The organism is Dysgonomonas sp. Shenzhen-Wh21, from assembly GCF_043392705.1.
Lineage (GTDB): Bacteria > Bacteroidota > Bacteroidia > Bacteroidales > Dysgonomonadaceae > Dysgonomonas.
This window is the reverse complement of record NZ_JAIXHZ010000160.1, coordinates 1-89,754: the sequence shown is the minus strand read 5'-3', so window position 1 is coordinate 89,754 and position 89,754 is coordinate 1. Positions and strand designations below refer to the sequence as shown.

At 37.9% G+C, this 89,754-nt stretch carries 67 protein-coding genes and 1 pseudogene; 30 read left to right on the top strand and 38 right to left on the bottom strand.

What is annotated here, in order from left to right; genetic code table 11:
• Positions 1 to 137: 137 nt before the first annotated feature.
• The 3 genes from LDB17_RS11575 to LDB17_RS11565 all read right to left on the bottom strand — a co-directional run bounded on the left by LDB17_RS11575 (position 138) and on the right by LDB17_RS11565 (position 3,847).
• Positions 138 to 632: a DNA-deoxyinosine glycosylase gene (locus LDB17_RS11575; RefSeq protein WP_252637825.1), complete on the bottom strand. Its 495-nt coding sequence runs from the start codon at positions 630 to 632 to the stop codon at positions 138 to 140.
• Between the two features lie 6 nt (positions 633 to 638).
• Positions 639 to 2,411 carry a peptide MFS transporter gene (locus tag LDB17_RS11570; protein ID WP_252637824.1) on the bottom strand — a complete coding sequence of 591 codons (1,773 nt, stop codon included), beginning with the start codon at positions 2,409 to 2,411 and terminating at the stop codon, positions 639 to 641.
• Positions 2,412 to 2,485: 74 nt separating this feature from the next.
• Positions 2,486 to 3,847, bottom strand: a complete 1,362-nt coding sequence (locus LDB17_RS11565) for an MFS transporter (protein ID WP_252637823.1) — start codon at positions 3,845 to 3,847, stop codon at positions 2,486 to 2,488.
• A gap of 252 nt (positions 3,848 to 4,099) precedes the next feature.
• On the opposite strand from LDB17_RS11565, the gene coaBC reads away from it, so the two are divergent.
• Positions 4,100 to 5,293, top strand: coding sequence for a bifunctional phosphopantothenoylcysteine decarboxylase/phosphopantothenate--cysteine ligase CoaBC (gene coaBC, locus LDB17_RS11560; protein WP_252637822.1), 1,194 nt, complete (start codon positions 4,100 to 4,102; stop codon positions 5,291 to 5,293).
• Positions 5,294 to 5,559: 266 nt separating this feature from the next.
• The gene (locus LDB17_RS11555) at positions 5,560 to 9,402 is read left to right on the top strand and encodes a DUF748 domain-containing protein (protein ID WP_252637821.1); all 3,843 of its coding nucleotides are present in this window, start codon (positions 5,560 to 5,562) and stop codon (positions 9,400 to 9,402) included.
• Here LDB17_RS11555 and LDB17_RS11550 read toward each other — a convergent pair whose 3' ends face one another.
• Together LDB17_RS11550 and LDB17_RS11545 are read right to left on the bottom strand one after the other, a co-directional pair.
• Positions 9,403 to 10,326, bottom strand: coding sequence for a TIGR01212 family radical SAM protein (locus LDB17_RS11550; RefSeq protein WP_252637820.1), 924 nt, complete (start codon positions 10,324 to 10,326; stop codon positions 9,403 to 9,405).
• A gap of 135 nt (positions 10,327 to 10,461) precedes the next feature.
• Positions 10,462 to 11,283, bottom strand: coding sequence for an aldo/keto reductase (locus LDB17_RS11545; protein ID WP_252637819.1), 822 nt, complete (start codon positions 11,281 to 11,283; stop codon positions 10,462 to 10,464).
• Positions 11,284 to 11,515: 232 nt separating this feature from the next.
• Between LDB17_RS11545 and LDB17_RS11540 the strand changes: the two genes are divergently transcribed.
• From LDB17_RS11540 to tsaE, 4 genes are all read left to right on the top strand, one after another.
• On the top strand, positions 11,516 to 12,976 hold the full coding sequence (locus LDB17_RS11540) for a tryptophanase (RefSeq protein WP_252637818.1): 1,461 nt from the start codon (positions 11,516 to 11,518) through the stop codon (positions 12,974 to 12,976).
• 393 nt (positions 12,977 to 13,369) lie between these two features.
• A complete protein-coding gene (locus tag LDB17_RS11535) occupies positions 13,370 to 14,506 on the top strand; it encodes a glycoside hydrolase family 18 protein (protein WP_252637817.1) in 1,137 nt (378 codons plus the stop codon).
• A 129-nt stretch (positions 14,507 to 14,635) separates the two neighbouring features.
• Positions 14,636 to 16,180 carry a PglZ domain-containing protein gene (locus tag LDB17_RS11530; protein WP_252637816.1) on the top strand — a complete coding sequence of 515 codons (1,545 nt, stop codon included), beginning with the start codon at positions 14,636 to 14,638 and terminating at the stop codon, positions 16,178 to 16,180.
• Positions 16,181 to 16,245: 65 nt separating this feature from the next.
• Positions 16,246 to 16,662 (top strand): tRNA (adenosine(37)-N6)-threonylcarbamoyltransferase complex ATPase subunit type 1 TsaE, encoded by a 417-nt coding sequence (gene tsaE / locus LDB17_RS11525; RefSeq protein ID WP_135105381.1) that lies wholly within the window; start codon positions 16,246 to 16,248, stop codon positions 16,660 to 16,662.
• On the opposite strand, the gene LDB17_RS11520 is transcribed toward tsaE, so the two are convergent.
• Positions 16,659 to 19,361, bottom strand: coding sequence for a TonB-dependent receptor domain-containing protein (locus tag LDB17_RS11520; protein ID WP_252637815.1), 2,703 nt, complete (start codon positions 19,359 to 19,361; stop codon positions 16,659 to 16,661). The genes tsaE and LDB17_RS11520 overlap by 4 nt on opposite strands.
• A gap of 254 nt (positions 19,362 to 19,615) precedes the next feature.
• Here LDB17_RS11520 and LDB17_RS11515 point away from each other — a divergent pair, with 254 nt between their 5' ends.
• A complete protein-coding gene (locus LDB17_RS11515; RefSeq protein ID WP_252637814.1) occupies positions 19,616 to 21,154 on the top strand; it encodes a glycine--tRNA ligase in 1,539 nt (512 codons plus the stop codon).
• 28 nt (positions 21,155 to 21,182) lie between these two features.
• A complete protein-coding gene (locus LDB17_RS11510; RefSeq protein WP_252637813.1) occupies positions 21,183 to 21,761 on the top strand; it encodes an FKBP-type peptidyl-prolyl cis-trans isomerase in 579 nt (192 codons plus the stop codon).
• 50 nt (positions 21,762 to 21,811) lie between these two features.
• Here the strand turns inward: LDB17_RS11510 and LDB17_RS11505 are convergent, their stop codons facing one another.
• From LDB17_RS11505 to LDB17_RS11470, 8 genes are all read right to left on the bottom strand, one after another.
• Positions 21,812 to 23,023: a cofactor-independent phosphoglycerate mutase gene (locus LDB17_RS11505; RefSeq protein WP_252637812.1), complete on the bottom strand. Its 1,212-nt coding sequence runs from the start codon at positions 23,021 to 23,023 to the stop codon at positions 21,812 to 21,814.
• Positions 23,024 to 23,106: 83 nt separating this feature from the next.
• Entirely contained in the window at positions 23,107 to 25,548 is a 2,442-nt protein-coding gene (thrA, locus tag LDB17_RS11500; RefSeq protein WP_252637811.1) for a bifunctional aspartate kinase/homoserine dehydrogenase I, read from the bottom strand.
• 14 nt (positions 25,549 to 25,562) lie between these two features.
• Positions 25,563 to 27,110 carry a S41 family peptidase gene (locus LDB17_RS11495; RefSeq protein ID WP_252637810.1) on the bottom strand — a complete coding sequence of 516 codons (1,548 nt, stop codon included), beginning with the start codon at positions 27,108 to 27,110 and terminating at the stop codon, positions 25,563 to 25,565.
• A gap of 80 nt (positions 27,111 to 27,190) precedes the next feature.
• Positions 27,191 to 27,799, bottom strand: coding sequence for an L-threonylcarbamoyladenylate synthase (locus LDB17_RS11490; protein ID WP_252637809.1), 609 nt, complete (start codon positions 27,797 to 27,799; stop codon positions 27,191 to 27,193).
• Between the two features lie 108 nt (positions 27,800 to 27,907).
• A complete protein-coding gene (locus LDB17_RS11485; RefSeq protein ID WP_006841656.1) occupies positions 27,908 to 28,726 on the bottom strand; it encodes an enoyl-ACP reductase in 819 nt (272 codons plus the stop codon).
• 138 nt (positions 28,727 to 28,864) lie between these two features.
• A complete protein-coding gene (locus LDB17_RS11480) occupies positions 28,865 to 29,545 on the bottom strand; it encodes a porin family protein (RefSeq protein ID WP_252637808.1) in 681 nt (226 codons plus the stop codon).
• Between the two features lie 51 nt (positions 29,546 to 29,596).
• Positions 29,597 to 29,989, bottom strand: a complete 393-nt coding sequence (locus LDB17_RS11475; protein ID WP_252637807.1) for a Dabb family protein — start codon at positions 29,987 to 29,989, stop codon at positions 29,597 to 29,599.
• Positions 29,990 to 30,045: 56 nt separating this feature from the next.
• Positions 30,046 to 31,857, bottom strand: a complete 1,812-nt coding sequence (locus LDB17_RS11470; RefSeq protein WP_252637806.1) for a YgiQ family radical SAM protein — start codon at positions 31,855 to 31,857, stop codon at positions 30,046 to 30,048.
• A 251-nt stretch (positions 31,858 to 32,108) separates the two neighbouring features.
• On the opposite strand from LDB17_RS11470, the gene LDB17_RS11465 reads away from it, so the two are divergent.
• On the top strand, positions 32,109 to 34,421 hold the full coding sequence (locus LDB17_RS11465) for a BamA/TamA family outer membrane protein (protein ID WP_252637805.1): 2,313 nt from the start codon (positions 32,109 to 32,111) through the stop codon (positions 34,419 to 34,421).
• Positions 34,422 to 34,487: 66 nt separating this feature from the next.
• Here LDB17_RS11465 and LDB17_RS11460 read toward each other — a convergent pair whose 3' ends face one another.
• From LDB17_RS11460 to LDB17_RS11420, 9 genes and pseudogenes are all read right to left on the bottom strand, one after another.
• Positions 34,488 to 35,528, bottom strand: coding sequence for a linear amide C-N hydrolase (locus LDB17_RS11460; RefSeq protein WP_252637804.1), 1,041 nt, complete (start codon positions 35,526 to 35,528; stop codon positions 34,488 to 34,490).
• A 137-nt stretch (positions 35,529 to 35,665) separates the two neighbouring features.
• Positions 35,666 to 37,003 (bottom strand): annotated as a pseudogene (locus LDB17_RS11455) (dihydroorotase).
• A gap of 332 nt (positions 37,004 to 37,335) precedes the next feature.
• A complete protein-coding gene (locus LDB17_RS11450; RefSeq protein WP_252637802.1) occupies positions 37,336 to 39,345 on the bottom strand; it encodes a hypothetical protein in 2,010 nt (669 codons plus the stop codon).
• A 298-nt stretch (positions 39,346 to 39,643) separates the two neighbouring features.
• On the bottom strand, positions 39,644 to 39,865 hold the full coding sequence (locus tag LDB17_RS11445) for a DUF2795 domain-containing protein (protein ID WP_006800744.1): 222 nt from the start codon (positions 39,863 to 39,865) through the stop codon (positions 39,644 to 39,646).
• A gap of 68 nt (positions 39,866 to 39,933) precedes the next feature.
• Positions 39,934 to 40,494, bottom strand: coding sequence for a cob(I)yrinic acid a,c-diamide adenosyltransferase (locus LDB17_RS11440; protein WP_006841663.1), 561 nt, complete (start codon positions 40,492 to 40,494; stop codon positions 39,934 to 39,936).
• An 11-nt stretch (positions 40,495 to 40,505) separates the two neighbouring features.
• Entirely contained in the window at positions 40,506 to 41,186 is a 681-nt protein-coding gene (locus LDB17_RS11435; protein ID WP_252637801.1) for a class I SAM-dependent methyltransferase, read from the bottom strand.
• 1 nt (position 41,187) lies between these two features.
• Entirely contained in the window at positions 41,188 to 41,913 is a 726-nt protein-coding gene (locus LDB17_RS11430; RefSeq protein ID WP_252637800.1) for a porin family protein, read from the bottom strand.
• Entirely contained in the window at positions 41,914 to 43,665 is a 1,752-nt protein-coding gene (locus LDB17_RS11425; protein WP_252637799.1) for a LysM peptidoglycan-binding domain-containing protein, read from the bottom strand.
• Between the two features lie 176 nt (positions 43,666 to 43,841).
• Complete coding sequence (locus LDB17_RS11420) at positions 43,842 to 44,573, bottom strand: 1-acyl-sn-glycerol-3-phosphate acyltransferase (protein WP_252637798.1); 732 nt, start codon at positions 44,571 to 44,573, stop codon at positions 43,842 to 43,844.
• Between the two features lie 142 nt (positions 44,574 to 44,715).
• Here LDB17_RS11420 and uvrB point away from each other — a divergent pair, with 142 nt between their 5' ends.
• The 3 genes from uvrB to LDB17_RS11405 all read left to right on the top strand — a co-directional run bounded on the left by uvrB (position 44,716) and on the right by LDB17_RS11405 (position 48,051).
• On the top strand, positions 44,716 to 46,737 hold the full coding sequence (gene uvrB, locus LDB17_RS11415) for an excinuclease ABC subunit UvrB (RefSeq protein ID WP_252637797.1): 2,022 nt from the start codon (positions 44,716 to 44,718) through the stop codon (positions 46,735 to 46,737).
• A 363-nt stretch (positions 46,738 to 47,100) separates the two neighbouring features.
• The gene (locus tag LDB17_RS11410; RefSeq protein WP_252637796.1) at positions 47,101 to 47,337 is read left to right on the top strand and encodes a hypothetical protein; all 237 of its coding nucleotides are present in this window, start codon (positions 47,101 to 47,103) and stop codon (positions 47,335 to 47,337) included.
• A gap of 66 nt (positions 47,338 to 47,403) precedes the next feature.
• The gene (locus LDB17_RS11405; protein WP_252637795.1) at positions 47,404 to 48,051 is read left to right on the top strand and encodes an NAD(P)-dependent oxidoreductase; all 648 of its coding nucleotides are present in this window, start codon (positions 47,404 to 47,406) and stop codon (positions 48,049 to 48,051) included.
• A gap of 119 nt (positions 48,052 to 48,170) precedes the next feature.
• Here LDB17_RS11405 and LDB17_RS11400 read toward each other — a convergent pair whose 3' ends face one another.
• The 5 genes from LDB17_RS11400 to miaA form a co-directional block, all read right to left on the bottom strand.
• Positions 48,171 to 49,160: a PhoH family protein gene (locus LDB17_RS11400; protein WP_252637794.1), complete on the bottom strand. Its 990-nt coding sequence runs from the start codon at positions 49,158 to 49,160 to the stop codon at positions 48,171 to 48,173.
• Between the two features lie 254 nt (positions 49,161 to 49,414).
• On the bottom strand, positions 49,415 to 50,908 hold the full coding sequence (locus tag LDB17_RS11395) for a glycoside hydrolase family 125 protein (protein WP_252637793.1): 1,494 nt from the start codon (positions 50,906 to 50,908) through the stop codon (positions 49,415 to 49,417).
• Between the two features lie 38 nt (positions 50,909 to 50,946).
• Entirely contained in the window at positions 50,947 to 51,945 is a 999-nt protein-coding gene (locus LDB17_RS11390; protein ID WP_252637792.1) for a glycosyltransferase, read from the bottom strand.
• Positions 51,946 to 51,948: 3 nt separating this feature from the next.
• Positions 51,949 to 54,261 (bottom strand): GH92 family glycosyl hydrolase, encoded by a 2,313-nt coding sequence (locus LDB17_RS11385; RefSeq protein ID WP_252637791.1) that lies wholly within the window; start codon positions 54,259 to 54,261, stop codon positions 51,949 to 51,951.
• 268 nt (positions 54,262 to 54,529) lie between these two features.
• Positions 54,530 to 55,453, bottom strand: a complete 924-nt coding sequence (gene miaA / locus LDB17_RS11380) for a tRNA (adenosine(37)-N6)-dimethylallyltransferase MiaA (RefSeq protein WP_252637790.1) — start codon at positions 55,451 to 55,453, stop codon at positions 54,530 to 54,532.
• Between the two features lie 314 nt (positions 55,454 to 55,767).
• Between miaA and rsfS the strand changes: the two genes are divergently transcribed.
• The 4 genes from rsfS (at position 55,768) to LDB17_RS11360 (ending at position 60,076) form a co-directional block, all read left to right on the top strand.
• Complete coding sequence (gene rsfS, locus LDB17_RS11375) at positions 55,768 to 56,127, top strand: ribosome silencing factor (RefSeq protein ID WP_252637789.1); 360 nt, start codon at positions 55,768 to 55,770, stop codon at positions 56,125 to 56,127.
• An 82-nt stretch (positions 56,128 to 56,209) separates the two neighbouring features.
• On the top strand, positions 56,210 to 58,231 hold the full coding sequence (ftsH, locus tag LDB17_RS11370) for an ATP-dependent zinc metalloprotease FtsH (protein WP_252637788.1): 2,022 nt from the start codon (positions 56,210 to 56,212) through the stop codon (positions 58,229 to 58,231).
• A 318-nt stretch (positions 58,232 to 58,549) separates the two neighbouring features.
• Entirely contained in the window at positions 58,550 to 59,392 is an 843-nt protein-coding gene (locus tag LDB17_RS11365; RefSeq protein ID WP_252637787.1) for a phosphatidate cytidylyltransferase, read from the top strand.
• A 321-nt stretch (positions 59,393 to 59,713) separates the two neighbouring features.
• Positions 59,714 to 60,076 (top strand): DUF1801 domain-containing protein, encoded by a 363-nt coding sequence (locus LDB17_RS11360; protein ID WP_252637786.1) that lies wholly within the window; start codon positions 59,714 to 59,716, stop codon positions 60,074 to 60,076.
• A 4-nt stretch (positions 60,077 to 60,080) separates the two neighbouring features.
• Here LDB17_RS11360 and LDB17_RS11355 read toward each other — a convergent pair whose 3' ends face one another.
• The 3 genes from LDB17_RS11355 to LDB17_RS11345 are packed head-to-tail and all read right to left on the bottom strand — an operon-like array spanning position 60,081 to position 63,144.
• Entirely contained in the window at positions 60,081 to 61,544 is a 1,464-nt protein-coding gene (locus LDB17_RS11355) for a hypothetical protein (RefSeq protein WP_252637785.1), read from the bottom strand.
• A 54-nt stretch (positions 61,545 to 61,598) separates the two neighbouring features.
• Entirely contained in the window at positions 61,599 to 62,066 is a 468-nt protein-coding gene (locus tag LDB17_RS11350; RefSeq protein ID WP_252637784.1) for a CYTH domain-containing protein, read from the bottom strand.
• 1 nt (position 62,067) lies between these two features.
• The gene (locus LDB17_RS11345; protein WP_252637783.1) at positions 62,068 to 63,144 is read right to left on the bottom strand and encodes a DUF4831 family protein; all 1,077 of its coding nucleotides are present in this window, start codon (positions 63,142 to 63,144) and stop codon (positions 62,068 to 62,070) included.
• A 445-nt stretch (positions 63,145 to 63,589) separates the two neighbouring features.
• On the opposite strand from LDB17_RS11345, the gene LDB17_RS11340 reads away from it, so the two are divergent.
• The 11 genes from LDB17_RS11340 (at position 63,590) to LDB17_RS11290 (ending at position 74,776) form a co-directional block, all read left to right on the top strand.
• Positions 63,590 to 64,120, top strand: a complete 531-nt coding sequence (locus LDB17_RS11340; protein ID WP_006841683.1) for an RNA polymerase sigma factor — start codon at positions 63,590 to 63,592, stop codon at positions 64,118 to 64,120.
• A 15-nt stretch (positions 64,121 to 64,135) separates the two neighbouring features.
• A complete protein-coding gene (locus tag LDB17_RS11335) occupies positions 64,136 to 64,681 on the top strand; it encodes a hypothetical protein (protein WP_252637782.1) in 546 nt (181 codons plus the stop codon).
• A gap of 12 nt (positions 64,682 to 64,693) precedes the next feature.
• Complete coding sequence (locus LDB17_RS11330) at positions 64,694 to 65,998, top strand: DUF4097 family beta strand repeat-containing protein (protein ID WP_252637781.1); 1,305 nt, start codon at positions 64,694 to 64,696, stop codon at positions 65,996 to 65,998.
• A gap of 13 nt (positions 65,999 to 66,011) precedes the next feature.
• A complete protein-coding gene (locus tag LDB17_RS11325) occupies positions 66,012 to 66,704 on the top strand; it encodes a GIN domain-containing protein (protein WP_252637780.1) in 693 nt (230 codons plus the stop codon).
• 148 nt (positions 66,705 to 66,852) lie between these two features.
• Positions 66,853 to 68,367 carry a glutamate--tRNA ligase gene (gene gltX, locus LDB17_RS11320; RefSeq protein ID WP_252637779.1) on the top strand — a complete coding sequence of 505 codons (1,515 nt, stop codon included), beginning with the start codon at positions 66,853 to 66,855 and terminating at the stop codon, positions 68,365 to 68,367.
• Between the two features lie 7 nt (positions 68,368 to 68,374).
• On the top strand, positions 68,375 to 69,616 hold the full coding sequence (locus tag LDB17_RS11315; protein WP_252637778.1) for a 3-deoxy-D-manno-octulosonic acid transferase: 1,242 nt from the start codon (positions 68,375 to 68,377) through the stop codon (positions 69,614 to 69,616).
• A 76-nt stretch (positions 69,617 to 69,692) separates the two neighbouring features.
• The gene (locus LDB17_RS11310; protein ID WP_252637777.1) at positions 69,693 to 71,759 is read left to right on the top strand and encodes an HD family phosphohydrolase; all 2,067 of its coding nucleotides are present in this window, start codon (positions 69,693 to 69,695) and stop codon (positions 71,757 to 71,759) included.
• Positions 71,760 to 71,831: 72 nt separating this feature from the next.
• The gene (locus tag LDB17_RS11305; RefSeq protein ID WP_252637776.1) at positions 71,832 to 73,019 is read left to right on the top strand and encodes an aminopeptidase C; all 1,188 of its coding nucleotides are present in this window, start codon (positions 71,832 to 71,834) and stop codon (positions 73,017 to 73,019) included.
• A gap of 420 nt (positions 73,020 to 73,439) precedes the next feature.
• Entirely contained in the window at positions 73,440 to 73,811 is a 372-nt protein-coding gene (locus tag LDB17_RS11300) for a DUF6249 domain-containing protein (protein ID WP_245530974.1), read from the top strand.
• A 2-nt stretch (positions 73,812 to 73,813) separates the two neighbouring features.
• The gene (locus LDB17_RS11295; protein WP_135105427.1) at positions 73,814 to 74,371 is read left to right on the top strand and encodes an RNA polymerase sigma factor; all 558 of its coding nucleotides are present in this window, start codon (positions 73,814 to 73,816) and stop codon (positions 74,369 to 74,371) included.
• Positions 74,372 to 74,419: 48 nt separating this feature from the next.
• The gene (locus LDB17_RS11290) at positions 74,420 to 74,776 is read left to right on the top strand and encodes a hypothetical protein (RefSeq protein WP_252637775.1); all 357 of its coding nucleotides are present in this window, start codon (positions 74,420 to 74,422) and stop codon (positions 74,774 to 74,776) included.
• An 88-nt stretch (positions 74,777 to 74,864) separates the two neighbouring features.
• Here LDB17_RS11290 and LDB17_RS11285 read toward each other — a convergent pair whose 3' ends face one another.
• From LDB17_RS11285 to LDB17_RS11270, 4 genes are read right to left on the bottom strand one after another with little or no spacing between them, the layout of a single operon-like run.
• Positions 74,865 to 76,040 (bottom strand): Xaa-Pro peptidase family protein, encoded by a 1,176-nt coding sequence (locus LDB17_RS11285; protein WP_252637774.1) that lies wholly within the window; start codon positions 76,038 to 76,040, stop codon positions 74,865 to 74,867.
• A complete protein-coding gene (nadD, locus tag LDB17_RS11280) occupies positions 76,030 to 76,623 on the bottom strand; it encodes a nicotinate (nicotinamide) nucleotide adenylyltransferase (RefSeq protein WP_252637773.1) in 594 nt (197 codons plus the stop codon). The genes LDB17_RS11285 and nadD overlap by 11 nt, the downstream gene beginning before the upstream one ends.
• Entirely contained in the window at positions 76,620 to 77,183 is a 564-nt protein-coding gene (gene gmk, locus LDB17_RS11275) for a guanylate kinase (RefSeq protein WP_252637772.1), read from the bottom strand. The genes nadD and gmk overlap by 4 nt, the downstream gene beginning before the upstream one ends.
• 15 nt (positions 77,184 to 77,198) lie before the next feature.
• Entirely contained in the window at positions 77,199 to 78,071 is an 873-nt protein-coding gene (locus LDB17_RS11270) for a YicC/YloC family endoribonuclease (protein ID WP_135105432.1), read from the bottom strand.
• Between the two features lie 134 nt (positions 78,072 to 78,205).
• Here LDB17_RS11270 and LDB17_RS11265 point away from each other — a divergent pair, with 134 nt between their 5' ends.
• Together LDB17_RS11265 and LDB17_RS11260 are read left to right on the top strand one after the other, a co-directional pair.
• The gene (locus LDB17_RS11265; RefSeq protein ID WP_252637771.1) at positions 78,206 to 78,565 is read left to right on the top strand and encodes an arsenate reductase family protein; all 360 of its coding nucleotides are present in this window, start codon (positions 78,206 to 78,208) and stop codon (positions 78,563 to 78,565) included.
• 7 nt (positions 78,566 to 78,572) lie between these two features.
• Positions 78,573 to 83,114, top strand: a complete 4,542-nt coding sequence (locus LDB17_RS11260; RefSeq protein ID WP_252637770.1) for a translocation/assembly module TamB domain-containing protein — start codon at positions 78,573 to 78,575, stop codon at positions 83,112 to 83,114.
• A 45-nt stretch (positions 83,115 to 83,159) separates the two neighbouring features.
• Here the strand turns inward: LDB17_RS11260 and uvrA are convergent, their stop codons facing one another.
• The 3 genes from uvrA to LDB17_RS11245 form a co-directional block, all read right to left on the bottom strand.
• Entirely contained in the window at positions 83,160 to 85,952 is a 2,793-nt protein-coding gene (gene uvrA / locus LDB17_RS11255; RefSeq protein ID WP_252637769.1) for an excinuclease ABC subunit UvrA, read from the bottom strand.
• A gap of 130 nt (positions 85,953 to 86,082) precedes the next feature.
• Entirely contained in the window at positions 86,083 to 86,568 is a 486-nt protein-coding gene (locus tag LDB17_RS11250) for a DUF5004 domain-containing protein (RefSeq protein WP_252637768.1), read from the bottom strand.
• 203 nt (positions 86,569 to 86,771) lie between these two features.
• Positions 86,772 to 87,362, bottom strand: coding sequence for a bifunctional nuclease family protein (locus LDB17_RS11245; protein ID WP_252637767.1), 591 nt, complete (start codon positions 87,360 to 87,362; stop codon positions 86,772 to 86,774).
• 220 nt (positions 87,363 to 87,582) lie between these two features.
• Here LDB17_RS11245 and LDB17_RS11240 point away from each other — a divergent pair, with 220 nt between their 5' ends.
• Positions 87,583 to 89,376 carry a helix-turn-helix domain-containing protein gene (locus tag LDB17_RS11240; protein ID WP_252637766.1) on the top strand — a complete coding sequence of 598 codons (1,794 nt, stop codon included), beginning with the start codon at positions 87,583 to 87,585 and terminating at the stop codon, positions 89,374 to 89,376.
• The last annotated feature ends 378 nt before the right edge of the window (positions 89,377 to 89,754 follow it).

Sequence of the window (89,754 nt, the reverse complement as noted above, 5' to 3'; positions counted from 1 at the left end):
CTTTCGCCTATGCAGATGCAGGTTATAAAACTAACCGAATTGCCTGTACTTGTTGTTTTAGAGCCATAAATACTACTGAATTCTATTAAAACAAAGATAATAATAAAAACAATATTACATTATCGATAGTTTTCTAACTAATAAGAATTCACAATCTCTCCTAATATTTTCCATTCTTCTATTTTTTGATCCAAAGTCATTCTTGCATTCGCCGAACTGGGAGAGGGCAGGGTGGTAAACTTCTTTTTTGCATCGAAACCTACATATTTTTTATAAAATTCTTCCGCTTTTTTACTGGTGAAAAATATGTGTTCGATCTGAGGATATTCTTTAAAAAACTTCTTGAAATTGTTAGGCTTTTCATTTTTGATGCTGCTGTCTAAGCTTCCCTTTCCTTCACACGATTCGAGTACATCCCATATTGCTATATTTTTCTTTATCAGGAAATCGCTTTTTTCTTTGTAGCTATCCGGTAATTCTTCCCCAAAGAGGGTGAAAATTATTCTCCAAAACTGATTGCTTTTGTGCCCGTATCTTTCTTGTTTGCGTAAAGATTCCTCGCTCGGCATTGTTCCAAGAATCAATACCTTACAATCTTTATTTACGATAGGGTCAAATGCAATTTTTCTCATATCTCACTATTTTATGCCATGCATCATTTTTAGCAATCTTCTGGAGAGGAAGAAAAGAATGACTGAAGCTGCTCCTGCCATGAATACGAATAACATGAAGAAGTCGTAAAGATTTGATATCTGATAGCCTATGAATGTTTTTGGATTTTCCAGTTGTTGCTTTTCCAAATTTCGTTGTACTTCAGTCTTCAAATTCTGATTTTCTATTTTAGAAAATGTTATTCGATCGAATGGAATAACCGCTGTCCCGTCTTTTTGAGTTACCAACTCCTTAAAATCTTCAGGTAATAAAGTTAATGAATTTTCTTTTTCTACCGATTGTACCAACGAAAGCTCGATAATTGGCTCAGGATAATAACTGCTTAATGTACCTGCAAACTTATTTGCCGCAGCCGTACTCAAATACCAAACAGCCATAAGCAGCGAAGCAAATCGGAGTGGAGCGAGCTTGTTAACCATGGATAATCCTATTGGCGATAAACACAATTCGCCGAAGGTGTGAATAACATAGAGGCTGATAAGCCACAGCATACTTACTTTTACTCCCGGAGCGAGACCTTTTACTCCAAAAGCGATAATCAAATATCCTAATGCTAATAGAAATAAGCCGATAGCCTGCTTAATAGGCGATGCCGGTTCTTTTCCTCGTTTGCCCAGCTTTGTCCATAAAAACACAAACACAGGGGCAAAAACAATGATGGAAAGAGCATTTATTGCCTGAAAGTAGGATGTAGGAACAGTCCAGTTGAATAGTTGAATATGTCTTTCGGTCTGTTCTTCGGCAAAATAGGTAAGAGATGCTCCGGCCTGCTCGAAGGCAGCCCAAAAGAAAATAACGAAAAATGCGATGATATATATTACCCAGATACGTGACTGTTCTATTTTTGTAAGTGAAGAGTCTGAAATAATATATCCGGGTGCGGCTACAGCTATAGAGAAAATGATAGCTCCGATAATATCTGTTTCGAGAACAGAATAAAGCAGGAAGAATAATAAAATCCACACCATCCCCCAGATTATTATCTGTCTCGCATTTCCTTTTTTGTTCTTTGTTTCAGAGATGATATTATCTGTGGATTCTTTTACTTTTGTCTTCAGTAGGTCTTTGTTGTTCGGGATCACCCCGATGGCCTCTCCTGATGGAGTCACCAGATATTTATTTTTGAAAAAGATGAAAACTACGATACCTAAAAGCATGCCTATACATCCTGCAAGAAAACCCCATTTGAAGTCGGACGGATGTCCCGTATCACCGAAGAAACCACAAATTAATGGTGCAAAGAACGATCCTACATTTACTCCCATATAGAATATCGTATATGCAGAATCTTTGCGACTATCTCCCGGTTCGTATAGCTGCCCAACCATTGAAGACATATTTGGTTTAAAAAAGCCGTTGCCTAAGATGAGGAATCCCAATCCCGAGAACATTAACATGGTGGCTACGTCTATACTTTCGAGGAAGCTGCCCGATAGAAACAATAGAAATTGTCCGATAGCCATAAGCGAAGCCCCTACGATTATAGAGCGTCTGTTGCCCCAATAACGGTCGGCGATATAGCCTCCGATGAGGGGTGTTAGATAAACAAGCCCTGTATAACTTCCGTATATCTGCCCGCTATATGCTTTGTCAAACAATAACGCTTTGAGCATATATAGAGAAAACAAAGCTCGCATGCCATAATAGCTGAAGCGTTCCCACATTTCGGTCGCAAATATGAGATAGATACCTTTAGGATGCCCTTTGGGTGAAGCTTTTAATTCTGTCTCAGAATTCATGGATAGTCTAAAATTATAAATGATTATTATTAAAATGAATAGACCCGGATTTTTGTTTATCCGGGTCTAATTCTTTATTTCTTTATGTTTGGTAATTCAAGCCCGTAGCCCTTTGCCTTATCCTCTCGTTTGAGTAATATGGCGACTATAAGTGCCAATACCCCAAAGGAGGTGAATATTATCATGGGTAGGGTATAGTCGTATGTGAAACTTCCATCAGGTCGCTGTCCTGTAACACAATACTTTTCTAATACTTTTCCGATCAGGTAAGGAACGCCCATTAATCCCCAATTTTGTACCCAGAAAATCAAGGCATAAGCTGTACCCAATTTATTTTCAGGAATGATTTTAGGGACAGAAGGCCACATAGCTGAAGGCACAAGTGAAAATGCAATACCCAACAATACCATCAAGGCTGTTGCAAACCACCATACATTAAGGAATGGAATAGCAAATAAGAAATGGACAACGATAAGCAAAATAGCACCTATCATCATTATAGATGCGCCTTTTCCTTTTTTGTCATATACACCTCCAAAGAACGGAGTTAAGAATATTGCTCCAAGTGGAAGTATTGCCGGAATGTTTCCTGCAAATTCAGGCTCCACATTGTATTTGTTTATCATGAGGTCAACAGCATATTTCAGAAATGGAAATACTGCCGAGTAGAAGAGTACACATAACAATGCGATTAACCAGAAGCCTCTGTTTTTTACGATATACAGAATATCTGATGCTTTGAAAGGATCTTCCTGACTTTCGCTTGTCTGAGCAATTGAAGCATCCAGCTTTCTGTCCATTACGCTGAATACGAGAAATGCGATTAATCCGATACAAAGTAAAACAAGTCCGAATAAGATAGGTGCAGAAATACTATTGAAATATTTAGCGATAGGTATAGCGCCTGATAGAGCCAACGTTGTTCCTATACGTGCAACTGATACTTGGAGACCCATTGCCAGAGCCATCTCATAGCCTTTAAACCATCTTACAATTATTTTAGTGACAGTAATACCGGCGATTTCGACTCCCATGCCAAATATTGCAAAACCAATACTTGCTACCATAACCTGAGTACTGACTCCGAAGATAGAACCCTCGAAAACTTGTCCATAAGCTACTGCGTAGTATTTCAGAGCACAGCCTACAACCATTAGGATACATGCTCCCAGCCCTGTAAAACGCACACCCATTTTATCGAGAATAATACCTCCGAAAATGAGCATAAGCAAAAATACATTGAACCATCCGTATGCACTGGTGAAAAATCCGTAGTCAGAACTATCCCATCCCAGCTGACTTTCAAGCATTGGTTTCAATGGAGCCATAACGTCAGTAATGAAATAGCCACAAAACATAGTGAGTGCAACAACTCCCAATACGGTCCATCGGGCTGCTTTGGAGTCACTCAATTTTTGCCTTAGTATTTCGGTCATAATTAATTGATTTTTGAGTAATAAATATTCGGTTTTTGATTTTTTTTGTGCAAAAGTATCGAAAAGAATTATAATAAAGTGGCAATCTGCTAAAAAACATAGGTTAAAACTAGTTAGCAGGGCAGTCTTTTAGTACTTACACAAGGTGCGATATCTATGTTTATAAAGGAAGGAGGGTGCAACTTATCTTTCGTAATGGGCTACTTATTATTCAAAAAATGTATCTTTGTTTCTAAAAATAAAACGAAGGGTATGACCTTAAAGGATAAACATATTGTATTGGGTATAACCGGTAGCATTGCAGCATATAAGGCTGCTTCGCTTGCTCGTTTGCTTATAAAAGCAGGAGCCGAAGTGCAAATAGTTATAACACCTGCAGGAAAAGAATTTATCACGCCTGTTACATTATCAGCACTGACAGGTAAACCTGTTGTTAGCGAGTTTTTCACGGCAAATGACGGTACATGGCATAGTCATGTCGACTTGGGACAATGGGCCGATTTGATGCTTATCGCACCCGCTACTGCTTCCACACTTGGCAAGATGGCAAATGGCGTTGCCGATAATATGCTTATCACTACCTATATGTCGATGAAAGCACCCGTAATGGTAGCCCCAGCTATGGACTTGGATATGTTTGCTCATCCTGCTACTACTCGCAATTTGGAGATTCTTCGCTCTTATGGCAATATTATTATTGAGCCTGCTGCCGGAGAACTAGCAAGCCATTTGATAGGCAAGGGACGGATGGAAGAACCTGAGAAAATATTATCTGCTGTTGAGGATTTTTTCAATCAGCAAGAAACTCTTTCAAAAAAAAAAATACTGATAACGGCCGGACCGACTTATGAAAAAATAGACCCTGTACGTTTTATCGGGAACTATTCATCGGGTAAAATGGGTTTTGCCTTGGCTGAAGAATGTGCACGTCGTGGTGCAGAAGTCGTTTTGGTTGCAGGCCCTGTTTCACTGAAGGTAAATCACCCCAATATAAAAAGAATTGACGTGGAGTCGGCAGAGGAAATGTATAATGCCTCGGTAAAAGAATTTCCGGGAATGGACGCCGCTATTCTTTGTGCTGCCGTTGCCGATTTTCGTCCATCGGAACAGTATTCTCAAAAAGTAAAGAGAGGAGAAGATTTATTGACGATCTCTCTTGTTCCTAACAAAGATATTGCCGCATCGCTTGGCAAGATGAAGAAGGCAAACCAATTGTTGATAGGCTTTGCCTTAGAGACAAACGACGAAGAGACAAATGCTCTGAAAAAAATGGCAAAGAAAAATCTCGATTATATTGTCCTTAATTCGCTTAATGACGCAGGAGCCGGATTTAAGTATGATACGAATAAAGTTGCTATTTTGAAGAAAAATGGAGAGCGAAAAGATTTCGGGCTAAAATCTAAATACGAGGTTGCTTCTGATATTATTGATCATACTATGCAATAAACTATAGTTCTTTACTTCTATTTTTTTGATATATAATTATCTAATATAATAAGGCTTTGCAGAGTATGTAAAGCCTTTGTTTTTAATTTTTTAAGTAGAAAGTGACAATGTAAAAACGTATTTAAAAGTGTCACTTTTGTCACTTTTTAGGAACAATCTATATTTATATGTGTTTCATAATTAATATCTTGCAGACAAGAAATGTTGATATAAAATGAATACATTTATCCGTATATTGTCACCTTCTTATTTGCAACTTGTGTGAGATGGCTAAAAGTAGAACCAAAATATTAAAAATTTCACTCTTTGCACTTGCTTTGCTTGCTGTGATTGGCCTTTCTGTGAACTGGTATATGACTTATCGCCTTAAAGACAAGTTGAATAAAACATTGGCGGAAGCAGTATCGAATGCAACGAATGGTTTTTATCGATTTTCTTTCGAGAAGCTCTCTGTAGGGTTTCTTTCGGGAGAGCTTTCTATATACGGTCTACAACTTGTTCCCGACTCTCTTGTATTTGATCAATGGCAACAGGGAGATAGCCTTCCCAAAGTATATTATAAAATTAATATTGAAGAAATTCACTTCAAAGGCGTTAACCTGACTTGGCGCCGAGATTATAAAAAGTTGAAGTTTAATCTCTTTGAGGTTAATTCGCCGGATATAAAAGTTTTTGAACCTACATATTCAACAGATACTCTCGATGAGCAGCATAAAAAAAGAAAGTCGCAAACACTATATCAAATTGTATCTCCTTATATAAACCGGCTTGCAGTAAGTAGGATCAACCTCACAAATATGAATGTTTCTTATACTGTGGTCGATTCTGTATCACCTGTCGTGTACGGATTGAAGGAAGCTAACTTTTTTGCGTTTAATTTCTTGTTGGATGAAAATTCTTCAGAATCGGGAAAGCTTCTGTTGTGTGATAATTTTGAGTTCTCGGCAAGTACTCCGCAATCTCTTTTGTATAGCGACGAAATTATTCTGAATACGAAGAATATTCAACTGAGTACGATTGATTCCATTATTCAAATTGACGGCGTGGATATTCACCCTAAAGATGAATTTTGGGGACGTCGTCTTGAGAAAACGGGAGATTATCTAAAAGCTACAGTGGATGAGGTGAAGGTGAAGGGGGTTGGATTCGAAAGGAGAAAAGGATTAAATCACCTTCATGCTCGTACCTTCGATATCAGGTCTACAGATATACAGTATCATAGCGTACAGAGAGCATCGGACGACTCTATCCCTGTGGAAAATAAGAGTCTGCAAGACGAGCCTTGGTCTTTATATACAATACTGTCTCCTATTCTTTATCGTACATCTATAGACAAGATAAGTGTAGAAGAAACCAAATTTAATTATGTACATACTCAAAATAACATTACCGATGTTTATACTTTGGGTAATTTTGATTTTCATGCCAATGATTTTCTTGTAGATTCTCTTCCCGAAAAGTTGAGGAAATTCTGGTATGTGGATAATTTCACAATGATAGCGGATAATATTAAAGGAACACAAAGAAGCAATAATTCTGAGTTAAATGTAAAACGCTTGTATTTAGATACAAATACTGAAAAATTTGAAATATCAGATATAAAAATCAAACCTTTATCTACCAATACGAAGAAGGATTATTTGTTTGGAGAGGTGAAGTCTATAAGTGTTGATGGACTCGAATATACCGCAGGTGTTTCTGCTGAGCTTCTTAATATTGAATCGCCTAATATTGAATATTTTAAATTAACGGAAAAAAATAACGTAAAATCGAAAGACAAAAAGAAGGTTTCACCCGAGAATGTCCTTGATTTTTTTACTCCGTATTCCGATTTCTTATCTGTAAAAAGAATAAATCTGAACAATGCAAATCTGATATATCATAATAAGGAAGATGATGAAACCTTTCGTCTGAAAGATTTGAATTTCCATGCATCCAAATTTCTGATCAGTAAAGAGACTCGGGTGACTTCACCCTATTTATTTACAAGTGATGATATAAGTCTTTCCTTTAGGGATTTTGATAATCTCCTATTCGGGAAAAAATATCAATTGCAGATAGCTGCTGCTGATGTATCTACCAGCACGGGGGAAATGGTGTTGAAGGATATAAAGCTAATTCCGCAAGCCAAATCTTGGAAAGAGGCTTCCGTAGTTTATGATATTGCCTTGCCTCTGATACGGATTACAGGATTTGATAATATTGACTACTTCAAAGATAAAACAATCGCGGTTAAAGACTTCTTTATACAAGCTCCTCAGATAAAAGTCATGAAAACAAAAATAGATGGAGGTGATAATAAGAAGAAAGCCCTGTCTCCGGAAAAGTCTTCTTTTTTAACGAAGCTTTCTGTCGATAATTTGTCTATAACTGACCCCAATTTTATTTATATCGGTAAAGATGAAGATAGTTTGAGAGCTGAATTGACTGCGTTTAGATTGGATTCTTTGAAATGGAATATTCATCACAATTTGAATATCGCAGAGTTAATGTTGCAGTCTCCACAGGTATATTATGCGAATAATAGCAAAGAAGAAAAATTAGACAAAGGGGCAAGTCGTAAACTAAATCCTGAATTCCTCGGGAGAAACGTAAATATAGGCAAACTTGTAGTTTCCAATGCAGGGGTTAATCTGAATCATCCTTCCGATACGCTTGATTTCAAGATTGCACAGTTTGATTTTTCAGGTCTTAGCTGGATCAAGAAGGAAGCTGGATCTTCGTTAGGTTTGGCTGCTATCAATTTTTATAAACCGACCTTGGATATACGCAAGCACTCTATAGAAAAGCAAGATATAGATTCGCAAACTGTTTCTTCACGAAAGGATATTTATTCTTTTATTGCGCCCTATTTTCATAATCTGTCAGTGGGAGAGTTCAATCTTTCGGATGCAAATATCAGTTACTCTAATTCTAAAATAGACAACATAGAGGAAAGGCAAAAGCTAAACGAGACAAGCCTCTTTCTTCGTGATCTGACTTTAGATACACAAAAGAGGAAATTTGACCTCGCTGATATTCGTTTTAATACCAAAGACCTTTCTTTTCCAATCATGGATGGATTCTATACTCTTAGTTTTGGGAATATCAATATAGATAGGAGAGGGCAGATAGCAGAAGTGTCGGATGTGAAGATGAAATCTACTTATCCCAAATTTGAATTTGCATACAAACATCCGAAGCATAAAGACTGGTTCGATTTTACAATGGGTAAGTTTCAGCTTTCAGGACTCGATTATTCGGCACTGACTGCCGATAATAAGATAAAGGCTAAGCATCTAAAGATAGATGATGTTGTTTTGTTGAACCTTAAGAATCAGCAAATAAAGATAGGGCATAATATTATGCCGTTGATCTATGAAAAAATACAGAAACTTCCTGTTCTGCTAAATATCGATTCAGCGAATGTTAATAATTTCTCCGTGCTGTATGAAGAACTGCCCAAAAATGGAAATATATCTGGTAAGATTCACTTTGACAATATGAATGGTAAAATAAGCGGCTTGACAAATATAGCTTCTTACCCCCAGCAATTTATCCGTTTAGATGTAGATGGTAAATTTATGGGAGGTCCTTTTACTGCTCGCTGGGATATTCCCGTAAGTGCTGATTATGATTGTTTTGTATTAGAGGCAAATATGAAGCAGTTTGATATGACGAGATTGAATGGAGTATTTCTCCCTTTAGCAAAAGTTGAGTTGCAGAGTGGTATATTGCAGGATTTCTATTTTAGGACAGAAGCTTCCAGTATAGATGCCAGGGCCAATATGTTGTTTAGGTATAACGACCTTAAATTAACTATCTTCAAAGATATAGAAATTGAAGAACAAAATAAGTTTTTGTCACGGATTGCCAATATTCTTGTACGGTCTAATAATCCCAATAGCAAGCGGTCAAAACCTCGTGTGGCTGATGTAACGCTCGATCGTGACCCTTATCACTCCACATTCAATTACTTTTGGCAGATATTGCAGCCTGCTCTTGCCGAGTCGGTAGGTGTTTCGCAGCAAAAACAAAACATGGCGAAAAAAGTAACTCAGTTTTTCTCAAAGGTTAAGAACTTCTTTACCGGAAAAAAAGAGAGTAAAGAGAAAGAAGATAAAAAGTAATTATTTACTATACAACCGTCCCTGCCACGAGTTTCTTTCCTCAAACTTTTTCAATACTTTGGCGGTGAATTCGAAGTTTTTCAACCCCCAATCAGGTGCTATCAGTAGTTGTTTCGGCGATTGAGAAATAAAACGCTCTATGATAAAGTCGGGATTAAGTTTTTCGGCAAAGTCGATACATAGGTCGATGTAATCGTCTACCTCGAACAGATTGAACCATTCGGGATGTTCCCGATATTGCCTTGCCATTACTGTTCCTTTTATCAGTTGTAGCTGGTGAAGCTTTATAGTTGTCAGTGGAAGCTTGGCTACTACGTCGGCATGTGCCAGTACCTGCTCACGGCTTTCATGAGGCAGCCCGAGAATAAGATGTGCTCCTGTGTATATTCCTTTAGCTGCTGTTTTGAGTATGGCCTCTTCACTTTCCTGATGTGTATGGCCACGATTGATAAATTCGAGAGTGGAATCAAGCGTTGATTCCAAGCCGTATTCTATGATGAGGAAAGTTCTTTTATTTAGCTCAGCGAAATAATCGAGTAACTCGTCCGGCATGCAATCGGGGCGTGTGCCGATAATCAATCCCACAACATTGGGATATGATAATGCCTCTTCATACAGTTCAATCAGTTTCTCGATACTATCATAAGTATTCGTGTATGACTGAAAGTATGCGAGGTATTTCATTTCAGGATACTTGTAAGAGAAGAAAGCAATACCATCTCTGAGTTGGTCGCTAACACTGCGTTGCTTTCCTCCATACCCCGGGCTAAAGCTTTGGTTGTTGCAATATGTACATCCTCCTACGGCTTTAGACCCATCCCTGTTTGGACAAGTAAATCCCGCATTTATCGATATTTTTTGAACCTTATATGGGAAGTGTTTTGTAAGAAGCTCTCCAAATTCTTTATAGAATTTATTTTCCATTCGTCTTTTTTATTTTGGATGCAAAGGTAATGATATGCGAAATGAAATTATTATAAAGGTCATATTTTAACCACCTGGCGTATATCATTACCCTATTCCCTTAATCGCATTTAGTACATTGCGTGATAAGCTGTCTTAGAAATTTACATGATCCGGATCTGGTCCGATACGCAAATTTTTATTTAGCGAATTTATGCTTTTGATTTCATCATCGTTCAGACTAAAGTCAAATATATTCAGATTCTCGACCATGCGTTTCTCGTTTGCTGATTTAGGTATGGTTACTACTCCACGTTGGTAATCCCAACGAAGTATTATCTGAGCCGGAGATTTTGAGTATTTGTCTGCGAGATCAGTCAATATCTTTTCGTTGAACAATCCCGTCTGATTCGCTGCGAAAGGACTCCATGCTTCTACACAGATACCTGCTTTCTTGCAATAGCTCAAATCATTTTCTTGTACAAGATATGGGTGCAATTCTATCTGATTTACGGCAGGAGTTATGGTCGATTCTTTTGCCAATGCCTCCAAGTGGTATTGCTTGAAATTGCTGACGCCAATTGCTTTCACTTTACCAGTTTCATATATTTCCTCAAACTTTTTCCATGTTTCTATAAACTTCCCTTCTACAGGCCAGTGAACCAGATATAGATCGATGTAATCGAGATCAAGCTTTCTTAAGCTGGTCTCAAAGGCTTCTTTTACCTTGCCGCTTCGCTGGTCAGAGTTCCACATCTTTGTGGTTACGAATATTTCTTCCCGAGGAATCCCCGAGTTTTTAATTGCTTTACCTACAGCTTCTTCGTTGTGATAATACATGGCTGTGTCAATATGCCTGTATCCAACTGACAATGCGCTTCCGATCACCTTTTCAGCTTCCTTGTTGTCTTCCAAGCGGAATACGCCTAGTCCAACCCATGGTATATCTATACCATTATTCAATTTTACTTTTTCCATTTTCTGTGTAATTTATATTTGATGTTTATACATTATTCGGAGAGTAACTAATTTAACAAATAAAGCAAGGGAATTGTTCCTTTTTAAAATTATGACTATTTGTTTCAAAAAAGAAATTAAAGCGAATAAATTTTGCTTATTAGCCACTTCCTTGCATCTTTTTCATTTGTTTATCAGATATTTATTTATAAATTGCGAAATCTAATTTTTAGCATTACTATAAACTAATATCATGTCAGAAAACTCTTCTAAGATTAAATTCTACAGTGGAGAAAGTATTCCGCTGGAATTGCACAAGGTGCGTGTTGTACAAAAATTACATTTAGTCCCAATTGAACGTCGTTTGGAAGCCCTTTACGAAGCCGGATTCAATACATTCAGGCTCGACACAAAAGATGTTTTCCTGGATATGCTTACCGACAGCGGTACCAATGCATTGAGTGATCGCCAGATGGGTGCTATGATGATAGCCGATGATGCTTACGCCGGATCGCAAAGTTTTGTCCGCTATCAGAAAGCTGTGGAGGAAGTACTCGGTAAAAAACACCTTCTTCCCGTACATCAGGGACGTGCGGCGGAGAATATCATATCCAACGCCTATATTCGCAAGGGAAGCATTGTGCCGATGAACTATCACTTCACTACAGCAATGGCACATATTACCCAATATGGCGGTAAAATCGAAGAATTGCTCTATGATGAAGCCTATGTGATAAATAGCAAGCATCCCTTTAAGGGGAATATGAACCTTGAAAAGTTGGAGAAATGTATCAACAAACATGGTGCTGCCAATATTCCTTATATCCGCATGGAAGCATCTACCAATCTTATTGGCGGACAGCCTTTCTCGATGGAAAACTTTCGGGGGGTGCGTGCTATCGCCGATAAATACAAAATACGCCTTGTCCTCGATGCTAGTTTGCTAGGAGAAAATGCATGGCTCATCAAGCAACGTGAGGAGGAGTTTAAGAACAGCTCGATGGCTGAGATTATCCTTGCGATGACCGATCTTGCTGACTTGGTTTACTTCTCGGCACGAAAGCTGAGCTCGTCTCGTGGGGGTGGTATCTGTACGAATGATTACGCCATCATGAAGGAATTGGAACCGCTAGTTCCCCTGTTCGAAGGATTTCTTACCTATGGCGGTATGTCGGTTCGTGAAATAGAAGCTATTGCCATCGGACTGTATGAAACATTGGATGAAGGTATGATATGCCAAAGCCCGCAGTTTATTGAATATTTGGTTAATGCTTTCGAAAAGAAAGGCATTCCTGTAGTGACACCTCCCGGTGTATTAGGTGCACACGTCAATGCGATGGAAATTTGTTCTCATATCCCTCAGAAAGAATATCCGGCGGGTGCCTTAGCCGCTGCGTTTTTCCTTATCTCGGGTGTACGTGGTATGGAGAGAGGGTCGGTATCTAACCAGCGTGATGAATATGGCAACGAGACTTATGCAGATATGGAATTACTTCGCTTGGCTGTTCCTCGTCGTGTGTTTACTCTTTCACAAATCAAATATGTGGAAGATCGGATGACATGGCTATATGAAAATCGCAACCTGATAGGAGGGCTGAAATTCGTATACGAACCGCCTGTTCTTCGCTTTTTTATGGGAGGGCTCGAACCGATAAATGATTGGCCGCAGCGATTGATGGCGAAATTCAGAGAAGATTTTGGCGATAGCTTATAAAAAGCACAAAATAATATTATCACGGCATGGGCTTTATGGCTTATGCCGTTTTTGTTTTCTATCTCTTTTTCGAGAAGAGGAATTGTTAAAAAGTGACAACCACCGGTCACAGGAGCGAAGCGTATGTAAAGGTGACACTTTTTACCCTGTTTTTTTATTGTCACTTTTCTTTATTGTGTAACTACCTAAAATATCCGATTATATCAAAGAGCTCTTTATAATGAGATAATTTTAATAAAATGAAATACAGGCTTTCTATGAGAAAACTTTTTAGGAATATGCAGAGGCTATTAAGTCATATATTGAGAAATAAATCTCTTTTGCTAACTAATTAATTTACAATTATTTTTCTTAGTTTTGTATTCAAAGCAAACTATCAAAAAAAATAATAGCATGAAAAACATCTTTACGTATGGCATTCTATGTGCCCTTATTTTCTCTGGTTTCTGTTCGTGTGGTAATAAGTCAAAGACATCAGGCGAACCCTCACGCCCGGTTATCATCGCTTATGTAGGAGGATATAATGGTTTAGTGGATGTAGACAAAATCTCGCCTAACAAAATTACGCATATCAACTATGCCTTTGTCGATGTAAAGGATGGAAAAGCATTTCTTACCAATGAGGCGACCGATACAACCAATTTTAGGAAGCTAAACGAATTGAGGCAGCAAAACCCTGATCTCAAAATCCTGATATCTATCGGAGGCTGGTCTTGGAGCCGTAATTTTTCGGACGCCGTACTGACTACTGAAGGACAGAAAACATTTGCTAAATCTGCGGTGGAAATTATGAAAAACAATAATCTTGACGGGGTAGACATCGATTGGGAATATCCTGCTCTTCCGGGTGATGTGGGGAATGTATACCGTCCCGAAGACAAGCATAATTATACGTTGATGTTTGCTGCTATCAGAGATGAACTTGATGCGTTGGAAAAAGAGACTGATAAGCAATATCTATTAACAACGGCTGTTGGTGGTTTTCAGCAGTTTGTAGATAGCACCGAAATGAATAAAGCACAAGAATATCTCGATTATGTAAATATCATGACCTACGATTCGCAAAGTAATGAACAAGCAATACACCATACTAATCTCTATCCTTCCGACAAATATCCTCAAAAGCAAGGGGCTGATGTTGCCGTAAAGGCTTATTTAGCCGCCGGTGTTCCCGCCGAAAAGCTAGTGATGGGTATTGCTTTTTACGGACGAGCTTTTAATCTGAAGAAAGGAGCGTCTAAAGGTATTGGCGATCCTGTTGCAGAACAAATAAGGGGTAGGGGATATACTTACATCAAGGATAGCCTTGTAAATCAGAACGAATACTATCGATATTGGGATGAGAGTGCACGTGCGCCGTACTTGTTCAATTTCTACAAAGGAGTATTTGTTACTTACGACGATGAGGAGTCAGTAAAAGAAAAATGCAAGTATGTATTGGATAATAAAATGGGAGGAGTCATGTTTTGGGAATATAGCTCCGATCCTAAAGAATATTTGTTGAACGAAATAAACAAGGTACTTAAATAATAAAGTTTAACAGTATCAAATTTTCATATTGAACTTCTGTTTGTACTTTTGAGAATAAAGTGCAACGAATGATATAGCAAGCCACTTTATCTTCAAATAATGTGGTTTGCTATATTTAATAGATTATAAATGAGGAAAAGACGGATACTTTGGGCTGACGATGAGATTTATATGCTACGATCGCATATCCTTTTTTTAGAAGAGAAGGGATATGAAGTCACTCCAGTAAATAGTGGTCAGGATGCTATTGATAGTATAAAAAGCGAATCTTTCGATATTGTTTTTCTTGACGAGAATATGCCCGGTGTTTCGGGGCTCGATGCATTAAGCATCATCAAAGAGATCAACCCCAATATTCCCGTTATTATGATTACAAAAAGCGAAGATGAAGGGATTATGACTCATGCCATTGGGAAAAAGATAGCAGACTATCTTATCAAGCCCGTCAATCCCAATCAAATCCTCCTTTCCATCAAGAAAAACTTGCACAAGGACGATATTGTTTCAGAGGTTACAGTTGAAGGCTATCGCGAAGAATTTAATAAAATCAGTGCACAGATAAATGATTCGAATACGTACGAGCAATGGGTTGACATTTACAAAAAGCTTGTTTATTGGGAGATTGAACTGGCAGCATCAGACAGCCCTTTAATGGACTTGCTTCGGATACAAAAAAATGAAGCTAATAATAGTTACTGTAAGTTTGTAAAGAAGAATTATGAGTCGTGGGTACAAAATCCGGATAAGAGACCTTTGATAAGCCCTCAGCTTTTTTCGCAAAGAGTATTTCCACTTCTGGATAATGGCGAAAAATTATTCTTTATCCTTATTGATAATTTTAGGCTCGATCAGTGGTCTGATATAAAAGGCCTTTTGGCAAATGATTTTACAATTTCCGAAGACGAATACTTAAGCATCTTACCCACTGCGACTCAATATGCACGCAACGCTATTTTTTCGGGATTGATGCCTTCTCAAATGGCCAAATTGTATCCCGATCTTTGGGTGGATGAAGATGAGGAGGAAAGTAAAAACCTGAATGAGGAAGCCTTACTGCAAACCCAGATTGAGCGATACAGAAAAAATTATACTTTCTCATACAATAAGCTACTGTCCTCTTCATCGGGAGAAAAGCTGCTGCAAGGGATGGACCGGCTAAGCAATAAGCAACTGAACGTAGTTGTTATCAACTTTGTGGATATGCTTTCCCATGCCCGTACAGAATCAAGAATGATACGGGAACTTGCATCCGACGAAGCAGCTTATCGCTCTTTGACTCGGTCTTGGTTTAAACATTCGAGTACAATGGATATTCTGAAGAAGGCAAAAGCAATGGGATATAAAATTATTTTGACTACCGATCACGGAACGATACAGGTAAAAAATTCGCTCAAGGTCATTGGCGATAAGACAGTGAATACGAATATTCGTTATAAGGTAGGACGCAATTTGGATTATGACCGCAAAAAAGTATACGACATCCATTCTCCCGAAAAGATAGGTTTGCCCGCATTGCATATCAGCTCTAAGTATATCTTTGCTACAGGAGACGATTTTTTTGCTTATCCGAATAATTATAATTACTATGTGTCTTATTACACAGATACATTTCAGCACGGGGGTATTTCGCTCGAAGAAATGATTGTTCCTTTTATTACTTTGATCGGGAAATAACAGAAAATTTGTTTTCCAAAATATATCTTTGCAATCAGAAGTTACATTGTAGAATAATTTTGAATATGAATATAAAGATAGAATCACTAGATAAAATAGACGAGGCGGCTCTCGAGTTTATCCGTGCTATGGGCGATAATACTGTATTTGCTTTTCATGGAGATATGGGAGCAGGCAAAACGACATTTATAAAAGCTATTTGCGAGAATCTGGGAGTATCTGATACCATCAACAGCCCTACGTTTGCTATCGTAAACGAATACCGTTCCGACAGTGGAGAATTAATCTATCATTTCGACTTTTATCGTATCAATAAAATTGAGGAAGTTTTTGATTTTGGCTACGAAGATTACTTTTATAGCGGCAGCCTTTGCTTTATTGAATGGCCTGAGAAAGTTGACACTTTACTGCCAAAAGATACGGTAAATGTTTATGTCAAAGTACAAGAGGATGGAAGCCGGGAGGTAAGTCTGAGTATTTAATTGTATTCTAGTTCATCTATATCGCCATCATTACTTTTCCCCTTACTCTTGATAATATTAAACTTATAAGAGAAGCTAAACATGAAGTATCGGTTGATACTATTCGTGCGCGAGTCTGACATGTAGTTACTGCTTACATAGCGTGACAGATTATTTCTGTCGTTCAGTATATCATAGAATTCAACCTTCAGTGTACCTCTTTTCTTTTTCAGGAATAGTTTTGAGACAGAAGCATTCCAAAGTATTTCTTTCTTCTTAAAATCATCGCCATACCCTGCATAATATGTCATATTGAGGAAATTCTGTATCGAAAAATCGTAGGGTAGTTTCCATAACACAGAATGTTGGATATTGTAGTTGGATGTGTTTCTATCCTGCACATTCGACAAGTTATTCTTTGTTATGTTATATGTCATACCCAGTTCGAGGCGTGTTTCAAGTTTGTCAACCTTAAACTTTCCTGAAACTTTTTCGCTAAGTACTATATTATGCGTTTTCGCTTCTTCACCGTTCGTGTAGCCAATATTTTTGTAATAGTTGGCATAGGTGCTGTTGTCGATCGTGAATTTCTTGTTTCGTAATGGGGTATTGAATATAAAATTGATATTTGCGCCCATATTACCGCTTACATTTCTATATGTATTCGTACTGTTCCCCAAATCATCGATCAGAGTATAGTCCACAATGTTGTTGAATGTATAATTGAATCCTCCCGAAAGCATCATATAACGATTTGAGGCGTAGTCAGATTTCCGATAATATACATTGAAGTTGTTGCTATAGCTTGGTTTCAGATTTGGATTTCCATAATATTTAGATAATGCACTAACGATAACCGTATCGGCAGATAGCTGGGTGATCCCCGGTTGACTGGTCGATCCCGAATAGCTGATATCTAGGTTGGTGTGATCGTTTGGCTGGTACGAAAAGTTTAGAGTTGGCGAAAAGTTGATGACATTCTGCTTCAAATTTTCGATGATAGAATCGGCAACACTTACCTTGCTTCGCGAATATGACGGATCAATGCTCAACCCTATCGTATAATTATACTTTTCTTTAGTAGTCTGGAAGTTCAAACTTATATTTTGGTTCACATATCTATTCTCGGTATTTCGTGCATAAGCCGTATCCAGAATTGTGTAATTGCCTGCACCATCTTTTTTACGGACATCACGCATCCGTTCTGAATTATTTACCCCATACGAATATGCAAACTGTAGTCTATGGTCTTTCCCCAATGGTTCTACATACGATAGGGATAAGGTGTAGTTGCTGGTGTTATTATCAGTCTTGTTTTGTTGATCTATTATTTTATCATCCTTGCCTTCGCTATAGGTGGTGCGGGAATAACTGCTTCCTTTGCTGTTATCTTTTCTGATCGAATTGTTGAAAGTAAAGCTCACCGTCCTCCCTTTATCATTTAATTTTCGGCCGATAGTTACAAAATTATTTATGTTGTAACCATCACCTTTCGATTGGCTATTCGAATATCCCGACGTAGTATCCTTTTCGGCTACGTACGAAAGATTGGTCGAACTTTGAATATTCTTTGTGTTGTTAAGACTGATATATGACCGTGCAAAAATCGTAGTGAGCGAATCGGGTTTCCATTGCAGGTTCATTCCTAAGTTTGCATTTTCTCTTTTGCTGCGGTACGATGCATCCTGTTTGGAGAAACGATCGCCCGAAGATAAGAAAGTCTGAGTATTGGTTTTTGTTTCCATCAGGTTGTCGTTATTTGCATAGCGGATACTGCCGCCTACTCTGATTTTTTCTGAAGGCTGTAGAAAAATATTTGCACCCAGATTTTTATTCTTCTCAATCCCGTTGTCCACCCCCATCGGATACCCATTGTCATTGGTATTACTCATTTCTCCTACCAAAGACACCTGATTGTCGTTGCGCATGTAGTTTGTTATTGCTTTGTTGGCGTATCTGTCGTCACTGCCATATCCGGCTTTTACTTCTCCAAAGATGCTCTGTTTCAGTTCTTCTTTTACAACTAGATTGAGTACCTGATCGGGATCTTTATCTTTAAATCCGGTTACTTTTGCTGTTTCAGACTCCTCTTTATAGAGTTGGAGCTTTTTTATCATGTTTGCCGGGAGGTTTGCCAATGCCATCGGAATATCATTTCCGAAAAATTCTTTTCCGTCTACCAGTATTTTTTTTACAGGCTTTCCATTTGCCGATATATTACCCTGTGCGTCTATCTCTACTCCGGGCATATTTTTTATTATGTCTTGCAGCATATCACTCTCCTGCGAAGTATATGATGTTGCATTATATTCCATGGTGTCGCCTTTTACCAATATATCGGGAACCTTCGCTTCTACAATGGCATCTTTGAGTTGAATGGTATTTTCTACGAGATAGATATTCCCAAATGAATAGCCGGGATTTTGTGTAGAAATATTAAAGTTTTGTAAAAATCTTTTATATCCTAAAAAAGAAGCTTCCAAAATGTATTTTCCTGTCGTAACCGATAGCTTGAAATTACCCTTTTCGTTTGTTGCAACCCCTTTTATGTAGCTGCTATCTGCCTCATTGAGCAACCTGACGGTGACAAATGGGATGGGATCTTTTGTTATTGAATCATATACAGAGCCTTGCACATATCCTGATGAGTTGCCTTCAACTGTTTGAGCCACAGCTGAAAGGGTTGTAAAGATGAATAGTAAAAGATATAAATATCTCATCAGAATATATTTGTTTTAGTGACAACGAAGATAAGTTTTTTTATATAGAGTGTAAAATCAATGGAATTCGTTAAACACCCTTCTGTTTTATATCAAAAAAAAATGCTTACTTTGTGCAACTTATTCATTTTAGGTCAGATCTGTTTATTGCCTATTTAAGTATAATCTCTTTCAGAATGATTATAACTTACAATATAAGGCATTAGATATGTTCTGTTTGTTTATTAGATAACGTAAAAAAGAGTCATAGGAATATGTCAGAAGATGTTTTTAAGAAGATAGTTTCCCATTGCAAGGAGTATGGTTTTGTTTTTCAGTCTAGTGAAATATATGATGGGCTAAGTGCCGTATATGATTATGGGCAAATGGGTGTAGAATTAAAAAACAACATCAAAAAGTACTGGTGGGACAGTATGGTACTTTTGAATGAAAATGTTGTTGGTATTGATTCTGCTATCTTTATGCACCCTACTATCTGGAAAGCATCCGGACATGTTGATGCATTCAACGATCCTTTGATTGACAATAAAGACAGTAAAAAGCGTTATCGTGCCGATGTTCTGATCGAAGATTATTTGGCTAAGATAGACGACAAAGTAAATAAAGAAGTAGAGAAAGCAGCAAAACGATTTGGTGAGAGTTTCGATGAAGCCATGTTTCGTCAAACCAATCCTCGTGTATTAGAAAATCAGGCTAAGCGTGATGAAGTGCATGCTCGTTTTGCAAAAGCATTGAATGATAGCAACCTTGAAGAACTACGTCAGATCATTCTCGATTGCGAAATAGTTGACCCTATCAGCGGAACACGTAACTGGACTGAGGTTCGTCAGTTCAACCTTATGTTTTCTACAGAAATGGGATCTACTGCCGATGGTGCAATGAAAGTATATCTTCGTCCTGAGACTGCACAGGGTATTTTTGTAAACTTCCTGAATGTGCAAAAAACAGGGCGTATGAAGATTCCTTTCGGTATTGCCCAGATTGGTAAAGCATTCCGTAACGAGATTGTAGCTCGTCAGTTTATCTTCCGTATGCGTGAGTTCGAACAGATGGAGATGCAGTTCTTCGTTCGTCCGGGAGAAGAGCTCGATTGGTTTGCAAAATGGAAAGAGGTTCGCATGAAATGGCATAAGTCGCTTGGTTTCGGTGATAATAAATATCGTTTCCACGACCATGACAAGCTTGCCCATTATGCAAATGCCGCAACTGATATCGAATTTGAGATGCCATTCGGATTTAAAGAAGTGGAAGGCATACACTCTCGTACCGATTTTGACTTGGCAAGCCATGAGAAGTTTTCAGGTAAAAAATTACAATATTTCGATCCTGAACTCAATAAATCATACACTCCTTACGTTATTGAAACGTCTATCGGTGTAGACCGTATGTTCTTATCTACACTTTCGGCTGCGTATGCAGAGGAAGTACTAGAGGATGGAGAAACTCGTGTAGTATTAAGATTGCCGGCAGCACTGGCTCCTATCAAGCTTGCTGTATTACCTTTGGTAAAAAAAGACGGCCTTCCGGAGAAAGCACGTGAAATTATTGATGCTCTGAAATTTGACTTTAAATGTCAATACGATGAGAAGGACAGTATCGGTAAGCGTTACCGCCGTCAGGATGCGATAGGAACTCCTTACTGTGTTACTGTAGATCACCAGTCATTGCAGGATAATACTGTAACAATCCGCTATCGTGATACAATGCAGCAGGAACGTGTGGCTATAGACAAATTATCGGATATTATTGCTGATAAAGTAAGTATGAAGAATTTATTGAAAACAATTGGTTAAAGCCGATTGTAACCCATATAATGAATATATGAATAGAAGAATTTTAATATTAGCTGTTTTATTTGGTGTTCTCATCTCTTTCGGCTCATGCGTGAATGATGATGATGACAGCACTGTAAGTCAAGAATGGAAAACATATAATGAACAGCAGGTAAGAAATGCCTCTTCTTCAGGATATACAGCCCGACCTTCACAAAGTGGTAATGGAAGTGTATATTGGAAATCGATAACTGATTTCGTTCCCGGAGATGAGCCTTCAATAGATCGATTTCCGATCTTTACGGATAGTGTTTCTGTAAGATATGAAGGTTGGTTTTTCCGCTTGGACGATACTAAATATACATTTGATAGTACCGAAGGTGACAAAAATGGTATGGTGCTTAGAACTAGAGTGAATGGTGGATTAATTGATGGGTTTGCTACCATGCTTCAGAATATGAAAATAGATGAACAAGCTGAGGTTTGTATTCCTTACCTACTTGGTTATGGAACTTTAGGATCATATAGCAGTGGAGTCCAAATAATACCCGGATATACAACACTTTGGTTCAAGATTAAGCTTCTGAATATCTATGATGAAGTTAAAAAAGAATGGGTGAAGAAATAAGGCTATAGAGAAAATAATTGAAAAGGAGAAGGTTCAACCTTCTCCTTTTTTCATTTATCGCTAAATAATGTTTCCATAAATTCTTTCCCGCGTATCAATCCGTATGCTCCCTTCGGAGATTCGAACTCATCGTAAACTTGTACACTGTCAGCTTCTCCGTTCGAACGGTATATAACAAACGGTATAGGCTTGTTTGTATGAGTTTTTATAGCACATGGGGTAGGGTGGTCAGGTAGAATAGCAATTGTTACAGGTTCGTCCCAGTCTTTTGTTGCTTCATATATTGTTTTTACAACACGATTGTCAAGATATTCGATTGTTTTAGTTTTCAGTTCATAATCTCCTTCATGCCCTGCCTCGTCGCTAGCTTCTATGTGTAGATATACGAAATCGTCTTTTTTAAGGGCTTCTATCGCAGCTTGCGCCTTTCCTTCATAGTTGGTGTCGTACAACCCCGTTGCTCCTTCTACGTGGATTAATTTAAGCCCTGCGTATACACCAATGCCCATGATTAAGTCTACAGCAGAAATCACCGAGCCACTTTTGATTCCGAACAGTTCTTGTAATGTCTGCATCTGCGGGCGGTAACCCGGAGACCATGGCCAAATACTATTTGCAGGATCTTTACCCTCTGCAATGCGCTTCTTGTTTACCGGATGGTCTTTGAGCAGTTCCTGAGATTTTAGAATGAGCTGATTCAGATAATCGGCTGTTTCTTGTGCTTCCGCTGTTTCCGCTTTTATTAAAACCTCCTTGTATGGTGTTCCTGTAACATCGTGGGGAGCAGTACAATCGAGATTCTTATTTCCGCCTTTTAGTTTTAAAAGATGACGGTATGAAACTCCCGGATAGAAGCTTACTTTCCCATCGTTTAGTTCTTTATCTAAGAAAAGAATCAATTCTTTGGCTTCTTCACTTGAAATATGTCCCGCTGAATGATTCTTTATTTTACCATCTTCCACACAGATCAGATTGCATCGCATAGCCATCTCTCCCGGCAGTATATCTACCCCCATGCTTGCTGCTTCGAGTGAACCTCTTCCTTCAAATACTTTGGGAACATCGTATCCCAGTACCGATAGGTTGGCAATCTCACTTCCGGGTTTGAAGCCCGCAGGGATTGTATCTAGTTCTCCACTTTTCCCTTTAGCTGCCAACATATCTATATATGGTTTTTTTGCAGCTTGTAACGGAGTCTTACCTCCAAGTTGGGCAATAGGTTCATCAGCAGCACCGTCTGCTAAAATTATAATTGTTTTCATTTAGGGTCTCCTTTCCTTCCCCTATTGTCTTGACGGGGGAGTTCGTTATGTTATAAGTTTAAATAAAATCTTGCTATTTGAAGTTACCTCACATTTGCAATGCTGATAATATCAGAGAATACCCCTGCTGCCGTGACACTTGCTCCCGCACCATATCCTTTTATTATCATCGGATACTCGTTATATCTTTCGGTCGTTATTTGTATAATGTTGTTGCTCCCTTCCAAATCGTAGAATGGATGGTTTTGCCCAACTTCCTGAAGCCCGACTTCACAGTGTCCGTTCTCGTATTTGGCTACAAATCGCAAATGCTTGTGTTCGTTTTCCAACTTTTTGCGCCTTTCTTCAAACTCGGCATCCTGATCTCTGATCGTAGCCCAAAACTCTTCTATTGTACCGTCAAAATACTCTTGAGGTATGAATAGATTCTTCTTAACTTCTGTTTGTTCTACTCGGTAACCAGCCTCTCGGGTTAAGATAACGAGTTTTCTTATAACATCCATACCGCTGAGATCGATACGAGGGTCAGGTTCGGAAAAACCGCACTCCTTAGCCATATAGATCGCCTTGCTGAAAGGTATATCGGCGCTGATTGTATTGAATATATAATTGAGTGTTCCCGAAAGTACAGCTTCTATTTTTACTATTTTATCTCCTGAGTTTACAAGAGAGTTCATCGTATTGATTACAGGAAGCCCTGCACCTACATTTGTCTCGAAAAGGAATTTAATATTTCTCTCACGAGCTGTATTCTTTAGTTTTATGTAATTGTCATAAGCCGAAGATGCAGCTACCTTGTTGGCTGTAACCACAGAAATACTATGCGAAAGAAGATCTCCGTATATCTGGGCAACGGTTTCGCTGGCAGTACAGTCTACAAATACTGCGTTGAATATATTCATGTTGAGGATCTCGTCTCTCAGAATTTCTGGAGAGCTTGGTATTCCTTTTTCGTCCAGTTCTTCTTTGTACTTATTCAGGTTAATCCCTTCACGACAAAATAAAGCTTTCTTTCCCCGGGCAATACCCACCACATTCAGCTTGAGGCTGTATTGCTCTATCAGCTTCGGTTGTTGCTGCCTGATTTGTTCAATCAAATTTCCTCCAACTGTACCAATGCCGACAATAAAGAGATTGAGTACCTTATAGTCGGACAAGAAAAACGAGTCGTGAATAGAGTTTAAAGCCTTCCTCAGATATTTATTCTTAATAACAAAAGATATATTTACCTCCGATGCACCCTGGGCACAAGCGATGACGCTAATACCGCTCTTACCTAATGTTTCGAATAGTCGGCCGGCAATTCCCGGAGTATACTTCATATTTTCGCCAACAATAGCTACTGTAGCAAGGTCTGTCTCCAGTTGTACACGGTTGATACTTCCCAATGCTATTTCTTTTGCGAACTCTTCTTCGAGAACATGTACTGCCAGTTCGGAGTCGGCAGTGCGTACCCCAATAGACGTGCTATTCTCGGATGATGCCTGAGATACTAAGAAAACACTGATACCATTATTTGCCAGAGCCCTGAATATTCGGTAGTTTACGCCGATAATACCTACCATTCCGAGTCCAAGAACTGTTATCAGACATGTGTCGGATATGGATGATATACCTTTTATCATCGCCTTTCCTTTCTTTATATCCCCGTCGTGAGAGATATAAGTTCCGGGAGCTTCGGGCTTAAAAGTATTTTTTATGCGAATGGGTATATTCTTGTGATAGACAGGGAAAATCGTTGGCGGATAAATTATTTTTGCCCCGAAATTACAAAGTTCTGTTGCTTCGGTAAATGTTAGGTTCTCTATCACATGAGCGCCATTGATTACCTTCGGGTCGGCAGACATAAAGCCGTCAACATCAGACCATATCTCTAATATATTAGCATCGAGTGCTGAAGCAAATATGGCAGCAGTATAATCTGACCCGCCACGCCCCAGATTGGTGATCTCTCCTGTTGTTTTGCATGTAGAAATGTATCCTGCAACAAGAATCCTTTTGGATGAGTTGTCAAAAGCATCTCTTATCAATTTGCTTGACAGTTCGATATCGGGTATATGTTTTCCGAACGAAGAATCTGTTTTTATTAATTGTGTGGCATCCAGAAAATCGAGATCGGAGAATGCAACGCTTATTATCAGCGACGACAAGCGTTCGCCATAGCTCACGATCTTATCCGATGTTTTTGCCGAAAGGTCGTTGATAAGAAATACTCCTTTGAATATATTACTCAACTCTTCCAATAGTTTATTCACATCCGCCTCTAACGAGGGGCGAGCCTCTTCCGGAATATCCAGCTTGCTGACTACAGTAATATGCTGCTCGATAATTTCACGAAACTCCCGTTCGTAGGAATAATCACCGGCTGCAGCCAGATTGGATATGAGCAACAATTTATCTGTGATTCCTTTAAAAGCAGAGACAACCACAACTATAGGCTCTTCTATTGTCCCTATTATCTTTTTTACATTCGCTATATTCGTAGCGGAACCTACGGATGTTCCGCCAAACTTCATTACTTTCATTCGCTATTATGGTCTTATTTACTTTTGTTTAGAGTTGAGAACTTATCTTGGTCTATTATAATTCGTTGAAGATGTTCATTATGACTAAGTTTAGGAACTCTAATGGCTCCTTGACTAGATTTCACAGTTTTTGCTGCTTTCTTCACGCGAGAAGTTCCCGTTGTTATTTGTGCAATTGCCTCGGCAAGGAGTGGTTCTGAAGTATCACCTAATTCAGTAAGTCCACCTATCCAATCTGATAGAAGAGGGCACTGAGTTTCAACTCTATTTCCGTTGTTATCATCATAATAAGCAGACTGCATCGTATATCCTTCCTCCCATTCAGAAACCTCAGAATCAGGTGTTAAACCATTAATATATTCACCTTTCCCATTTGCATCCGTAAGTCTGGAGATAAGAGGCTGTAGCTGCCATTTAATTCTCGAATTATCAGACTTGACGGTCATGGATGCTTTATCTTTCCCTACGGTTGTTGTTCCAATTTGGAAAACTGTCATATAAGGTTTTAAGCCATGTATAATCAACTCGCTGGCTGAAGCCGTATATTCAGTAGCAATCACGTATAGACGACTAAGGCTCAGTTGCGGGATTGATGTACTCGTGCCATATACTTTATCCAGAAAATACTCATTAAGGACATCATTACCATATTTTTTTACTATAGAGTCTTGGAAATGAGTGTTGTATTTTTCTTTTGCAAATATATTACTGGTTTTTCTGTTTGGAACCAAAGCACTAGCTAAATCCATAGCAGAGGTAAGATATCCTCCGGGATTGTAGCGAAGATCAAGCACAAAGTCTGTTATTCCTTGACTGTTTAATGATCGAATGCTTTCAATTAGTTCGATGTCATATTCGTAGTTGTTTTCGTCACTTTCATCAGCACTTCTTTCAAACCCGTTATACATCAAATATCCTATTTTAGTTCCGGGTATAACTTTACTTATGAATATTGGTGATTTTTTAGACTCTGCAGCCTGAAATGTTTCCAGCTTCACTTTTTCACCTTTATTATTATATATCCACAGGGAAAGTGATGTATTTTCTTTCAGGATAGTTGAATAGTTATCGTAGTTTACATCTGTATCATTCACTTTGTATATTACCTGACCTCTTCTTAGCCCTTTTTTATATGCATCGGACTCTTCGTAAACGTACACTATAAAGAATCCTATTGAAGTATTAGTACCTCCTGTTTGGTTAAGATATGGAAAATAATTCATTGGTATATATTCAAATCCTAGGTTTGCATCAGCATATAATGCCTTTGTTTTTTTAGAAGTGTCTTCTTCTATCCAGGAGAAACGGTCACCGTCAACCTTTCCATAATTATAGAGTATACCATAAAAGAATTTTTCAGGATCTTGCGTGTAGTCGGGGGATGAAGGCAAATTTGTATTCCAGAGGTACAAACTTTTCATCTTGTTGTAAGCCCACTGGTTTGTGAGTTCGTTGTCGGTTAATTCTTTGGGAGGAGTAATCGGATCTTCCTCTTCCTTATCTCTACATGCATTGAAAGATAATAGAATTATTGCTAATAAAAATATGCTTTTTGCTTTCATAAATGACAAAATAGTTAGCCTTGGGTGGATTTTTGTCCTCGAAAGGCAGAATTTTACAAATGTATGTATTTAATGGTTTCTTACAAAATTAATTCACCTTTCCCCTGACGAATTATTTCCGGCTCATCGCTTGTGCAATCTACGACTGTAGAGCCTTCTATACCTCCAAATCCGCCATCGATAACGATATCTATCTTCTCTTGATATTTCTCGTAGATGAGTTCGGGGTCGGTCGTATATTCAACCACTTCATCTTCGTCTTTCACCGAAGTGGTAAGTATTGGGTTTCCTAGGTTACGGACAAGCTCTCTTATTATGTTGTTATCAGGAATACGTATCCCCACCGTTTTTTTGTTTTTATATATCTTCGGTAGAGATGATGTTGTATTAAGTATAAATGTAAAAGGACCCGGTAAATTCTTCTTCATCAGTTTAAAAATAGCATTATCTACTTTTGCATATTCACTGATATTGCTTAAATCATAGCAAATGATAGAAAGATTACTCTTTGCCGGATTTATATCCTTCATCTTGCATATCTCTTCCACCGCGCGTACATTGAGCGCGTCACAGCCGATAGCATAAACTGTGTCTGTTGGGTATATAATTAGTCCGCCATCTTGCAAAACAGATACAACCCTGTCAATTTCTTTCTGATTGGGGTTTTGTTCGTATAATTTTATAAGCATGTCATCCTTTATATTTTTTTATTAAAATCAAAAGTAATGATTAATATGAAAAAACGGCCCATAAATAATTATTTATGGGCCGCTCGTCTATTTTATTGTTTTATCTGCTTATTTCTTCTCGATATAATCTTCAACAATTGCCTGAGTTAGACCCATATTAGAAAACCCTCCGTCGTGGAACAAGTTTTGCATCGTTACCATACGCGTCAAATCAGAGAACATGACAATACAGTAGTCGGCACAAGATTCTGCACTTGCATTTCCTAGAGGAGACATTTTTTCTGCAAAGTCGAAAAATGCATCCATTCCGCCAATACCTTGTCCGGCAGTAGTTAAAGTAGGCGACTGTGAAATTGTATTCACACGTACCTTCTTATCACGACCGTATATATAACCAAAGCTGCGACCGAATGACTCAAGCAATGCTTTTGCATCTGCCATATCGTTGTATCCGGTAAATGTACGCTGCGCAGCAATGTGAGTAAGAGCTACAACGGAGCCACCTTCTGCAATTGCATCCAGTTTTTTTGCTACCTGCATCATTTTGTGGAAAGAGATAGCTGAAATATCCAATGTTTTATCTAAAAATCCATAATCAAGGTCATCGTACTGTCTTCCTTTACGGAGGTTGAGCGACATACCAATTGAGTGAAGTACAAAATCAATTTTTCCGCCAAGGGCTTCCATAGACTGAACAAAGACTTGCTCAAGATCTTCTACGCTAGTTGCGTCAGCAGCAATAACCTTAGCATTCAGCTTTTCGCTCAAAGCCTTGGTCTCACCCATTCTTACAGCTATAGGAGTGTTTGACAATGTTATGATTGCACCTTGTTCTACAGCTTTCTCAGCTACTTTCCAAGCAATAGACTTCTCGTTTAATGCGCCGAAGACAATTCCTCTTTTGCCTTTTAATAAATTGTTACTCATGTTTATATCTATTTATTGATTATTAGCTACTTACAAAAATACGATGATAGCTTATAATAGTTTATCGCACAAAAATAGTAAAAATGTGCAATAATGAGATGCTATTTCATTTATTTTGTTTGATTATTTATCGTATCATCAGAATTTATAGCCTAATGTAAGGGTTGCATTACGATTGCGATACTTCATTCCATCATAGGCTGCAACGTTAAGCAATCCATGCTCATACCCTAAACCTACGACGATTTTTCCAAATTCAGCACTTACATTCAACCCCAAGCCCAAATCAAACCTTTTCAGTTGCTCGATAGCGTCTTTGGCATTTCCAAAGGTATCAAATTCTCGTTCGGTACTACCATCACCAAATACAGCTTTGTGTAATTTCTTTTTCGTTTTTCCACCTATTCCATATGCCATATAAGGTCCTGCTCCTATAACAACACCAAAGTTTTCGGAAACATTTACTTTATATGCAGCATATAAAGGCATTTGTATATATAGCTCATTGAAAGTATGAGTTGTTCCTCTACCATCACCTCCAATTGTTCTTCCGGCATCGAAATCGTCTATTTTAGACCCTTTGGCTGTGAAAGATAATCCTGACTGGATCAACCACTCTTGGGTAAGAGCATAATCTACTGTTGCTCCCACTTGGTATCCTATCTTTAATTTGGGATCAGCGTCTTTATTATCAATAGTAGCGTTAGACATATTAACCCCGGCCTTTATTCCGAATGTAAAAGGAGTTGTTTGTGCCATGGCATTTAAACCTGATAATAGAACCAATGTAAAGAAAAATAGTCTGTAATGTACTTTCATAATCTGATGTTAGTTAAGTGAAATATTTAATTTAAATGTTTTGCATTCGATTCAATAATTCTCCAGATCGATTTCCATAAAGTCTGAAACCTCTGTTTCCCATCTCTCTTTTACAAATTTTACATGCTCAGGATTATCGTTATATGTTTTATACGCTGTAGAATCGGCAAATTCCATATAAAAACAGAAGTTGAAATTCGTTTTTTTACTCACTTGACGGAATACCTGGAAATTTTTTACTTCGGGTATAGCTGTTAATATCTCTTTGCCTTCTTCCAAAAATTTAGCTGTTTTAGGATCATCTAACTCGTGTTTAAGATTAAAAACAACTACGTGTCTGATATTCGTATTCGTGCTTTCAGCTTCTTTCTTTTCTTGTTTACTCTTATCGGAGCAAGCATACAGAGGAAGGAATAGTAAAATGAGCAGAATCAAGTTTTTCATAAGCGAAGTGTTTAATAATTTAAGATATTACTAAAGTAAATAATTCTATGTAGGTCTTAATACAACCTTTTTAAAAGATCTTCTCTTTTCAATCTCTTTAATTCTTTTATGATTTGCGGACGGTAGCCTTTATCATACCAAAAGAAGAATTGACGTTGTGCCAATTTTTGTTCTTTTGTCCGTGCTGTATATATTTTTTCCAGCGTATATGGATGATAGCCTGTATAGTATATCTCTGTAGCTACGGTCATAGGAGATGGGGTGAAATCCTGTATTTGTTCCAGTTTGAACCCCAAAGGCTTCGTCGCAACGGCCAGCTCTGCCATATCTATCTCTGTACACCCGGGGTGTGAAGATATAAAATAAGGAATGAGCTGTTGCTTGAGTCCCGACTCTTTATTTATTTTCTCAAATATTTTCTGAAAAGTGTAAAACTGCTCAAAGCTCGGCTTGCGCATATAGCTGAGCACTTTGTCGGATGTATGTTCCGGAGCAACTTTAAGACGTCCTGATACGTGATTTACAATCAGTTCTTTGGTGTACTCTTCAGATATCTTATTTAGCCTATCATCTTCATTCCGATGCAGTAACATATCGTAACGTACCCCGCTACCAATAAATGATTTCTTTATCTTAGGTATTTTATCTACAGCCTTGTATATTTCTAAAAGATGAGAATGATCTACATTCAAATTCTTACATATTTTGGGATGAATACATGACGGGCGTTTACATTTTGCACAGATGTTTTCATCTTTACCTTTCATCTTATACATGTTTGCAGAAGGGCCTCCAAGGTCACTTAGGTAGCCTTTGAAATCGGGCATGTCTGTTATTTCCTTTACCTCTTTGAGTATAGATTCCTTAGATCGTGAAGCGATAAATTTACCCTGATGGGCTGATATGGTGCAAAATGCACAGCCTCCAAAACATCCACGGTGCATATTGACCGAGAATTTTATCATCTCGAAAGCCGGAATTGTCTTTCCCTTATATTTGGGATGGGGTAGGCGTGTATATGGAAGATCAAACGAAGCGTCCACCTCTTTTTCCGACATCGGAGGGTAGGGTGGGTTAATAATGACAGACTGCTCACCACATTTTTGAATGATGCGGGAAGCATTTATCATATTTGATTGTTCTTCTACAATCTTGAAGTTTTTTGCTTGGTTCAGTTTTTCTGACAAGCATTCTTCGTGTGAAAAAAGATAGATATCCTTTTCCTTTCCATCCGGCGTTTTGTCCAACAAATAAGCAGTCTGTGGAATATCTTTCAGGTCTTTTATCGATTTGCCGCTCTTTAGTTCCCCGATTATAGCTCTCAGAGGTAGCTCTCCCATTCCATATACCAACAGGTCGGCTTTGGAATCTACTAATATTGACTTATGAAGTTTATCGTCCCAATAATCATAATGTGTTACCCGGCGCAGTGATGCTTCTATCCCTCCTAGAAGGACAGGGATATCGGGGAAAATTTCTTTTAGAATATTGGTGTATACAATCGAAGGTCTATCTGGTCGCATGTCAGCTCTGCCATCGGGTGTATAAGCATCATCAGACCGTAGTCGTTTGTTTGCCGTATAATGATTGATCATCGAGTCCATTGCTCCGGCTGTTACTCCGAAGAAAAGGCGAGGCTTACCTAATTTTTTAAAATCACGCAAATCGTCCCGCCAGTTAGGTTGGGGTACGATTGCCACTTTTAGCCCCTCGGCTTCTAGAATGCGGCCGATCACAGCAGCTCCAAAAGAGGGGTGATCTATATATGCATCTCCCGAGAAAAGGATAACGTCGAGTTCATCCCATCCTCTGAGGTCAATCTCTTTTTTTGTTGTAGGTAACCAGTCAGTAAGACGATATTCTTTCATAATCAGATGCAAAGGTATTGTTTTTTTATAGTTGAGGTATTTTTAAGAATGATTCTTAACATTTTATTTATTCATCTTTATATCCCAGATAGCTTTATTTTCATTTTCTTGAAGAAAGGGAAATTGTCATCAAAAGAACACGATTCTTTCAGCTTTTATTATAGATAACATGGTCACAATAAATGAAATTTAGTATTTTAATGTTATCTATTTATTAAACATTATATCTTTGTTGTATGTTAATATTTGTAATGAAAAAAGTTTTATCCATATCATTTATCCTTGTTTTAATTCTTACGGCATGTTCTACTACCAAAAACATTCCGGACGGAAGCTATTTGTTGGATGATTTTACCATAAAGCATGATACAAAGAATGCAACTTCAGACTTGGAAGATTTTGTTCGGCAACAACCAAACACAACGCTCCCCCTTTTGGGAAAGGTAACCCTAAAAATCTACAATATAGCTGGGAGCGATTCTTCATGGATAAATAGGAATATCCGTAAACTAGGAGCACCTCCTGTAATATATAGCTCGGGGCAAACCTGGCAATCAAGGAACCAACTTCTTAAACAGTTGAATAACCAAGGATATTTGAATGCCGAGGCAGATACTATATTGAAGATAAAAGGGAAGAAAATATCTGTAACGTACGACCTTAAAGGAGGTAAACCCTATACTGTGCGTGACTATAAATATACACTTAGCGATACCACTATGACTCGCATTTTGACACGTATCCCAATGAAACCTTACATAACCTCTGGGGATATGTTTGATATGGAGCTCCTTGAGGAAGAAAGGCAAAGAGTGAATAGCATAATGCGAAATGTGGGTTATTATAACTTTTCGAAAGAATATCTCTATTTCAAAGTGGATTCTACACTCAACTCACATCAGGTAGATTTATTTCTGGATGTGTACCCTGCAAAAGATAGTTTACCTTACCCCCGTTATAAAATAAACAATGTAACGATAATATCCGGCTTAAATTCAACTGCTGATGCAAGAGGGCAAAATGATGGGTTGGTGAGTGCAAACAGGTGGTTTTTCAGGAATGCAGATACTGTGGACTATAAAGGAATAAAAATTATCAGGGGACGAAATAATTTTTTACGAAGTTCTACCATTGTTCGAAATAATTATCTGCGTAAAGGAAGCTACTTTTCAGACATGGCTCTGAATGGCACATACGAGGCATATACCAAAATGGGAGCAATAAAGCAGGCGAATATATCTGTATCTCCATCTCCGCAAGATAGCACCCATTTGCTGGATGCAACGATAGTCCTACTACCGGCTAATGCCCATTGGTTTAAGGCTGGACTTGACGGTACTAATTCGGCTGGAGATATTGGTATTGCGCCAAGTATAACATATCAACACCAGAATCTTTTTAATGGAGGAGAGCAGTTTAATATAAAACTGAAAGGAGCCTATGAATTTATTGCCGGCAAGGAGAAGAATGACTTGTTGAATCAAAACTTTTACGAGTATGGGATAGAGACCGGACTTACTTTTCCGATGTTCTTATTCCCTTGGTTGAAAAAGAGTTGGAGAGAACAGCCCTCCGCTTCTACCAGAGTTTCCGTTGGTCTTACCAATCAGCATCGTAAGGAATATACACGTCAGTTTTTCAATACCTCATTGAACTATGGTTGGTCTACATACAAAAATAGATTGCGGCACACTCTTGATCTGTTTGATATTAACTTCATGCGGATGCCTAGTATGTCTGACGATTTTAAAAAGTATCTTGACGATGACAAGAATGCCTTGCTACGAGAGAGTTATCGAGATCAGCTCGTTTCACGCATGGCATATAGCATTACGCTGGTGAATGCACGGCGATTGAATGCACTTTATCCGACATATGCTATTCGCAGTTCTATTGAATTTGCGGGAGGGTTGCCTCGATTTGTTACCACTCTGAATGGAGCAAAAGTTGATCAGGAAACAGGGCAGAAAAAGATATTGGGTGTTGCATACGCCGAATATATAAAAGGTAGTGTAGAATATTCCCGAACTTTTTATTTCTCAAAAATACATTCATTGGCTTATCGTGTCGGGCTCGGTTTAGCTCACCCTTACGGTAATTCGGATGTTTTGCCTTTCGAAAGGAGATTTTTTGCCGGTGGAGCAAATAGTATCAGAGGGTGGAGTACCCGATCTCTTGGCCCGGGATCTTATAGACGTGCTGAAAAAACAGAGAGTGATTTTGTAAATCAGACAGGAGATATGAAACTGGAGTTTAGTATAGAGAATAGATATAAGCTGACTCCTCTTTTCGAATTTGCTCAGTTTATTGATGCCGGTAATGTTTGGACTTTAAAGAATTATGAAACTCAACCCGGAGGGCAATTCCAGTTCAAGAACTTTTATAAAGAGATTGCGGTTTCGTACGGATTGGGTATTCGCTTAGATTTGAGTTTTCTGTTATTGCGTTTCGATACAGGGATGAAAGCTTATGATCCGGGGCTTTTACAGTCTGAACGATTTGTGTTGTTCAAGCCACGATTGAATCGCATGGCATGGCATTTTGGTATAGGATATCCATTCTAAATAATATATAAACAACAAAGCCAATCGTAACGGATTGGCTTTGTTGTTTATGTTCAGTCTTACGTATTAGTTATCTATTCCTTGAAATTTGAAAGGCTTGGCATCTACAAAATCTTTGATTGTATTTCCTGAATAGGAATTTCCGTTTACCAAATCCAGCATCTTTACCGGAGCTTTTTCCGAAAAATTTATGTCTTTGAAATCAACCCAAACAACATTGGGGTATAAAGTCGATTCGAAATAATACACTTTGTTCTTCTGATCCGAAACTGTTCTCCATCTTGTAGAAGAAATATTCGGCTCATTCGGTGTAGTTATGCCATAAGGAACAGAAGCGTTGCGAATAACACTAAATACACTGGCCACAGCGATACGTGTATCGTCTGTTTGAGGGATAGTGTTGATATAATAAGATGCTCTTACAAAACGGTCTGCTGCACGGTTTGTGCCGGGAAGGAATGTTAGTCCTCCAATATTTTTCCAGTAATCGTTTAATGCCAATTGCTGATCAAAAACAGGCGAATTGGTCATTACCTGATACGATCTGTCGTGGTGTATTTTCAATTCTCCGTTGATATACTCAAATATAGCATTATCGCCTGTGGCATCCGATATAGATAAGTGTAAAGTAGCCATACGAGAACCATCATGCATCATGTCGGATATGACTTCGAAATCTCTCTTCTCCATTGCTGTAACGGCTTCGCTTACTGTCCCGAAGTTGTCGAGCATATATTGCACCCAAGCGGCGATTGACAATGCAGGCTTCTTGCCGTCCCAATTCGGATACGAAGATTCAGCTAACCAAAGAAGATTGGCTACCAATCCCTTCTCATTCATGCCGTCGGTGCTACAGATATCATAGGCAGAGGCTATAACACTGCCATACTTTGAAGTCCATTTCATAGGGTTTTTGCCCACCTCGCCACTACGTTCCATTCCTCTTGGGAATATCCATAGGTTGCTACGGCTGTCCTCTTTCCAGTCCATAGAACGGGCTGTGAGGATCGTGTTGTTTGGGCCTTGATAAACAACTCGTGTACAAGCATCTATTCTGCCAAACTGAAGCGCAAGAATGAAGCTAAGAACAATACCAAACTTTTTCATAATTAGATTGAAGTTTATGAGTGAATTACTCTCTATTTAACAATTTAACTTAAATGAAAGTTTCGTATTATCCCTATTTTATCCTAGTGATCTTATGCTTTCTCTTTTTTGAACGATTTTTTTTGAGTGAATAGAAGTTATCGATCAAACTTCAACATTTCGCCTCTTACTTCGTTCACCACTCCGTTTTCGAATGCAATTTTTCCGTTCAAGAATGTTTTTTCTATCGTGGTAGACATTGTCTCACCCTCTAGTGGAGCCCATTTGCATTTATACAAAATATTATCTCGAGTAATCGTATATGGCTTATTGGGGTTTACGAGTACAAGGTCTGCAAAGTACCCTTTGCGGATGTATCCTCGTTTATATATTTGGAACATTATGGCAGGAGCATGACACATCTTATTTACAACCTGCTCTTTTGATATTTTGCCTTTTTTAGATAGTTCCAGCATCATCTGCAATGAGTGTTGAACCAATGGTCCTCCCGATGCTGCTTTCGAGGCTCCTCCTACTTTTTCTTCTATCAGATGCGGAGCGTGATCTGTTGCTATCACATCTAGCTTTCCTTTTAGCAGGCCTTGCATAAGAGCACCTCTGTCTTGCCTTGTCTTTACCGAAGGGTTCCACTTTATGCGCGTGCCGTACTTTGAATAGTCTTCGTCCGAAAACCAAAGGTGATGTACGCACACTTCTCCTGTTATTTTCTTTTCTGTAAGAGGTTTGATGTCAAACAAGCTGATTTCTTTCTCGGTGGAAAGGTGAAGAATATGCAGACGGGTCTGATACTTATCCGCTAATTCGATGGCTTCGGCAGAAGAGCGATAACATGCCTCTGCGCTACGGATGAGCGGGTGGTACTGAATTGGTATATCTTCGCCGAATTCTGCTTTATATTTTGCCAGATTTTCTCTGATGATCTCTTCTTTTTCGCAATGTGTAGCAATGAGCATATCTATTTCGGCAAAAATAGCTTGTAATACTTTCTTATCATCTACAAGCATATTGCCGGTTGACGATCACATAAAGACTTTTACACCACACACTTCTTTTTGGTTTACCTTCTTTAGCTCGGCGAGGTTGTCGTTTGTAGCACCCATATAGAAGGAGTAGTTTGCGTAGGACTTTTGTGCGCCTATCTCAAACTTTTGTTCTAGTAATTCTATGGTTGTCGTTTGCGGGTTTGTGTTTGGCATTTCCATAAATGACGTTACTCCACCTGCTATCGCAGCACGGCTTTCGCTCGCAATATCTCCCTTGTGAGTTAGTCCCGGCTCACGAAAGTGCACCTGATCGTCTATTACTCCCGGAAGCAACCATAAGTCTTTGGCGTCTATTACTGTTGCTTTGTTGAGAATTGTTTCAGGAACTTCTTCCGATCTATATATTTCAGATATAATGTCTTTTTCTATCAATACGGAGCCTACAAATGAAGTTCCTTCGTTGATAATGGTGGCTTTATGTATTAGTATCATATTGGAGATATTTCTTGCAAAGATAAGAAAAAGGAATATTATTGAAAGGAAGTTGCAAATTACTATCAGTGAAATAAATCGTAATAGAATTTAGATTATGCGATGGAGGTAAGGGGTATGTGTATTTTATTAGCTATTCTGATTTTTCATAGTTTGGAATATAGCCTTTTGCAACTTGCGGAGTGTGATACTCATTTTTTTTTAAAGAATTTATTTATGATTAATAAAGCTCATAATATCAGTTTATTACCATTTATAAGAATGTCTTCTAGTGAAACTTATAGCATTTGCAAAATATTGATAAATGCGTGGCAATTTGATGTTTGATTATCTCATGAAAAGAGTTTATTGAAAAAAGGACTGTGCCGTTGCTCTGCAAAATCTAACAGTTTTCTGAACGTTAATACTTCTAAATGCAAATTTTCTCCTTCCGTAATTTTGAAAAATGAGCCAAATGGTGTCTTTTTCCATCCTTTTCTAAGATTATATTCTTCTAAACTTTTAGGTATAACATCAACCACGATATAGCCAAACTTAGGGGTCGTTTGTTTTACAATAACCTGCTTCCCTTTATAATTCCGTTTGTCTTCTGTATATAAAAAATCATCAAAATATTTTTCAACCAACTCTGAGAACTCCCAACGATAATCAGTTTTTCTTTTTTGATGAGCAGTTTCTCCTGGTCTTTTAAATTCAAAAATAACCATGGAGGACACCTCTCCTGCATTGCTTGCTCCAAAGCAAATTGGATTGTCAAACATTAATAAATCAGGTTCTTTCCTGCTCTTTTTCTGGGAAACTGATGTTATAGATTTATCTGATGCAATAAAATGATAATTTACAAATCTTTCATCTAATAACCACAGATTATGTGCTTCGTATGACGCTTCACTATTAAATATTCCCATCGGAAATATCAAATTATGGATATCTTCTTCTAATTTATAATCACCACCTTCATCTGCTTCTAAGAATTTATCAAATAGATTGATTACTGCTTTTCTTCGTATCATATAGTCTGCTAAGCTATCTGAATCATAAGCTGTTTTCTCTTTTATTTGTTCTTTAATATCTTCAATACTTGCTTCTGAAATATTTTTATTAGCAACAAAATTTTGGATATTTTTTTCAAGTCTTCTACGTTCATCATATGATATTTTGTATAGATATTCTTCTTTTTTATCATCAGATAAACCAAAAGGAATTGATTTTATTAATGACTCATTTTTGAGCAAACTTCTATAACGAGGAGCAGAATTTATAACATAATCTTCTATTTCTTTAATGTTTTTTGTTTTTGCATCTTTAATGAAATCACTATACTCTTCTTCTAAAATAGAAGACAAAATTTGTTCTATTTCTTGAAAAGATGGCTGATTATCTCCAAATATATTGTTTCCTCTCTCCATAGGTATTTTAAACCCATTTCTTGTGCGATATGCAGTTTTATCAAGATAATCAGATACAACATATACATCAATAAAATATGAGTTTCCATTCACTGTTAGAGGAAAGCTGAATAAGCTATTTACATTTGCTATGTTTCGACCATTATTGACAACTCTTGAATTGGCACAGTAGTGTATATAGTGATTTTTTCGATTCCTACCCTTCAATGTTTTTAGGATGTATGCCTTGAATGAATAATTGTCAATTGTAAAATCTCTTTCTCTTTCTTTCGATACCTTATCAAACAATTCATTAATAACTTCTCCTTTAATTTCTTCACCGTCAATATCTAACAACTCTATCCGAGGGAAATCATTGCACAGATAATATATAAGACAATGATTCATTATTGAAGTAGATATTTCTTCTAACGTTTTGGCTGTTTTTTCTTTTATAACAGGATTAAAACAACCAATTAAACTAACAGATGTCTTATTTTCCTTTAATTTAGATTCTTCAATAGTTTTTTTTACAATTTCATTGCAGGCATCAAATTCAAAGCTCCTATCCATCCACTTCCCATTTTCAAAAAAGTTGCTCTCTACTTTGATTTTCTCAAATGCAGCTAATGCAGTAAAGCGACCAACGCCTTTACATCCAAAAGATTTATTTACTTTACTAAATGGAGTTTCAAATGATTGAAAATTTTCCTCATTAAATCCTTGTCCGTTATCTGTTACGACAATATCTTTTATCATTTTAGACCCCGTGATATCAGGTTCTGTAGGTAAGGCACCTCGTATTATTTTTATCTGAATTTTTCTTTCACCAAGAGGTATATTGCCTTTCTTTAACGCAATGATAGAATTTACGACACATTCATAAAGTGGCAGAAGTGCGTCATTTGGAGTTAGGTCAACAGATTCAACAATATTTTCAACAGGTACTTCCATTACATTTATATAATTTTATGTGTTTTCAAAGTTAGCACATTACCTTTAATTTCATATTATAGATAAAGAAATATACTATTTATACCTTTCATAGCACCTCATCACTTGTATCATTCCAAACATACAGCTTTTACGAGTTCTGAAACCATTATCATTTAACGTTGAGGTTATCTCATTCCATGTTTTACTATTACATAGAGGCACCATAAAAGATACAAAAAAAAAGAGATTAGAGTAATTACAAACTACCCTAATCTCTTTTTTATTTGTTTTTATAACCTTTTACAACGTGTGGAGCTTAATACTCATCCTCGTTAAAAAAGAAATCTTCTTTGCTTGGATAATCAGGCCAGATGTCTTCGATGGTATCAAAGATTTCATCTTCATCCTCAATTTCCTGTAGATTTTCTATTACTTCAAGAGGTGCACCCGAACGTTGGGCATAGTCAATCAACTCCTCTTTTGTTGCAGGCCATGGTGCATCTTCTAGTTTAGATGCCAATTCTAGTGTCCAGTACATAATATTTTTATTTATTTTTATTTTTTGCCAGTTTGCTTATATTTTCCGCAAAAATATAACAATATTTCTTATATCAAAGCCTGATTCCAAAATATTTCATTTCCTTTCTTATTGCTCTCTTTTCTAGCGAGTAAGAAAAAGTAGTCGGAGAGCCTGTTTATGAACATTAAGACCAGATCATCCACCGGATATTCTTCCTTCACTTTGTATACGCAACGCTCAGCACGTCGGCAAACGGTACGGCAGATATGTGCCCGTGCAGCCGATTCGCTTCCTCCCGGTAAGACAAATTGCCTCAACTGAGGTAGCTCGCTATCCATCCTGTCCATTTCATTCTCGAGGGTGGCTATATCTTTGTCTGTAATGATGCTGGCTGCTTTGGGTGGCATGGCTTCTGTCTCCGTTGCCAGATAAGATCCTACAGTAAACAACTTATGCTGAATAAAAGATAATATTTTCAAGTCGTGCTCATCTTCTATCTTTTCTGTAAGAAACCCGACAAACGAATTGAGCTCATCCGTCGTACCATATGCATCAAGCCTCACATGAGCCTTTATCACACGTTTACCTCCTACAAGGGAAGTTGTTCCTTTGTCTCCGGTTTTCGTATATATGCCACTTTTCTTCATTTTCGTTTAGTTTAAAAACTGATTTTATATTCCCATCGGTAAAGAGTATTGTCAAAAAATACAATACCAATGTTGAATAAGTCCAGTATTACTGTTCTGCTATCCATGCTTGCGATGCATTTCCATAACGCTTGGTTGCGTCTATTTGTTCTTATGCCTCTTACAATTATAAATGTTTTTTCGTGACAAATATCATCCAAGTATCTACAAACATCTGATGGTAAGAGACTATAGTTGTTTAAATCGATAAGAATACAGTCTTGCTTTTCTTGTAGTTCGGGTAGCTGTGGATTCGTCAATAACTCTATATTTCTGTTCCATTCACTGTATAAACGTTTGGCAATACTATATTTTCTCTCGCTTGTTTCTATACTTATACACTTTGTATTGCTCGATGGTGCCGTCATACAAAGTGTATTCACTCCATATCCTGCACCTATTTCGAGTATTCTCTCTGCATTGAAATAATTAACCAATCGAAATAAAAGTAAGTTGTACTTCTTCAAGTGCAAAAAAACATAAGGATCTATAATGGTTCTTATATCATCATAGATATGATAAGGTGTTTTTTCTTCAATTACTTTATTTATCAGGTTGAAAACAAAGGGAGAATGTATACCATGACCTCTATGATGGCGTATCTTATAAAGTATTTTTAACCCTGCTTTCGAGAGCTTGTATATGCGTGGCATATCAGAATAGCTTGACGTAATAGGTTAACTTACCGTAAATAACTCTGTTTGCCGATCTGGAAAAGTAGTCGGCCTTGCTGCTTTTATAAATATCTCCTAATCCGAAAGAGTATCTTCCTTCCAAAGCAAAATTACCGATACCCGTACGGAATTCTAGTCCGAGACCTGCCATTAAGGCATAATCGATTTTATTCTCAGCCATACGATAATATTGGTTGGTTTCGAATGACGGAGAAACTCCGCTAGCCAAATAGTTTTCGAGTTTGTCGTTTATTTTCTCACTGTCACTTATCAGAAATCCAATTTTAGGTCCCAGATTGAAAAAGAAGCGTACTTTGTTTCCGAAGTAGATATGCGTGAGTACGGGTAATTCAAAATAATTTAATTGGTGAGAATGTTCAAAACCTAAATTTGCAAATGCGTCATTCTTGCTGAAATTTTGTTCCCAACCTTCCTGACTATAGTTGAGCTCAGCAATGATACCGATGTTTTTTTCAGAGATGTATCGTATAGCTATACCTCCGTGATACTGCATCTGGTTTTTTGTCGAAATGCGCATCTTGTTGGCGTTTTCAGAGTTTGGGACGGATTGAAAATCCACAGATGAAAATGTGGGTCCGAATCCTACGCCTATGTTCCACTCAGGTTTGAAGTCTTTATTTTGTCCATACATAAATGAACCAAAAATAAAAGGTAGAAGCAATAATAATAAATATCTATTTACCATTTAATCAGTGATATCTATTTTTTCGAGACTGGAATTATCTTTATAGTGGATAAAGTATATACCGTTGTTTACATACCCTCCATTTTTTTCATTTACTTTTTCGAAGTAAATGCAAGACTGTAATGTAGGTACATTTATTTTGGATATATTATCTTCGAAAGAACTTCCATACTGTTTTAGTGCAGTTAAGAAGTAAAGACCTGTATCATATCCAAGATATCCCCATTTAGGGAACGAGTTAATCAGATTCTTATTGTACCACTGTTTGTAGTCATCCGCAAAGTTTTGCACAGCATTTTGCTGTTCGTTGAGGAAGAATATACTGTAAATGTACGCATCATATTTATGGAGATTTTCTACCTGACTGTTATACACCTGCCATTCGGGATAACCAAAGAGGCTGAACGAGGTATCATTCGAAACATTCAGCACTGCTGTTATTCTTCTTAATGTTGCTTCGGAAGAAGATGTCGGTACGATTATATTGTTTGTAGCATTTGTAGCAGCTTTGAGGTCTTCGCCCAAATTGCTCGATTTTGTGATTGTCTTTGATGGAATTCCCGCCTTGCTGAGGCTTTTCTTTAGATCGTTTACAAAATCTATTTTATCATTATTTGAGCCATCTTCCGACACGAAGATTATATTGTAATTTCTGAATCTTTTTACAAAAGCAGAAGTCACTTCAGGATACAATGATGAATGCGATGACGTCATTTGGAATAGCAGAGGTGTGCCTGTAATCTCGCTCGAAGAGCCAAAAGGTATCACATACTTTATGCCTGTTTTCTTAGAGAATTTGACTAAGGCGTCTATCTGTTGTTTCGATACTCCTCCTATAATGAGGTGCATGTTTTTCATCTCATTTGTTTCCAAGAGGCTTTCAAGTCTTTTGGTGTTTTTTTCAGAACCAGTATCGAATGTATATATCTCAGCATTCAGTCCCTTGCTTTTCAGGTCTTTCACTGCCAGTAAGAACCCTTCGTAGTACTCGGCAAGCTTGTCTTTCGATATACTTCCGCTGTTGTCTGTGAATGGCAAGAGAATACCTACTCTTACGGTTTCGCCTTTCGTAGCACGAGGAGCTTCGCTTTTTCGGGTGTTGTTTGTTTGCGATAAGTTGTTTTTAGATGTGGCTTCACCGGTAGGTATGATTATTGTCATACCGTTTCTTAATCCCTCTGTTCTGAGTGATGGATTGGCATCCAATAAAGCTTCAACGCTTACATTGTTTGCTTTTCCAATGCTATATAGTGTTTCTTTCTTTTGTACCTTATATTCTTTGTTTGACCTGCTTGCAGCTTGTCCGGCATAGTTTGAAGTAGAAGAGCTTCCTCCAAACATCGGAATTCGGATGGTCTTACCTATGCTGAAAGTACTTTCAGTAAGTCCGGGGTTTGCATTTTTCAGGTCATCTACCGATATTTTATAGAGGCGTGAAACCGAAAACAGCGTCTCTTTTGCTTCTATCAGGTGGTTGCTGTAACTTGCTACGGCTTTCGCTTTCGATAGCAGAAGTTTGTCACCAGCTTTAATGCCTTGTTCGGCCTTGGGGTTCAACTTATATATTTGCTGTACGGAAGTATTATGTGCGGCAGCAATAGAATATACAGTCTCTCCTTTGGCTACAGTATAAGTGGTAATTTCATCCTTCGGTGTTTGAGTAACGGAAATTGATGTATTATATGCATACGAAAGGCTTGAATGACAAGCTATCAGTATGAATGATAAAAATAATATAAGCTTCAATTTCATTTCTAAATATTGTTATATGGTTAATCGCAAAAGTACAAAAAAATGAATGTTATCTTGTTATTTCCTGTCGTGATGTTTATTATGAATTAATTTTCTAACATTTATTAGGCTTCAGGGTTGCTTGTAGAAGCGTTTCTACAACGGTTCTAATTTTTGTATAGTTCTTTAAAGTTTAATTATTTATATTTTTCCCAAAGTCCCGAATATACAATCTCCCGGCAGTTATCTATAAATTCAGACATATTGTCTTCATTCAAATCTTTTGTCGAGATCGGCTCGTGTATTATCAGTTCCAGTTTACAAGGGTTCAGGAAATATGTATTTATTTTCATCAGGTCGTAAGGTCCGTTTACGGTTACAGGAACAATCTCCAGATTCATTTCTTTGGCAATAATGAAAGCCCCCCTTTTAAATCGTCCCATCTTACCTGTTTTTGTGCGTGCACCTTCGGGAAAGATCACCATCGATGACCCTTCTTTCAATTCAGCTTCAGCCTTTACTATCGTATCTTTCATCGATTTGAGGTTGGACTGATCTACGAATACATGCCCTGCAATCTCGGATGCTTTTCCTACAAAAGGAAGTTTACGCAGTTCTTGTTTTTGAACCCATTTTATATTTTGATTCAGATACCCGTAGATCAGGAATATATCGAAAGCCCCTTGGTGGTTTGGTACGAATATATATGATTTGTTTGGATCCAGTTTCCCGTTTCTGACAACATTTATTTTACACAGAGCAAGTCTGCAAGCAAGTTTAGACCAATATTTCGGAGGATAGTACCCCCAGAAAGTCCTGTTGCCGACAAGACATCCGATCATGACGGTTACGGCCGTGACAATAGTAGCTAAGATGAAGATAGGAGCAAAAATAAATAGCTCATAGAGGAATAGAACAATTTTTTTCATACTCAAAATATTCCGTTTGTAATACAAAAATACATTATTTAATTTGAATACATTTTTCATCATGAGTAGTTAATCCTATTTATTTAAGAATATAAATGCAAAATTCTTGTTATCTTTGATTTAGGAAAGAGGAAAATAACAGATGGATTTTAAATTAACTTCAAATTATAGCCCAACAGGAGACCAGCCGGCTGCGATAGCTGCTTTATCCGAAGGGGTTTTACAAAATATTCCGTTTCAAACATTGTTGGGAGTCACCGGCTCAGGAAAAACATTTACGGTAGCTAATGTTATTCAAAATGTAGACAAGCCCACCTTGGTGTTAAGCCATAATAAGACACTTGCCGCACAGTTGTATAGTGAGTTTAAGACATTCTTTCCCGATAATGCGGTCGAATACTTTGTTTCATATTATGACTATTATCAGCCGGAAGCATATATTCCGTCTACGAATACCTACATAGAGAAAGATTTATCTATCAACGATGAGATAGAAAAGTTGCGACTGGCGACTACAACGTCTCTCTTATCGGGTCGTCGTGATATAATTGTTGTATCTTCTGTGTCTTGCCTGTATGGCATGGGGAACCCCGAAGACTTTGAAAGCTCTACAATTAGTTTAAAGGTGGGACAGAAAATTGTGCGTGATGTTTTTCTCCGATCATTGGTTAGCGCTCTGTATTCACGAAACGAAGTCGATCCCAAAGCCGGTAATTTTCGTGTAAAGGGCGATACAGTGGATGTTTTCCTTGCTTATGGAGATCCTATTGTGAGGGTTGTTTTTTGGGGAGATGAGATAGAGAGTATAGAATGTCTCGATCCACTCACCGGAATAAAGATCGATAGCTATAATGATTTTAGGATTTATCCTGCAAACCTATTCGTAACCACCAAAGACCGTATGGATAGGGCAATTGGGGAAATTGAGATAGATCTGGGACGTCAAGTAGATTTCTTTCAATCGATAGGAAAACCGTTGGAAGCTAAACGCCTTTATGAACGAGTAACTTATGATCTGGAAATGATCCGTGAAGTAGGACATTGCTCGGGTATAGAGAACTATTCGCGTTATTTTGATAATCGAAAACCGGGTACACGTCCATTCTGCTTGCTGGATTTCTTCCCAGATGATTTTCTTTTAGTAGTTGACGAAAGTCACGTGACGATTCCCCAAATACGGGCTATGTATGGAGGAGACCACTCCCGAAAGGAGAACTTGGTTGAATATGGTTTTCGTCTTCCTGCAGCTTTAGATAATAGGCCATTGAAGTTTGAAGAGTTTGAATCTCTTGTACCACAAACCATTTATGTGAGCGCAACGCCTGCCGATTACGAGCTGTTAAAATCAGAAGGGGTAATTGTCGAACAATTGATTCGTCCCACTGGTCTTTTAGACCCTCCGATTGATGTACGTCCGAGTTTAAATCAGATTGATGATCTGATGGAAGAAATACAAATGCGTGTTGAGCAGAATGAGCGTACACTTGTAACAACTCTTACAAAACGTATGGCCGAAGAATTGACGAATTATTTGTCAAACAACGGAATAAGCTGTAGCTACATACATTCCGACGTGGATACCCTCGATCGTATTCAGATTATGGATAGCTTGCGAACGGGAGAATTTGATGTACTTGTAGGTGTCAACCTTCTGCGTGAAGGGCTTGACTTACCCGAAGTTTCGCTTGTTGCAATCTTGGATGCTGACAAAGAAGGTTTTTTACGTTCACATAGATCTCTCACTCAGACAGTAGGTCGTGCTGCCCGTAATGTAAATGGAAAGGTCATTTTCTATGCCGATAAGATTACGGATAGTATGGCAAAGACTATCAATGAAACCAATCGCCGACGAGAGAAGCAGATGGCATATAACGAGGAGCATGGTATTGTACCTAAACAAATACAGAAAGCCCGCACGTCCGTCTTTACGCAGCGTAAGGAGGAAGAATTAGCTATTCCTCAGCCATACAGTCAAGATAGTATACTTTCTATAGCTTCGGAAGACCAGATGCAGTATATGAGTGCAGAGGAACTAAAGAAAGCTATTGCAAAAGCAAAAAAGCAAATGTCTGCGGCTGCTAAAAAACTCGAATTTCTTGAAGCTGCTCAATACCGTGATCAGGTGATTAAATTAGAAGATGAATTAAAAAGCAAAGGGAAGTGATCAGCTTCCTTTTTTCTTTTGTATTTCCGCCGCTTAATTATTTCTTTATTCCTACCGATTTTATCTCATATAATCTCCGAAAAATAATAGCGTTTTGTTAAGTTTTTTATTTTCATTAACTTAGCGTATGGCGGTGTTGGTAAAGTCTAAGATTTGTTATTTATCATGCTTTTGCCTCGCTATTTGTAAAGTTTCTATAAAATATTTGTAAATCTGCACTTTAAGTGTTATATTTATCTATTTCACATAAATATGACAGTTTTCCAAAACTACATGTGAGGTGATTTTTGGTGAAGTAGAAGAATATTCTGCTTCTTTAAAAATTTGCATTAATCGCACAATTAAATTAAAAAATCAAATAAAATGAGTGTACAACAAACAACTCCTAAAGCAGGGAGAAGAACTGCTATGAAAAGGTCTGAAAGACAGACTCCGGAAGATACGTTAAGAAGAATAATAGAAGAACACAAGAAAGATATGGGAGAGACAGTATGGCTGAAAATTGATGACAGAACTCATATCGAAGTGGCTGCCAGTCTGACCGAAGATGAGCGAAACAAAAGAGTAGAAAATTATCTCGAAAATATAGGTCGCAGATAGTAAGAGCGATAAAATATAAAGGGTAATTATTTTTTTCAATAACATTATAAATCAATTGTATATATTATGAAAGTAGCATTAATTGGGGCAACCGGGTTTGTGGGTTCTCAACTATTAGAAGAATTGTTGTCGAGGGATCATGAAGTGACAGCGATTGCACGAAATGCTGATAAAATCACAGTGAAGAATGATAAGCTAACCGCTGTGAGTGTTGATATCAAAGATACAGATGCCCTTACAGAAGTATTAAGAAATAATCAGATGGTAATATCTGCATATAATGCCGGTTGGGACAATCCGAATCTTTATAACGATTATATTGATGGTTATGAATCGATACAAAAAGCGGTTCGTGCAGCAAATATCAGACGCTATTTTGTAGTAGGCAATGCCGGGACTCTATATATAGGAGGAACTCAATTGGTAGATACTGATGATTTCCCCGCTAAAATGAAAGAAGGCGCAAAAGCGTCACGAGATCATTTTGATAAGCTGAGGCGAGAAACATATCTGGATTGGGTATACCTTTCTCCACCTACAGAAATGAATGAAAATATAACTACAGGGCGAACAGGCCGATTCAGAATGGGAAAAGATGAACCTGTTATGAGAGATGGCACGGCTTCTATTTCTGTTCAGGATTTGGCTATCGTTGTTGCTGATGAGGTTGAAAACAGAAAACACTCCCGTCAGCATTACACTGTAGGATACTAATTGCTTAGTATACACGACTATACTATAAATACCGAACGGGTACAATGTTAATGTTACATTGTACCCGTTTTTTATTCTATATGACGTTATTTATGACCTATAAAAGCCTTTAGGAGAGGTTATACCTCTTTTTTATCATACTCTTTCTTTTCTTTTTTCTCTAAGGTTTTTTCTCGTTTATCCTCTTTCTCGTATGCTTCAACAATTCTTTGTACCAGTTTATGACGGACGATATCTGCTTTGTCAAATTCAATATGACCAATGCCTTTCACGTCTTTGAGTACCCGTAAAGCATGTTTAAGCCCTGACTGTTGAGACGTAGGAAGGTCTATTTGAGTAACATCGCCTGTTATAATCATCTTTGCATTCATCCCAAGGCGTGTCAGAAACATTTTTATCTGAAGTACAGTTGTGTTTTGTGCTTCGTCAAGTATGATTACTGCATCGCTTAGAGTTCGTCCACGCATAAAGGCTAAGGGCGCAATCTGTATTGTTTTATTCTCAATATAGTCTTTTAGTTTGGCAGGAGCAATCATATCTTCCAGCGCATCATACAGTGGCTGTAGATAGGGATCTATTTTTTCTTTCATATCTCCCGGCAGAAATCCAAGCTTTTCTCCGGCTTCAACAGCAGGACGACTCAGAATAATCTTTTTTACCTCTTTGTTTTTCAATGCTTTTACAGCCAAGGCGATTGCCGTATATGTCTTACCCGAGCCCGCAGGACCGATACCAAATACCATATCATTTTTATAAAAGCTATTTACAAAATTCTGTTGGTTTGGTGTGCGTGCAGAGATAGGCTTGCCATTCACTCCGTATATAATCAGATTCTCTTGCTTGACAACATTGGGAGAGTTGCCTTTAACGATATCTATAATGTCTTCTTGAGTTAGCTTATTTCGGTCGACAGAGAATTTCTCCAACTCTCTGATCTTTTCTTCGAATAAAGGAACATCTTCTGCATTTCCTGTTACTTTGATAGCGTTTCCCCGTGCAACGATATGTAATTTAGAAAAGAGCGTTTTTATTAATTGTAAATTGGAATTATTTATGCCGAAAAAGACTACAGGGTCTACGTGTTCTAAAATAATTATTTGTTCTATCATTCAGTTTAATTATCAACAAAGTACCATAATGATTTTAATTTGGTTAGTCGGGTTTTATATAATGTAATGGTTCACAAATATAATTATAATCTTCAATATTTTAGGTTTTTCTTAATTTAAACAAAAATGTATTTTGGAAAGTCAATCTTTCTTGTTTCAAAGAAACGCTGAAGCAAAATATTATTGCTGTTATAGAAAACAAAAAATCGTGTAAGTCTCACTTACACGATTTTCTAAATATTAAAATTTTGGTTTTATTTTATATCATTCAATAAGCCAACTTTACCTTCTTTTACCAGTTTGAGGATTAACTCTCCAAACAAAGTGTTTTGCCAAGCAAACCATTCACGAGTAAATTTGTTCGGATCATTTACATTAAATGATTCATGCATAAATCCTGTATTTGCATCGGTGTCTATCAGCATTTTTATGCACCATTTTATTTCCTGATCATCCTTGCTTGTAAAGGCTTTCATCATAAGACTCATAGGCCATGCCATGTCGTAACCGATATGCGGACCTCCGATTCCTTCTCCCGCTTTTCCACGGAAGAAATAAGGATTGTCTTCGCTCCACACATATTTGCGTGTGTTTTGGTAGATAGGGTCATTTGCATCTACATCTCCCAAGTATGGCATAGCCAAAAGGCTTGGAACATTTGCATCGTCCATCAATAGGTGATTACCAAAGCCATCAACTTCGAATGCATAGATTTTACCATACTTCGGATGGTTATAAACGGCATGTTCTTTTAATGCTGTTTCTACTTCCTGAGCAAGAGCGCTACACTCCTTAGCCTGGGCAGGTTTTTTGTTTACCTTGGTCAATATTTCGGCTGCTTTTCTGAGAGAAGATACAGCAAAGAAGTTAGATGGTACAAGGAATTGCAGAGTGGTTGCATCATCCGATGGACGGAATGAAGAAACGATTAAACCTACAGGCTTCACCGGAGCACCCAATCCTCCATTGTTTAATGTATCCAACGCTCTGTCTGTTACACGAAGGAAAGAGTAAGGACCTACACCGTCTTTGCGTTGTTGTTCTTTAAATGTTTGTAAAACCAGTGTGATTGCTTGTAGCCATTCTTCATCGAAGATGCTTGTATCACCTGTGGTTTTCCAATAGTGATATGCTAAGCGGATAGGGTAGCATAGCGAGTCAATTTCCCATTTGCGCTCGTGCAATTCCGGCTTCATCGCTGTACCGTCCGACATCCACTGATGATCGGGGTTCGGATCATACGGATCAAGAAACGCATTTGCATACGGGTCGATGATTATGCATTTAAACTGACGGCGGATAACTCCCGCCAACATCGCTTTTAATTCAGGATCGCTATTTGCTAACTGTACATAAGGCCAAACCTGAGCTCCTGAATCACGTAGCCACATCGCATGGATATCTCCTGTATATACGACAGTGTCATCTTTTCCGTTGCTCTTTCTATGCCTTACAGTTGTGTCAAGTGTATTCGGAAAACAGTTTTCAAACATCCATGCCAGTTTTTGATTTTTCAGCATTTTTTTGATGCGTACTATTTCGCTTTCTACGGCTTTGGATTTGAATAGACGTTTGTCTACCGCAGGACGATTGCTTTTGTAAGGATCATCCTTTTTGATAGCAGTGTTATCTTGAGATAAAACTGTATTGTTTTCTAATTTGATCAAGGTACTAGCTTCGGCCGACATTGCTGTCATACTGGCTAGACATAGTCCTATGATCCCTTTTTTTATGTAGTTATTTTTCATAATTAGTACATGTTTCTAAAAAACATTTAATCAATAATCTATTTTCGGGTACCGAATTTAATCAAAAATGAGAAGATAACAATAGTCGGTTTCATCTCTAATAAGGCAGATAGATTTTCTTTTTTATATAAGAATCTAAACTGACTCATTATCAGATTGTTTTTTCTTAATGCATTAATCTCTCCAAATGCTTTCCGGAGAGGAAATAGCAGGATGGCTTGACGAGAAGCACTATAAAATGAGCGAACTACATTTCTGGATAGGAAAGCATTGCATTTGCTTTCGCCAATTCCTTTACTTTTCAGGAATTTATACAATTCTTCAAAAAATGCAATTCTATTTTTGATGGATCGATAAGCGTATACTTTCCCTGTATTGTTAGAATGAAAGACATGATAATATAAAAAGTCGGGAACAAGCCCGATCTTATCTATTTTATCGTATACATTTATGAAAAAAATGCTGTCTTCGGAACAAATGTTTCTTGAATCTAAGAAAGATAGCGCATTTTGTTTCAGAAAATCAGCTTTATACAGATGGTTCCATATAACGCACGAAATTTTATCGCTGCATATATTTTCATAAAACCACTCTTTATCCGTTACATTTGCAGAATTATCGGGATATTTATATCCTTCTTCTACATATTCGGATTTTACTTTATAAACACACAGAAAGTTACACCTTACAACATCTAAACGTTCTTCTTCGGCTTTTTGATATAACAACTCATACATATCAGGCTCGCAATAATCGTCGTGATCGAAGAAGCCGATGTATTTTCCTTTGGCTGCTTCTATTCCTTTATTCCTGCTGATTCCTGTATGCAGATTTTCGCTGTTATAAATCAGTACTATTCTCTTATCTTTTGCAGCAAAACCTTCCGCAATATTATTGCTCCCGTCGGTAGGGCAGTCGAGAACCAAGATGATCTCAATCTCTTTCAATGTTTGGCTAACAATAGAAGTCAAACATTTTTCAAGATATTTGCCCGCATTATGAACAGGAACAATAATACTGACTTTAGGCTGCTCCATCTCTTATTTTTTCTTTTTTGTATTCGTTACCTTATATTCTTTCGAGAACGAATATGGCAAGTCGCTGTCGCTTGTTCCTCTGTTTTGGTTGGCAGTAGGAGACATTTTATAGCTGATGTTTGCCCCGCCAAGAAGGTCTCCGTGTGTCACGTAGTTCTTTGTATATGGTTGTCCATTTACTGTCATGCTCTCCACATAGCGGTTTGCTTTGCTGTTGTTATCTGCCTTGATTGTTACTTTCTTTCCGTTCTCTAGGTTTAGAGTTACGGATTTGAATAGTGGCGATCCTAGGATATACTCATCTGAACCCGGACACACAGGGTAGAATCCTAATGCAGAGAATACATACCAGGCAGATGTCTGACCGTTATCTTCGTCACCGCAATATCCGTCAGGATTAGGTGTATATAATTTATCCATCACCTCACGTACCCAGTATTGGGCTTTCCAAGGCTCGGCTGAATAGTTGTACATATATATCATGTGTTGGATCGGCTGGTTGCCATGAGCATAGTTACCCATGTTCATAATCTGCATTTCGCGGATCTCATGAATCACACCTCCGTAATAGCTGTCATCAAATAATGGCGGTACGTTGAATACTGAGTCCATCATGCGGTTGAAACCTGCTTTGCCTCCCATCAGGTCGATCAATCCTTGAGGATCGTGGAATACCGACCATGTGTAGTGCCAGCTGTTACCTTCGGTGAAAGCATCACCCCATTTCAACGGATTGAAAGGAGATTGGAACTTACCATCTGCATTCTTTCCTCTCATCAACTTATGTTCAGGATCGAAAAGGTTTTTATAGTTCATCGCACGCTTAGCGTAGATTTCGATTTCTTTTTCAGGTTTACCCAGCTTCTTACCGAACTGATAGATACACCAATCGTCGTATGCATATTCGAGTGTACGTGCTGCACTCTCTTTGATCTTCACATCGTAAGGTACGTAACCCAGTTTGTTGTAGTGTTCCCAGCCTAAACGTCCGGTAGAACTTACAGTAGGATGTACAGCGTTTGCTCCGTGAACGACTGCTTGCCACAGCGTTTCAGCATCGTATCCACGAAGTCCTTTCAGGTAAGCGTCGGCTACTACAGAAGCTGAATTGTTACCCACCATGCAACCACGGTGACCGGGACTTGCCCATTCCGGTAAGAATCCGCTTTCTTTGTAGGTGTTCACTAATCCTTCTTGCATCTTGGTGTTCATTTCCGGATACATCAAGTTAAGGAATGGGAACAAGCAACGGAAGGTATCCCAGAAGCCTGTGTCTGTAAACATATAGCCGGGAAGAACTTCTCCGTTGTAAGGGCTGTAGTGTACCACTTCGTTCTTTGCATTTATCTCATAAAAAGAGCGAGGGAATAATACCGAGCGGTATAGGCAAGAATAGAATGTACGAAGATTATCGATGTTATTGTCTTCTACTTCGATACGTCCTAATGTTTTGTTCCATTCTGCACGTCCTTGCGCAGTTACCTGGTCGAATGATTTTCCGTCCAATTCTTTCAGATTTTGTTCTGCTTGTTCAGGGCTGATGAACGAAGAAGCAATGCGGGCATGTACTTTTTCTCCTCTCTTGGTAGAGAAGCCGATAATACCACCTGCGTGGCTGTCTTTAACTTCCAGACTTTTGGTAGAAAGAACTCCTCCGGCAACAGAAGCTGTATATGTAAATGGTTTGTCGAAAACGATTACAAAGTAATTTTTGAAGTTTTCAGGTACACCACCACTGTTACGTGTTGTGTAACCTATAATCTTGTTTTCGGCAGGAATAATTTTTACGTAAGACCCACGGTCGAAAGCATCAACTACAACGTATGAGTTTTGCTCTTCGGGGAAGGTAAAACGAAACATAACCGCACGAGATGTAGGAGCCATTTCGGTAACTACATCGTGATCGGCAAGATAAACCGAATAATAGTATGGTTTAGCTATTTCCGCCTTGTGTGAAAACCAGCTGGCACGTCTTTCCTGATCAAATACAGGCTTGCCTGTTACCGGCATGATAGAAAATTGACCATAATCATTGATCCATGGACTTGGCTGGTGTGTTTGTTTGAAGCCGCGAATTTTGTCGGCATCGTAGGTATATGCCCAGCCATCGCCCATTTTGCCGGTCTGAGGCATCCAGAAATTCATTCCCCAAGGCATCGCGATAGCCGGATAGGTGTTACCCGTAGATAACGAATACTTCGATTGGGTGCCGACTAAAGGACTAACATAGTCGACCGGCTCATAATTCTGAGATTGAATAGTCCCCAGAAAGCCAATTAATGCTAGGAATAGAATTCCTATTTTCTTTTTTTTCATTGTTGATTGAGGTTTTTAAGTTGCTTTTATGATTTTGTGATATTTAGATGTTTTGTTTTGAAACTTGAACTGCATTGTTTAGATAATAACATTTATACTCACTTAGAGAAGCGAGAGAAACTCATGCTAAAAAGGTTGTTGAAGTATATTAAAAATAAACTTGCAGTTAAAATTTCTATTCTCATCGGGCATTGAAAAATAATCATTTCAAAAATACATTAACAAAGGGAATTAGTACTTAGGTTTAAATTAATATTAACAAAAAAGACTATTCGTTCATGTTAATTAACAACTTCGTTTTATCTATCTTTTCTTTCATCGGTAATTCTGCGTTTATCCAATGGATATGTATTCCTCTTTTTTCCATTCCTCTAAACCATGTCATTTGTCTTTTTGCAAACTGATGGATAGCAATTTCCAATTGCGAATACATATCTTCGTAGCTCAACTGCCCGAGGACATATAGAGTAACATATTTATATTCCAATCCGTAATAAATTAGGTCGTCAGCTTTTACTCCTTGAGAGAGAATATCTTTTATTTCTTCTATCATACCATCCTCGAGTCGGGCTTTAAGACGGTCTGATATTTTCTTTCGACGTAATTCACGGTCGATATCTACGCCTATAACTAAACTATTGAGGGGAGGAAATTCGTTCTGTTCCAACGGGTGAGCCTTTTTGTACTCTTCTATTTCTATTGCTCTTATTGCTCTTTGAGCTGTATCGACATCAGTTTTGTTATGTAACGTTTTATAGCTCTCTAGTATTTGTGTGAGTGCTTGTAGACTATAGTCTGCATATTTTGATCTGAGTTCTTTATTTTCGGAAACGTTTACCAATGAATATCCTCTAAGTACCGATTCTACATAGAGCCCCGATCCTCCACATAGGATAGGGAGTTTGCCTCTGATTTTCATATCTGTGTATACATTGTGAAAATCGTGCTGATACTCGAATATATTATATTTATCGCCGGCTTCCCGAATATCAATCAGATGATAAGGTATCTCTTCTCCGTTTATTGCATAATCAGACAGATCTTTTCCTGTTCCAATATCCATCGAGCGATATACCTGTCGCGAGTCTCCGCTTATGATCTCAGTGTGGAGTGTATGTGCCAGATGGCAGGCAAATGCTGTTTTGCCTGATGCCGTTGGTCCTATAATGGTGATTAGATCATAATTCTTCATAAGTACAAAGTTAGAATGAAATTTATATTTTCACTTATAATAGGATATCTGATTCCTTCTTGTGTCTCAAAAAATGACAAAACTGACAGGCATTTATATTCTGTTTCTCATATAAAAGCTATTTCTATGTAAATAAAAGATAAAAATCCTTATTAAAGTAGGTATTAAGGTTTCTAAACCCGAAAGAAATTTAAGAACTTAGTTATCTTTACACAATTAATTATTTGTACTTCTATAAGATATGAGTGGTAAGTTAAAAAAATCACTTTATATTTGTAGGCTAAAACAAAAAAAGAGACTCTATAAATTAACGAATGAAAGAAGGAAAAAGCTTAGTAAACAATATTGTGGCTGCATGCCAAGAGAAGAAAGCTAAAAATATCGTCATTGTCGATATGACAGAATTACCGGGTACTATTTGTCAATATTTTGTGATTTGCGAAGGAAACACTCCTATACAAGTATCTGCTATATCAGAAGAAATTGTTGATTACCTCAAGAAAAAGAAAAAAGAACGCCCTTTACTGATCGACGGATTACGTGAAAGCCGTTGGGTTGGTATAGATTATGGTACGGTTATTGTTCATGTATTTGTGCCCGAATTGCGTGATTTTTATAATATCGAACATTTGTGGGCGGATGCAAAACTAGAATCAATCCCTGATATTGATTGAGATAAAGCATATTTAAACAAATCTTATTTACGCTTGTTATAGTTTTGAAAACAAACTAAATCACACATTGTGAGGAAAAAATATGGATAATTATAATAAAGGAGAGAATAGCCCCAAAAAACCAAATCTGAAAGGACCTAAAATTCCATTCAATCTCTATTGGGTATACCTCATTGTATTTGCTGCCATTATAGGTATGTATTTCTTTTCGGATAACACCGTAACGAAAGAAGTTCCCTGGTCCGACTTTCAGGGGTATGTAAAAAATAATAGTGTCAACAAAATAATAGTAGACAGGAAAAACAGTACCTTAAAAGCTTTTGTAAGACCTGATTCTGTAAAGAGCGTGTTTAAAGGCGAAGCCGACAGGGCAGGTACTAATCCGGCTATTATTGTTCGTATTCCTTCGGCAGACAAGTTTGCAGACTTCTATGAAACAGTGAGAGCCGAATATAAATATGATATTGATGTCAGCTACGAAGATAGTACCAACCCTTTAGAAATCCTTGTCGGGTTTTTGCCTGTGATTCTTATTTTTGGTTTGTTTATCTATATGATGCGTCGTATGTCGGGCGGAGGTTCCAGCGGAGGCGGAGGAGTATTCAGTGTTGGAAAATCCAAAGCTCAATTATATGATAAAGGTTCAGATCTTCGTGTTACATTCAAAGATGTTGCCGGATTGTCTGAAGCTAAAGAAGAAATAGAGGAAATCGTTGAATTCCTGAAAAATCCTTCCCGTTATACCGAAATTGGTGGTAAAATACCAAAAGGAGCGTTGCTTGTTGGCCCTCCCGGAACAGGTAAAACATTGCTTGCAAAAGCTGTTGCCGGAGAAGCTGATGTTCCGTTCTTTTCATTGTCAGGTTCTGATTTTGTAGAAATGTTTGTCGGAGTTGGAGCTTCTCGTGTAAGAGACTTGTTTAAGCAGGCAAAAGAAAAATCGCCTTGTATTATATTTATCGATGAAATAGATGCGATTGGACGTGCTCGTGGTCGTAACCTGAATATGGGTTCGAATGATGAGCGTGAGAATACATTAAATCAGTTGTTGACTGAAATGGATGGTTTTGGTACAAACAGTGGCGTTATTATTCTTGCAGCAACAAACCGTGCTGATATCCTGGATAAAGCCTTACTGCGTGCCGGACGTTTCGACCGTCAGATAACAGTTGACCTACCCGATTTGAACGATCGTAAGGAAATATTTAAAGTACATCTCCGCCCTGTTAAGATTGACGACACGGTTGATGTAGAGTTCTTGTCAAGACAGACTCCTGGATTTTCCGGTGCTGATATAGCTAACGTTTGTAACGAAGCTGCACTGATTGCTGCCCGTAAAGGGAAGAAGGTTGTGCAGAAGGAAGATTTTACGAATGCAGTAGACCGTATTATTGGTGGGTTGGAGAAAAAGAATAAGGTAACAACCTTAGATGAACGTAAAACAATCGCAATTCATGAGGCGGGACATGCTACGCTAAGCTGGTTCTTGCAATATGCAAATCCATTGGTAAAGGTTACCATTGTTCCTCGAGGTAAAGCCTTGGGTGCTGCATGGTATCTGCCGGAGGAAAGACAAATCACTACCAAAGAGCAAATGTTGGACGAAATGTGTGCTTTGCTTGGAGGTCGTGCTGCCGAAGAGGTGTTTATCGGTCATATATCGTCGGGTGCTGCTAACGACTTGGAACGTGTAACGAAGCAGGCTTATGCGATGATTTCATATCTTGGTATGAGCGAAAAGATGCCTAATTTGAGTTATTATGACTCATCGGGTGAGGCTTACGGCTTTACAAAACCATATAGTGAAGAAACGGCTCTGTTGATAGATACAGAAGTTAGGAATATGATCAGTGAGCAATACGAGCGTGCGAAGAAACTGCTCCTTCAACATGCTGACGGACATGGAAAACTAGCAAACTTGTTGATTACAGAAGAGGTTATTTTTGCTGATGATCTTAAGAAAGTATTTGGTGAACGTCAATGGGTTTCTCGTTCGGAAGAATTATACAAAGAAGCCGAAGAGTTGCCTGATAATATAGAAATAGAGATAAAGAAGAACGAAGATGTCCCCGGAGTTATTTCGGAAGAGGATCAGTCGGAATAATTCATTGTCTTAATTTATAAATGTTTACAAGTATATCAATTTAAAAATATACTTTAGTAAAAGAAAGGATGTTGTTAAATCCAACATCCTTTCTTTTATATTTAGGACTTAAGGTACATAACTTACACAACTACAAAAACTGATACGATATGCAAAACTAACAACACTTGTTATTGCGAGTGTATTTGCAAAAATAAGTCAACGATTGCTGATTTATTTACCTGAGAATGACGAATTAGCTGAATATCCTCTGTAATAGGGAAACATGATATTCTTATTTTTACTACTTTTGCCTCAAACTAATAAAACTTTATTATTTTGAGATTACCTAACATTGCCGTTCGTATTATTGCCGGAGCCGTATTTGTAGGGCTGTTACTAGGTGGTATCCTTATAAATGAATATACTTTTTGTATTATATTCTCTCTCATAACTGTATTGTCGTTATATGAGTTTTATGGATTGATCGAAAAAGGAGCAAAGGTTCCCCTCACCCGGGTATGGAATGTGCTTGGAGGTTTTTCCCTTTTTATCGGTAGTTTTTATTATTATACAGTCGATGCTTCTGTTGTAACTTTTGTACCTTATTGTATCTACATCTTAGTTTTATTTGTTGGTGAATTGTATCTTAAGCGTCCCGACCCTATACGCTCTATCGCATATTCTTTGTTGGGGCAATTTTATATAGCCGTGCCTTTTTCCCTCACTAATTATCTGGTTTTTGCCTACACTCCGGGAAGCTATCACTATGTATATGTCTTAGCTTTATTGGTGTTTATTTGGGTAAATGATTCATTCGCTTATCTCACAGGAATGGCTTTTGGTAAACATCGTTTATTTGAACGTATATCTCCTAAAAAATCGTGGGAAGGTTTTATCGGAGGGGCTGTAGTTTCTATCGGGTCTTCATTCATTTTTGCTCATTATTATCAAAATCTGTCCACTTTGGGCTGGATAGGATTTGCAGCTATAACAATCATATTCGGGACATGGGGCGACCTTTTCGAATCGCTTATTAAACGCACCTTAGGTATAAAGGATTCGGGCGGAATGATACCCGGACATGGCGGTATCCTCGATCGATTCGATAGCACAATATTGGCTATACCTGCTGTTTTCTTATACCTGATTTTGATTAACTATTCTAAAAGTTGCTTCTAAAAAATATTGATTTCAGATATTTTGTTGTTAACTTTACTATGCTTTAACTAGTTCTTAAATAAAACGTAATAATATGACAAAGAAAGTATTAGCCATAACTCTAGTTGCTGCGGTCTCAAGTGTTGCGGTATATGCCTATATTCAGAAAAAGAAAAAAGACAGACGTAAAAACCTATCAGTCAACTTTATTTAAAAAGCTTTGGTTTAAGACTCGCTATTATTAACTAGACAGCTACAATTAAAAGAATTGTAACAGTAAAGGTATTACCTCATACGAGTCCATTATAAAGGAAGCATATTCATGTTTTTAATAAAACCAGGATGATTGATGAACTTTACAATTTCTATTTGGATAAAGATGAGCCTCAAAAAAGCTGCTTGCTGGCATTGCGAAGTATCATATTAACCCAAGACGAGTGTATTTCCGAAACACAGAAGTGGGGAATGCCTTGCTTCTGTTATAAGACGAAAATTCTATGTTATCTTTGGGTTGACAAAAAGACAGATGAACCATATATCCTCTTCGTTGAAGGAAAATACCTGAACCATCCCCAATTGGAAGCGGGTAGCAGATCTCGGATGAAAATATTCAGAGTTGATCCAAATCAAGATTTACCTCTTGAGGTAATAAAAGAGTTTTTGAATGATGCTTTGGAGCTTTATACGAGTGGTAAGATAAAGTGAAGGATCAATTCAGCTCGCTTACGTCATTTATTCCGTTGCGGTCAAATAATACCCTATATTTTTTATAATATTCATCCTCGTCGGATTTACATTGTATAATAAAGTACAATGAATATACCTTATTTCCTTCTATCGTTTCATATCCGTTCTCTGCATCTGATAAGTAGAGTGGGATAAATGGATTATCCATCTTATGTGTGAAATTTATCAAGTGGAAACGGGTAATATCATTAATTCCCGAGAGGCGATACTCTTTGTATTTTTCTATCTCATCCTTTGATAGGTTTACCCATTTTCGATATAAAATTATTTTTTCATCATACACCTGGTTTTCTGCTTCTACCAATGGGGTTCTCGCTCTAATATTTCGTACTTCATCCGGCAACTTATTTTCCTCTATAAAATCGAATGCCTCTTTTATCCAACCAATCTCTTGCTTACGTATACTCAGCTTTAGTTTAGAGTCAAAGTATTTTTTACCCAGCTTAGACGAAAAATAGTAGCGCATCATATCTTTGATCCTATCTTTGAACATATAACTAAAGACAAGGATTACAAAAAGGTCGGTAGTGAAATTTCCAAAACGCAGTGTGGCGAAGAAAGATACCATCGTAGCAAATATCATAGCGATTCCCGCTGCAACACTGTAGTATAGCTGTTGGGCAAAAAGCCCGTCTTTCTTTCTGATAATCTGTAAGAACAGGTCGCTTTCAACGAATTTTTTCAGAATATTCCGTTGCGTGATTACTAAACTATTGTGTTTTTCCTGTCCTTTCTCAAGTAGCATAAACCCTCTTTTCTTTTTATGGGCTTTTTCCCTTTCAATTAAGGTGTATAGCTTTTCTTTGATTGTCTCGAATATCGGTTTGCCTTTTAGTATTTTCATAATCTGAAAGGCATATTGTTCTATGATATTACCCAGAAAGTCATCTCCGAATAGAAACAACTCCCGCTGTTGCTTTGTCATTTCGGGATTAGAAAGTTCTTCCCACTTTTCCCTGTACTGTAAGGCTATTTCATTCACGTTGGCAATATAAGCCTCTACGTGAGAAACTATTTTTTCGTCTGTTGCCGTGCTTCCGATAATCTGTACATGTCGCCGCAATGCACTTTTTACGATGCAGACGAACATCTTTATTTGGTAAGAAAAACTTTCTGTAAGATCTTCATTGTTCGGGTCTACAGCCAGATCATCCAATGCTTTCTGTAAGCGGGGAAGAGGGCCACGTCCTGCCTTTAGTATTTCTTCGAGAGAATAAACGGGGGTAATCAGGCGAAGGTTATTTTTTACATCTCTGTAAAAGTCATCTTTCTTATATGTAGACCTATTGATGTCTAGGCTGTTAGGGAGGAATATCCACGTATTGATCCTGAATTCATTTATATCCTTTTGGTGTTGGTCTGTTATAAAACCAATTTTGAATTCTAAGGCGAAATTATCGTGAACTTTTACTTCTGTATCTATCATACTTTCTCCTCCTTTTGCTAAATATAATTCGAATTTAAGAAGAAAAGCTTACAATCACCATTTAGAATAAGGAAGTTTTGTCAGAGAAGAATTATAGTAGCGGAGATCGCCTGTTACTTCTTCTCTAAGCCAGTTGGGCTTTTCAAACTGTTCGTTTTCTGAAGAGAGCTCGATCTCAGCCATAACAAGACCTTGGTTTTCACCGTTGAATTCATCTACTTCGAAGGTATGCCTGCCGCTCTTTATATAATACCGGATTTTATCTATAATTCCCGGTTCGCACAATTTTAGTAATTCCCGGGCATCCTTTATCGAAATTTCTTTTTCCCACTCAAAGCGCGAAATGCCTGATTCGTTGCTTATCCCTTTGATTGTGATGTATGCTTTTTCCCCTTTTATCCGCACTCTTACCGTGCGTTCCTTTACCGAAGAAAGATATCCTTGCACAATCTCTTCGTGTGCATAGGCATATTCTTTGTAGTTTCCTTCGACCAGAAACTTACGTTCAATCTCCAAAGCCATATTACTGGATAATTTGTTTTACAGCTCCCAGCTCAGGATAGAAAATCACTTTGATTGGTAATTTATTGTTATCAAACATTTTCGGTGTCAGCACATCCTGAATTCCATATTGAACGATGTCGCATTCTTTTTTTACATAATCCTTGCTGTTGTATGTTATTTGCAAGCTGGCTTTGTTCGGGATATTGTATATGATTCCGGCAGAGAATTTCTTCTCCAGCTCTTTTTGTTCTTTAGGTGTCAGTATTTGTTCTTCTCTCGGGTCTTTGTTTTTGAGAGACAAATATACCGGTGCTCCTGCCAGATCGTTGGCATCCACGACTCCCAGCTTAGACGAAAATCTGAAAATGATTCGATTCTCTATATTTTTTGTATCGGGGATTATCGTAAATTCTCTTGTGCCTGTTTCTTTTGTTTCAGTTCCTGCAAACATTGCGGTGAGTGCCTTTTCTTGTTCATCAAGTTGAGTCATTACCAGTTTGTAAGCGTTGCCATCAGGAGGCATATTGTCTGCTTCGCCTGTAATTATATTTGTGCGGCTTTCACGCAATCGGTAGATTTGTTTTGCGATCAGTTCGGCTTGTTTTGCTGTAGAACCTGCACGTAGAATCTCTTCGGAGAGGAAGCTTCGCGGGTTTAATGTCGTTTCACTCACTTTAGCCGGAGCTTGTATTGCTTCTTCTTTGGGGAAAGTATAGTCGTCGTTGATCGCACATATCACGCCATCCTTTGTCAGTGTGACAAAAGGTGCAGTTGTATTCGATCGAAATTCTACCAGATAAGACTTGTCTTTATCTACTATTCCTTTTGTGGTAGCATCTATATTGTCGATAGTGTAGGTTACGCTATTTTCGGTTATGGGATTGGTTATGCTCAAGTATCGCTCGGCATATTGATAAAATTCACCGGCTTTTTTCGTGGTCGTTGTATAGTTTACGGTGACTATAACAGAGGTTTTCGGTAACGAGTACGCCACACCATAATCATTTCCTTTCACTGCACTCATTTTAACGGTGTTCTGTGCAGGTAATGTGAGAGCTCCTATTGCAAGCAAAAGAAATAAGCTTAGAGACTTCATTCGTTCTTTATTTTATAATATTAGTCTCACAAAGCTAATTATTTTTTATGGATTTCCGACCTACAACTATCTAAACCTTAAAGCTTCTATTGGAGAGTAATGATTAAGGGTAAGTAGGTGGGAGTTACATACAGTCTATTTTTATATGAAATTTATTTATCACTTTTCTAATTAAGTAACTGGTAAAAAATAGAGAGATGCTTTTTTTATTGCGAAAAAACTCTGTGTAACTCTTTTTACTCTGTGTTTAAAAAAACATGAATAAGAGCAATGCGGCAACAAATCCTTTTTAATTATGAGAAAAAATAAAAGTACGGAAGTATTTGAATTATTATTGAATGCTTAATTCTTAAATTTATCATTTTCTTGAAAAATAATTCTTTTTTTTGTAACACTTCTATTTTCGATTCGTAGATGTTATTAGAAGGGTAACCTAAAACATTAAATGATAAGCTTCGATTCTAATATTATAGATCAGTGTAGAAAGGGTCAACATTTGGCTCAGATGCAGATTTACTCTACTTTTTATAAGAGAGTTTATAATGCATGCTATAGGGTTCTGTATGATAGTCTCGAGGCAGAGGATGCAATGCAAGAGAGCTTTCTGAAAGCGTTCTCGAGTTTGGACAACTATAAAAATTCAGTTCCTTTCGAGGCATGGCTTGTAAGGATAGGCATTAATACATCTATTGACAAGCTGAGGAAAAGAAACTTGGAAACTGTCGATTTCAACGAGAATATCAACTATGATATAGTAGACTCGGATGATAGCGAAGAGTGGGAGCAGATATTGGATCGTGTAGAGCAGGTGAAAACTGCAATAACGAAGCTGCCGGAGTCGAGCCGTTTGATTGTAAATCTTTATCTTATAGAGGGGTATGACCACGAAGAGATTAGTGAGATTCTGAATATAGCACCCGGAACGGTGCGTATACAATATATGAGGGCAAAACAAAAATTATTGGAACTCGTCTAAAAAAGGAGGGAAGGTATGAATGACATAAGAAAAAAAATAGACAGAAACAGAGATTTGTTTGACGACCAAGAACCATCATTCGGACACATGGAGCGATTCGAAGCGCTATTGAAAAGTAAGAATGAAGAAAGCTTGAAGAACGAAAAACGAGTGAAACGGGTACGGTTTATAAGTGCCATATCTGTGGCGGCATCCATTGCCATACTAATAGCCGTTGTTGTTAGATTCTCTACACCTGACAATACAGGAGGCAATATTCCTGCACCGGAGGTCATTGGAGCAACAGATGAATTTAAAACAACAAATGATTATTATAATCAGAAAATGGAAGCTAAGATTGCCGATATAATGTGTAAACTGGCATATACAGATACCGAAAATCAGGCGCGACTGACCAAGGATATACAGAGAATAGTAGATGGGAATAATGATTTTATCAACGAAATCTCTAAAAATGAAGATAAGGATATGGCTATTCATTTTTTGGTGAAGCACTATAAAACGAATATCCATGTACTCGAGAATATAGATCAAAAATTAGGAAAATATACCAAATGCTAATATAATTAAGGGATGAAAAAGTATATATTGTTTATCGGTTTGTGCAGCCTTGCTCTAATTCAATTAGGAGCATCGGAAAAGATAAAGGGTGATCTGCCTCAAGACTCTATTAATGGAAAAGGAAGATTTAATATAGAAATTCCGAACATAGAGATTCCGGATATGGATTTGGACTTCGATGCCCTTAATTTTGATTATAAGTTTGACTTCGACTTTGATACTGCCCAGTGGTTGGCATGGAAGGAAGATTTTGAAAAATCCGGTGTCAAAAACCTCAAGGAATTGGAGAAAAACTTGAAAGTGAATAAAGAAAGATTGTCGGAATTGGGTAAAAATCTGAAGTCCAGATCCAATAATGATAATTTGAGTGTCTTTTCAAATAATCAGAAAGGCAAAACTCCCGATCGAGTTGAGACTAAAACGTACTCTAATATTTCAGAAATCGATATCTCTCATAAATATGGGAATATATTTGTAAGGGAATCCCGATCGAAGAATGTAGAGTTAGAAATTCAATATTTTAACAAACTTAATCAGAGAAATCCTGTTAGAATTTCAGAGGATAAAGGAGTGTTGGCTATAGCTAGTCTTGGTTCCAGTGTAAATCAAATCGACTTAGTGATAAGTATTCCACGCAATGTTAAACTTAATGTAGATCTAAAATATGGCAGATTGAAAATGAATGAGTTTAATGCACCTTTTTCAGCCAATCTGTCTTATAGCACCTTCGATGCAGAAAGCTTTTCGGGAGCCAGACCAACCATTAAGGATAAGTATGGAAAAGTAACGATAAGCAAATTGCAGGATGCCGTTTTGTCGACATCTTATTCGAAAGTAAAGATAGATAAGGCGAATAGATTAGACTTGTCGGGAGCTTATAGTGATTTTGTATTGAATGATGTACAAACGATCTCGGCTCAGTTGTCTTCTACTTCGGGCGATTTTAAAATAGGCTCGTTGGGAGAGATGGATGGTAAGTTTAATTATGCCGACATATCGATTGATAATCTCCGCTCCAGAATGAATGTAATTTGCAACTATTCTGATGTAAAGGTTAATTCAATATCTCCAAATACAAATATCAATGTAAAAGGTAATTACTCTGATGTGGTATTAAGCGTTCCCGATAACGTAGGAGCTTCATTTAATGTTGTACTGGTGCAAGGAGATTTGGCTGTGGCGAAAAAATATACGGTGAAATACACAGAGCAAACCGAAACCTCGACTACAGTTATTAAAAAAGGGCAGATAGGAACTAAAAGACCAACAGCTACCATTACCGTATCGAGCAATTATGCAGATGTAAAAATAAAATAAAACTAAACTAGAAATGAATATTATGAAATTTATCGGTATCTCTATATTAAGTATCATCGTATTGTTTGTCTCGTGCGGATCGTCTAAAACCTCACATGTTGAAAAAATAAATCTGAGTCCGTATAGCGGTATTGAAGTTAAGTCGGGTATTGAGGTTTATTTCTCTTACGGAAGAAGCTATACTGCTCAGATAGATAGCCCGGAGCCTATAAATGTATATGTGGAAAATGGCATTTTGAAAGTAAATAGAAAAGGTAAAAGCAATAAGAGAGTGAAAGTATATCTTACAGCAAACAATATAGAATCCATAGCACTTTCGGGAGGATCAAAGTTTTCTACCGACGAACTCAAAAATAAGACAGGAATATCTATTGCAGCTTCAGGAGGTTCCAGTTTTGATATAAAGAGACTGGAATCGAGGGTATCTAATATTGCAGTCTCGGGTGGCTCTCGTTATAATATAAATGAAGTGAGGTCAGAAACGTTAAATATTGCCTCCTCCGGTGGAAGTACTTCGTCTTTGGATATAAAGAGTGCGAGGACTGCAAGTGTGGCGGTAAGCGGAGGCTCTAATATTGTGTTGACAGGATCAGTTGAGAGTATTTCGGTTATTAGCTCGGGAAATGCCAATGTAGATATTGTAAATCTTAAATATAAAGACATTCAGGCAAATACCACAGGTAGAGGACGTATTCAAAGAAGATAATCGTAATTGAGTGAATATATACGGCCGGAAATCAAATTTCCGGCTTTTTTTATTTTCATCTCTGGCATTGTTTTTATTTCTTCTGCCACTATTCTTACTATATTGCAATATTTTGTATAATTTTGTAGCCTCTTTAAAAAAATAAAGTATGTCTCAAAAAGTTAGGGTGCGTTTTGCACCGAGCCCGACCGGACCACTTCACATTGGCGGGGTACGTACGGCATTATATAATTATCTCTTTGCAAAAAAAAATAACGGAGATTTTATCCTTCGTATAGAAGATACCGATTCGCAACGTTTTGTGCCGGGTGCAGAAGAATATATCATCGAAGCTCTCACATGGTTGGGCTTAAAGTTTGATGAAGGTACACATATTGGAGGTACTCATGCTCCATATCGGCAATCGGAGAGAAAAGAGATTTATAAAAAATATGTAGATATACTTATCCAAAAAGGATCAGCTTATATTGCGTTTGATACTCCCGAGGAACTGACGGCTAAGCGTGAGGCTGTGAGTAACTTTCAGTACGATGCTTCTACACGAGGAGAGATGCGAAACTCGTTGACCCTCTCTCAAGAAGAAGTACAGTCACTCATAGATGCCGGCAATCAGTACGTAGTCCGATTCAAGATCGAAGCAGGGCAAGAAGTGTTGGTCAATGACGTTATTCGTGGCGAAGTAAAATATAACTCATCGGTACTCGATGATAAAGTTCTTTATAAATCGGCAGATCATTTGCCTACATATCATTTGGCGAATATCGTAGACGATCACCTGATGGAGATAACACACGTTATCCGTGGTGAAGAATGGCTTCCTTCAGCTCCTTTGCATGTGTTATTGTATAAGGCTTTTGGCTGGGAAGATTCTATGCCTCAATTTGCTCACCTTCCGCTTTTGCTGAAGCCCGAAGGAAATGGAAAATTGAGCAAGCGTGATGGCGACCGCCTAGGCTTTCCTGTTTTTCCATTAGAATGGAAAGACCCGCAGAGTGGTGAGATTTCGTCAGGCTACCGTGAAAGCGGCTACCTGCCCGAAGCTGTAATCAATTTCCTTGCTCTTCTGGGATGGAATCCGGGTAATGATCAGGAAATAATGTCGATGGAAGAACTTATTCAACTTTTTGCATTGGATAAATGTAGTAAGAGCGGAGCCAAATTCGATTACGAAAAAGGGAAATGGTTCAACCACCAATACATCCAATTAAGACCAAATAGCGAGATAGCCGCAATTTTTTATCCTATACTGCAAGATAAAGGAATAGAATGTCCGTTACAATATATAGAAACAGTTGTCGGTCTGGTAAAAGAACGAGTAAGTTTCGTAAAAGAATTGTGGGATCAGGCTTCTTTCTTCTTTGTGGCTCCAACTACCTATGATGAGAAGGTTGTCAAGAAACGTTGGAAAGAAGAGTCGCCGTCTCAATTGAGCGAGTTGGCAGAAGTTCTGAAAGGAATTGAAGACTTCTCTTCTCACAATCAGGAAGAAATAGTGAAAGGCTGGATTGAATCGAAAGGCTATCATCTCGGCAATATAATGAATGCATTCCGTCTGGCTGTTGTAGGGGAGTCGAAAGGCCCTCATATGTTTGATATTACGGCAACTATTGGAAAAGAAGAAACAATAGCCCGACTTGAAAAGGCAATCTTAAATATTAAATAACAAGAAGATGCTGTTTTTTTACAATTTTGCTATATATCTATATGCGTTGATTGTCCGTCTTATTTCTCCTTTCCACAAGAAAGCCAGAAAGATGATTGTAGGGCACAAGCAAACTTATCGGATATTGAGGCAGAACATAGATGCAAATGCTGAATATATTTGGTTTCATGCAGCTTCTTTAGGCGAGTTTGAACAAGGTCGTCCGATTATGGAAGAGCTGAAAAGAACACATCCTGAATATAAGATATTGCTTACATTTTTTTCTCCTTCGGGCTACGAAGTAAGGAAAGATTATCCGCTGGCAGATGTGGTTTGCTATTTGCCTTTTGATAAGAAACGGAACGTAAAGCGTTTCTTAAAGATTGTTCAGCCAAAGATGGCGATATTTATAAAATATGAATTCTGGTACAATTTTGTAAATCAGCTTTATAAAAGGAATATTCCGGTGTACATGGTTTCAGCGATCTTCCGTCCCAATCAGATATTTTTCCGCTGGTATGGAAGCGATATGCGCAAGTTGCTCAAAAAATATACATGTATATGCGTGCAGGATGAAAACTCCCGGAAACTGTTATCAAATATAGGTATCACAAATGTTGAAGTTTGTGGCGATACCCGTTTTGATAGAGTACTGGATATTCAAAAACAAGCCAAGCAACTACCTATAGCCGAGGCTTTCGAGAAGAAAGCCAAGTCTGAGAATGAGAAGATATTTGTTGCCGGAAGCACCTGGCCAAAGGATGAGGATATACTGATCCCATACTTTAATATGACTACAGACCTTAAATTGATAATAGCTCCGCACGAGATTGATGAAGCTCACTTGAAGTACATCGAAAGCAACCTGCAACGTCCTCATATCCGCTATTCGAAGGCAACGCCCGGAATGATGGCAGACTATGACTGTTTGATTATTGACAATTTCGGACTCCTTTCGTCTATATATAGCTACGGACAAGTAGCATACGTAGGAGGAGGGTTTGGTGTTGGTATACATAACATATTAGAAGCTGCGGTTTACGATTTACCTGTGATATTTGGCCCGAATTTTAAAAAGTTTCGTGAAGCTCAGCAAATGATAGAATGTGGAGGAGGTTACTCTATTTCTGATTATCAGGCATTCCGTGGTTTGATGGATGAGTTTCTTCAGTATGAGGCAACGCTGAATGCTGCCGGGTTACATGCCGGTAATTATGTACGCTCCAATGCCGGGGTTGTGAAACGTGTAATGGCGGTAATCAATCTTTAGAGGCTTCGATTTTGGCCTGTATCTTTTCTTAGAATAAAAATAATCTTGTAGATTTGTAATTTAAACCATAGTTTTTATGGCAAAAATCGACTATTATATCAGCAAGATAAAGATACCTACATCTGTCTTGTTCATCGCTGCAATCATTATTATTGTATATTTTTTACCGCGCGAGGGTAAATATAAATACAGTTATGAAGATAACCGGCCATGGCAATACGGCTTGCTTACAGCACCCTTTAAGTTTCATATACATAAGTCTGATGCACAGATACAAGAAGAGAAAGATAGCATCATGCAGACTTATCAGCCCTATTATCTGGCAGATGCGACAATCGAAAAGAAAGCAATATCTCAGGTTGTTCAGGATGCCAGGGCTAGAAGTATTCCGGAGGATTATATAACCTATATAAACAGGAAGTTTACAGAAATATACAAAGCCGGAGTGATCTCTGCCGAAGATTATGAGCGTATTCAGCAACTGAATAAAAAACAATTAATACTTCGCAGCGAAACAGCAAACAAAATTGCTGCAACCAGGCATATTGCATCGTTTTATACACCACGCCAAGCTTACGAAAAGATCATTGATGACGCTCCCGCCCATATTGATATAGGACGTCTCAAAACTTTTAATCTCAACAATTATCTGATAGCTAATATTATATACGACGAGAGAATGTCGTTGGGTATCAAGAATGATATGCTACAACAGGTTTCTTTGTATGACGGAGAAGTACAATATGGCGAAAAGATTATAGACAGGGGAGAGATTGTAGATGCGCGCCTCAAAAATATTCTCGATTCTTATATTAAAGAAGCAGAAGGAAAGGTAGGAACAAAGTCTAAACCGGGATGGCTTATCATGGGAGAGTTGGTTATGATTACCCTCTTTGTAATGGCTCTGATGATTTATCTCCGTTTCTATCGTATTGAGGAGTACAGAAATAAAAAGAATGTCATCTTTATGTTGCTTATGGTTGTTATTTTCCCGGTGATAACGGGAATAATGGGCGACTCGAAGATGTTTACTCTGATGTATGTCATTCCTTTTGCGATACCTACCATTCTCATACGTACATTTATAGACTCGCGTACAGCTATTACCACGCATACCATTACAATACTGATATGTGCCATTATGTTTCCTCTGGCTCAGATGGCTCAGTTTATCACAGTTCAGATGTTGGTGGGGTATATGTGTATCTTTAGCTTGCGGAATCTATCTGAGCGTTCCCAGCTGGTTGTATGCGCCCTTCTGATACTCGTTACATATATTGTGTCGTTTACGGGCTGGATTTTATGTACCGAAGGAGATATTGCATTGATAAAAGAAAACTCGAGAGTGTATATTTATTTCTGTATCAACTTTGTGTTTGTCACCTTCGCTTATCTGCTGGTTTATGTTTGCGAAAGAGTCTTTGGCTTTATGTCGGAGGTGAGTATGATAGAACTCTCAAATACAAACAGGCCTCTCTTACAGCAACTTTCGGAGGTTGCTCCCGGCACATTCCAACATTCTATGCAGGTGTCTACATTGGTTGTAGCTGCTGCTCATCGTATCGGGGCTAATGCTACGCTGGTGCGTACAGGAGCCTTGTATCATGATATCGGTAAAATGGTAAATCCTATTTTCTTTACAGAGAATCAGGTTGAAGGGATCGATCCACATGCCGGACTGACAGAAAAAGAGAGTGCCCGCATTATAATAGATCATGTAGCTGAAGGGGTAAGAATAGCTAAAAAGAATAACTTGCCGCAACAGATAATAGATTTCATAGAAACTCACCACGGTAAAGGGAAAGCAAAATATTTTTATAATTCGTATGTGAATAATCATCCTGACGAGATCGTTGATGAAGAAGATTTTACTTACCCCGGACCAAATCCGTTTACACGCGAGACGGCTATTCTTATGATGGCTGATACGGTGGAAGCCGCATCAAGAAGCCTTAAGGAGAATACGAAAGAAGCTATTACCGAATTGGTAAACCGTCTTATAGATTCTCAACTGAGTGATGGTTTGTTCAAGAATGCCCCGATTACCTTTAAGGATATAGAACAGGTGAAAGAAGTGTTTTGCGACAAGCTGGTCAGCATGCGTCACTTACGTGTTGCCTATCCCGAGCTGAAGAGGGAATGAGAATAAAGTAACCCGAGAAATAGAACAATAATGTGCTCAATTTTAAATAAAATTTTAATCCATTCACTTGTTATGAGAAAATTACTTATTTTGCCTTTATTCCTGCTTATCAATCTGATTGTTTTTGCTCAGGAAGAAAACACAGCGTATCAGTTCACTGTGGTGAAACAAAACCCGATAACATCGATCAAAAATCAGGGGAATAGCGGAACTTGCTGGAGTTTTTCGGGAGTAGCTTTTCTTGAATCTGAGCTCCTTAAAATGAACAAAGGAGATCACGATCTTTCGGAGATGTATATTGTTCGTCGTAATTATGCCGATAAAGCGGATAAGTATGTAAGAGTAGGAGGTAATCTAAACTTTGCGCAAGGTGGTGCATTTGCCGATGTTGTAGAAACTTTAGATGAATACGGCGTAGTTCCTAATGAAGTGTATGCCGGTCTTAACTATGGTGAGACTATTCATAATCATGGTGAATTGGAAGCTGCATTGAGTGGCTATGTAAAAGGAATTGCCGACAAGAAATCAAGCCGCATTTCTCCGGTATGGGGTGTTGGTTTCAACAGTGTGTTGGATGCTTATCTGGGTGCTGTACCAAAAGAATTCCAATACAAAGGCAAAACATATACTCCGCAGTCTTTAGCTCAATCTTTAGGGCTTACAAGCAAAAATTATGTGTCTATCACTTCATTCACACATCATCCGTTCTATGCTCCGTTTGCTATAGAAATACCTGACAACTGGCGTTGGGCTCTGTCGTATAATGTACCTATGGATGAAATGATACAAGTAATAGACAATGCAATAAATAACGGCTACACTGTGGCATGGGCTTCGGATGTAAGCGAAATTGGATTTACCCGCAATGGTATCGCTGTTATCCCCGATGATGAGGCTCCTGAGAACATTGGTTCAGATCAGGCTCATTGGTTAGGATTGTCAAAAAGCGAAAAAACTACACGTTTGAAAGCAAAAGTAGATCAAGGTCCTGTAAAAGAAAAAGTAGTTACGCAAGCAATGCGTCAGGCTGCATTTGATAGCCAGGAAACTACTGATGATCATGGTATGCAAATATTCGGGATTGTAAAAGATCAGAATGGTACAAAATATTATCTTGTGAAAAACTCATGGGGTGAAGCAGGTAAATATAAAGGAATATGGTATGCTTCAGAAACATTTGTGAAGTACAAAACAACCAATATAATGGTTAACAAGGCTGCCGTTCCAGCTCCACTTGCGAAAAAATTGAATCTGAACTAATAGATTTTTATTATATAGTATATAGCCGTGGGAGGTTTCTCCTGCGGCTATTTTATTTCTATGTGCAGCAGCTCTAAATTTCTTTTAGTATTTGTTTAATAGCTAGAAAGAGAATAATATAAAATTGTCTTATATTGTATTCTCTTTTTTAGTGTGTAGAAAGTGACAGATACAAAACATATCAAAAAGTGTCACTTTTGTCACCTTTTTATTGTTCATGTGGCGTTATGTGTTTTGTTGTCAGATGTTTGTATGCGTTTTTGTGATTTGTTTTATTGTCACCTTTTGGGTAGTAAAATATAGAGGTAAAGGTTAAAATAACTATTTCAGAAAAATATTACATAAAATCTGTAACCACATGAGACTATGTGTAGTCATATATTCGAAAACAGATTATTAACAACAAAAAATAGAAATATCATGGGTGAATTAGTACCAATAATTGCAATTTTATGTGCAGTAGGATTGCCGGTCGTTTTAGGTGGAATGGTTCTTTTAAAACTTTTATCTTCGGATAAGAAAGTTCGTATGGAATTGGCGAAACAAGGGATTATACCTCCACCCGAAGTAAAAACAGCTCCGAACAAATACAGATCTCTTCGCAATGGTTTTCTGTGTGTCGGAATCGCTATCGGGTTGGCTTTAGGGGTTTTCATCGCACCAAACTTTGCTTTGTCTTTAGATTTTCAATATCTGGTAATAAGCAGTAGCGTGCTGTTGTTCCTTGGTCTTGCTTACGTTGTGTTTTACTTGGTGGTGAAAGACAAGAAAGAATTTGAAGACGCTGAATAAGGATGGATGAAAAGCAACTTATACACAAAGTCCTGAAGGGAGATACGTCTGCCTTCGGGTATTTTGTAGACACATATCAGGATATGGCTATAACTATAGCCTATCGTGTATGTGGTAACAGGCAGGATGCAGAAGATATTGTGCAGAATGCTTTTGTTAAGGCTTTTCATAATTTGCATACATTTAGAGCTGACAGTAAGTTTTCGACTTGGTTCTACAGAATTGTTTATAATACGGCAATTACAGAAACCCGTAATACGGTTTACAATACAGAGTTTGTTGATTATAAACAGATTGATTTGGATAATTCTTTCTCGGATTGGGATACAATGTCTCAGGTAGAGGATAACGAGAGGAAGGCTATTGTAAATGAGGCTATGGATAAGATGCCTAGAGATGAAGGGCTTTTGCTCACATTATACTATCTGGAAGATAACTCGGTGAAAGAAATAGCACAAATAACAGGGCTGACGGATGTAAATGTGAAAGTGAAGATGCATAGGGCACGAAAGCGTTTCGCAGATATTCTGGAACAGATGATGCGGTACGAAACCTCTTAGAGATATTAAAATATAGAATTGAATAATAATAAATATAAATACAAGGATATGAATATGCAGGATGATAAAATAAGAGAGCTTCTTTCGGGCACCAGAATGAAAGCAAGCGACAATCTTAAATACAGGATCATGCATCAGATAGAAGCTGAAAGAGCATTAATGCATGAAAAAGCTAAAGTGCAAAGCTCAAGCCCTTTCATCGGGAATATGTTTGCTATTTTCGGTGTAATGTATGCCCTGATTGCGATAGTTGCTTTAGTCGTCTATTTTGCAGCAGGGAAAGATGCTTTGCAGTCTGCCATGTTTTTTGCTCCTATATTGCTAATCGCTTCTGCTTGCGGCATGTTCGGATTTATTTCGGTATATGACGATCGACGCAGGAGTAAGCATAAAGCTGTGAGCTGATAGTAGCGAAGGTGTGAGATATAAAAATGGGCTTAAAGCATTTGCTCTAAGCCCTATATATATTTTAAATGGGAAAAGAAATCAGCGATTAAAGTTCTATAATTTCTTCTTCCAATATTGTCAACTTCTCAAGGCCATCTTGTGTTACCAAGTATGTGTTTTCAATACCTACAGCTCCTACTTCTGGGATCACAAATTTAGGTTCGAGGGCAAAAACGATGTTTGGTTCCAGCAACTCTTTGGAACGAGGGGTTAGTACGGGAGGCTCATTGATCTCCAATCCTACACCGTGACCAACAAATTTAGCTTGCTGTTTTGTTCCCATAAAGTAAGGTTCCAGATTGTTCTTAACCACCGCTTCCATCGCTATATTGTATAACTCGGCACAGCTTACGCCTGGCTTTGCGATGTCCATTACCTTATTGCTGATTTCTATAGAGACCTGATGTGCACGATAAGCCAGATCGAGTGTCTTACCTAGAGAGAACACACGGGTCATGTCTGTCATCCATGGGGTGTAGTTTCCGGCCATATCTACCATAATGGTATTCCCTTTCTTTATCTTTTGACCCGACGCACCTAAAGGTAAAATGGGGCTTGTTCCGGCTCCGCCAAGAGCAAAGTCGAAAGGAGATGGGGCTTCTGCATTTTCTCCTGTAAGAAGGCTACCCATGTAGATATCCATGTTTTCGCCGTAGCTGCGGAAAAGTCCTAATGATCCATGCAGACGCATCAGACGTTCTATTTCTATCTGAAACTCTATATCCGTCATGCCGTCTTTATAAACGGAAGGGATCATCTTGTAAACTGCTTCGTGCTTGCGGGCACAAAGCCTTACTTGCTCCAACTCGAATTCGGTTTTTACACTGCGTACTTTACGCATCAGGGCAGATGCATTCGCAGCTTCCTTCAGCCCGAATGTATTGAGTAAACGGCTGCATTCACCGAAGGAAATCACATCTGTTTCAATCAAGACGGATTGAGGAATGGGGTGTCCGAGATTCTTTAGCTCATCAGTTATCTGTTCGGGTTTGCGGATATAGATTGTATTATCGAAACTGACATCTTCGGGGCGCTTTACGAAATGTACCGGTTGCCCTTCTATCGGTAAATAGTAGTAACCATTATATACCATTCCGGTCATGTAGAATACATTTACGGCAGTAGTCAATATACAGCCTTCGATATTCATCGACTGCATGGTACTTTGCAAGCGTTGTTGACGAATCAGTAAGTCTTTTGATAAATGTTCCTTATAGCTCATTTTTATAGTGTTTATATAGTCCTTTTTCTATAATATAGTCATATACGTTTTCGGTAAGAAAAGGACGCATATTCTTACCTGCCTCTATGCCCTCACGTATGAAGGTCGATGATACTTCTATGATTGGCGAGTCTAAGGTTTCTACCTTTTGCTTTAATCTATCGGGTATTTTTATCCGAAAGCCTAAGCGAGGATATATCTTAAGTTTATAATTCTCGAGAATCTTATCTGTTTCATGCCAGCTTTCGAAGATAGCCCAATTGTCGGCTCCAATAACAAGTGTGAAGTCATGCTCCGGATATTTTCCTTTCAAAGCATCCAGCGTATTGATCGTATATGATGGTTTGGGTAGATCGAATTCGAAGTCGCTCGCCTTTATTTTGGGATAACCTTCCAAAGCCAGCTTCGTCATTTCTAAGCGTACATATTTATCCGAGAGCTCATTTGCCGATTTTAAAGGATTAAGAGGGCTTACCAGCAGCCAGACTTCTTCTATATCGGTATATTCTACAATGTAGTTTGCCAGAATAAGATGCCCTACGTGAATAGGGTTGAATGAGCCGGAGAATATGCCTATCTTCATGTTGCAAGAAATTCTTTTACCACTTGTAATGCTTTTGCCTTTGCCTCTTCCAGATTGTCATTCTTGATAATAACATCAAAGTGAGAAGCGAAGGTCATTTCATATTCTGCTTTTGCTACCCTTGCTTCTATTATCTCGGGAGAATCCGTTCCTCTGCTTATCAGTCGGTTGCGTAATTCACTGATCGATGGCGGTTCTACAAATATAGACAGCGCCTTCTCTCCGTAGTATTTCTTTATGTTACATCCTCCTACCACATCGACATCGAAGATTACATTACCGCCATTATCAAAGATTCTTTGGACTTCGGCTTTTAGCGTTCCATAGAATTTATCTTTGTATACTTCTTCGTATTCAAGGAATTCGTTATTCTCAATTTTCTGACGAAACTCTTCGGGTGTATGAAAGTAATATTCTACTCCATGTTTTTCTTCTCCGCGAGGCAAACGGCTTGTGGCCGAGATAGAAAACCGGAGGTTTAGATTTTGCGAAAGCAAGTAGTTTACAATAGTTGATTTGCCTGCACCCGAAGGAGCCGAAAAGATGATTAATTTGCCCATTCTATCGCTTATTCCTTACAATACGTTCAACACCTGCTCTTTTATTTGTTCGAGCTCATCTTTCATTTTTACAACAACCTGCTGCATCTCGGCATGGTTCGATTTCGAGCCCATTGTATTTACTTCACGTCCTATTTCCTGAGCTATAAAACCAAGCTTTTTACCCTGTCCTGATCCTGATGTCATTGTTTCCAGAAAATATTTAAGGTGGTTGTTCAAACGATTCTTTTCTTCGTTTATATCCAGCTTTTCGATATAATAAATCATCTCCTGTTCGAAACGGTTTTTATCATAATCGAAATCCTCTATCTTTTGTAGGGCTTCTGAGATACGACCTTTTATTTTGTCTACACGTTCTGCTTCGAACGGTTCTATATCGGTCAGAAGGGTTTTTATGTTAGATATTTTTTCTTCGAATAGCTTCTGAAGCATTGCGCCTTCCTGCTTACGGAATGCATGCAACTGATCAATTGCTTCGCTGATGACATTCGATACCATAAGCCATTCTTCCTCGTCTACTTCCTGTGCTTCATACTTCAAAACGTCAGGTAAACGTAGCAACACTTGAAACCAATCTTGAGGAACAGCAACCCCTAACTTTTCGCAAGATTCTTTGATCTGATTATAATATCCTTCTATGATACTTTGATTGATCTGTGTAGCGGTTTCGCTGCCTATGTTTTCTATATATATTAGAAAATCTACCTTTCCTCGCTCTAGTTGGCGAGATAGCAGATTGCGGATTTCCATTTCGTGCTCCTTATACAGATTTGGTAAACGTACCGATAAGTCGAGTTGTTTACTATTTAAGGATTTTACTTCAACAGTAATTTTCCTTTTATGAAGTTCAGCAGTTGATTTGCCAAAACCAGTCATTGATTGTATCATGCTGTAATTTTTAATTTTAGGTACAAAAATACACAAATTATTACGTGAGAAGTCAACTTTAGCTAATTAAACTACGTTATTCATCCGTAAACTTTTATTTTTGTATATTGTTTAAATATAAAATGACATATACAATGACAACAACACTCTTTTTACAATACCCTAAATGCAGTACTTGCCAAAAAGCCGCTAAATGGCTTAAAGAAAATAATGTAGAAGTAAACAGCAGAGACATTACCAAAGAAAATCCGTCGAAGGCAGAATTGTCTGAATGGATAAAGAAAAGCGGACTTCCTATTTCCAGATTTTTCAATACTTCGGGGAGGATCTATAAAGAGAATAACCTCAAAGAGAAGGTGAAATCAGCATCGCAAGAAGAATTAATAGATATACTATCTTCTGACGGAATGGTAGTAAAACGTCCAATTGTAGTAGGAAAGGATTTTGTTCTGGTAGGATTTAATGAGGAAGAATGGATTCAGAAGCTGAAATGAAATAAGTATGGAGGAAATAGATCAGAATACTCATATACACGAAGAATTACCACAGAAGAAGAGCTTGATAAAGAAGTTTTTCAAAGTTCTGATGTATATAGTTCTATCGCTGATAGGACTTAATATTCTTCTCTATGTACTTCTTTCTATTCCTTTTGTTCAACAGAAAGTTGCTAACTATGCGGTAGATATTCTAAAAAACACACTCAAAACAGAAGTTTCCATCGATGAAGTTCGTCTTAGCCTATTCAATCATGCAACCCTAAATGGCATATATATAGAAGATCAGGCAAAAGACACATTGCTCTATGCCAAGCATTTGGATGTAAAACTAAGTCCGTGGCAATTAATTAAGAGCAATACACTAGCCATTACAAGTATAAGCCTCGATAATTTTCTTATCAACGTTAATAAAAAAGATAGTGTTAGCGATTTCAATTTTCAGTTTATTATAGATGCTTTTTCGGGAGATACGGTTAAGGCAGATACAACAAAAAGCACACTGAAGATTGTCATCACAGATGTTGATATAAGAAATGGCAGACTGAATTATGATGTCCTTTCAGGTTCGGTAACCCCTCACCTATTCAACGCTTCTCATATCTCATTATACGATCTGAATATTAATCTTGATCTGAATTCTATTGACCCCGATAAATTGGATATTGCTTTAAATAATCTTTCGGCGAAAGAAACGACCGGTCTTGAAATCAAAACGCTGGAGGGGCAACTTTATTCGGATAAATCGCAACTCTGGGTAGATAATTTATCTTTAAACCTGCCTAATTCGCATCTCAGGACCGATAAAGTGAGGTATAACTTATCCACGTCCGAATTTGAAATTCAAACGGAGAGTGCCGAGATATCTCCGATCGACTTATTATCTTTTCTTCCTCAGTTGAAGTTTCTAAAGAATAATATTATTCTCTCTACGAGTATTAAGGGAACATTACCCGCCGTAAATGTTGAAAATATAAATATTGCTTATGGCAATGAGGCATTATTAGCAGCAAAGGCTTCAATCTCAAATTACGAGAGATATGGAAGTGCTGATATTTTCCTTTCAATCGATAAATTCAAGGCTTCTACCTCTTCTGTCACTTCTTTTGCGAGAGTTGGAGATTCTACTTTTATAGCCCCTTACATATTCAGGGAGCTTGGAGATCTTTACCTGAAAGGAAATGTAAAGGGACAACTGAGCAAGTTTAAGCTAGATGCTGAGGCTTGGTGCCGTCAGGGAGCTATCACGGCGAAGGTAAGCGGAGGGGCAGATAGTATATTTTCACGCTTCAATGTTGCTGCAACATTAAATACTCAGAACTTCAATCTAGGCAAATTGCTGGGAGATACTTTAGGGTTGAAACGTTTGTCTGCTAAGATAGATGTGAGAGCAAGACAGGCGGAAAAAGGACCACTGATAGCACAGCTACAAGGGGAAATTGCATCTATAGAGTACGGAAAAGATACTTATCGAAATATCCCTTTTGATGCTTATTATAACGCCTCTGAAATGGGAGCATCCGCAAAAATAAATTCTCCTGTAGGAAAGGTATATGCACGAGCTAGTATGACTCAGGCGCGAGTGCCCGACATTAATCTGAGATTGAAAGTAGACACCCTGCATATCGATCGCTTCTATAAAGATGAAAACTGGGTTAATCCACGTTTATCTCTTGTGCTGGAAGGAAGTATGAAAGGGTTGGATATAGATCAGATGGAAGGCAAGGTTGTAATTGACAGTCTTAATCTATACGATGCTAATTTTAATTTTAAGCTTGGAAAGTTTACATTGGAAATGGGTAAAAGAACAGAGAATGATAAATTTATAAAACTGACTTCTTCTCTTCTTACCGCTAATATTGATGGGCAATATAAATTCACATCTCTTTCAGATGAATTTTCTGAATTGATGAATAAGTACCTTCCGGCAGTTTTCCCAAAAGTAAAAAGGGTAAAAAAAGATCAGAATAATTTTACTTTCAATCTAACGGCAAATAACACCGAAGAGCTGGGTCGAATATTATCACTGCCTGTTGATATTATTGAACCTGCAAGCATAAGCGGGAAGATAAATACAATAGATAATGTAATCACCGCTAAAGGAAATATTCCATATGTCAAATTTGGAGAATATGATATAAAAAGTACGACCATTGATGTAATTAATCTCGACTCTGCTTTCAGTATCTCGGCCGGAAGTGATATTCTTATGCAAAAAGGCATGTATTCATTGGCCTTAAATGTCAGAGGTGCAAATAATGTGATGCGTTCTGTGGTCAATGTAATGAGTAATAAAACGGATATAGATATTGGCGGAAAAGTAGATGTATTAGCACAGTTTAGCAGAGATGAGAAGAATGAGTTACTCTCTTACCTGAAGGTTAGCCCGTCTGATATAATGATAGATAAGCTTGCTCTAAATCTACTCCCTGCAGAAGTCTGGAATAAAGGAGAGCGTACCGAAGTTCACAATTTGGGAATAGGCGTCAACAAGAAAAAATACATCGGGTTAAACGGAGTTATTTCCAGAGAAGTAGGCGATAGCTTGAATATTGATTTCAACCATGCTGAGATAGGGGAATTGTTAGAAGCATTTGATGTAAAGAATATCAGGGGATGTATACATGGAAATGTGCTGATGACAAAAATGCTTGATCAGCCTGAACTCTATACCCGCAATCTGGAAATAGGAGACATTGTAATATTCGCAGATACGTTGGGAACAATGACTGTAGATAGCCATTGGAGTGATAGCTACGGAGGAGTAAGGTTAGATGCTATATTGGAAAAAGGAGATAAAACTTATGCCGAGGTAGACGGTACAGTATATACCAATCAGGATTCTCTCGATTTGCAAGTCAGAATGCAGCAAATGCCACTCAGATGGATGCAGCCATTTGTTGCCGATATGCTAAACAAAATAGATGGAAGCATAAGCACCAATCTGATGATAGAAGGATCGACTAAAGCTCCTAAAGTTCGAGGATTTCTCGGGTTTAACGATACTCAGATAGGAGTGGATTATACGAATGTAGTTTATACGATATCCGATACTATACGTGTTAGTCCCGATAAGATAGGGTTTGATAATCTTACCTTAAAAGATAGTAGGGGAAATACGGCTAATTTAAATGCGACGTTGACTCACAAGAATTTTGCAGACATGAAGTATCAGCTTGATATGCGTATGAATAAGCTGATGGTATTAGATACCGAGCATCGCACAGACAGTTTGTTTTATGGGCGGGTTTTTGCATCCGGGCAGGTGAAAATAACAGGTGATGAAAAGAATATAAATTTGGATATGCAGATAAAGAATGATAAAAATTCAACTCTGAATATTCTATTACCTCAGCGATCAGAAGCTTCTGATTACAAGAGTATTGTTTATATTAATGTTCCTGAAGAAAAATTGAAAAATACGATTGGTAATATCGTGAAGGATGCCCCTCTGCCTATTAAATTGAAAATCAGGCTGGATGTGACGCCGGATATTAATCTGGGAATAGTGATCGATCCGCTTACAGGAGATCAAATGCATGTGAAAGGAGCAGGACGAATAGATTTTACATATGATATGCAGAGTGAAAACATGTTTGCGTATGGAGACTATACACTGAATGACGGCTCTGTTCGACTCAATCTGCAAGGTATAAAAAAGCTAGACTTTAAGATACAGGATGGCAGCAAGCTCAATTTTACAGGAGATCCTTTGAAAACCAAGTTTAATATAACGGCTTATCGGAGAGTAAGAGCCAACTTGAATACATTGGACAATAGTTTTGCCCTTAATGGAAGTACAACCAAGGTAGATGTTGATTGTATTCTTAAAATAACGGGCAATATAGATAAGATGGATGTGTCTTATAATATTAGTCTTCCGGGTGCTGATGACGACACAAGACAGAGGATAAACAGCTTGATTAGTACTGATGAGCAAAGGGTGCGACAGTTTGCGTCTTTAGTTGCCACGGGGTCATTCTATTCAAGTATGGGGAATAGTGGGGTTAACTTCACCAATAGTTTGTGGTCGTCACTTGCTTCCAGTACCCTTTCGGCAGGATTGACGGCATTGGTGGGTAACATGCTGGGCGATAAATGGCAAATAGGGGCTAATGTAGAATCTGATGACGGCTCATTATCGAATATGGACATGAGTGTGAATCTTTCTCGTAAATTTTTGGACGATAGATTGACATTTAATACGAACTTGGGCATGCGCACAGATCATGCAACAGCTGCTGACAATTCTTTTATTGGCGACTTTGATTTAGAGTATCAATTAAGCTCTTTATGGACTCTCAAGGCGTATAGCCATATGAATAATCAGTTTTATCGTCAAGCACCTACTACGCAAGGGGTAGGGATAGAGTACAGTAAAGAGGCTGCAACGTTGAAGCGCTTGTTTCAATCATTCAAGCCGAGAAGGCGTAGGGTACAGCAGCAACAGACAGAAAATGGAGCAGCACAAACACCATTGCCTAGCGATTCGACACAGGTAAAAGTAGAACAGCAACCTATTATAAATGAACAAAAAAAGAAACAGTAAATAAGCTATTTACTGTTTCTTTTTATTTAAGAGATATCTATTTTATTATTGGTTCAATTTTTCTTTTAAGAAGCGACCCGTATAAGACTCTTTGCATTGAGCTACTTGCTCGGGTGTGCCTTCGCAAACAATGTTTCCACCGTCTTTTCCTCCTTCAGGACCAATGTCAATGATATGATCGGCATATTTGATTACATCCATGTTATGTTCTATAATAACTATTGTATGCCCTCTTTTAATCATAGAGTCGAAAGCTTTCAGTAATGTTTTTATATCATGGAAGTGAAGACCTGTGGTTGGCTCGTCAAAAATAAAGAAAGTCGGTTCCGGCTTCTCATCGGCTAAATGGAAAGCAAGCTTTACACGTTGATTTTCTCCTCCCGACAGAGATGAAGACGACTGACCTAGTTTTACATAACCCAATCCCACATCTTGTAGTGGTTTCAGACGTTTTACTATTTTCTTTTCGGTATTGCCTTTTCCTCCTTCAAAGAATTCGATCGCCTGATCGATTGTCATTTCCAATACCTCATAGATATTTACGCCTCGGTATTGTACATCGAGTATGTCTTGTTTGAATCTCCGTCCTTTACATACTTCGCATTCGAGCATCACATCTGCCATGAATTGCATCTCTACCAGAATCTTACCTTCACCGGCACACTCTTCACACCTTCCCCCTTCTACATTGAAAGAGAAATAAGCGGGAGTAAAATGCATCTGCTTGGCAAGCGGTTGCTCGGCAAAGAGTTTTCGTATTTCATCGTAAGCCTTGATATATGTAACCGGATTTGAACGAGACGAACGGCCAATCGGGTTTTGATCTACCATTTCGATTTCTTTTATCAAATTCAGATCACCTTCCAGTCCATTGTATTGTACGATTTGGTCTCCTTTTCCTTTATAATGACGCTCCAATGCTGTATAGAGCACATCCGTAACCAGCGATGATTTTCCTGAACCACTCACCCCCGTTACTACGGTCATTACATTCAAAGGAAACTTTACATTGATATTCTTAAGGTTGTTTTGTCGTGCTCCTTTTACCTCAATGTAATTGTTCCATTTACGGCGAATTTTCGGAACTTCTATTTTCTCTTCTCCATTCAGGTAGCGTACCGTATAGCTGTCGGTATGCTTGCGAAGTCCATCTACATCTCCTTGATATACGACTTCTCCTCCCAGGCGTCCCGCCTTAGGGCCTATGTCTATTATATAGTCTGCTGCACGTATTATTTCTTCATCATGCTCCACTACTACCACTGTATTGCCGATAGCTTTTAGTTCTTGCAGGACGTTAATCAACAGGTCTGTGTCTCTGGAATGCAAGCCGATACTTGGCTCATCTAATATATATAACGAACCCACAAGGCTGCTGCCGAGAGACGTTGCCAAATTGATACGCTGGCTCTCTCCACCTGACAATGAATTGGAAAGACGGTTAAGGGTAAGATAACCCAGCCCTACATTAACGAGGTACTGAACTCGTACGTTTATATCAGTCAACAGGCGTTTGGCGATTGCAGCGTCTGTTTCGTCCAATTCTAAGTTCTGGAAAAACTCTTGTAATTCTGTAATAGGCATCAGAACCAAATCAGCGATGGTCTTTCCTGCCACTTTTACATACAGAGCTTGAGGTTTTAGCCGTGCTCCTTTACACGAAGGGCATGTAGTTTTTCCACGATAGCGAGCCAGCATAACACGATATTGAATCTTGTACTGGTTTTCTTCAACCATCTGAAAAAATGCGTCAATCCCATGTAGTGCTATAGCTCCGTGCCACAATAGGTCTTTTTCTTTATCCGATAGTTCAAAGTAAGGTCTGTGTATAGGAAAATCATAGCGTGCTGCAGATTGGATGAATTCCTTTTTCCATTCGCTCATTTTTTCACCTTTCCAGCATACAACAGCATCTTCATAAACAGATAAGCCTTTGTTGGGGATAACCAGATCTTCGTCAATACCCATTACTTTTCCAAATCCTTCGCATACAGGACAAGCACCTACAGGGCTGTTGAAGCTAAACATCAGATCGCTGGGTTCTTCAAATTGAATTCCATCAGCTTCGAAATGTTTAGAAAAATTGAACATCTGAATTTTATCACCCGTATAAAAGCGGACGATACAATCCCCTTCACCTTCGTAAAAAGCTGTTTCTATGGATTCCGAAAAACGGCTGATATTCGCAGAATCTTTATCACATGTAAGGCGGTCGATCAGAAGAAGCAGATCATCAGGGTTTAATTCTTTTTTTGAGGCTATTAAATCTTCTATCCGTTCGAATTGACCTGAAATTTCAACTCTGGAGAATCCTTCTTTGAGTAATATCTCCAACTGTTCGGTCAGTGTTCTGTCGTTCCGAAGGATTATCTTAGTCAATATGGCTAAACGGGTATCTTCGGGAAAGGAGAGCATCTTTTCTACAATGTCGCTTACCTGATGCTTTTTCACCACCTCGCCTGATACTGGAGAGACGGTCTTTCCGATGCGAGCAAATAGTAATCGCAGGTATTCGTATATCTCTGTTGATGTGCCTACTGTTGAGCGTGGATTGCGTGCGCTCACTCGTTGCTCGATGGCTATCGCAGGCGGAATACCTTTAATATAGTCACTTTCGGGCTTGTTCATCCTGCCAAGAAACTGACGGGCGTATGACGATAGGCTCTCTACATAGCGGCGTTGTCCCTCCGCATAGAGTGTATCAAATGCCAAAGAGGATTTTCCTGAACCCGAAACACCTGTGATAACAATAAATTTATTTCGAGGAATTTCGACATCTATATTTTTAAGGTTGTTAACCCTTGCTCCTTTTATGAAAATATTTTTTTCTGCTGCCATAGTTCTAAAAAATGGATACAAAAATACGAAAAATTAAGCGCATATTTATACTCATTACAAACTTTGACATAAAAGGAAAAAGCCATCCTTTTTTAGAGAGTGGCTTTTTACAATATTGACAAACAGCTTTTTATTTTGTTATCTTGCTGAATGTATCAACTCGTATGGCTTTCTTGATATCGGCTTTGTCTATTTCCAGTTTTTCCGCAACCTTTTCTTTTACATCTTCCGAAGTGATAATATCAGTATTTTTGTAAGATAATGCTTGTAAGCTTTGCTCGTGCTTCAATGTTAGGATGTTATCTTTCAATGTGTATTTGCCTTCTATTTCTACCATTTCCTCGTTGACAGCTATCTTAGCTTTGAATGTGCTGTCGAGCTTAAATACATACACGTTATTTGCAACATCATTCATTTCTTTAATAGCAGCTACTACTTTTTCTTTTATCTCCGGCTTGGTGACTTCTACTTCAGCATCTGTTTTTGCATGTTTCCACGTCCCGGAAATCACAGCTACATCATTACCGTTGTCTTTGTCGTCATCGCTACACGACATAGCACCAAAACTAAAAATAGAAGCGCACAAAGCTAATCCTAGAATCTTTCTAAGTTTCATAATTTTTTCTTTATAATTAACAAATAATTTTTTACTCAAAGAGTGATATCAACCTCTAAAAAGAAACCTCCGGATTTGTTTCTTATAAAAAGATGATCGGGACACGCTTTTCGTTGCATAAGCGAATCCTTATAAAGCTTAAAAAAGGTTTAAGTTATGGAAATAGTGGGTGTAGTGTATTTATTATAAGCTAATTGTAAAAATTACTTAGGGTCATCTTTTTTCTTAAGTAATTCGTCTCTGAGCAATGATGCCAGTTCGTAGTCTTCTCCATCAATAGCATCTTTAAGAAGGCTCTCCAATTCTTCTTCGTTTAATAAAGAGTAATCTAATGCCAGATTATCTTTTTCGTTTTCCGACGCATTATCTTCCGACGTATTGTCATCAAATACAACCGCTTGTTCTTGCATAATAATTTCGGAGGTATATACCGGTGATTTGGTTCTTAAGGCAATGGCTATTGCATCCGATGTTCGCGATTCTATTTCTATTATTTCTGTTCCCTGGCGCAGTATCATTTTAGAGAAAAATACACCGTCTTCATATTTGTAAATATTCACCTCGAGCATTAGAATGCCAAGCTGTGCCAATAAAGTCTGAAAGAGATCATGTGTTAACGGACGAGGGGGTATTGACCCCTGTAGTTTGAAAGCGATAGATTGGGCTTCAGGTGTGCCTATAACGATCATTAAGCGGCGTAACCCATCTTCTTCAGCCAATACTAGTCCATACGTTCCGGATTGAGACTGGTTGAAAGAAAAGCCAAGCACAGATAGTTTTATTTTGTTTTCCATTTCTATTTCAAAATTATATATTTATTTCATTACTTTGATACAAAGCCTCGTTGTTTTAAAACATTTTACTTTCAGAATATCTCTAGATTCTATTTTTTTGAGATTTTCTTATGTTAATAGCAAAATTTATTATATTTTGCATTGATTTTGGTATATAACAAAATAATAAGACAATAACACAAATTAAGAGGTGCCCTATAAACTTATAAACTACACAAGGATGAGAAGACTATTTCTGATTCTTTTCTTCTTATTAGCAGTATCTACCGTCAATGCTTTTAGCATAGACAGTATATATGTGAAACACTACAACAGAGTGCACTACTTCTGCTCTGATTCTGTTTTCTATAAATTAGCTCATCATGGATTTATTAAAAGCGTGGATGACTTGTCGGATTATTACGAGGATATATTTAATTATCTTCCTTTAGACAGACAACTTCAGGAAATATCAAAGGTAAGACAAGATGCAAAGGTGTATAATTCATCAGAGTTGGATATAGAAGCAGACTATATGTATGCTTTAGTTTTACCCGTGGGTGAAAATAATGATATCTCTTACAAAATAGCCAAAATGGAGGAGGTTGTTAAAAAGGCAGAGAGACAAAACAATATAGTAATGAAAATTAGGGCAATGGAAGCCATATTTAATATATACTGGAAGTCTTCTTTATATGCTAAAGCCTTTGCTCAAACTTACGTTATAGACGAACAACTAAAAAATATCACCGGTGAAGAATATCCCGGAAGAGGGTATGCTTATTATCAAATAGGGAGGGCATATTACTTTTTTCGTAACTATGATAAAGCTATTCCATATCTGCGGCAAGCTTTAAAGCCTCCAAAATATTATTTCGATCGTTCCAATTTGTTGGCTCGAAATGCAATTGGCTCGTACTATAATTTGATTGGGAATACAGACTCGGCAGAGTATTATTTCAGATCGGCATATTTTAGTGTAGATAATGTAAAGCTGAAGCCGGTTATCGATGCAGTATCGCTTAGTAATATAGGAAAATGTTTGATTAGTAGAGGTAAGCCGGATGATGCAATCCCATATCTTCGTGCCGGACTAAACCGGATGCTCATGGATAATGATTATGAGCTGGCGTCTGATGTTAGTTTAGAATTAGCCAAAAGCTACCTTTTGAAGAATGATTTTAAAAAAACGAAGACCTTAATAGATTCTACTCAGCTTTTTATACGAAGAACCGAAAACACAGATCTTTATCAATCATTGTATCCTCTGATGTGTTGTTATTATTCCAAAGTGGGGAATAAAGAGCTGGCACTTGCTTTTTTTGATTCTACGCTGATGATTAATAAATATTTTCAGGATAAGTATAGTAGCCTGATACTTCTAAAGGCTGAACAAGACTTATATGAGACCAAGGCTCGGGTAATGAATGAGGATATGAAAGCCAAGGAAGATGCTTTTAAATACAAAATATTGTATGGAAGCATAATTATACTGATTATTTCGGTTGGACTTATCGTTTCTATCGTATTGTATCATAGAAATAGGATGGCATATAGAGCTCTGGTATATAAAAACCAAGAGTGGGCAAGCGAGATGTTGCCTTATGCTACTTATGAGTCTGCGGATGTATTAGAGGAAGAAGACAAATCAGAAGAAAAAGCGATAGAAGAGGAGCAACCTACACAAGAAGATGTTGCTTTGATGAAAGAAGTACATGAACTAGTTTCGAAAGAAAAGATTTTTAAAAATGCTGATTTGACTTTAGACTTAATGGCTAAACAAATGAGTATAAATAGAAATTATTTGTCGAAAGCAATTAACCAAACTACAGGGAAAAATTTTAATACCTATATCAACGAATACAGAGTAAAAGAAGCTATAAAGATTTTATCAAATGAAAAGTCTGATGTCATTTCTATTGATGCTATAGCCTTTGATGTCGGGTTTAATAACCGCACATCTTTTTATCAATCCTTTAAGAAAATAACGGGGCTTTCTCCCTCTGACTTTAGAAGTAATAAACCTACTGTATAAGCCTCTAAAGGTCTGTCTAATAATCTTATATTTGCTTATAAGTTGTTGTTTATTATGCATTTATGCATCTTGTGGTAAGGAATTATAAATATTAACCAATGTGTTGAATTTATAACTTACCTTTGATATTATTAAATTCCATAACAGAGGTCCCAACCTTCGTTAATTGAATTATTATTCTCAATTACACAACACACTTTACAAAACAAACTCAGTATGAGGGGCAAATCGAAAAAGATTTGCCCTTTCATTTTTTCAGAGTTTATATGAGGCATTATATATACATATGCTTGAGCTTCTTATGTAAATTCCCAACATACTTTGACTATTAGGATTATATGGCAAAATGTGAGGCAATCTGTAAATATTTATAAATAC

Coding starts and splice junctions, on each gene's coding strand:
- LDB17_RS11570 (WP_252637824.1), bottom strand. CDS start 2,411: ATGAATTCTGAGACAGAATTAAAAGCTTCACCCAAAGGGCATCCTAAA.
- LDB17_RS11495 (WP_252637810.1), bottom strand. CDS start 27,110: ATGAAAGCAAAAAGCATATTTTTATTAGCAATAATTCTATTATCTTTC.
- LDB17_RS11475 (WP_252637807.1), bottom strand. CDS start 29,989: ATGAAAAACTTGATTCTGCTCATTTTACTATTCCTTCCTCTGTATGCT.
- LDB17_RS11555 (WP_252637821.1), top strand. CDS start 5,560: ATGGCTAAAAGTAGAACCAAAATATTAAAAATTTCACTCTTTGCACTT.
- LDB17_RS11250 (WP_252637768.1), bottom strand. CDS start 86,568: ATGAAACTTAGAAAGATTCTAGGATTAGCTTTGTGCGCTTCTATTTTT.
- uvrB (WP_252637797.1), top strand. CDS start 44,716: ATGGATTTTAAATTAACTTCAAATTATAGCCCAACAGGAGACCAGCCG.
- LDB17_RS11545 (WP_252637819.1), bottom strand. CDS start 11,283: ATGGAAAAAGTAAAATTGAATAATGGTATAGATATACCATGGGTTGGA.
- LDB17_RS11425 (WP_252637799.1), bottom strand. CDS start 43,665: ATGAAATTGAAGCTTATATTATTTTTATCATTCATACTGATAGCTTGT.
- LDB17_RS11450 (WP_252637802.1), bottom strand. CDS start 39,345: ATGGAAGTACCTGTTGAAAATATTGTTGAATCTGTTGACCTAACTCCA.
- LDB17_RS11550 (WP_252637820.1), bottom strand. CDS start 10,326: ATGGAAAATAAATTCTATAAAGAATTTGGAGAGCTTCTTACAAAACAC.
- ftsH (WP_252637788.1), top strand. CDS start 56,210: ATGGATAATTATAATAAAGGAGAGAATAGCCCCAAAAAACCAAATCTG.
- LDB17_RS11265 (WP_252637771.1), top strand. CDS start 78,206: ATGACAACAACACTCTTTTTACAATACCCTAAATGCAGTACTTGCCAA.
- LDB17_RS11520 (WP_252637815.1), bottom strand. CDS start 19,361: ATGAGATATTTATATCTTTTACTATTCATCTTTACAACCCTTTCAGCT.
- LDB17_RS11490 (WP_252637809.1), bottom strand. CDS start 27,799: ATGCTTATAAAATTATACGAACAAAACCCCAATCAGAAAGAAATTGAC.
- coaBC (WP_252637822.1), top strand. CDS start 4,100: ATGACCTTAAAGGATAAACATATTGTATTGGGTATAACCGGTAGCATT.
- miaA (WP_252637790.1), bottom strand. CDS start 55,453: ATGAAGAATTATGATCTAATCACCATTATAGGACCAACGGCATCAGGC.
- LDB17_RS11260 (WP_252637770.1), top strand. CDS start 78,573: ATGGAGGAAATAGATCAGAATACTCATATACACGAAGAATTACCACAG.
- LDB17_RS11510 (WP_252637813.1), top strand. CDS start 21,183: ATGAATAGAAGAATTTTAATATTAGCTGTTTTATTTGGTGTTCTCATC.
- LDB17_RS11385 (WP_252637791.1), bottom strand. CDS start 54,261: ATGAAAAAAAAGAAAATAGGAATTCTATTCCTAGCATTAATTGGCTTT.
- nadD (WP_252637773.1), bottom strand. CDS start 76,623: ATGAAGATAGGCATATTCTCCGGCTCATTCAACCCTATTCACGTAGGG.
- LDB17_RS11325 (WP_252637780.1), top strand. CDS start 66,012: ATGAATATTATGAAATTTATCGGTATCTCTATATTAAGTATCATCGTA.
- tsaE (WP_135105381.1), top strand. CDS start 16,246: ATGAATATAAAGATAGAATCACTAGATAAAATAGACGAGGCGGCTCTC.
- LDB17_RS11565 (WP_252637823.1), bottom strand. CDS start 3,847: ATGACCGAAATACTAAGGCAAAAATTGAGTGACTCCAAAGCAGCCCGA.
- LDB17_RS11435 (WP_252637801.1), bottom strand. CDS start 41,186: ATGCCACGCATATACAAGCTCTCGAAAGCAGGGTTAAAAATACTTTAT.
- LDB17_RS11350 (WP_252637784.1), bottom strand. CDS start 62,066: ATGGCTTTGGAGATTGAACGTAAGTTTCTGGTCGAAGGAAACTACAAA.
- LDB17_RS11340 (WP_006841683.1), top strand. CDS start 63,590: ATGATAAGCTTCGATTCTAATATTATAGATCAGTGTAGAAAGGGTCAA.
- LDB17_RS11390 (WP_252637792.1), bottom strand. CDS start 51,945: ATGGAGCAGCCTAAAGTCAGTATTATTGTTCCTGTTCATAATGCGGGC.
- LDB17_RS11540 (WP_252637818.1), top strand. CDS start 11,516: ATGTCAGAAAACTCTTCTAAGATTAAATTCTACAGTGGAGAAAGTATT.
- LDB17_RS11300 (WP_245530974.1), top strand. CDS start 73,440: ATGGGTGAATTAGTACCAATAATTGCAATTTTATGTGCAGTAGGATTG.
- LDB17_RS11295 (WP_135105427.1), top strand. CDS start 73,814: ATGGATGAAAAGCAACTTATACACAAAGTCCTGAAGGGAGATACGTCT.
- LDB17_RS11465 (WP_252637805.1), top strand. CDS start 32,109: ATGAAAAAAGTTTTATCCATATCATTTATCCTTGTTTTAATTCTTACG.
- LDB17_RS11530 (WP_252637816.1), top strand. CDS start 14,636: ATGAGGAAAAGACGGATACTTTGGGCTGACGATGAGATTTATATGCTA.
- gltX (WP_252637779.1), top strand. CDS start 66,853: ATGTCTCAAAAAGTTAGGGTGCGTTTTGCACCGAGCCCGACCGGACCA.
- LDB17_RS11420 (WP_252637798.1), bottom strand. CDS start 44,573: ATGAAAAAAATTGTTCTATTCCTCTATGAGCTATTTATTTTTGCTCCT.
- LDB17_RS11355 (WP_252637785.1), bottom strand. CDS start 61,544: ATGATAGATACAGAAGTAAAAGTTCACGATAATTTCGCCTTAGAATTC.
- LDB17_RS11460 (WP_252637804.1), bottom strand. CDS start 35,528: ATGAAAAAGTTTGGTATTGTTCTTAGCTTCATTCTTGCGCTTCAGTTT.
- gmk (WP_252637772.1), bottom strand. CDS start 77,183: ATGGGCAAATTAATCATCTTTTCGGCTCCTTCGGGTGCAGGCAAATCA.
- LDB17_RS11535 (WP_252637817.1), top strand. CDS start 13,370: ATGAAAAACATCTTTACGTATGGCATTCTATGTGCCCTTATTTTCTCT.
- LDB17_RS11270 (WP_135105432.1), bottom strand. CDS start 78,071: ATGATACAATCAATGACTGGTTTTGGCAAATCAACTGCTGAACTTCAT.
- LDB17_RS11305 (WP_252637776.1), top strand. CDS start 71,832: ATGAGAAAATTACTTATTTTGCCTTTATTCCTGCTTATCAATCTGATT.
- LDB17_RS11310 (WP_252637777.1), top strand. CDS start 69,693: ATGGCAAAAATCGACTATTATATCAGCAAGATAAAGATACCTACATCT.
- LDB17_RS11405 (WP_252637795.1), top strand. CDS start 47,404: ATGAAAGTAGCATTAATTGGGGCAACCGGGTTTGTGGGTTCTCAACTA.
- LDB17_RS11335 (WP_252637782.1), top strand. CDS start 64,136: ATGAATGACATAAGAAAAAAAATAGACAGAAACAGAGATTTGTTTGAC.
- LDB17_RS11285 (WP_252637774.1), bottom strand. CDS start 76,040: ATGAGCTATAAGGAACATTTATCAAAAGACTTACTGATTCGTCAACAA.
- LDB17_RS11395 (WP_252637793.1), bottom strand. CDS start 50,908: ATGAAAAATAACTACATAAAAAAAGGGATCATAGGACTATGTCTAGCC.
- LDB17_RS11290 (WP_252637775.1), top strand. CDS start 74,420: ATGAATATGCAGGATGATAAAATAAGAGAGCTTCTTTCGGGCACCAGA.
- LDB17_RS11440 (WP_006841663.1), bottom strand. CDS start 40,494: ATGAAGAAAAGTGGCATATATACGAAAACCGGAGACAAAGGAACAACT.
- LDB17_RS11315 (WP_252637778.1), top strand. CDS start 68,375: ATGCTGTTTTTTTACAATTTTGCTATATATCTATATGCGTTGATTGTC.
- LDB17_RS11575 (WP_252637825.1), bottom strand. CDS start 632: ATGAGAAAAATTGCATTTGACCCTATCGTAAATAAAGATTGTAAGGTA.
- thrA (WP_252637811.1), bottom strand. CDS start 25,548: ATGAAAGTAATGAAGTTTGGCGGAACATCCGTAGGTTCCGCTACGAAT.
- LDB17_RS11480 (WP_252637808.1), bottom strand. CDS start 29,545: ATGAAAGTACATTACAGACTATTTTTCTTTACATTGGTTCTATTATCA.
- LDB17_RS11400 (WP_252637794.1), bottom strand. CDS start 49,160: ATGATAGAACAAATAATTATTTTAGAACACGTAGACCCTGTAGTCTTT.
- LDB17_RS11345 (WP_252637783.1), bottom strand. CDS start 63,144: ATGAAGTCTCTAAGCTTATTTCTTTTGCTTGCAATAGGAGCTCTCACA.
- LDB17_RS11470 (WP_252637806.1), bottom strand. CDS start 31,857: ATGAAAGAATATCGTCTTACTGACTGGTTACCTACAACAAAAAAAGAG.
- LDB17_RS11330 (WP_252637781.1), top strand. CDS start 64,694: ATGAAAAAGTATATATTGTTTATCGGTTTGTGCAGCCTTGCTCTAATT.
- uvrA (WP_252637769.1), bottom strand. CDS start 85,952: ATGGCAGCAGAAAAAAATATTTTCATAAAAGGAGCAAGGGTTAACAAC.
- LDB17_RS11430 (WP_252637800.1), bottom strand. CDS start 41,913: ATGGTAAATAGATATTTATTATTATTGCTTCTACCTTTTATTTTTGGT.
- LDB17_RS11445 (WP_006800744.1), bottom strand. CDS start 39,865: ATGTACTGGACACTAGAATTGGCATCTAAACTAGAAGATGCACCATGG.
- LDB17_RS11360 (WP_252637786.1), top strand. CDS start 59,714: ATGATTGATGAACTTTACAATTTCTATTTGGATAAAGATGAGCCTCAA.
- LDB17_RS11245 (WP_252637767.1), bottom strand. CDS start 87,362: ATGGAAAACAAAATAAAACTATCTGTGCTTGGCTTTTCTTTCAACCAG.
- LDB17_RS11240 (WP_252637766.1), top strand. CDS start 87,583: ATGAGAAGACTATTTCTGATTCTTTTCTTCTTATTAGCAGTATCTACC.
- rsfS (WP_252637789.1), top strand. CDS start 55,768: ATGAAAGAAGGAAAAAGCTTAGTAAACAATATTGTGGCTGCATGCCAA.
- LDB17_RS11485 (WP_006841656.1), bottom strand. CDS start 28,726: ATGAGTAACAATTTATTAAAAGGCAAAAGAGGAATTGTCTTCGGCGCA.
- LDB17_RS11515 (WP_252637814.1), top strand. CDS start 19,616: ATGTCAGAAGATGTTTTTAAGAAGATAGTTTCCCATTGCAAGGAGTAT.
- LDB17_RS11505 (WP_252637812.1), bottom strand. CDS start 23,023: ATGAAAACAATTATAATTTTAGCAGACGGTGCTGCTGATGAACCTATT.
- LDB17_RS11410 (WP_252637796.1), top strand. CDS start 47,101: ATGAGTGTACAACAAACAACTCCTAAAGCAGGGAGAAGAACTGCTATG.